This is a genomic window from Mesorhizobium sp. 131-2-1 (genome assembly GCF_016756535.1).
GTDB lineage: Bacteria > Pseudomonadota > Alphaproteobacteria > Rhizobiales > Rhizobiaceae > Mesorhizobium.
Window position 1 is genome coordinate 512,877 of the sequence record NZ_AP023247.1, and the last position, 112,056, is coordinate 624,932.

110 protein-coding genes and 1 tRNA gene (2 of these 111 running past the window's edge) are annotated in these 112,056 nt (G+C 65.1%); 49 read left to right on the plus strand and 62 right to left on the minus strand.

Annotated elements, in window-relative coordinates:
- From JG743_RS02350 to JG743_RS02375, 6 genes are all read left to right on the plus strand, one after another.
- On the plus strand, positions 1-391 hold the end of the coding sequence (locus JG743_RS02350) for an AraC family transcriptional regulator (protein ID WP_202297837.1). It extends 527 nt beyond the left edge of the window; only the last 391 of its 918 coding nucleotides appear in the window; its start codon lies off the left edge, out of view; it ends in the stop codon at positions 389-391.
- A 238-nt stretch (positions 392-629) separates the two neighbouring features.
- Entirely contained in the window at positions 630-1,904 is a 1,275-nt protein-coding gene (locus tag JG743_RS02355; RefSeq protein ID WP_202297847.1) for an ABC transporter substrate-binding protein, read from the plus strand.
- A 110-nt stretch (positions 1,905-2,014) separates the two neighbouring features.
- Positions 2,015-2,881, plus strand: coding sequence for a carbohydrate ABC transporter permease (locus JG743_RS02360; RefSeq protein WP_202297849.1), 867 nt, complete (start codon positions 2,015-2,017; stop codon positions 2,879-2,881).
- 11 nt (positions 2,882-2,892) lie between these two features.
- Positions 2,893-3,705 carry a carbohydrate ABC transporter permease gene (locus JG743_RS02365; RefSeq protein ID WP_202297851.1) on the plus strand — a complete coding sequence of 271 codons (813 nt, stop codon included), beginning with the start codon at positions 2,893-2,895 and terminating at the stop codon, positions 3,703-3,705.
- Between the two features lie 15 nt (positions 3,706-3,720).
- On the plus strand, positions 3,721-4,767 hold the full coding sequence (locus JG743_RS02370) for an NAD(P)-dependent alcohol dehydrogenase (protein ID WP_202297853.1): 1,047 nt from the start codon (positions 3,721-3,723) through the stop codon (positions 4,765-4,767).
- A gap of 2 nt (positions 4,768-4,769) precedes the next feature.
- The gene (locus JG743_RS02375; protein WP_202297855.1) at positions 4,770-5,912 is read left to right on the plus strand and encodes an ABC transporter ATP-binding protein; all 1,143 of its coding nucleotides are present in this window, start codon (positions 4,770-4,772) and stop codon (positions 5,910-5,912) included.
- On the opposite strand, the gene JG743_RS02380 is transcribed toward JG743_RS02375, so the two are convergent.
- The 9 genes from JG743_RS02380 to JG743_RS02420 form a co-directional block, all read right to left on the minus strand.
- Positions 5,868-7,454: an FGGY-family carbohydrate kinase gene (locus JG743_RS02380; protein ID WP_202297857.1), complete on the minus strand. Its 1,587-nt coding sequence runs from the start codon at positions 7,452-7,454 to the stop codon at positions 5,868-5,870. The genes JG743_RS02375 and JG743_RS02380 overlap by 45 nt on opposite strands.
- Positions 7,451-8,134, minus strand: coding sequence for an HAD family hydrolase (locus JG743_RS02385; protein ID WP_202297858.1), 684 nt, complete (start codon positions 8,132-8,134; stop codon positions 7,451-7,453). The genes JG743_RS02380 and JG743_RS02385 overlap by 4 nt, the downstream gene beginning before the upstream one ends.
- Before the next feature lie 15 nt (positions 8,135-8,149).
- Positions 8,150-9,628 (minus strand): mannitol dehydrogenase family protein, encoded by a 1,479-nt coding sequence (locus JG743_RS02390; RefSeq protein ID WP_202297860.1) that lies wholly within the window; start codon positions 9,626-9,628, stop codon positions 8,150-8,152.
- Positions 9,629-9,805: 177 nt separating this feature from the next.
- Positions 9,806-10,576 carry an L-iditol 2-dehydrogenase gene (locus tag JG743_RS02395; protein ID WP_202297862.1) on the minus strand — a complete coding sequence of 257 codons (771 nt, stop codon included), beginning with the start codon at positions 10,574-10,576 and terminating at the stop codon, positions 9,806-9,808.
- Complete coding sequence (locus tag JG743_RS02400) at positions 10,573-11,577, minus strand: ABC transporter ATP-binding protein (RefSeq protein ID WP_202297864.1); 1,005 nt, start codon at positions 11,575-11,577, stop codon at positions 10,573-10,575. The genes JG743_RS02395 and JG743_RS02400 overlap by 4 nt, the downstream gene beginning before the upstream one ends.
- A 53-nt stretch (positions 11,578-11,630) precedes the next feature.
- Positions 11,631-12,455 carry a carbohydrate ABC transporter permease gene (locus JG743_RS02405; protein ID WP_202297867.1) on the minus strand — a complete coding sequence of 275 codons (825 nt, stop codon included), beginning with the start codon at positions 12,453-12,455 and terminating at the stop codon, positions 11,631-11,633.
- Positions 12,456-12,466: 11 nt separating this feature from the next.
- Entirely contained in the window at positions 12,467-13,339 is an 873-nt protein-coding gene (locus tag JG743_RS02410) for a carbohydrate ABC transporter permease (protein ID WP_202297869.1), read from the minus strand.
- Between the two features lie 140 nt (positions 13,340-13,479).
- Entirely contained in the window at positions 13,480-14,790 is a 1,311-nt protein-coding gene (locus tag JG743_RS02415) for an ABC transporter substrate-binding protein (RefSeq protein WP_202297871.1), read from the minus strand.
- A gap of 197 nt (positions 14,791-14,987) precedes the next feature.
- On the minus strand, positions 14,988-15,896 hold the full coding sequence (locus JG743_RS02420) for a LysR substrate-binding domain-containing protein (protein ID WP_202297872.1): 909 nt from the start codon (positions 15,894-15,896) through the stop codon (positions 14,988-14,990).
- Positions 15,897-16,007: 111 nt separating this feature from the next.
- On the opposite strand from JG743_RS02420, the gene JG743_RS02425 reads away from it, so the two are divergent.
- Entirely contained in the window at positions 16,008-16,193 is a 186-nt protein-coding gene (locus JG743_RS02425) for a hypothetical protein (RefSeq protein ID WP_202297874.1), read from the plus strand.
- Positions 16,194-16,214: 21 nt separating this feature from the next.
- Here the strand turns inward: JG743_RS02425 and JG743_RS02430 are convergent, their stop codons facing one another.
- Positions 16,215-17,171 carry a sugar-binding transcriptional regulator gene (locus JG743_RS02430; RefSeq protein ID WP_202297876.1) on the minus strand — a complete coding sequence of 319 codons (957 nt, stop codon included), beginning with the start codon at positions 17,169-17,171 and terminating at the stop codon, positions 16,215-16,217.
- A gap of 254 nt (positions 17,172-17,425) precedes the next feature.
- On the opposite strand from JG743_RS02430, the gene JG743_RS02435 reads away from it, so the two are divergent.
- Positions 17,426-18,058 (plus strand): HAD family hydrolase, encoded by a 633-nt coding sequence (locus JG743_RS02435; protein WP_202297878.1) that lies wholly within the window; start codon positions 17,426-17,428, stop codon positions 18,056-18,058.
- Between the two features lie 100 nt (positions 18,059-18,158).
- Here JG743_RS02435 and JG743_RS02440 read toward each other — a convergent pair whose 3' ends face one another.
- The 8 genes from JG743_RS02440 to ureC form a co-directional block, all read right to left on the minus strand.
- Complete coding sequence (locus JG743_RS02440; RefSeq protein ID WP_202297880.1) at positions 18,159-18,926, minus strand: class II aldolase and adducin N-terminal domain-containing protein; 768 nt, start codon at positions 18,924-18,926, stop codon at positions 18,159-18,161.
- A 66-nt stretch (positions 18,927-18,992) separates the two neighbouring features.
- Positions 18,993-19,625 carry an urease accessory protein UreG gene (ureG, locus tag JG743_RS02445; protein WP_202297882.1) on the minus strand — a complete coding sequence of 211 codons (633 nt, stop codon included), beginning with the start codon at positions 19,623-19,625 and terminating at the stop codon, positions 18,993-18,995.
- Positions 19,622-20,062 (minus strand): DUF3995 domain-containing protein, encoded by a 441-nt coding sequence (locus tag JG743_RS02450; RefSeq protein WP_202297885.1) that lies wholly within the window; start codon positions 20,060-20,062, stop codon positions 19,622-19,624. Before JG743_RS02450 ends, ureG begins: the two co-directional genes overlap by 4 nt.
- On the minus strand, positions 20,059-20,730 hold the full coding sequence (locus tag JG743_RS02455) for an urease accessory protein UreF (RefSeq protein ID WP_446720899.1): 672 nt from the start codon (positions 20,728-20,730) through the stop codon (positions 20,059-20,061). The genes JG743_RS02450 and JG743_RS02455 overlap by 4 nt, the downstream gene beginning before the upstream one ends.
- The gene (gene ureE / locus JG743_RS02460; RefSeq protein ID WP_202297889.1) at positions 20,723-21,328 is read right to left on the minus strand and encodes an urease accessory protein UreE; all 606 of its coding nucleotides are present in this window, start codon (positions 21,326-21,328) and stop codon (positions 20,723-20,725) included. Before ureE ends, JG743_RS02455 begins: the two co-directional genes overlap by 8 nt.
- Positions 21,325-21,930, minus strand: coding sequence for a glutathione S-transferase family protein (locus JG743_RS02465; protein WP_202297891.1), 606 nt, complete (start codon positions 21,928-21,930; stop codon positions 21,325-21,327). The genes ureE and JG743_RS02465 overlap by 4 nt, the downstream gene beginning before the upstream one ends.
- 58 nt (positions 21,931-21,988) lie before the next feature.
- Positions 21,989-22,582, minus strand: a complete 594-nt coding sequence (locus JG743_RS02470) for a hypothetical protein (RefSeq protein ID WP_202297893.1) — start codon at positions 22,580-22,582, stop codon at positions 21,989-21,991.
- A 93-nt stretch (positions 22,583-22,675) separates the two neighbouring features.
- Positions 22,676-24,388, minus strand: coding sequence for an urease subunit alpha (gene ureC / locus JG743_RS02475; RefSeq protein ID WP_446720884.1), 1,713 nt, complete (start codon positions 24,386-24,388; stop codon positions 22,676-22,678).
- A gap of 167 nt (positions 24,389-24,555) precedes the next feature.
- Here ureC and JG743_RS02480 point away from each other — a divergent pair, with 167 nt between their 5' ends.
- Both JG743_RS02480 and JG743_RS02485 read left to right on the plus strand, forming a co-directional pair.
- Complete coding sequence (locus JG743_RS02480) at positions 24,556-24,927, plus strand: hypothetical protein (protein ID WP_202297895.1); 372 nt, start codon at positions 24,556-24,558, stop codon at positions 24,925-24,927.
- Between the two features lie 129 nt (positions 24,928-25,056).
- Entirely contained in the window at positions 25,057-25,548 is a 492-nt protein-coding gene (locus JG743_RS02485; RefSeq protein WP_202297897.1) for a hypothetical protein, read from the plus strand.
- Between the two features lie 44 nt (positions 25,549-25,592).
- Here the strand turns inward: JG743_RS02485 and JG743_RS02490 are convergent, their stop codons facing one another.
- Genes JG743_RS02490 through JG743_RS02510 form a run of 5 tightly spaced genes read right to left on the minus strand, consistent with a single transcriptional unit; the run spans position 25,593 to position 27,961 of the window.
- Positions 25,593-25,898 carry an urease subunit beta gene (locus tag JG743_RS02490; RefSeq protein WP_202297905.1) on the minus strand — a complete coding sequence of 102 codons (306 nt, stop codon included), beginning with the start codon at positions 25,896-25,898 and terminating at the stop codon, positions 25,593-25,595.
- 8 nt (positions 25,899-25,906) lie between these two features.
- Positions 25,907-26,500 carry a HupE/UreJ family protein gene (locus JG743_RS02495; protein ID WP_202302399.1) on the minus strand — a complete coding sequence of 198 codons (594 nt, stop codon included), beginning with the start codon at positions 26,498-26,500 and terminating at the stop codon, positions 25,907-25,909.
- 23 nt (positions 26,501-26,523) lie between these two features.
- On the minus strand, positions 26,524-26,778 hold the full coding sequence (locus JG743_RS02500) for a DUF1272 domain-containing protein (RefSeq protein WP_202297907.1): 255 nt from the start codon (positions 26,776-26,778) through the stop codon (positions 26,524-26,526).
- A gap of 9 nt (positions 26,779-26,787) precedes the next feature.
- Positions 26,788-27,090 (minus strand): urease subunit gamma, encoded by a 303-nt coding sequence (locus tag JG743_RS02505; protein WP_095805092.1) that lies wholly within the window; start codon positions 27,088-27,090, stop codon positions 26,788-26,790.
- A 28-nt stretch (positions 27,091-27,118) separates the two neighbouring features.
- Positions 27,119-27,961 carry an urease accessory protein UreD gene (locus tag JG743_RS02510; RefSeq protein WP_202297909.1) on the minus strand — a complete coding sequence of 281 codons (843 nt, stop codon included), beginning with the start codon at positions 27,959-27,961 and terminating at the stop codon, positions 27,119-27,121.
- A 203-nt stretch (positions 27,962-28,164) separates the two neighbouring features.
- On the opposite strand from JG743_RS02510, the gene JG743_RS02515 reads away from it, so the two are divergent.
- The 3 genes from JG743_RS02515 (at position 28,165) to JG743_RS02525 (ending at position 30,490) form a co-directional block, all read left to right on the plus strand.
- Entirely contained in the window at positions 28,165-28,419 is a 255-nt protein-coding gene (locus tag JG743_RS02515; protein WP_095491223.1) for an acyl carrier protein, read from the plus strand.
- A 4-nt stretch (positions 28,420-28,423) separates the two neighbouring features.
- Complete coding sequence (locus tag JG743_RS02520) at positions 28,424-29,632, plus strand: beta-ketoacyl-[acyl-carrier-protein] synthase family protein (protein ID WP_202297910.1); 1,209 nt, start codon at positions 28,424-28,426, stop codon at positions 29,630-29,632.
- A 153-nt stretch (positions 29,633-29,785) separates the two neighbouring features.
- Positions 29,786-30,490 carry a glutathione S-transferase family protein gene (locus tag JG743_RS02525; protein ID WP_202297911.1) on the plus strand — a complete coding sequence of 235 codons (705 nt, stop codon included), beginning with the start codon at positions 29,786-29,788 and terminating at the stop codon, positions 30,488-30,490.
- A 43-nt stretch (positions 30,491-30,533) separates the two neighbouring features.
- On the opposite strand, the gene JG743_RS02530 is transcribed toward JG743_RS02525, so the two are convergent.
- From JG743_RS02530 to JG743_RS02545, 4 genes are all read right to left on the minus strand, one after another.
- Positions 30,534-30,854: a hypothetical protein gene (locus JG743_RS02530; protein WP_202297912.1), complete on the minus strand. Its 321-nt coding sequence runs from the start codon at positions 30,852-30,854 to the stop codon at positions 30,534-30,536.
- An 84-nt stretch (positions 30,855-30,938) separates the two neighbouring features.
- Complete coding sequence (locus JG743_RS02535; RefSeq protein WP_202297913.1) at positions 30,939-31,559, minus strand: nucleoside triphosphate hydrolase; 621 nt, start codon at positions 31,557-31,559, stop codon at positions 30,939-30,941.
- 81 nt (positions 31,560-31,640) lie between these two features.
- The gene (locus JG743_RS02540; RefSeq protein WP_202297914.1) at positions 31,641-32,747 is read right to left on the minus strand and encodes a hypothetical protein; all 1,107 of its coding nucleotides are present in this window, start codon (positions 32,745-32,747) and stop codon (positions 31,641-31,643) included.
- A gap of 240 nt (positions 32,748-32,987) precedes the next feature.
- Complete coding sequence (locus JG743_RS02545; protein WP_202297918.1) at positions 32,988-34,904, minus strand: methyl-accepting chemotaxis protein; 1,917 nt, start codon at positions 34,902-34,904, stop codon at positions 32,988-32,990.
- A gap of 514 nt (positions 34,905-35,418) precedes the next feature.
- On the opposite strand from JG743_RS02545, the gene JG743_RS02550 reads away from it, so the two are divergent.
- The gene (locus JG743_RS02550) at positions 35,419-36,324 is read left to right on the plus strand and encodes a D-alanyl-D-alanine carboxypeptidase family protein (RefSeq protein ID WP_202297919.1); all 906 of its coding nucleotides are present in this window, start codon (positions 35,419-35,421) and stop codon (positions 36,322-36,324) included.
- An 86-nt stretch (positions 36,325-36,410) separates the two neighbouring features.
- Here the strand turns inward: JG743_RS02550 and JG743_RS02555 are convergent.
- A protein-coding gene (locus tag JG743_RS02555) for an IS5 family transposase (RefSeq protein ID WP_202292541.1) occupies positions 36,411-37,177 on the minus strand; the annotation gives its coding sequence in 2 pieces (ribosomal slippage) (positions 36,411-36,839 and positions 36,842-37,177; 765 coding nt in all).
- 187 nt (positions 37,178-37,364) lie between these two features.
- Positions 37,365-38,131 (minus strand): IS5 family transposase gene (locus tag JG743_RS02560; protein WP_202292541.1). Its coding sequence is split into 2 segments (ribosomal slippage): positions 37,365-37,793 and positions 37,796-38,131, totalling 765 coding nucleotides; the frame shifts between segments, so codons are not numbered across the junction.
- A gap of 311 nt (positions 38,132-38,442) precedes the next feature.
- Between JG743_RS02560 and JG743_RS02565 the strand changes: the two genes are divergently transcribed.
- Positions 38,443-39,369, plus strand: coding sequence for a DUF1003 domain-containing protein (locus JG743_RS02565; RefSeq protein WP_202297920.1), 927 nt, complete (start codon positions 38,443-38,445; stop codon positions 39,367-39,369).
- A 179-nt stretch (positions 39,370-39,548) separates the two neighbouring features.
- Positions 39,549-39,625, plus strand: a tRNA-Arg gene (locus tag JG743_RS02570).
- Positions 39,626-40,106: 481 nt separating this feature from the next.
- Here the strand turns inward: JG743_RS02570 and JG743_RS02575 are convergent.
- Together JG743_RS02575 and JG743_RS02580 are read right to left on the minus strand one after the other, a co-directional pair.
- The gene (locus JG743_RS02575) at positions 40,107-41,675 is read right to left on the minus strand and encodes an ROK family protein (RefSeq protein ID WP_202297921.1); all 1,569 of its coding nucleotides are present in this window, start codon (positions 41,673-41,675) and stop codon (positions 40,107-40,109) included.
- A gap of 149 nt (positions 41,676-41,824) precedes the next feature.
- On the minus strand, positions 41,825-42,730 hold the full coding sequence (locus JG743_RS02580; RefSeq protein ID WP_202297922.1) for a tagatose-bisphosphate aldolase: 906 nt from the start codon (positions 42,728-42,730) through the stop codon (positions 41,825-41,827).
- Positions 42,731-42,994: 264 nt separating this feature from the next.
- Between JG743_RS02580 and JG743_RS02585 the strand changes: the two genes are divergently transcribed.
- From JG743_RS02585 to JG743_RS02600, 4 genes are all read left to right on the plus strand, one after another.
- Positions 42,995-43,900 carry a sugar-binding transcriptional regulator gene (locus JG743_RS02585; RefSeq protein WP_202297925.1) on the plus strand — a complete coding sequence of 302 codons (906 nt, stop codon included), beginning with the start codon at positions 42,995-42,997 and terminating at the stop codon, positions 43,898-43,900.
- Positions 43,901-44,287: 387 nt separating this feature from the next.
- A complete protein-coding gene (locus tag JG743_RS02590) occupies positions 44,288-45,265 on the plus strand; it encodes an ABC transporter substrate-binding protein (protein WP_202297927.1) in 978 nt (325 codons plus the stop codon).
- 94 nt (positions 45,266-45,359) lie between these two features.
- A complete protein-coding gene (locus JG743_RS02595; protein ID WP_202297929.1) occupies positions 45,360-46,415 on the plus strand; it encodes an ABC transporter permease subunit in 1,056 nt (351 codons plus the stop codon).
- Entirely contained in the window at positions 46,408-47,163 is a 756-nt protein-coding gene (locus JG743_RS02600) for an ATP-binding cassette domain-containing protein (RefSeq protein WP_202297931.1), read from the plus strand. Before JG743_RS02595 ends, JG743_RS02600 begins: the two co-directional genes overlap by 8 nt.
- 56 nt (positions 47,164-47,219) lie before the next feature.
- Here the strand turns inward: JG743_RS02600 and JG743_RS02605 are convergent, their stop codons facing one another.
- The 3 genes from JG743_RS02605 to JG743_RS02615 all read right to left on the minus strand — a co-directional run bounded on the left by JG743_RS02605 (position 47,220) and on the right by JG743_RS02615 (position 50,436).
- Positions 47,220-48,302, minus strand: a complete 1,083-nt coding sequence (locus JG743_RS02605) for an NAD(P)H-dependent flavin oxidoreductase (protein WP_202297933.1) — start codon at positions 48,300-48,302, stop codon at positions 47,220-47,222.
- A 110-nt stretch (positions 48,303-48,412) separates the two neighbouring features.
- Entirely contained in the window at positions 48,413-49,213 is an 801-nt protein-coding gene (locus tag JG743_RS02610; RefSeq protein ID WP_202297935.1) for a class I SAM-dependent methyltransferase, read from the minus strand.
- A 110-nt stretch (positions 49,214-49,323) separates the two neighbouring features.
- Entirely contained in the window at positions 49,324-50,436 is a 1,113-nt protein-coding gene (locus JG743_RS02615; protein WP_202297937.1) for a LacI family DNA-binding transcriptional regulator, read from the minus strand.
- Between the two features lie 614 nt (positions 50,437-51,050).
- Between JG743_RS02615 and JG743_RS02620 the strand changes: the two genes are divergently transcribed.
- The 3 genes from JG743_RS02620 (at position 51,051) to JG743_RS02630 (ending at position 54,694) form a co-directional block, all read left to right on the plus strand.
- Positions 51,051-52,013: a sugar-binding protein gene (locus JG743_RS02620; protein WP_202297939.1), complete on the plus strand. Its 963-nt coding sequence runs from the start codon at positions 51,051-51,053 to the stop codon at positions 52,011-52,013.
- Between the two features lie 113 nt (positions 52,014-52,126).
- The gene (locus JG743_RS02625; RefSeq protein ID WP_202297941.1) at positions 52,127-53,671 is read left to right on the plus strand and encodes a sugar ABC transporter ATP-binding protein; all 1,545 of its coding nucleotides are present in this window, start codon (positions 52,127-52,129) and stop codon (positions 53,669-53,671) included.
- A gap of 27 nt (positions 53,672-53,698) precedes the next feature.
- Positions 53,699-54,694, plus strand: coding sequence for an ABC transporter permease (locus tag JG743_RS02630; protein ID WP_202297943.1), 996 nt, complete (start codon positions 53,699-53,701; stop codon positions 54,692-54,694).
- A 287-nt stretch (positions 54,695-54,981) separates the two neighbouring features.
- Here the strand turns inward: JG743_RS02630 and JG743_RS02635 are convergent, their stop codons facing one another.
- From JG743_RS02635 to JG743_RS02680, 10 genes are all read right to left on the minus strand, one after another.
- Complete coding sequence (locus tag JG743_RS02635; RefSeq protein ID WP_202297945.1) at positions 54,982-55,938, minus strand: IS5 family transposase; 957 nt, start codon at positions 55,936-55,938, stop codon at positions 54,982-54,984.
- 83 nt (positions 55,939-56,021) lie between these two features.
- Positions 56,022-56,651 carry a phosphonate metabolism protein/1,5-bisphosphokinase (PRPP-forming) PhnN gene (gene phnN, locus JG743_RS02640; RefSeq protein WP_202297968.1) on the minus strand — a complete coding sequence of 210 codons (630 nt, stop codon included), beginning with the start codon at positions 56,649-56,651 and terminating at the stop codon, positions 56,022-56,024.
- Positions 56,648-57,787 (minus strand): alpha-D-ribose 1-methylphosphonate 5-triphosphate diphosphatase, encoded by a 1,140-nt coding sequence (locus JG743_RS02645; RefSeq protein ID WP_202297970.1) that lies wholly within the window; start codon positions 57,785-57,787, stop codon positions 56,648-56,650. Before JG743_RS02645 ends, phnN begins: the two co-directional genes overlap by 4 nt.
- Positions 57,788-57,820: 33 nt before the next feature.
- Positions 57,821-58,528 carry a DUF1045 domain-containing protein gene (locus JG743_RS02650; RefSeq protein WP_202297972.1) on the minus strand — a complete coding sequence of 236 codons (708 nt, stop codon included), beginning with the start codon at positions 58,526-58,528 and terminating at the stop codon, positions 57,821-57,823.
- A 149-nt stretch (positions 58,529-58,677) separates the two neighbouring features.
- Positions 58,678-59,490 (minus strand): 5-deoxy-glucuronate isomerase, encoded by an 813-nt coding sequence (iolB, locus tag JG743_RS02655; protein ID WP_202297981.1) that lies wholly within the window; start codon positions 59,488-59,490, stop codon positions 58,678-58,680.
- Positions 59,491-59,495: 5 nt separating this feature from the next.
- Positions 59,496-59,708: a DUF3329 domain-containing protein gene (locus JG743_RS02660; RefSeq protein ID WP_202297983.1), complete on the minus strand. Its 213-nt coding sequence runs from the start codon at positions 59,706-59,708 to the stop codon at positions 59,496-59,498.
- A gap of 64 nt (positions 59,709-59,772) precedes the next feature.
- Positions 59,773-60,687 (minus strand): myo-inosose-2 dehydratase, encoded by a 915-nt coding sequence (gene iolE, locus JG743_RS02665; protein WP_202297985.1) that lies wholly within the window; start codon positions 60,685-60,687, stop codon positions 59,773-59,775.
- A gap of 42 nt (positions 60,688-60,729) precedes the next feature.
- Positions 60,730-62,574 (minus strand): 3D-(3,5/4)-trihydroxycyclohexane-1,2-dione acylhydrolase (decyclizing), encoded by a 1,845-nt coding sequence (gene iolD, locus JG743_RS02670; protein WP_202297987.1) that lies wholly within the window; start codon positions 62,572-62,574, stop codon positions 60,730-60,732.
- A 34-nt stretch (positions 62,575-62,608) separates the two neighbouring features.
- The gene (locus JG743_RS02675; RefSeq protein WP_202297989.1) at positions 62,609-64,537 is read right to left on the minus strand and encodes a bifunctional 5-dehydro-2-deoxygluconokinase/5-dehydro-2-deoxyphosphogluconate aldolase; all 1,929 of its coding nucleotides are present in this window, start codon (positions 64,535-64,537) and stop codon (positions 62,609-62,611) included.
- A gap of 283 nt (positions 64,538-64,820) precedes the next feature.
- On the minus strand, positions 64,821-65,522 hold the full coding sequence (locus tag JG743_RS02680) for an alpha/beta hydrolase (RefSeq protein WP_202297991.1): 702 nt from the start codon (positions 65,520-65,522) through the stop codon (positions 64,821-64,823).
- Positions 65,523-65,708: 186 nt separating this feature from the next.
- Here JG743_RS02680 and JG743_RS02685 point away from each other — a divergent pair, with 186 nt between their 5' ends.
- Positions 65,709-67,259 carry a winged helix-turn-helix domain-containing tetratricopeptide repeat protein gene (locus JG743_RS02685; RefSeq protein WP_202297993.1) on the plus strand — a complete coding sequence of 517 codons (1,551 nt, stop codon included), beginning with the start codon at positions 65,709-65,711 and terminating at the stop codon, positions 67,257-67,259.
- Positions 67,260-67,417: 158 nt separating this feature from the next.
- On the opposite strand, the gene JG743_RS02690 is transcribed toward JG743_RS02685, so the two are convergent.
- Positions 67,418-68,263 (minus strand): MurR/RpiR family transcriptional regulator, encoded by an 846-nt coding sequence (locus JG743_RS02690; RefSeq protein ID WP_202297995.1) that lies wholly within the window; start codon positions 68,261-68,263, stop codon positions 67,418-67,420.
- A 205-nt stretch (positions 68,264-68,468) separates the two neighbouring features.
- Here JG743_RS02690 and JG743_RS02695 point away from each other — a divergent pair, with 205 nt between their 5' ends.
- The gene (locus JG743_RS02695) at positions 68,469-69,578 is read left to right on the plus strand and encodes a Gfo/Idh/MocA family protein (RefSeq protein ID WP_202297997.1); all 1,110 of its coding nucleotides are present in this window, start codon (positions 68,469-68,471) and stop codon (positions 69,576-69,578) included.
- A gap of 88 nt (positions 69,579-69,666) precedes the next feature.
- Here the strand turns inward: JG743_RS02695 and JG743_RS02700 are convergent, their stop codons facing one another.
- The 7 genes from JG743_RS02700 to JG743_RS02730 all read right to left on the minus strand — a co-directional run bounded on the left by JG743_RS02700 (position 69,667) and on the right by JG743_RS02730 (position 77,415).
- The gene (locus JG743_RS02700; RefSeq protein ID WP_202297999.1) at positions 69,667-70,758 is read right to left on the minus strand and encodes a 3-deoxy-7-phosphoheptulonate synthase; all 1,092 of its coding nucleotides are present in this window, start codon (positions 70,756-70,758) and stop codon (positions 69,667-69,669) included.
- Positions 70,759-71,282: 524 nt separating this feature from the next.
- Positions 71,283-72,077 (minus strand): SDR family oxidoreductase, encoded by a 795-nt coding sequence (locus JG743_RS02705; RefSeq protein ID WP_202298001.1) that lies wholly within the window; start codon positions 72,075-72,077, stop codon positions 71,283-71,285.
- A 30-nt stretch (positions 72,078-72,107) separates the two neighbouring features.
- Positions 72,108-73,100, minus strand: coding sequence for an inositol 2-dehydrogenase (gene iolG, locus JG743_RS02710; protein WP_202298003.1), 993 nt, complete (start codon positions 73,098-73,100; stop codon positions 72,108-72,110).
- Positions 73,101-73,182: 82 nt separating this feature from the next.
- Positions 73,183-73,953 carry an ATP-binding cassette domain-containing protein gene (locus JG743_RS02715; RefSeq protein ID WP_202298005.1) on the minus strand — a complete coding sequence of 257 codons (771 nt, stop codon included), beginning with the start codon at positions 73,951-73,953 and terminating at the stop codon, positions 73,183-73,185.
- A 2-nt stretch (positions 73,954-73,955) separates the two neighbouring features.
- Positions 73,956-75,026 (minus strand): ABC transporter permease, encoded by a 1,071-nt coding sequence (locus JG743_RS02720; protein WP_202298007.1) that lies wholly within the window; start codon positions 75,024-75,026, stop codon positions 73,956-73,958.
- Positions 75,027-75,130: 104 nt separating this feature from the next.
- The gene (locus JG743_RS02725) at positions 75,131-76,072 is read right to left on the minus strand and encodes a sugar ABC transporter substrate-binding protein (protein ID WP_202298009.1); all 942 of its coding nucleotides are present in this window, start codon (positions 76,070-76,072) and stop codon (positions 75,131-75,133) included.
- Between the two features lie 311 nt (positions 76,073-76,383).
- Complete coding sequence (locus JG743_RS02730; RefSeq protein WP_202298011.1) at positions 76,384-77,415, minus strand: LacI family DNA-binding transcriptional regulator; 1,032 nt, start codon at positions 77,413-77,415, stop codon at positions 76,384-76,386.
- Between the two features lie 187 nt (positions 77,416-77,602).
- Here JG743_RS02730 and JG743_RS02735 point away from each other — a divergent pair, with 187 nt between their 5' ends.
- From JG743_RS02735 to JG743_RS02750, 4 genes are read left to right on the plus strand one after another with little or no spacing between them, the layout of a single operon-like run.
- Positions 77,603-78,697: a fatty acid desaturase family protein gene (locus JG743_RS02735; RefSeq protein WP_202302401.1), complete on the plus strand. Its 1,095-nt coding sequence runs from the start codon at positions 77,603-77,605 to the stop codon at positions 78,695-78,697.
- A 43-nt stretch (positions 78,698-78,740) separates the two neighbouring features.
- Positions 78,741-79,055 (plus strand): MocE family 2Fe-2S type ferredoxin, encoded by a 315-nt coding sequence (locus JG743_RS02740; protein ID WP_126057092.1) that lies wholly within the window; start codon positions 78,741-78,743, stop codon positions 79,053-79,055.
- Positions 79,056-79,060: 5 nt separating this feature from the next.
- A complete protein-coding gene (locus JG743_RS02745; protein ID WP_244673049.1) occupies positions 79,061-80,290 on the plus strand; it encodes an NAD(P)/FAD-dependent oxidoreductase in 1,230 nt (409 codons plus the stop codon).
- Positions 80,291-80,339: 49 nt separating this feature from the next.
- Positions 80,340-81,146, plus strand: a complete 807-nt coding sequence (locus JG743_RS02750) for a 3-methyl-2-oxobutanoate hydroxymethyltransferase (protein WP_202298013.1) — start codon at positions 80,340-80,342, stop codon at positions 81,144-81,146.
- A gap of 20 nt (positions 81,147-81,166) precedes the next feature.
- On the opposite strand, the gene JG743_RS02755 is transcribed toward JG743_RS02750, so the two are convergent.
- From JG743_RS02755 to hslV, 5 genes are all read right to left on the minus strand, one after another.
- Positions 81,167-82,126 carry a DUF1402 family protein gene (locus JG743_RS02755; protein ID WP_202298015.1) on the minus strand — a complete coding sequence of 320 codons (960 nt, stop codon included), beginning with the start codon at positions 82,124-82,126 and terminating at the stop codon, positions 81,167-81,169.
- Positions 82,127-82,383: 257 nt separating this feature from the next.
- Positions 82,384-83,694, minus strand: a complete 1,311-nt coding sequence (gene hslU, locus JG743_RS02760) for an ATP-dependent protease ATPase subunit HslU (protein ID WP_202298017.1) — start codon at positions 83,692-83,694, stop codon at positions 82,384-82,386.
- Positions 83,691-84,299: a DUF2585 domain-containing protein gene (locus JG743_RS02765; RefSeq protein ID WP_202298019.1), complete on the minus strand. Its 609-nt coding sequence runs from the start codon at positions 84,297-84,299 to the stop codon at positions 83,691-83,693. The genes hslU and JG743_RS02765 overlap by 4 nt, the downstream gene beginning before the upstream one ends.
- A 5-nt stretch (positions 84,300-84,304) precedes the next feature.
- Positions 84,305-84,829, minus strand: coding sequence for a GNAT family N-acetyltransferase (locus JG743_RS02770; protein ID WP_202302406.1), 525 nt, complete (start codon positions 84,827-84,829; stop codon positions 84,305-84,307).
- Positions 84,830-84,878: 49 nt separating this feature from the next.
- Positions 84,879-85,430, minus strand: a complete 552-nt coding sequence (hslV, locus tag JG743_RS02775) for an ATP-dependent protease subunit HslV (protein ID WP_202298021.1) — start codon at positions 85,428-85,430, stop codon at positions 84,879-84,881.
- A 242-nt stretch (positions 85,431-85,672) separates the two neighbouring features.
- On the opposite strand from hslV, the gene hisB reads away from it, so the two are divergent.
- From hisB to coaA, 9 genes are all read left to right on the plus strand, one after another.
- Positions 85,673-86,272, plus strand: a complete 600-nt coding sequence (gene hisB, locus JG743_RS02780; RefSeq protein ID WP_202298023.1) for an imidazoleglycerol-phosphate dehydratase HisB — start codon at positions 85,673-85,675, stop codon at positions 86,270-86,272.
- 3 nt (positions 86,273-86,275) lie between these two features.
- Positions 86,276-86,752: a DUF2628 domain-containing protein gene (locus JG743_RS02785; RefSeq protein WP_202298025.1), complete on the plus strand. Its 477-nt coding sequence runs from the start codon at positions 86,276-86,278 to the stop codon at positions 86,750-86,752.
- A gap of 1 nt (position 86,753) precedes the next feature.
- Positions 86,754-87,404, plus strand: coding sequence for an imidazole glycerol phosphate synthase subunit HisH (gene hisH / locus JG743_RS02790; RefSeq protein WP_202298027.1), 651 nt, complete (start codon positions 86,754-86,756; stop codon positions 87,402-87,404).
- Positions 87,404-87,694, plus strand: coding sequence for a DUF1330 domain-containing protein (locus tag JG743_RS02795; protein WP_202298029.1), 291 nt, complete (start codon positions 87,404-87,406; stop codon positions 87,692-87,694). The genes hisH and JG743_RS02795 overlap by 1 nt, the downstream gene beginning before the upstream one ends.
- Before the next feature lie 2 nt (positions 87,695-87,696).
- Positions 87,697-88,443, plus strand: coding sequence for a 1-(5-phosphoribosyl)-5-[(5-phosphoribosylamino)methylideneamino]imidazole-4-carboxamide isomerase (hisA, locus tag JG743_RS02800; protein ID WP_202298031.1), 747 nt, complete (start codon positions 87,697-87,699; stop codon positions 88,441-88,443).
- A complete protein-coding gene (locus tag JG743_RS02805) occupies positions 88,440-89,279 on the plus strand; it encodes an arginase family protein (protein ID WP_202298033.1) in 840 nt (279 codons plus the stop codon). The genes hisA and JG743_RS02805 overlap by 4 nt, the downstream gene beginning before the upstream one ends.
- Positions 89,276-90,070: an imidazole glycerol phosphate synthase subunit HisF gene (gene hisF, locus JG743_RS02810; RefSeq protein WP_202302408.1), complete on the plus strand. Its 795-nt coding sequence runs from the start codon at positions 89,276-89,278 to the stop codon at positions 90,068-90,070. Before JG743_RS02805 ends, hisF begins: the two co-directional genes overlap by 4 nt.
- Before the next feature lie 9 nt (positions 90,071-90,079).
- Complete coding sequence (locus JG743_RS02815) at positions 90,080-90,403, plus strand: phosphoribosyl-ATP diphosphatase (RefSeq protein ID WP_202298035.1); 324 nt, start codon at positions 90,080-90,082, stop codon at positions 90,401-90,403.
- 83 nt (positions 90,404-90,486) lie between these two features.
- Positions 90,487-91,446, plus strand: coding sequence for a type I pantothenate kinase (gene coaA, locus JG743_RS02820; protein WP_202298037.1), 960 nt, complete (start codon positions 90,487-90,489; stop codon positions 91,444-91,446).
- 50 nt (positions 91,447-91,496) lie between these two features.
- Here the strand turns inward: coaA and JG743_RS02825 are convergent, their stop codons facing one another.
- From JG743_RS02825 to JG743_RS02845, 5 genes are all read right to left on the minus strand, one after another.
- Positions 91,497-92,561, minus strand: coding sequence for a phosphatase PAP2 family protein (locus JG743_RS02825; protein WP_202298039.1), 1,065 nt, complete (start codon positions 92,559-92,561; stop codon positions 91,497-91,499).
- A gap of 300 nt (positions 92,562-92,861) precedes the next feature.
- Positions 92,862-93,986, minus strand: a complete 1,125-nt coding sequence (locus tag JG743_RS02830; protein ID WP_202298041.1) for a phosphatase PAP2 family protein — start codon at positions 93,984-93,986, stop codon at positions 92,862-92,864.
- 58 nt (positions 93,987-94,044) lie between these two features.
- Positions 94,045-94,665 (minus strand): alpha-ketoglutarate-dependent dioxygenase AlkB family protein, encoded by a 621-nt coding sequence (locus JG743_RS02835; RefSeq protein ID WP_202298042.1) that lies wholly within the window; start codon positions 94,663-94,665, stop codon positions 94,045-94,047.
- Between the two features lie 100 nt (positions 94,666-94,765).
- Positions 94,766-95,203, minus strand: a complete 438-nt coding sequence (gene arfB, locus JG743_RS02840; protein WP_202298044.1) for an alternative ribosome rescue aminoacyl-tRNA hydrolase ArfB — start codon at positions 95,201-95,203, stop codon at positions 94,766-94,768.
- A gap of 81 nt (positions 95,204-95,284) precedes the next feature.
- On the minus strand, positions 95,285-96,895 hold the full coding sequence (locus JG743_RS02845) for a phosphoenolpyruvate carboxykinase (RefSeq protein WP_202298046.1): 1,611 nt from the start codon (positions 96,893-96,895) through the stop codon (positions 95,285-95,287).
- Between the two features lie 341 nt (positions 96,896-97,236).
- Here JG743_RS02845 and JG743_RS02850 point away from each other — a divergent pair, with 341 nt between their 5' ends.
- The 11 genes from JG743_RS02850 to addA all read left to right on the plus strand — a co-directional run.
- On the plus strand, positions 97,237-97,938 hold the full coding sequence (locus JG743_RS02850) for a response regulator transcription factor (RefSeq protein ID WP_126057113.1): 702 nt from the start codon (positions 97,237-97,239) through the stop codon (positions 97,936-97,938).
- A 78-nt stretch (positions 97,939-98,016) separates the two neighbouring features.
- The gene (locus JG743_RS02855) at positions 98,017-99,801 is read left to right on the plus strand and encodes a sensor histidine kinase (RefSeq protein ID WP_202298048.1); all 1,785 of its coding nucleotides are present in this window, start codon (positions 98,017-98,019) and stop codon (positions 99,799-99,801) included.
- A 14-nt stretch (positions 99,802-99,815) separates the two neighbouring features.
- A complete protein-coding gene (locus JG743_RS02860) occupies positions 99,816-100,277 on the plus strand; it encodes an HPr kinase/phosphorylase (RefSeq protein WP_202298050.1) in 462 nt (153 codons plus the stop codon).
- 165 nt (positions 100,278-100,442) lie between these two features.
- Positions 100,443-100,844 (plus strand): PTS sugar transporter subunit IIA, encoded by a 402-nt coding sequence (locus JG743_RS02865; RefSeq protein WP_010912939.1) that lies wholly within the window; start codon positions 100,443-100,445, stop codon positions 100,842-100,844.
- Positions 100,841-101,137, plus strand: a complete 297-nt coding sequence (locus JG743_RS02870; RefSeq protein WP_202298052.1) for an HPr family phosphocarrier protein — start codon at positions 100,841-100,843, stop codon at positions 101,135-101,137. Before JG743_RS02865 ends, JG743_RS02870 begins: the two co-directional genes overlap by 4 nt.
- 366 nt (positions 101,138-101,503) lie before the next feature.
- Entirely contained in the window at positions 101,504-102,904 is a 1,401-nt protein-coding gene (gene ahcY, locus JG743_RS02875; RefSeq protein ID WP_202298054.1) for an adenosylhomocysteinase, read from the plus strand.
- Positions 102,905-103,093: 189 nt separating this feature from the next.
- Entirely contained in the window at positions 103,094-105,655 is a 2,562-nt protein-coding gene (locus tag JG743_RS02880; RefSeq protein WP_202298065.1) for a sensor histidine kinase, read from the plus strand.
- Between the two features lie 8 nt (positions 105,656-105,663).
- On the plus strand, positions 105,664-107,169 hold the full coding sequence (gene tsaE / locus JG743_RS02885; protein WP_202298077.1) for a tRNA (adenosine(37)-N6)-threonylcarbamoyltransferase complex ATPase subunit type 1 TsaE: 1,506 nt from the start codon (positions 105,664-105,666) through the stop codon (positions 107,167-107,169).
- Positions 107,166-107,894: a nucleotidyltransferase family protein gene (locus JG743_RS02890; RefSeq protein WP_244673050.1), complete on the plus strand. Its 729-nt coding sequence runs from the start codon at positions 107,166-107,168 to the stop codon at positions 107,892-107,894. Before tsaE ends, JG743_RS02890 begins: the two co-directional genes overlap by 4 nt.
- Positions 107,891-111,010, plus strand: a complete 3,120-nt coding sequence (gene addB, locus JG743_RS02895; RefSeq protein WP_202298087.1) for a double-strand break repair protein AddB — start codon at positions 107,891-107,893, stop codon at positions 111,008-111,010. Before JG743_RS02890 ends, addB begins: the two co-directional genes overlap by 4 nt.
- Positions 111,007-112,056: the start of a double-strand break repair helicase AddA gene (addA, locus tag JG743_RS02900; RefSeq protein WP_202298097.1), read on the plus strand. It continues 2,463 nt past the right edge of the window; the window shows 1,050 of its 3,513 coding nt (coding positions 1-1,050); its start codon is at positions 111,007-111,009; its stop codon lies off the right edge, out of view. Before addB ends, addA begins: the two co-directional genes overlap by 4 nt.

Sequence of the window (112,056 nt, forward strand, 5' to 3'; positions counted from 1 at the left end):
ATACGAGCTTTTGTCGTCGCCGGATTTCTCGCCGCTGCTCGACGCCGCCTCGCTGGACATCATCCAGCGCACGCTGACCTATCTGTTCCAGCACTTCGCCGAGGACCTGAAACTGCCGGAGGTGGCGGAGCTCGCCGGCATGAGCGAAAGCACCTTCTCGCGCTTCTTCCAGAAGAACACCGGCAACAGCTTCAGCGACCACCTCGCCAAGCTCAGGCTCTGGCAGGCCTGCAAGCTGCTTTCCGACACCGACATCCCGATCACCGACATCTGCTTCCAGGTCGGCTACATGAACATCTCCAACTTCAACCGCGCCTTCCTGCGCAAGCACAAGATGACACCGTCATCCTATCGCAAGCTGTCACGGCAGAGGCTGGCGATGCGGGCCTGATCGGGCCGACCCGATTTCCCAAGCGGCACTGATACTCATGTGACGGACCGACTCCGCCTGGGGCGCGTTTTGCGCTGCACAATGCATAAAAGTACAGGTTTACTGCAACGAGGCTTCTAGCTTGGCCCCCTGCAACTCCTCATTTTGGCGACGGGTGGCAAGTCGCTCGGGCGACGGTGAGGGTCGCTTAGCCCGAGGACAGCCGCTTCCCGCGACTATTCCTGGAGGAGAAAAACCAATGAAATCAACTCGGCTCGCTGCCAGCCTGGGCGCAGCTCTCGTGCTTACCGCTTCGACTTCAACAATCGCGCTGGCGCAGGCGCCGGTCTGCTCGGCGCCGGTCAAGGTGCTGGCGCAGCCGCGCGACGGACTGACGCTGCTGGAGGACTCCAAGGACGAGTTCAAGAAGCTCTCCGGCGCCGGCTTCCAGATCGACTATCTCAACGAGAACGACCGCCGGGCAAAGTCGCGCGCCGACGCCTCCACCGTCGGCAACTACAACGTCTACTATGTCGACGAAGCCAATGTCGCGCTGTTCGCGTCCTCCGGCTGGATCGCGCCGCTCACCGATTATTACCCGGCTGAATATGACTTCGCCGATTTCGATCCGGGCCGGCAGAAGGTCGCCACCTATGACGGCAAGGTCTGGTTCGCGCCGCTGACCGGCGGCGGCGACCTGATGGTCTACCGCAAGGACGTGCTGGAGGCCGCCGGCATCCAGCCGCCGAAGACGCTGGACGAGTTGATCGCCGACGTGCCGAAGCTGACCGATCCGGACAAGGGCATGTACGGCATCGCGCTGCGTGGTGCGCGTGGCTCGGGCGCCAATGTCTGGCGCTGGATGCCCTACTTCAAGGCCTATGGCGGCAAGTGGTTCGACGGCGACAAGCCGGCTTTCAATTCGGACGCCGCCGTCAAGGCGACCGAGGCCTACCTCAAGCTGTTCAAGGATTCGGCGCCCGGCACGCAGACCGGCAGCTGGGATGAATCGACCGGCGCCTTCCTCTCCGGCCAGGTCGCCATCCTGGTCGAATCGACGCCGCTGTCCGGCATGGCGGTGGACCCGAAGACCTCGCAGGTGGTCGGCAAGGTCGGCTTCCTGCCGCCGCCCGCGCCGCTTCCGGGCGGCGGCTACGGCCATGGCCTCGCCATTGCGACCAAGGCCAACCCGGACGACGCCGCGAAGAAATGCGCCGGCCTGTTCGTCGCCTGGGCAACGTCGAAGGAGAACGAGAAGCGCCGGCTCGACGCGCATCAGTTCGGCGAACTCAACCGCACCAGCATCCTGTCCAGCAAGGAATTCGCCGACATCTACGGCGCCGACCTCGGCCAGGCGCTGGCCGAAACCGGCAAGGTCACGGCGGTGAACTTCTGGCAGGATCCGCGCTGGCCCGATCTCGGCGACCGCTGGGGCATCATCCTCGAAGAACTGGTCACCGGCACGCGCACCGACATCAAGGGCGGTCTCAACGAGCTCGAGGCCTACGCCAACGATCTGGTGAAGAAGAAGTAGTCCTCCCGCCCGCGGCGCGCGGTCCGCGGCATTCGCCGGAATGCCGGGACCTGCGCGCCGCGGGTTCTTCACACGACCACCAACACCTGAAAGGCCCGAGAGGATAGGCCATGCGCCGACGCTCTTCCCTGCCCGTCACATTTCTGGTTCCGACGCTCATCATCCTTTTGGTGCTGTCGATGGTGCCGACGCTCTACGCCATCGTCATCGCCCTGCAGAACCGCGAGCTGAGTTCGTCGGGCTATTCCTGGGTCTGGTTATCGAATTTCATCGATCTCTTCCTCGACCGGCGCTTCCTCAACGCCGTCTGGGTCTCGGTCAAATGGGAGATCGTCACCGTGGTGGCGACCATGGTGGTGGCTATTGGGCTCGGCGTGCTGATGTTCGAGGTCGCGTCGCCGCGCCTGCGCAATGTCTACTGCCTGCTGTTCATCATCCCGGTTCTGCTGCCGCGCGTGTCGGCGGCCTTCGTGTGGAAATTCGCCTATCACCCGCTCTATGGCATCGCCACCTATCCCTACCGGCTCATCACCGGCGGCTTGATCTTCGATCCGCTCTCCAAGGCCTCGACCGCGCTGTTCGCCGTCGCCTCGGTCGATGTCTGGCAGTGGGGCCTGTTCTTCGCGGTGATCGTGCTGAAGCTGCTCGAAACCTTGCCGCCGCAGCCGATCGAGGCGGCGCGGCTCGACCATGCGAAGCGCTGGCAGATCCACGCCTATGTCACCCTGCCGATGCTCAAGGCGCCGCTGATCAGCCTGATGTTCGTCAAGATGATCGAATCGCTGCGCTCCTTCGACCTGATCTATGTGATGACGCGCGGCGGACCGGGCGTGGCGACCGAGACGCTCGACATGTATGCTTTCTCGCAAGGCTTCATCGAGTCCGGCAAGGTCTCCTACGCCTCGGCGATGGCCGTGCTGATGATGATCGCGACGGTGATCACCTTCACCATGCTTTGGAAGCGGGTGCAGGCATGAGACCGTATCGCATGAGACTGGGCCGCCTGATCGCCAGGGCCATGTTGGCGCTGGCCGGCTTCCTGGCCGTGTTCCCGCTGGTCTGGACGGCGCTCAATGCGCTGAAGAACAATGTCGACATCATCACGCGCGTGCCGCGCCTGGTCTTTACCCCGACGCTTGCCAACATCGCCTACATACTCGGCCGCGACAGCGTCCTGACCGGGCTCTACAATTCGGTGGTCGCCTGCGGCTTTGCCGTGCTGATCGGTGTCGCGCTCGGCCTGCCGGCGGCCTATGCGGTGGCGCGCTACCCCAACCGCTTCGCCGGCGACATCCAGTTCTTCGTCTTGTCGCTGCGCTTCCTGCCGCCGGTGGCGGTGGCCATTCCGCTGATGGTGATCTGGCTGCAGGTCGGGCTCTACGACACGCTGCCGGCGCTGATCGTCACCTATTCACTGCTCACCATCTCGGTGATCATGTGGCTCGCCATCCCTGCCTTCCAGGGCGTGCCGAAGGAGATCGAGGAGGCGACCTTCGTCGACGGCTACGGTGCCTATTCGGTGTTCTGGCGGATCGCGCTGCCCGTCGCCGCTCGCTCGCTCGCGGGAGCCATCGCCTTCAGCTTCGTGCTGGTCTGGAACGAGTTCCTGATCGCGCTGATGCTGTCGAGTTCCAACGCCAAGACCTTGCCGATCGTCGCCTCGGAGCTGTCGCAGCAGGGCATGAACGTGCCGTGGGGGATCCTCAACGCCTCGGTGGTGCTTCTGTCGCTGCCGCCGCTGCTTTTCCTCGGCGTGCTCAGCGGCTTCCTGAATTCCGTTTTCCGGCAAAAAAAGACTTGATGCGAGGATTACCCGATGCAGGCACTGGTACTTGAGAAAAAGGGCGAACTATCGCTGCGCGAGATCGCGCTGCCGCTCGACGTCGGACCGGACGACGTCAGGATCGCCATCCACACCGTCGGCGTCTGCGGCAGCGACGTGCACTACTACACGCACGGCGCCATCGGCAGCTACGTCGTGCGCGAACCGATGGTGCTCGGCCACGAGGCCTCGGGCACGATCGTCGAGGTCGGAGCCAACGTCACCAGCCTGAAGGTCGGCGACCGCGTCTGCATGGAGCCGGGCGTGCCGAACCTGTCGTCGCGCGCGACGAAGCTCGGCATCTACAATGTCGATCCGGATGTGCGTTTCTGGGCGACGCCGCCGGTGCACGGCGTGCTTGCGCCTTACACCGTCCATCCGGCGGCCTTCACCTACAGGCTGCCGGACAACGTCTCCTTCGCCGAAGGCGCGATGGTCGAACCCTTCGCCATCGGCATGCAGGCGGCGGCGCGGGCGCGCATCGTGCCCGGCGATGTCGCCGTCGTCGTCGGCTGCGGCCCGATCGGCATCATGATCGCGCTCGCCGCGTTGGCCGGCGGCTGCTCGAAAGTGCTGATCTCCGATTTCTCGGCGCCCAAGCTGGAGATCGCCGCGCAGTACGCGGGCATCGCGCCGGTGAACATCGGCGAGCGATCCCTGGTCAATGCCGTCGCGACCGCGACCGACAATTGGGGCGCCGACATCGTCTTCGAGGCGAGCGGCAATGCGAAAGCCTTCGCCAACCTGTTCGATGTCGTGCGGCCGGGCGGCGCGGTGGTGCTGGTCGGGCTGCCGGTGGAGCCGGTCAGCCTCGACGTGCCGGCGGCGATCTCGAAGGAAGCGCGCATCGAGACGGTGTTCCGCTACGCCAACATCTTCGACCGCGCCCTGCAGCTGATTGCTTCCGGCAAGGTTGACCTCAAGCCGCTGATCACCGGCACCTATGATTTCTCCGACAGCATCGAGGCGTTCGAGCGGGCGGCGGCAGGCAACCCGCAGGACGTCAAGCTGCAGATCCTGCTTACCGGCGAGAAGGGCTGATCATGTCCGCAATCATCTGCTCCCATGTCGACAAGGCCTATGGCGCAACCACCGTCATCCGCGACCTCAACCTCAGCATCGAGGAGCACGAATTCGTCGTGTTCCTCGGCCCCTCCGGCTGCGGCAAGTCGACCTTGCTGCGCATGCTGGCCGGACTCGAGGACATCAGCGGCGGCGAGGTGTCGATCGGCGGCAAGGTGGTCAACGACCTCGAGCCCGGCGATCGTGGCATCGCCATGGTGTTCCAGAACTACGCGCTCTATCCGCACATGACGATTTTCGACAACATCGCCTTCGGGCTGAAGCGGCAGAAGGTGCCCGTGGCCGAGATCAGGAAACGGGTCGAAGCCGTTGCCAGGACGCTCGGCCTGGAACCCTATCTCGGCCGCAAGCCGACCGAACTTTCCGGCGGCCAGCAGCAGCGCGTGGCGATCGCACGCGCCATGATCAAGACGCCCAAGGTGTTCCTGTTCGACGAGCCGCTGTCCAACCTCGACGCCAAGCTGCGCAACCATATGCGCATCGAGATCGCCCGGCTGCACCAGTCGCTGAAGACTACGACCGTCTACGTCACTCACGACCAGCTGGAGGCGATGACGCTGGCCGACCGCATCGTGCTGCTCGAGGATGGCGTCATCGAGCAGATCGGCTCGCCGGCGGAGATCTATCGCCGGCCCGGCAATCTGTTCGTGGCCGGCTTCATCGGCACGCCGAACATGAACTTTGTCGAGGTGACGATCGGCCGGGCCGGAGACGGCTGGACACTCACTGGCGCCGGGACAGTGTTTTCGATCGAGGGCCAGGAGTTCCACCTCCAGCATGGCGATCGCGCTGTGCTCGGCATCCGGCCGCCCGACCTGAAGACGGCCGGCGCCGATGCCGGCCGGAACGTCTTGCAAGGCACGGCCGATCTCATCGAATTCCATGGCAACGACGCGCTGGTGACGTTCGGCTCGGGCGGCAGGGAGGTCAGCGCGCTGGTGCCGGCGCGCGAATGCCCGGCGTTGCAGGCGCCTGTGCGCTACACATTCGAGGAGGAAAGCATCCACCTCTTCGATGCCGCATCAGGCGCATCTCTGCGCAAGCGGCAGGCCACCGGTCTACTGGATGGCGTCGAGCGCCTGGCGCTGCCGGTGCATCTCTAGAAAAATGCGGTAGTCGCGGTCGAAGCGGGCGCCGGCCGCTGGATTGGCGGCGCGCTTCCTGCCGCCCTGCTGCATGGCGACGCAGGCCGCGTTCAGGTCGGGGTAGAGCCCGGCCGCGGTGGCCGCTACCATGCCGGTGCCGAGCAGCACCGCCTCGTCGGCCAGCGGCTCGATGACCGTGCAGCCGGTGGCGTCGGCGTAGAGCTCCATCAGCAGCGGATTCTTGGTATGGCCGCCGGTCACATGCAGCGTGTCGATCAGGTAGCCGTTCTCGTTCAGCGCCTCCAGCACATGGCGCACGCCAAGCGCGATGCCGACGGCGGTGCGCCAATACAGCTTGCACAGGCTGTCGAAGGAGGAATCGAGCGTCAGCCCGCTGACGACGCCGACGGCGTGCGGATCGGCCAATGGCGAACGGTTGCCGTGGAAATCCGGCAGCACGTGCAGCCTCGCCGCTAATGCCTCGCCTTCGGCAGCACGCAATTCGGCGACGCGCCTGGCAATCTTGGCATGCATGGCGGTATTCGGCTCGCCGCCGGCGCCGTGCCAGCGGATGATGTGGTCGAGCAGTGCTCCGGTCGCCGACTGGCCGCCCTCCGACAGCCAGAGCGTGGGCAGCGCGGCACCGTAGTATGGCCCCCACACGCCGGCGAAAGGCTGCGGGTCGGGCGACATCGCCATGACGCAGGAGGAGGTGCCGGCGATCAGCGCCAGATGCCGGCTGATGTTCTTTTCGTCGCCGGCAAAACCGCCGAGCACGCCGAGCGCGCCGGCATAGGCGTCGATGACACCGGCGCCGACGCGGCATTTTTCGGTCAGGCCAAGTTCGGCCGCCGCTTGCGCGGTCAATGGGCCGATATCGGCGCCGACCGGACTGGCCTTTTCCGGCAGATTGCCGTGCTCAAACAGGTCGCCAAGGCCGACGGTCTCGAAGAAGTCGCGCCGCCAGCCGGTTTTCTCATGCGCCAGATAGGTCCATTTGGCGGTCAGCGTGCACTGCGAGCGGGCGAGCGAGCCGGTCGCCTTCCAGGTCAGGAAATCGGTGAGGTCGAATAGGTAGCCGGCTTCATTCCAGGTGCCGGGCAGCTTGCGCTTCAGCCACATCAGCTTCGGCGTCGCCATTTCCGGCGACATCACGCCGCCGATATAGTCGAGCACGGCGTGGCCGCTTCGCGTGCACTCATCGGCCTCGGCGATGGCGCGATGGTCGAGCCAGACAATGGTGTCCCAGCGCCTCTCGCCGGTGACCGACACGCTGAGCTGGCCGCCTTGCCGGTCGCGCACCACCAGCGAGCAGGTGGCGTCGAAAGAAATGCCGACAATGTCTTCCACTGTCACGCCGGCCTTCTCGCGCGCGGCCCGCACGGCCTTGCAGACCGCCGCCCAGATATCCGCCGAATCATGCTCGGCATGATCGGCCTTGGGCTGATGCATGGCGATCGGGTGATCGGCGCGGCCCAGCAAGGTGCCACGGGAATCGAGAATACCCGCGCGGGCGCTCCCGGTGCCGACGTCGACCGCGCAAACGAAACTGTTCGTCAAGATGCTTTTACTCTCGCTCCCAGGCCTGCAATCAGATCGGGCAATTGCAGCATGTCAGCGAATATAAAGTCCGGTTCACTCGACGCAAGCCGCGCTTTCAAGGCAGGGTTCTCGGCATGTGAGCCGCCGGTGAAGGCAAAGACGCGCATGCCAGCGGCGCGGGCCGCGGCGACGCCGGCCGGACTGTCCTCGATGACCAGGCATTTGCGCGGTTTCGCCCGCATGCTGGCGGCGGCATGGAGGAAAAGGTCCGGCGCGGGCTTGCCACGCCTCACCATGGTGGCGCTGAAGAGATGCGGCTCCATCAGCCCGAGCAGCCCGGTGACGTCGAGCGCGTAGCGGATGCGCTCCAGCGTGCCGGATGAGGCGACGCAGAACGGCAGGGCAAGCTTCGGCAGCATCTCCTTGACGCCAGGGATCGGCTTCAATTCCTCACGGAACTTGCGCATCAGGTCGACGCGCATGGCTGTCAGCTGCTGGTCGCTGATCTCCAAACCGAAGTCGCTGCCGAGGATCTCGCGCACGCTCTTCATGCTCTTACCGAGGAAGTGCTCGTAGGCGGCATCCTCCGAGACCGTGCCGCCGGCGAGCGCGATCATGCCGAGCAGGGCCGAGACCGACAGCGCCTCGCTGTCGACCAGCACGCCGTCACAGTCGAAGATGACCAGTTCGGGCGTCATGGCTTCGCGTCAGACTCAGAGCTTCCCGGCGAGATAGCGCGTCAAGGTTTCGCGCGCGCCATTTGCCCACAAGACGTTGAGCGCATGGGCAAAGGCCTCGGCGAAGGCGGCGGAGCGGCCGACATCGCCATAGATGTCCTCCATCGCCAGCCAGGCGCCGGGCGCGTCCTTGGCAGCCTTCGCGGTCGCCTGCATGCGGTCCCAGCTCGGATCGTTCGGTTCGATGACGGCGCCGCTGTCGGTAGTGCCAAAACAGTAGCGGCACCAGAGTGCGGACTCCAGCGCGAGGCCGGCGACGCCCTTGCCGGCCTTCAGCCGGTCGGCGATGGTCGGAATGATGAATTTCGGCTGCCGGTTGGAGCCGTCGAGGCAAAGCCGGCGGATGGTGTCACCGATCTTGGGATTGGAGAAGCGGCGCTCGATGAGCTGGTAGTAATCCTCCAGCACCGTATCCGGCACCGGTGGCACGGTCGGGATGATCTCGTCGCGCTCCAGCTTGGCCAGGAAGCCGCGTACCAGCGGCTCCTGCATCGCTTCATGGACGAAGTGGATGTCCATCAACCCGGCCGGATAAGCGATCGTGGCATGGCCGCCATTGAGGATGCGGATCTTCATCAATTCGTAGGGCGCGACGTCCTTGACGAACTGCACGCCGACCTTTTCCAGCGGCGGGCGGCCGTCGGTGAAACGATCCTCCAGCACCCATTGCCGGAACGGCTCGCAGAACACCGGCCAGTTGTCCTCCAGCCCGAAATCGCTGGCCAGGATGCCGCGCTCGCGATCGGTGGTGGCCGGCGTGATGCGGTCGACCATGCCGTTCGGAAAGGCGACGTTGTCCTTCACCCAGGTGGCCAGATCCTCGTCGATCAACCGCGCCAGGCCGATGACGCCATCCGAGGTGACGTGGCCGTTATGAGGGATGTTGTCGCAGGACATGACGGTGAACGGCACGATGCCGTCGGCGCGACGGCGCACCAGCCCGGCAAGGATAAGGCCGAACACGGTTTTCGGCACGGCGCCAGCTTGCGCATCGGCGACGATGTCGGGATGGGTCGGGTTGAACACACCGGAAGCCGGATCGATGAAATAGCCGCCTTCGGTGATGGTCAGCGAGACGATCCGGATCGCCGGATCGGCAAGCCGCTCGATGATCGCGGCCGGTTCGCCGGGCATCAGGAAATCGATCATGGCGCCGGTGACGCGAGCGCTCATATGGCCGGAGTCCTGCTCGACCACCGTGGTCAGCCAGTCCTGCTCCTCGAGCTTGGCGCGGCCGACCTTTTCGCCGTCGAATACACCGGCGCCGACCAGCGCCCAGTCATGGCCGAGCCCCGCGTTGAACAGGTCGTCGAGGTAAACGGCCTGGTGCGAGCGATGAAAATTGCCGACACCGAAATGCACGATGCCGGCCTTGAGCCCGGCGCGGTCGTATTTCGGACCGGAGACTTTCGCGGGGAGTTTGGCGAGGCTTGAGGAAGAGAGTTTCACGGTCATCTGCTTTTACCCTTTGGCCGATACATGGCCTGACAATTCCACCTCTCCCGTTCCCCGGAAGATGGAGTGGCGGTGAGGGGCGGCACCTGCCTGCCAGCTTCGGCCGCCCCTCACCTGCCCGACGGCGCCTTCTCCTCGGAGGCAGGGAGAGACGCCTTCCCCCTCAACTCATCGCCATCAACTCATCCATTGGCCGCCATCGACATTGTAGGTCTGGGCGACGATGTATTCTGCTTCGTCGCTGGCCAGGAACACGGCCATGCCGGCGAGGTCTTCCGGCCTGCCCATGCGCCCATACGGCACGCCCTCGCCGACCAGCCGCCTCTTCTCGCCCTTCGGCCGGTTCTCGTATTTGGCAAACAGCGCATCGACGTGATCCCACATGTCGCTGTCGACGACGCCGGGCGCGATGCCGTTGACATTGATGCGGTGCTTGATCAGGTCGAGCCCGGCCGACTGGGTCAGCGAGATGACGGCAGCCTTGGTGGCGCAGTAGACGGCAACAAGTGGCTCGCCGCGCCGGCCGGCCTGGCTCGCGATGTTGATGATCCGGCCACCCTTGCCGCGCGCGATCATCGAGCGGGCGGCCGCCTGCAGCATGAACAGCGTGCCGGCGACATTGACCGTAAACAGCTTGTCGTAGCTCGTCCTCGATATCTCGACGATCGGCGCGAGGTCGAAAATGGCGGCGTTGTTGATCAGTATGTCGAGCCCGCCGGTCCTGGCCTCGACCGCCTTCACCGCCGCCTCGATGGAGGCCTGGTCGGTGACGTCGAGCTTCACGGCATAGGCCTTGTCGCCGATCCCGGCCGCCGTCCTTTCGGCGGCCTCCAGATCGATGTCGGCAACCGCCACCGTTGCACCCTCGCGCGCATAGGCTTCGGCGAAGGCCTTGCCGATGCCGCGCGCCGACCCGGTGATCAGCGCCGATTTGCCTTTCAGCCTCACCGGGCCATCGCCTTTCCGTCGGGGCCGAAGCGATGCAGCTTGGCCTGGTCGGGCGTCAGATAGATGGTGTCGCCATGACGGACGCCCAGCTCGCCATCGGCGCGCACCGTCAAGGTGCCGACGCCGTCGGCCTGGACATGCAGGAAGGTGTCGGAGCCGAGATGCTCGGCGACGCCGACGGTCGCCTTCCAGTCGCCCGCCGTGGTCGAGATGTTCATGTGCTCGGGGCGGATGCCGATGGTCTTGGCGCTATATTTCGCCGCCGGGGCGCCCTCTATCAGGTTCATCTTGGGCGAACCGATGAAGCCGGCGACGAACAGGTTCTTCGGTGTCTTGTAGAGCTCCATGGGCGAGCCGACCTGCTCGACATTGCCGGCATTGAGCACGACGATCTTGTCGGCCATGGTCATGGCCTCGACCTGGTCGTGGGTGACGTAGATCATCGTCGTCTTGAGCTGATGATGCAGCTCGCTGATCTCCAGCCGCATGGTACCGCGCAAGGCGGCGTCGAGATTGGACAGCGGTTCGTCGAAGAGGAACGCCGAAGGCTGGCGCACGATGGCGCGGCCGATGGCGACGCGCTGGCGTTGGCCGCCGGAGAGCTGGCCCGGCCGGCGTTCGAGATAGTTGGTGAGGTTCAGCACTCTGGCTGCGTCCTTCACCTTCCTGTCGATGGTCGCCTGGTCCTCGCCCGCCATCTTCAGCGGGAAGGCAATGTTCTTGGCGACCGTCATGTGCGGATAGAGCGCATAGGACTGGAACACCATGGCCAGCTTGCGCTTGGCCGGCGCCTCGCCGGTGACATCACGGCCGTCGATGTTGATGGTGCCGCCGCTGGTGTCCTCCAGCCCGGCGATCAGCCTCAGCAGCGTGGACTTGCCGCAACCGGACGGGCCGACGAACACGACGAACTCGCCATCCTCGATGACCAGGTCGATGTTCGGAATGATGGTCGTCGACCCAAAGGATTTGGAGACGTTCTTGAGCGTGATGTTTCCCATGGTTTCCTCCCGAGGGATTATTGTCCGTCGTCCGCCGCTTGCGGCGCCGCTTGTTATTTCACAGCACCAAATGTCAGGCCGCGCACCAGCTGCTTCTGACTGAACCAGCCCATGATCAGGATCGGCGCGATAGCCAGCGTCGAGGCCGCCGACAGCTTGGCCCAGAACAGGCCTTGCGGGCTGGAGAAGGAACTGATGAAGGCGGTGAGCGGGGCGGCTTCGGTGGTGGTCAGCCGGATCGTCCAGAACGCCTCGTTCCAGGCCAGGATGATGTTCAACAGCATGGTCGAGGCGATGCCCGGCACCGCCATCGGCGTCAGCACATAGACGATCTCGTTCCACAGCGAGGCACCGTCCATGCGCGCTGCTTCGAGGATCTCGCCCGGGATCTCGCGGAAATAGGTGTAGAGCATCCACACCACGATCGGCAGGTTGATCAGCATCAACATGACCATCAGGCCGATGCGGCTGTCGAGCAGGCCGGTGTCGCGGAAGATCAGGTAGATCGGGAACAGCACCGCCACCGCCGGCATCATCTTGGTGGACAGCATCCACATCAGGATGTCCTTGGTCCGCTTGCTCGGCGAGAAGGCCATCGACCATGCCGCCGGAATGGCGACGAGCAGGGCCAGGATGGTCGAGCCGACCGACAGGATCACCGAATTCAGGAAGAACTTGAAATAGCCGCTCTGCGCCTGGACCTCGGAATAGCTTTCCATGGTGCCCGATGGGATCAAGGCAAAGCCCTGGATCGCCTCCTGCTCCGACTTGAACGAGGTGATGATCGTATACAGAATCGGGAAGAAGATCAGCAGGGCGACGATCCAGGCGGCCGCGGTGGCGATCGTCTTGTGCTGGGTGGTGACTGCGCGAGCCATCTTGTCCTCCCTTACTTGTCCAGGTTCTTGCCGACCGCGCGCATGGCGAAGAAGGCGACGATGTTGGCGAGAATAACGGCGATCACGCCACCGGCGGATGCCTGGCCGATTTTGAACTCCAGCAGCGCCTTCTGGTAGACGAGGAAAGGCAGGTTGGTGGAGGCATAGCCCGGGCCGCCATTGGTGGTGACGAGGATCTCGGCATAGACCGAGAGCAGGAAGATCGTCTGGATCAGGATCACCACCGTGATGGCGCGCGACATGTGCGGCAGCGTCAGATAGATGAAGCGGCTGAGGAAGCCGGCGCCGTCCATCTCCGCCGCCTCCTTCTGCTCGCCGTCGAGCGACTGCAGCGAGGTCAACAGGATCAGCGTGGCAAATGGCAGCCATTGCCAGGCGACGATGATGATGATGGCGGTCAGCGGATGCTGCCCGAACCAGTCTATCGGCTGCCCGCCGAAGAAGCGCGCAATATCGGCGAAGACGCCGTACTGCGGATGCATGATCATGTTCTTCCACACCAGCGCCGCCACCGGCGGCATGACGAAGAAGGGCGAGATGACGAGGATGCGGACGATGCCTTGTCCCCACATCGGCTGATCGATGAGCATCGCCAGCAGGATGCCGCCGATCACCGTGATCAGAAGCACGCTGACGACGATGGTCAGCGTGTTGAGGATCGACTGCAGGAAGGCCGGGTTGGAATAGAACAGCGCGTAGTTGGAGAAGCCGACGAAACCGTCGCGGATCGGGTTGAGCGGATTGTACTGCTGGAAGGAGAACCACAGGGTGAGTGCCAGCGGCACGATCATCCAGACGAACAGCAGCACCACGGATGGCGCCATCATGAAACGGGCAAGCGAGCGGGTCTGCTGAGTAGCCATGACGGTCACCCTCCAAAGGTCAGCCAGATTTCAGAGTTGTGCCAGAATTCTCGAGATTGTGAAGGTGGCCGCCCGAACTGGGATTCGGGCGGCCAATGCCGGTCATGATGCGCTACCGGCGTTCGGCACCGGGAGGAGCCTTACTTGATATAACCGCCTTCGGTCATCGCCGCGGTGGCCGCATCCTGCGCCTGCTTCAGCGCGTCGTCGACGCTCGACTGACCGGCGAGGGCTGCCGAGAATAGCTGGCCGACCGTGGTGCCGAGCCCCTGGAATTCAGGAATGGCGACGAACTGCACGCCGACATAAGGCACCGGCTTGACGGTCGGATGCGTCGGATCGGCTGCATTGATGGAGTCCAGCGTCATCTTGGCGAAGGGCGCCGCCTTCTGGTACTCGGCATTGGCATAGAGCGAGGTGCGCGTTCCGGGCGGAACGTTGGCCCAGCCTTCCTTCGAAGCGACCAGTTCGGCGTAGTGCTTGCTGGTGGCCCATGACACGAACTTTTCGGCAGCATCGGCTTTCTGCGTGCCGGCGGGAACGGCCAGCGACCAGGCCCACAGCCAGTTGCCGCGCTTGCCGAGGCCGTTGTCGGGCGCCAGAGCGTAGCCGACCTTGTCGGCGACCGTGGAGTTCTTCGGATCGGAGACGAAGGAGGCAGCGACGGTGGCATCGATCCACATGCCGCACTTGCCCTGCTGGAACAGCGCCAGGTTCTCATTGAAGCCGTTGGACGAAGCGCCCTCCGGGCCGTCGGCCTTCATCAGGTCGACATAGAACTGCAGCGTGTTCTTCCATTCGGGCTGATCGAACTGTGGCTTCCAGTTCTCGTCGAACCAGCGCGCGCCGAAGGAGTTCGACATGGCGGTAAGGAAAGCCATGTTCTCACCCCAGCCGGCCTTGCCGCGCAGGCAGACGCCGTTCACGCCATTGGCGCGGTCGGTCATCTTGTCGGCGGCCTGCTTGATGAAGTCCCAGGTCGGCGCGTCGGGCATGGTCAGCCCGGCCTTCTCCATCAGGTCCTTGCGGTACATGACAAAGGAGCTCTCGCCGTAGAAGGGCGCGGCGTAGAGCTTGCCGTCGACCGAAAGGCCGCCGGCGATGGCCGGGATGATGTCCTTGGCGTCGTAGTCGTCGCCGAGCTTATCGAGCGGCAAGAGCCAGCTCTGCTTGGCCCAGATCGGAACCTCGTAGGTGCCGATGGTCATGACGTCGTACTGGCCGCCCTTGGTGGCGATGTCAGTGGTGACGCGCTCGCGTAGCACGTTTTCTTCAAGCGTGACCCAGTTCAGCTGGATGTCGGGGTTAGCCTTGGTGAAGTCGTCGGTCAGCTTCTGCATGCGGACCATATCGCCATTGTTGACGGTGGCGATGGTGATGGATTCGGCATGCGCGGCGAACGCGAGGGCGCTGGCCGACAACAGGCCCAGGGTGAGCGTGCGAAGTTTCATCAAATTCCTCCCATAAACCAAAGTGAGCATTTGCCTTGGCTGTGAGCAATTACTCACCTGGCGTGAATTATGTCAAGCCGGAATCGATGCTGCAGCGCAGCACAAATGGCCGTGCACTACCCTTCGAGGCACAGGGAGTCGCGTGAAGGCAGACCGGCAGGTTTTGCCGGCGCGCCGGGCTTTTTGGGGGAGTCAGTCTATTGGCAGGCGATCTCGGCCAGGATCCAGTCGCGGAAGGCGCGGATCTTCGGCACGTTGCGCCGCGCCGTCGGATAGACCAGCCAGTAGGCATGGCCATCGTCGCCGACGAGGTCGAAAGGCTGGATCAGGCGGCCGTCGGCGAGTTCGGCCTTGAACAGCGCTCTGGTCAGGATCGCCACGCCATGGCCGGCGATCGCCGCATTGGCCTCGTAGGCCTGCGCACCCATGCTGCTGCCCGGTCGCTTGGCAAGGTCGTGCGAGTGCACGCCGGCAGCCTCCAACCATTGTGTCCACCAGATATCGCCAGGATCGAGGATCGGCAGCCGCAGGAGATCGGCAGGTTCATTGACCCCGCCAATGCTCGCGGCGAGCTTCGGGCTGAGCATCGGCGTGAAATCGGCGTCGAGCAGTTTGTGCGCCTCCAGGCCCGGCCATTTGCCGCCGCCCGAGCGGATGGCGAGATCGACATCTTCGCGCGCGAAATCGGTCAGGCGGCTCGACGTATCGAGCCGCACGGCAAGTGCGGGATGGGCGATCTGGAACGAGCCCAGATGCTGCGCCAGCCAGTTCGAGGCAAAGGTCAGCACCGTGGTTACGCACAGCAGGCCGTCGGCGCCGCCACGCGCGGCGGCGTAGGCCTGCCCCAGAATGGCAAAGGCCTCGCTGACGGCGGGCGCCAGGCGCTGACCGGGCCCGGTCAGTTCGATCTGCTTGGGACGGCGCAGGAACAAAGGCGCGCCAATGCGCTCCTCGAGCAGCTTGATCTGGTAACTCGCGGCGGCCTGGGTCATGCCGAGTTCCTGCGCTGCCCTGGTGAAGGAGAGATGCCGAGCCACGGCTTCGAACACGCGGATCGCCTGCAGTGGCGGCAGCGGCGCGAGCTGCGGGGAGCTCAGATCGGGCATAAAACCTCCTTATGGGTCATGATCGAGGTTTGATTGGAAGCGCGAAGCTGCCAACCCGATATTTGGGGTTCGACGATCAAAGCAGTTCAAGAATAGCGAAGGCTGACGATCATGACCACGGTCCAGGAAAAGCTCGTTTCGACCCCGGCGCACGGCTGGTTTTCCCTGTTGGCGCGCGAATTCTTGCGGTTTGCCGGCCGCAGGCGCAACTATGTCGATGTCCGGGACCTGTCGCCGCATCTGCAGCGCGACATGGGTTTTCTTGACGGCAACGACCCAAGCGGGCGCCACGAATAGCCGTCCAGATTTTATCGACCGTCAGCTGGCCAGCAGGGCGGCCGCGGTCCGCTCATCGGTGATGAGGCCGTTGACCAGCCGCCGGTTCACGGCCGCGAGAATGCCCGGCAGCTTGCGCTCGCCCATGGCAAGCGCGATGACCAGCGACTTCTCGCGCGACGGCAGCGCCGCCGAGGAGACGCGGTCGTTGGTGATGCCTTCGATCATGCGGCCTTCGCGGTCGAACACCCAGCCGACGATCTCGGCGATGCCGCCAGCCTTCTGCAGCGACTTCAACTCGGCCTCGGAAATGAAGCCGTCTTCATAGAGCGGAGCCTTGGTTCCGAGATCGCCGATGCCGACGAAGGTGACGTCGGCTTCCGCCGCCAGCGCCAGCGTCGGCTGGATCATTGGCTGGCTGAGCAGCATGTCGCGCTCCTCCGGCGAGGAGGCGATGACCGGCAGCGGCATCGGGAAGGACCGCGCCTTGACCCGGTCCGCCATGGTGAAGATGACGTTGTAGAAGGCGGCCGAGCCGTCCGGCGAGATGTTGCCGGTCAATGACACCACCTTGTGCTGGGGGCATTCCATCGGCGGCAGTTGCTCGATCGCCGCCTTCAGCGTGCGCCCGGTGCCGATCGCCATGACGATGGGGGTGGGCGAGCGCAGCCGCCGCTCGATCTCGGCCGCGGCGGCCTCGGCGACGCCGATCGTCGTCGAGGATGAGGTGGGATCGCTCGGCACTACTTCGACCAGATCGAGCGCGAAGCGCGATTTGAGCCGCGCCGAAAGGTCGAGGCAATTGGCGATCGGATGGTCGACGCGCACCTTGATCAGCCCTTCCGAGACCGCCAGCGACACCAGCCGCTGCGCCGTCTGCCGCGAAATGCCGAGCGTGGCGGCGATCTGGTCCTGCGTGTTGCCGGCAACATAATAGAGCCAGCCGGCGCGCGCCGCGTCGTCCAACCGGTTGCTGCCGCTGTCCTGCCGCGAATTCACGTCCTGCCTCCCAAACCGCCCAACGGGGAACGGATACCCTAGCTTACAAGGGGAATGCGGCAAGGCGCAATTGTCTATCGACAGGGCAATTGCCAACGTCCTCTATCCGGCCCGGAGCGAGGACGATCGCTTCGACGGCGGCATTTCCCCGGCAGCAAGGGGAGGTTTCGCGCTGCCAAGCGGACCAGGATCGCCGGCTTGACGGTTTATCTCGGCGCGCAAACCGATTAAGGGGATCGGCAAAGGAGCCTTGCATGACGCCGAAAGCGGTTTTCTGGGATATGGACGGGACGCTGGTCGACAGCGAGCCGCTGCACGAGGCGGCGCTGGTAGCGGCGCTGCGCAGCGTCGGCATCGCGCCGCCGACCAATCTGCACGAGCGGGTGCTGGGCGTGGCCGCATGGCCGGTCTACGAGATGCTGCGCGACGAGTTCGGCCTCGACCTGCCCTTCGACGACTGGATCGTGCGCAAATACGATCACTATCTGCCGTTGGCCGAGACGCTGAAGCCGCGTCCGGGCGCGATCGAGATCTTCAACGAATTGCGCGAACGCGGCGTGCAGCAGGCGGTGGTCTCCAATTCCGACAGGCTGATCGTCGATGCCAATCTGCGCGCCGTCGGCCTGATCTATCCCGGCATGAGGACGATCAGCCGAAACGACGTGCGTGAAGGCAAGCCGTACCCCGAACCGTTCCTGCGGGCCGCGCATCTGGCAGAGGTCGATCCGGCCCAGGCCGTAGCGGTCGACGACAGCATTACCGGCGCCATGGCCGGCCTGGCGGCCGGCATGCGCACGATGTTCTGGCCGGAAGCGCCGATGGCGGGGCCGCCGGGGGCCATCGTCATCAACAGCGCGGACGAACTGCGCAAAGAGCTCGGGCTGTAAGGCTCTTAGCTGCGCATGATCTTGTCCGAACCGCAGGTCAGCGAAGCAAAAACCGGTTCCCGCTTATCGCTGGCGCGGACGTTCGGTTCGGGATCATGCTCTAGTTCCGGTAGACCGGTTCCTGCTCGTCGAGGATCGCCTTCAGTTCGGCTAGGTGGCGTTCAGCCTGGCCGGGATAGTCGTTCGCCTCCGCCGCGGTCTTCTCGGCGATGGCGTCGGACAGGGTGCGCAACGGCCGGCCGGTCCACAGCGCCTTGATGTAGGTCTCGGCGGCGCGCTCGAAATAGAACATCCGGTTGAACGTGTCGGCGACGGTGTCGCCGATGACCAGTACACCGTGGTTGCCCATGACCATCACCTTGACCTTCGGATCGGTCAGAAGCTGCGAGCAGCGCTCGCCCTCCTCATCGAAGGCCAGCCCGCCATAATTGGCGTCGACGACATGGCGGTTGAAAAACGTCGCCGAGTTCTGGTCGATCGGTGGCAGGCGGGAGTCGGCCAGCGACGCGAGCACGGTGGCGTGGATCGAATGCACGTGCATGACGCAACGCGCGTGCGGCACGTTGCGGTGGATGGCGCCATGCAGGCCCCAGGCCGTCGGGTCCGGTGCGTTGGGGCCGGAGAGCGTCTCAGGATCGTTGGCATCGATCAGCAGCAGGTCGCTCGCCTTGATGCGCGAGAAATGCACCTGGTTGGGATTCATCAGGAATCTGGTGCCGTCATCGTTGACGGCCAGCGAGAAGTGGTTGGCCACCGCCTCGTGCATGTCGAGCCGCGCCGTCCAGCGGAAGGCACAGGCGAGGTCGACCCGCTCCTCGTAGAAGGGCAGGTTGGTCAGCGGTTCCTTCTGCAGGCGGGCGATGCTCATCGAAAATCCTCCGGTTTTGGCGAGAATGCCGCGCGCCAGGCCGGCCAGCAACGGCAAACTGATGGGTCAGGCCGCCGTGCGCGCCGACTGCAGGCCGCCATGCTCGACGATGAAGTCGATCACCTCCCGCAGGCCCTTGCCGCGCGACAGGTCGGTGAAGCCGAACGGCCGCTTGCCGCGCATGCGGGCGGCGTCGCTCTCCATCACGTCGAGGTTGACGTTCACATAGGGCGCCAGATCGCTCTTGTTGATGATGAGGAAGTCGGAACGGGTGATGGCGGGGCCGCCCTTCCTCGGGATCTCCTCGCCCTGGCAGACCGAAATCACGTAGAGCGTGAGATCGGCAAGGTCGGGCGAGAAGGTGGCGGCGAGATTGTCGCCGCCGGATTCGATGAAGATGATGTCGAGATCGGGGAATTTCCGGTTCAGCTCGGCGATCGCCTGCAGATTGATCGAGGCGTCCTCGCGGATGGCGGTGTGCGGGCAGCCGCCCGTCTCGACGCCGACGATGCGCTCCTCCGGCAGCGCCTGCAGGCGGGCCAGCATCATGGCGTCTTCCCTGGTGTAGATGTCGTTGGTGACGACGGCGATGGAGAAGTCGTCGCGCAGTGCCTTGCAGAGCTTTTCGGTGAGCGTGGTCTTGCCGGAACCGACAGGGCCGCCGATGCCGATGCGAAGGGGACCATTGGCCTGGGTCATGCGGAAAACTCCGTGATGGCGAGGATTGCGAAGCCTGCCCCGATCAGCAGGCAGAGTGGCGAATAGAGGCTGACGTCGAGCCGCGCGAAAGGTTGCTCGGGCGTCAATCGACGCCACCAGGGCGTGAAGCCGGCGATGCCGCGCCCGAGGAAGACCAGCGCGATGAGCAGCGAAGTGGCGGCAAGGCCCGCCTTGGGAAAGGGCGAGGCGAAAACACCCTCGAGCGCCAGCGGCCAGAGCGTGGCCAGGCCAAGGCAGGCGGCGACCGCAAAGCTTGCGCCTGGCGACGGCATCTCGTCGACGCCGCGGAAGCCGACGACGGCACGGGCGCAGGATTTGGCATCCGTGCCCGGCCAGATGCCGCCGATGCCCCAATAGACATGCAGCGCGGTGATGATGAGCAGAACGAGCGAGAGCGCGAAGGCGAGCACGATCATGAGCGGAACAGCCGGGAATATTGGGTTTCGTGCCGCATCGCCATGACGTCGGAGACGAAGGCGCAGCCGCCGAGATCGCCGAGCGAGGAGACCGCCGCGCGGGTGGCCGTCGTCAACGCCAGCGGTTCGAAGCCGGCTAACAATGCGGTGGCGTCGACCTGGCCGACGACGCCGAGCCGGATCGCGGCCTGCACAAGATTGGAGAAGAAGGCCTGCAGGAAGGCGGAGAGCGAGTCTGCCAGGCTGATGCCGTGGCCGCCGGCGACGGCGCCGACCGCGACGCAGTATGCGCAGTCGGCTGGCAGGCGCTCCAGTACCGGGCTTGGCCAGGCCGAGGCGGCCTTGAGGAAGGCAGCACCCTGCAACATGGTCTCGGCATGGCGCTCGCGCGAGCCGGCGAGCGCCTCGGCAAGTATTGCGACTTCGTTGAGATCGCCAGCGTCGCCGGCGCGCCGCCAGGCTTCGGCGAACAGCACGGCGTCGTTCCAGCCCGACCCCATCTCGACCAGCGTCTCCAGCCAAGCCGCAAGGCTTTGCCGGTCGGCCACCAGACCGTCATGGACGGCGCGTTCGAGGCCATGGCTGTAGGAGAAGCCGCCGACCGGAAAGGCCGGCGACAGCCATACCATCAGCCGGAGCAGGGCGATGCCGGATGGCTGCTCAGTCATGGTGGTGGTGATGGTGGTCCTCATCGTGCGAATGGGAATGGCTGTGCGCGTGGCTGTGCGAATGCTCGCCGCCATGCGCATGGGAGTGCGCTTCGGCATGGCTGTGCGCGTGGCCATGATCGTGGCCACCATGGCCGGAATAGGCGCCGCGCACCGGCTTGAACGGCTCGGAAACCTCGCTCACCGTGGCGCCCAGCCCTTCCAGCATCGCCTTGATGACATGGTCGCGCAGGATGAGGATGCGGCCCGCCTCGATCGCCGCTGCGAGGTGACGGTTGCCGATGTGCCAGGCGAGCTCGGTGAGATGCACGGCATCGCGGGCGCGGATGTCGTAGACCTCTTCGGGTGCTGCGACGATTTCAAGCTGGCGGCCATCCTCCAGCACCAGCCGGTCGCCATTGTTCAGCGCGACAGGTTCGGGCAGGTCGACCAGCACCTTGTCGCCGCCCTCGGTCTCGATGGCGCGGCGGCGCAGGTGGCGCTCGTCATGGGCAAGCACGGCCCTGGCATAGGGGGCGGCCGCTCCGGCTGCGCCGGCGGCAAGCACGGAGACCGCGCGCGGGAACTTGGTGAAATCGGTGTTGATGTTCAGTTTCATCTCATGGCTCCGCCATTGGCTTGCGCCCTCGCACGCGCCGGACGCGACAGCACGCGTTCGAAATATGCGTCGACGCGCCCGGAGTCGATCGGGAATCTGCCGGCTCGCGCCCAGGCACCCATGTCGCCGAGCAGTACGTCGACAGCGGAAAAGCGGTCGCCCAGCGCGAAGGGTTTTTCGCCAAGCCGGCGGTCGAGCGCCTTGACCTCCGTGGCGAAGTCATGAGCCGCGGCGGGGCCGACATCGACCCGGACCTCCTTCGGCAACAGAAAGCGGTGGCGCAATTTGTTCCACAGCGGCGCCTCGAATTCAGACTGGGCAAAATGCATCCAGGAATCCATCTCGGCACGGCCGGCGAGACCCGGGTTGGCGCCCATGCCCTTGTCCGCATGCTTGTCGGCCAGATAGACGCAGATCGCCGCCGAATCCGTCACCTTGAGGTCGCCGTCGATCAGGATCGGCACCTTGCCGGACGGGTTCAGCGCGTAGGCTTCGGGCGAGCGCAGCTTGACCTCGACGAATTCATAGGGCTGCCCGAGTTCCTCGAGCATCCAGAGCACGCGACTGACCCTGGATCCGCGCGACCCGACGGCCTTGTACATGGTTCGATCCTGCATTTTCTGAAACCCTAGCCCATTGCCACGTTGAGCCCAATGGCACTCAGACGATGGTGTCGAAGAGCCGCAGGATGAACGATACCTGATAGATCAGCGTGACGGCGACGAAGGCGACGTGGAAGCGGCGGTCGCGCACCAGGATGGCCGCGATGCAAAGGCCGACGAAAACCGGCGTGCGGATCAGATATTCGTGGCCGTAGCGGGCGAAATGCTGCTTCCCCTTGAGCAGCGTGTCGATCACGTCGAGCAGGTAGGTGGTGCCCAGCAGGCCGAAGAACCAGGCGCGGCGCGAATAGAAATAGTCCTCGTAGCTGGTGTAATCGAGCATCGAATCCGGAAACAGCAGCGCGCAGAGCAGGAACAGCGTGACGGCATAGAAGATGATGAAAAGGTACTTGCCGAAGGTCCAGGTCGCCAGCGTGTAGAGGCCGAATTCCCACCACCAGAAATGCACCAGCAGCAACAGCATCGAGCCGACCCAGGCCAGGTGCACTGGATAGAGCTTGTATTGCCCGGGATGCTGGACGAGGCGGGCGACCCCCGACAGAAGCCGGGTGACGCCAAGGCCGATGACCATGCCCATGACGATGCGGATATGCGGGAAGACGTCGTGGGGGGAGGCTATTTCGGTGGCCATGCCTGATCACTATGCGGCTTTTCATGCGCCGCATATTGCGGCGTCCGGGTGCCCGCCGCAACGCATTTTGCCCGGTCGATCGAACTGCCGGGGTCAGAACAGGAAATACCTTTGCGCCATCGGCAGCACGGTCGCCGGCTCGCAGGTCAAAAGCTCGCCGTCGGCGCGCACCTCATAGGTCTCGGGATCGACCTCGACATGAGGCGTGGCGTCGTTGAGCACCATGGAGTGCTTGCCGATGCCGCCGCGCGTGTTCTCGACCGCGACCATCGCCTTGTCGACGCCGAGCCTCTCTTGCAGGCCGGCATCGAGCGCGGCCTTCGAGACGAAGGTCACCGAGGAGTTGGTCAGCGCCTTGCCGAAGGCGCCGAACATCGGCCGGTAGTGCATCGGCTGCGGCGTCGGGATCGAGGCGTTGGGATCGCCCATCGGCGCGGCGGCGATCGAGCCGCCGACCAGCACCATCTCCGGCTTGACGCCGAAGAAAGCCGGGTTCCACAGCACCAGATCGGCGCGTTTTCCGACCGCCACCGAGCCGATCTCCTTCGACAGGCCGTGGGCGATGGCCGGATTGATGGTGTATTTGGCGATGTAGCGGCGAACGCGGAAATTGTCGTTGTCGCCGGTCTCTTCAGGCAACGCGCCACGCTGCCGCTTCATCTTGTCTGCCGTCTGCCAGCAGCGGATCGCCACCTCGCCGACGCGGCCCATGGCCTGGCTGTCGGACGAGATGATCGAGAAGGCGCCGAGGTCGTGCAGGATGTCCTCGGCCGCGATGGTTTCCTTGCGGATGCGGCTTTCGGCAAAGGCGATGTCCTCGGGGATCGACGGCGACAAATGATGGCAGACCATCAGCATGTCGAGATGCTCGGCCAGCGTGTTGACCGTGTAGGGCCTTGTCGGGTTGGTCGAGGACGGGATGACGTTGGGCAGGCCGCAGACCTTGATGATGTCGGGCGCATGGCCGCCGCCGGCGCCCTCGGTGTGGAAGGCATGAATGGTGCGGCCCTTAATGGCAGCGACGGTGTTCTCGACGAAGCCCGACTCGTTCAACGTGTCGGTGTGGATCATCACCTGCACGTCATAGGCGTCGGCGACCGACAGGCAGCAGTCGATGGCGGCCGGCGTCGTGCCCCAGTCCTCGTGCAGCTTCAGCGAGCAGGCGCCGGCAAGCACCATCTCTTCCAGCCCCGCCGGCAGCGAGGCGTTGCCCTTGCCGGAGAGGCCGATGTTCATCGGGAAGGCGTCGAAGGACTGGATCATGCGCGCCATGTGCCACGGTCCCGGCGTGCAGGTGGTGGCCAAGGTGCCATGCGCCGGACCGGTGCCGCCGCCGAGCATGGTGGTGATGCCGCTCATCAGCGCTTCCTCGATCTGCTGCGGGCAGATGAAGTGGATATGCGCGTCGAAGCCGCCGGCGGTGAGGATCTTGCCTTCGCCGGCGATAATCTCGGTGCCGGGGCCGATGATGATGGTGACGCCGTCCTGCATGTCCGGATTACCGGCCTTGCCGATTGCCGCGATGCGGCCGTCCCTGAGGCCGATATCGGCCTTGAAGATGCCGGCGGAGGCGTCGATCACCAGGGCGTTGGTGATGACGGTATCGACCGCGCCCTGCGCGCGCGACACCTGGCTCTGGCCCATGCCGTCGCGGATGACCTTACCGCCGCCGAACTTCACCTCCTCGCCATGGAGGGTAAAATCCTTCTCGACCTCGATGATCAGTTCGGTGTCGGCGAGCCGCACCTTGTCGCCGACCGTGGGGCCGTACATCTGCGCATAGGCGGCGCGGGTAATTCTAGCCATCAGCATTTGCTCCCGAAAAGCGGCTTGGTCGATGGCGGGCTCCACATTGGCGCCATCCTATGGTCACGCAATGACCCGCCTGGCGACACCTTGTGTTCCCATTTGGCGGTTGAGGTGGGCGAGTCACCCCGAAACGACCGTTTGCCAAATCGATGGAAGGAATCTCCATGCGCAAAACGACACTTCTTGCAGCAGCAGCCGGCCTGGCACTGGCGAGCGCAGCCCATGCCCAGCAACAGCCGGCGCCGACCCAGCCGCCGACCGCTCCCGCCGCGCCCAGCGCGCAGCCGGCCGTGCCGACGATCCAGAGCGTCAATATCGTCGACATCACGGAGCTGCCCAAGGACACCCAGACGCAGGTCAACCAGGTGATCGCCCAGCGCGGCGAAGCCGGCCTGCAGAAACTGCGCAGCTCGATCGACGCGACGCCCAAGGTGAAGTCGGCGCTGCAAGCCAAGGGGCTCACTTCGGCGCAAGTGGTCGCCGCCAGCATGAACACCGCCGGCGCGCTGACGCTGATCACCAAGAAAGCGAGCTGACGCCGTGCCGTGGCGGGCCGGCACCTGGCCCGCCCACGGCACCGAAGAGGGAACCATCGCCGGGCGGGAACCGTTTCGTTCTTTTCGCGCTGCACCGCGTCCCGAAGCGATCCCCCTCAGGAGCGAGCGATGGCGATGAACCCCTATTCCGCTACGACGCTGCGATACGCCGCCACGATGGCGCTTGTCCTGGCGACCGCTCCCCTTGCCGGGCTTAACGCGCAAGAGCTCGAATCGAGCGAGACGGTCGACCGGATCGTCAGCTCGCAGGTCAAGCTGGAAGAAGCCAGGACCACCGCCGAGGCCGGGAAGGTTGCCAGCGCGATCGACCGGACCCGCGAGAACATCGGCATGGTGCGCAAGACCTCCAAGCTCGACAAGGTCGACATTGTGTTCCTCACCGACGCGGCGCGCAGCGAAGGCGGCCCGCCGCCGGCGATCGAGAGCAAGATCGAGCAACACCGCGACGATATCGCGGAGCTGCGCAAGGAGATCGAAGCCAACGCGCTGCTGTTCAACGCCATCGACTCGCGGCGCGTGCAGGCCGAGGACGTTGTCGCCGTCGCGTTCGACGATCCGGGAAAGGTCGTCATCTATGCGGCGGCCAAGCCGCCGGGCTGAGCCGAAGGCGCGGGATGGACCGACAGCTCCAGGCGCCATTGGCGTCACAGCTTGCCCATCACCTTCTGCTGGAAGCCGTAGACTTCGCGTTTTCCCCCGAGCGGCACCAGCGTGACGTCGCGCTCCTGCCCCGGCTCGAAGCGGATCGCAGTGCCGGCGGCGATGTCGAGGCGCATGCCCCTGGCGGCCTCGCGGTCGAATTTCAGCCCTTCATTGGTCTCGAAGAAATGATAGTGGCTGCCGACCTGGATCGGCCGGTCGCCGCTGTTGGCGACTTTCAGCGTCACCGTCGGCAGGCCCTTGTTGAGTTCGATATCGCCTTTGGCGGTTATGATTTCGCCGGGGATCATCGCGAACCTCACAGCACGCCGAAGACGAGGCCGGGGCCGACCGCCGCGCAAGCGGCGCCGGCGGCGCGGGCAAGGCCGCGAAAGCGCGCACCGAGGCCGAGCGCCGCAGCGATACCGGTGGCATGAAGCAGCGCGGTGGCGACGGCAAAGCCAGCCATATAGTCCAGCCCGCCCGCATTTTCGGGCACTTCCGTGCCATGGGCGTGGCCATGGAAGAGCGCGAACAGGCCGATGATGGCGACACCGGCCGCGACAGGCAGGTCGACAGCCAGCGCGACCAGCAGGCCAAGCGCCACGACCGAGGCAAGAATGCCCGGCTCGACCAAGGGCACCGGCACATTCAGCATGCCGAGCGCGCCGCCTACCAGCATGACGCCGACGAAGGCCAGCGGCCACGCCCATATCGCCTTGCCGCCCTTGAGCGCCGCCCAGAGGCCGACCGCGATCATCACCGTCATATGGTCGAGGCCGGACAGCGGATGCATGAAGCCGGCCGCGAAGGAAGAGGTCGTGCCGACGCCGACATGGGCATAGGCGGGCATCGCCGCTGCCAGCAGCAGGATGGTGGCCAGCATGGTGCGTTTCGTCGAAGCTGATATCATCGTCATGCCTTCTCTGTGGATCGTCAGGCGGCCTTGCGGGGGCCGCAGCCCTCGGCCTTGAGCACGCGTTTGGTGGAAGCCGGGTACTTCTTCAGCATCGCCGCCGGCCGGATCGGACGCGGCGAGAAATTGCCGCCGCAGTTCGGGCAAACGCCGCCAAGCACGTTCTCAGCGCAATCCGCGCAGAAGGTGCATTCGAAGGTGCAGATCAGCGCGTCCGTCGCCTCCGGCGGCAGGTCCTTGTCGCAGCATTCGCAGTTCGGGCGCAGCTCCAGCATTTTCCTGCCTCACCGGATCGGTTCGTGCACGGTCACCAGCTTGGTGCCGTCGGGAAATGTCGCCTCCACCTGCACGTCGTGGATCATCTCGGCGATGCCGTCCATCACCTGCGCGCGGGTGACGACATGGGCGCCGGCCTCCATCAGCTCGGCGACCGGGCGGCCGTCGCGGGCGCCTTCGACGACGAAATCGGTGATCAGCGCGATCGCTTCCGGGTGATTGAGCTTGACGCCGCGTTCCAGCCGCTTGCGCGCCACGATCGCCGCCATGGCGATGAGCAGCTTGTCCTTTTCCCTCGGCGTCAGGTTCATGCGTCTTCCCGGATTGGCGTATTCGGACTCAGAGTGACCACAATTTGGGCAGGCCCGCCCGCCCATTGAGCAATTCCACGAGCGGAACCAGCCGCTTGCGGAGCCGGTAGCCGTCCTCGGCGAACAGCCTCGCAAGAAGCTTGCCAGATCGGTTGACAGTCCAGACGCTGACGCCGCCCGCATCGCCGATGATGGCGCGCGCCGGATCGAGAAAGGCCTCGGCCCGCGGCGAGACCAGCAGCAGCGTCGCGATCGCGACGGCGCCGCCGGCGACGGCCGGACGGCCAAGCGCGGCGGCGATATCGGGCCCGATGCGGAAATCCTCGGCGTGAACGAGAGCGCCGTCCTGGCGGACACGCCAGCGGTCGTGGAAATTGCCGTCCGTCGTCCTTTCGCCCATGGCCAGGCGGCCGAAGACGGTGGCCTCGAGCAACAGCGCCTCGGCGCCGGCGGCAAGCTCGACGTCGAGCTCGCGGGCAAAGGCAGCCCGGTCGAAGACGATGGTTTCCTGCGGCAGCCAGGCGAGGCGCGCACCCGCGCCGACATCGAGCTTCACGCGCATTTCGGCGCGGTCGGAGGCGGCGCGGTAGATCTTTTCGCAGGCCTGTGTGGTGATCGAAGCCGAGGCGCCGGGGCCGACTTCCACCTGCCAGGCGAGGCGGTCACCGCCGGTCAGGCCGCCGGCGGTGTTGATCAGCACGGCTTCAAGCGGATCCGCCGATACGGCCGGCATGCGGATCTTGGCCGACCCATCCTGATAAAGGCGCGCAAGCCGGGACCGGCCGTCCTTCCTGCCGCAGAAAAGCCTGGCTGTGCCGGCAACACGCTGTGCGGCCGGCGCTGGCGTCGGGAGAGTTGTCACAATGCCCATGCCGCCAACGTTAAGCACTCCGGCGGCTTTGTCGATATATAGCTTGTTGCTTGACAGCGTTTCGGTTTCTATAGAGGGAGCCACCTTGGAACGGTCATGCACGCCCGGCGAGGCATGAAGCGACAACAAAGACGCGTATCCGGGGACAACGGGGCGCTGATCGATTGGCGTCGGGAAACGACAGAGTTTGGGGAAGAGACCGAATGGCTGATCAGCTGGCGACGGACATCATCGCGAAGATCAAGGCTCATGCCGAGCCCGGCGGCGAGGAAATCACCACCAGCACCGAATTGACCTCGCTGGGCATCCATTCGCTGGAACTGACCGAGATCATCTTCGATCTCGAGGAACAGTACGGCATCGAGATCGAGATGAACACGGTCGATGCCTGGAGCAATCTGAAGAATGTCGGCGACATGGTCGAGGCGGTTCGCGCGCTGATTGCGAAAAAAGCCTGACCGCATGCTGAAGCGCGTCGTCATTACCGGCATCGGCGGACTCTGCGGTCTTGGCACCAATGCCTCCGCCATCTGGAGCGAAATGCGCGCCGGCCGCTCGGCAATCGGTGCGATCGACAATCCGCTGCTGCACGACCTGAAGGTCAAGATCGGCTGCGAGATCAAGGAGCTGCCCGAGCACGGCATCGACCGCAAGCAGCTCGTATCGATGGATCGCTTCAGCCTTCTGGCGGTGATCGCGGCACGCGAAGCCATGCAGCAATCCGGACTGGCCACGCATGCCGACAATACTTACCGGATGGGCACGATCGTCGGTGTCGGCGTCTGCGGCTTCGAGGCGATCGAGGAGAACTACCGCGCCATCCTGATCGACAAGAAGAACCGCGCCGGCATCTTCACGGTGCCGAAGGTGATGCCGGGCGCCGCCTCGGGCCAGGTCAGCATGAATCTCGGCCTGCGCGGGCCGGTCTTCGGCGTCACCTCGGCCTGCTCGTCGGCCAACCACGCCATCGCCTCGGCCGTCGACCAGATCCGGCTCGGCCGCGCCGACGTCATGGTCGCCGGCGGCACCGACGCGCCGCTGGTCTGGGGCGTGCTGAAGGGCTGGGAGGCACTGCGCGTGCTGTCGCCCGAGACTTGCCGGCCGTTCTCGGCCGACCGCCAGGGCCTGGTGCTTGGCGAAGGCGCCGGCATGGCGGTTCTGGAATGCTATGACCATGCGATGGCGCGCGGCGCCACCATCCTTGCCGAAATCGCCGGCGCCGGTCTCTCCGCCGACGCCTCCGACATCGTGGCGCCGACCGTCGAAGGGCCGGAAGCGGCGATGCGCTTCTGCCTTGCCGATGCCGGCCTCAATCCGGAGGATGTCGACTATCTCAACGCGCATGGCACCGGCACCAAGGCCAACGATCAGATCGAGACGGCGGCGATCAAGCGCGTCTTCGGCGAGCACGCGCACGCGCTTTCCATCTCCTCGACCAAGTCGATGCATGCGCATTGCCTGGGCGCTTCGGGCGGGCTGGAGATGATCGCCTGCGTCATGGCGATCCGCGAAGGCATCGTGCCGCCGACCGCGAATTTCCGCGAAGCGGACCCCGATTGCGATCTCGACGTGACGCCGAACGTCGCGCGCGAACGCAAAGTGCGCACCGCGATCAGCAACGGCTTCGCCTTTGGCGGCACCAATGCGGTGCTGGCGTTCAAGGCGGTCTGACCGCGCCGATACCCGCCGGCTCATTTTTCGCTGACGATCCGTGCCCGCGAAACCGTGGCCGGCATATTGATCGAGGCGAACCGCGCGCCTAACTCTTGGCGACCCGCCACTACTCGCGCCGTTCAGCGTGCATTCCCCGTCCAGGAGCTTTCGATGACCGACCTGTCCGCCTTTCCGATCGCCACGCGCTGGCCGGCCAAGCATCCCGACCGCATCCAGCTCTATTCATGGCCGACGCCCAATGGCGTGAAAATATCGATCGCGCTGGAGGAAATCGGCCTGCCCTACGAGCCGCATCCGGTGAATATCGGCAAGAACGAGAGCTGGACGCCGGAATTCCTGTCGCTCAACCCCAACGGCAAGATACCGGCGATGATCGATCCGAACGGCCCCGGCGGAAAGCCGATCGGCCTGTTCGAATCCGGTGCCATCCTGCTTTACCTTGCCGACAAGACCGGCAAGCTGATCCCCGCCGACCCCGTGCGGCGCTACGAGACGATCCAGTGGGTGTTCTTCCAGATGGCGGCGATCGGGCCGATCTTCGGCCAGGTCGGCTTCTTCAACAAGTTCGCTGGGCGCGAGATCGCCGACAAGCGGCCGCTGGAGCGCTACCGCGACGAATCGCGGCGGCTGATCGGCGTGCTCGAAACCAGGCTAAAGGGCCGCAGCTGGATCATGGACGACGATTACACCATCGCCGACATCTCGATGCTCGGCTGGGTGCGCAACCTGATTGGCTTCTATGAAGCGCGCGAGCTCGTCGGCTTCGACGACTTTCCGATCGTGGCGGCATGGCTGGAGCGCGGACTGGCGCGGCCGGCGGTGCAGAAGGGGCTCACCATCCCCGCCAAGGGCTGATCCGGCAAGCCCGCACGGATCTCCGCCGGTTATCTAGGCCCTGCTATTTGGCCTTGGCTTTGGCGCCGCCCCTGCCAAGCATCGAGGCGGCAAGCCGGGCGGTGGCGACCACGGCTCCGGTTGCAATGCTTGCCACGGTGCGGATCGGGCCGGATTTGCTCGCCGCCTGCTTATGAGGCTTGGCGGCCTTCGCGGCGACCTTGTGCATCGCGCCCGGCACCACTTTCTTCGGCGCCGCCTTGCCGAACGCCGGCTTGGCGTCCTTGGAGCGCTCGGCTATCGCCGGGCCAGCGCCAGCCTTCGCCTGGGTGGCCTTGGCCAAAACAGCCTTGCCCTTGACGGGTTTTCTTGTCTTGGTTGCCATCGGACGGGTCCTTCACACGACACAATCGGGGTGTCGGCATAACGACCGGAAAGTCTTAAGGTTCCCCTTTGAAATTGCGGCAAATTATGCCGGTTCGCCGATGACGAGATCGGCCACCCGCCGCCGCGCCAGCACGCGGTCGATGTTGGGCATGTCGTTTGAGGCGATCCAGGCGCGGGCATCCTCGTCGGTGCGGCCATGACCACGCCAGCGCTCCATCAGGCGGCGTTCGAGCTCGTTGCGCGGCACGTCGACGAAGATGGTGAAGTCGAACAGGGGCGCCAGCCGCGACCACGGCTCCTCGTCGAGCAGCAGATAATTGCCCTCGACTAGGATGAACTTGGTGTCGGCGCTGATGATTTCGGCTGCGGCGCGCGACAGTTCCATGCTGCGGTCGAACACGGGAATGGCAATGTCCGGTTCGCCCGAACGGACGCGCTTCAGAAGCGTCTCGAAGCCGGCGAAATCGAAGGTTTCCGGCGCGCCCTTGCGCGAGCGTAGGCCACGGCGGTTGAGAACGATGTCGTCAAAGTGGAAGCCGTCCATTGGCACGACTTCGGAAGCGCCTTCCGGCAACAGCTCATGCAGCCTGCCGGACAGCGTCGACTTGCCGGCGCCGGGCGGGCCGGCGATGGCGACGATGAAGCGCTTGGCCTTGCCGGCGCGCTTGAAGATGGCGGCTGTGATATGGGCGATCTCGGACATCGGCGCCTTTCCGGTAGCGATTTTCGGCCGCATCTTGGCGGCAGTCGGCGGAAATTTCAAACCCGCAGAGGATGCCTGATGCTAGGCTGGAACGGAACGGCCGAGGCGCAGGAAATCGCCGTCGAAAGCGACCTCCCGAACGGTGGCACCGGCGCCGGTAATGAGCATTCGGTCGTGGGCGGTCTCGATATCGCGCGGCGGCTCGCCGCCGGAGAAGGGGACGGCGCCGATTACGTGCCGGAAGGACACGCTGCGGCCTTCGGCCAGCGCAAAGGCGGTGGCGACGCCTTCGCGCTTCAGCCAGTTGTCGCCGAGCGAGGCGGCGTGGCCGACCGCGGCGCGGCCGTCCTCGATGCCGAGCACGCCGAGATGGCGGCCGCTCCACGGCGCATAGTCACGGCCGCCATTGCTGAACCAGAGCATGGTGATGGGCAATTCGGCCGGGTTCTTCAGCACCAGCACCAGGTCCTGCTCGGCATGGCGGGTCAATGCCGTCCAGCCGGGCCCGCCATGATCGGCCTCGACCAGCGTCAGGAAATCCTCGCGCCTGTCCGCCATGCGGTAGTCGGTGAGATCGGCGGTGCCGCCGGCGGCGGTCGGGAAATGCCGGAGATCGGCCGAGCGCCCGGGATAGGCGAGCAGGAAACGGCCGCGCGCCGGGTCGGGCTCCAGCGGGTCGGCCGGCGTCGCCGCGTAGCGCTTCGGCGAGAAGGCGAGAGACCCGCCGCCGCGCATCACCGTCATCGGATGGTGGGCGACGGAAATGGCGCCGGCGCCGCCGGAGAAGACATGCTCCTGATAGAGGAAGGGGTGGCCGTCGCGCAGCGTCAGCACCTTGTCGACGGCGGCACCCATGACCTTGCGGCGCAGCCGGAAGCTGGCGCGCCAGCCATCGGCGATGGCGCTGTCCTCGACGAGGTCCCAGGCGCTGTTGGCCGGCCAGCCATGCAGCGGCGCTTCCTCGACATCGGCGCGCGAAAACGGTGCGCAGAGGAAATCGCCGGAAAGCCGCACCGTGCCCTCGGGCAGGTCTTGCGGCAGGCTCTCGCGCGGCGCGCCGACCCAGGGCGCGCGATGCAGCGGCTGCAAGCGGCGGCCCTCGGCTTCGACGGTCATGTCGGCGATGTGGCCGACCGCAAGGTCGAGCGAGACCGAAATGCCCTTAGCCTTGATCGTGACCGTATCCATCCCTGTCACCCTCGCGAATCTTTGGCGCCAGCAAAGCCCGCCCGATGCCCGATGCGCAAGCGGGGCGGCAGGCAATTTGCATCAACTCCCACCCTCCCCCTTGTGGGGAGGGTCGACGAGCGGTCGGAGCGAAGCGGAGATCGATCGGCGGGGTGGGGGTCCGACAAAGATTCCCTTGACCCCCTCCCCGATCCGCTACGCGGATCGACCCTCCCCACAAGGGGGAGGGTGGGCCAAACCCTACTGCCTTCTATACTCCCTGACCGGCGACTTGGTGCCGTCGGTATAGGTCACCTGCACCGACATCGACTTCACATTGTCGGCGACCTTGAAATAGGGCTGGTAGTCGTAGGGGATGGCGTAGGGATCCTTCTTGTCGCAGGGCGGCATCTTGATCTCCTTGTCGGGTGCTGCGCCATTCAGGCCGTAGTGCAGCTCCTTGATGGCGCAGCGGTAGGACAGCATCTGGGTGAAATAGACCAGGCCGTGGTTGCCGCCGGAATCGAAGGCGATCCACGAGGTCCAGAACTGGTCGAGGATCTGCTTGTCGCCCTGCTGGAGGGCCGAGTCCGGATCGAAACTTATGTCGAACGGCCCGGTCTCGCGGCCTCTGATGTCGAGATATTTAATGCCGATCGTCGTGGCCGTGGTGCTGTCCGGCAATTCGAAGCTCGGATTGGGCATCGGCTTGCCCGTCCGCTGGTCGTTCATCGCCATCAGGCCGGTGTCGGTAAACGGCCCGCTTGCGCCGAGGCGCCAGGAAATGCCGGTCGCCGCCTCGGGCAGCGAGATGGTGATCGTCCAGCCGGCATTGGAGCGCATCGGCGTCAGCGTCGGGGCGAAGCGCTGCGGGTCGAGCACCTCGCCGACCGCCGCCAGCCGGCTGCGGCTGCGCTCCAGCCAGTCGGCCAATTGCGTCTGGTCGACGAAATATTTGAGCAGCCCGCCATCCTTCTCATACGAGACGAACCTGGTCAGCGCCTCGGCCTCGTTGCGCTTGTCGGACAGCGACTGGCTGCCGAGGCGATCCTCGGAAAACTCCTGCGCCAGCAGGAAATAGGCCGGGGCGTAGTCGGGATGGGCCGCTATGAAGGCGTTGAGCTTGTCGAGGCGCTGGGCATCATCGAACTGCTCGAGATGGACGAGCTTGATCGCCGGCGCCTTGCCCTTGTCGGCAAGCTGGCCGAACACCTCGCGGGCGCCGGCCCTGCCGTCCTGGACCCGAAGCAGCGTGGCGAAGCGCGTGTAGGGATCGATGGCGTCGACATCGAAATTGGCGAAGGCGAGATAGGAGCGGCGCGCATTGAGCATGTCGCCCGACAATTCGTAGACGCGGGCATTGTGATAGAACTCGTCCGGGCGCTTGGGGTCGGCGATCGCCCCGCCTTGCGCGGCGAGCGCGGCAAATCCCTTGGCGATGGTGTCGATCGAGGCAGCGATCTGCTCGGTCGTCGCCTGCAGCTTCTCGGCCTGTGCGGCCGCCTGCTGCTGGCCGGCGGCCAGCGTGTCGGTGGTCTGCTTCACTGCCTCGACCGCCTTCTGCGTCTGCGTCCCCTGCTCGCTCTGCTGCTTCTCAGCGGCCGCAATCTCCTCGGTCTTCTGCGCAACGGTGTCGGTCGACTGCTTGACCGCCTCGACGGTCTTCTGGGTCTCGGCGCCCTGCGCGGTCTGCTGTTTTTCAGCCGCCGCGATCTCTTGCGTCGTCTGCGCCACCGCGTCGGTCGACTTCTTGACCTCTTCGACCGTCTTTTGCGTCTCGGTGACGGTCTTTTCGATCTTCGCCACTTTTTCGGAGACGATGCCCAGCGACTGCTGCAGCTCGGCCACCGCCGGCACCAGGCTGGCGATGATGCCGTTCTGCGAGTTCGTTTCCTGCTGGACGGCGTAGACGCCGCCGGCAATGGCCGCCGCACTGGTGGCGAAGATCAGCGCCGGCATCGCCTTGGCTGCCAGCACCAATTTCAGCACGATGGCGATGGCAATGATCGCGGCCGCAACGGAAGCGACCAGCGCGATGTAGGCAGCGAACGGCCCGAGCGGGTTGAGCACGTCGGAGACGGCGCCGCTGACGAAAGCGACGCTTCCGGCCCATTTGCCGGTACGGCTGAGCGATGCCCGGATAAGAGAAGGCGCGGCGGCGCCGATGTCACCTGTCATTGTCAAAACCCCCAAGCCAATGCCGCGCGCATGGTAGCAGCGCGGCCCCGCGGGGAAAACAGGATAGGAAACGGGCGTTTTCGGGGCGGGTGGGTGTGCTGAGGTCTAAGCCGCCCTCCGACTGACTTCCGGCGTCGGTGGTTGGCGAAGGCCGAAGCGACATCCGATCTCCCCCCTTGCGGGGGAGATGTCCGGCAGGACAGAGGGGGGTGGGAAGGATCGCCAGCTTTCGACTTAAGCCCCTTTCACCCGTGAACTGGCCGGCGGCGATGGTGGCGACAGGTCGGCGGGACAGCACCCCCCTCTGCCCTGCCGGGCATCTCCCCCGCAAGGGGGGAGATCAGCGGCTTCGCCGACGGCGCCAAGAATTCAAATCGAAGCAACTTCGCTTGGGAATACCGCCGTTAACCAGTTGGACGCGGCAATCGGCTTAGGCTAGGGTCCGGCCCTCTCAGCAACAGCCGGATCCGACTTGCGCCTGTCCGACACTTTCCCGCTCCTCCAGAAGATCACGATGGCGTTCGCCTTGCTGGCGCTGGTCGCGGGCTGCACGACCGCCGCGCCGCCGGAAAGCGTGCTGGCGGTGCCGGCGCAGCCGCAGCGCTATGCGGCGATCGTCGTCGACGGCAAGACCGGCAAGCAGCTGTTCGAGGTCAATTCGACGGCGCAGCGCTATCCGGCCTCGCTGACCAAGATGATGACGCTCTATCTCCTGTTCGAGGCGCTGGAGAGCGGCCGGGTGAGCAAGGAGACACAGATCCCGGTTTCCGATCATGCGGCCTCACAGCCGCCGACCAAACTGCGCTTCCGGCGCGGCGAGACGATCGATGTCGATTCCGCCATCCGCGCAATGGTGGTGAAATCGGCGAACGACGTGGCGGTGGCGGTCGGCGAATATCTCGGTGGCGGCAGCGAGGACCAGTTCGCCGCCATGATGACCGCCAAGGCGCGGCAACTCGGCATGACCAGTACCAATTTCCGCAACGCCTGCGGCCTGCCCGACGACGGCCAGGTGACGACGGCGCGCGACATGGCGGTGCTGGGCATGGCGCTGCGCAACCGCTTCCCGCAGCATTTCCACTATTTCTCCGAGAGCGACTTCATGTTCCGCGGCCGGCTGGTGCGCGGCCATAACGACATGCTCGGCCGGGTGCGCGGCGTCGACGGCATCAAGACCGGCTATATCCGCGCCTCCGGCTACAACATCGTCACCTCCTACAGCGCCGACGGCCGCCAGCTGATCGTGGTGGTGATGGGCGCTGAAAGCGCGCGCCAGCGCAACGACCATGTCGAGGCGCTGATCCAGCGCAGTCTCTCGCCGATGGCGGCGGACACCAAGACGCGGCTGATGTACGCGGGGCAGCAGCCGACTGGTTCGCCGCTTCCCGGTTTGCCGGAGCCTGGTTTGCCGGCGCAGTAGCCCGGTTTGCTTTGCAGTCGAGCGGAGGGCGCCCAACGCTTCGTCATCCTAGGGCAAAGCAGGAGCGAAGCGACGCAGCGCAGACCCTAGGGCGTGGACTCAACGTGTCGCAGCCATATTCGGAGCGATGCGAGATTGAGGATGGCCAGGTAGTTGCGTGCGAGCTTGTCAAAGCGGGTTGCGGCCCGGCGGAATTGCTTGAGCCTGCAGAAGAAGCGTTCGATGCGGTTGCGCTCCCGGTAGAGCTCTGGCGGAACCACACGTTTATTCTTGACGTGACGGCGGGTTGGAATGTTGGCCGAGCCACCGGTTCTGGCAATGAGAGCAACTAACGGCCAGCTGTCGTAGCCTTTGTCAGCGACAAGCGCCTTTGCCGGCGGCAACCCTTCAATCAGCTGCGGGGCGATGGTCTTATCGGATGCCTTGCCCTCGGTGATAAGCAAACGGATGGGCAGACCATCCTGATCGACAAGGGCATGAACCTTGGTGCTTAGTCCGCCATGAGAACGGCCAATGGCGTTATCCGGACCCCCTTTTTACCGCCCGCGGCATGCTGGTGAGCGCGGATTATCGAACTGTCGATTAAGTGCAAAGACTGTGGTGACTTAGCCGCCAGGGCTTCAAACATCGCCAACCAGACACCTCTCTTGGCCCAGCGGTTGAAGCGATTGTAGACCGTGGTGTAGGGGCCATACCGTTCGGGCAGATCGCGCCAAGGCGATCCGGTCCTCAAAACGTAAAATATGCCATTTACCACCCGCCGATCATCGACCCGCTTCTTGCCCAAACCGTGCGGCGGCAGAAGCGGCTCCACGATTTGCCATTCCGTCTCGCTTAGATCGTAGCGTGCCATCATCGCCTCCAAATCAAGGCGTTGAATCACTGCTTCAAACGTCGTGCAAGGGTTGAGTACGCGCTCTAGGATCCATGCCGTGACCTATGAGCGATGCCGCGATGCAGACACTGGCACCGGAACGCCAGCGTAGATGTCCCTCTTTTCTGCAGCGTGTCATTTTTCGACAGGCGTAACGGCATGGATCCTAGGGCGTGGACTCAACGTGTCGCAGCCATATTCGGAGCGATGCGAGATTGAGGATGGCCAGGTAGTTGCGTGCGAGCTTGTCAAAGCGGGTTGCGGCCCGGCGGAATTGCTTGAGCCTGCAGAAGAAGCGTTCGATGCGGTTGCGCTCCCGGTAGAGCTCTGGCGGAACCACACGTTTATTCTTGACGTGACGGCGGGTTGGAATGTTGGCCGAGCCACCGGTTCTGGCAATGAGAGCAACTAACGGCCAGCTGTCGTAGCCTTTGTCAGCGACAAGCGCCTTTGCCGGCGGCAACCCTTCAATCAGCTGCGGGGCGATGGTCTTATCGGATGCCTTGCCCTCGGTGATAAGCAAACGGATGGGCAGACCATCCTGATCGACAAGGGCATGAACCTTGGTGCTTAGTCCGCCATGAGAACGGCCAATGGCGTTATCCGGACCCCCTTTTTACCGCCCGCGGCATGCTGGTGAGCGCGGATTATCGAACTGTCGATTAAGTGCAAAGACTGTGGTGACTTAGCCGCCAGGGCTTCAAACATCGCCAACCAGACACCTCTCTTGGCCCAGCGGTTGAAGCGATTGTAGACCGTGGTGTAGGGGCCATACCGTTCGGGCAGATCGCGCCAAGGCGATCCGGTCCTCAAAACGTAAAATATGCCATTTACCACCCGCCGATCATCGACCCGCTTCTTGCCCAAACCGTGCGGCGGCAGAAGCGGCTCCACGATTTGCCATTCCGTCTCGCTTAGATCGTAGCGTGCCATCATCGCCTCCAAATCAAGGCGTTGAATCACTGCTTCAAACGTCGTGCAAGGGTTGAGTACGCGCTCTAGGGTCTGCGCTCCGCTTTGCGTCGCTCCGCCCTAGGATGACGAACTGAAGGGCAGCTCCCCTTTACCGCACAACCGCACCGGAATCTCGGTCAGCGACAGCGCTTCAGCCGTCTGGCTGCCGAGCAGCCCCCCGACCCACCAATCACAACAGCTTGTTCGGTCACACCAGCTTCACAGTCACCATGGATATGCCGCGCCGGCTTGGCGTATCGTACCCAAAAGCCGAAACAGGAGCACTGACCATGGCCGGCGATCCCAAGGCGCATCAGACGGAAGACGACGAGAACCACTCGGCCGGCGAATATCTCGAGGCTTCCACCCTGCCGGAAGACCTGCATGAGGCGGCGGACGAGATCCTCGAAGCGCCGGAGGTGCCGGATTCCGAGCCCGCTCTGCCCGGGGCGGCTGCGCGCGTAAAGCCGAAGAAAAAACCGTCGGCGATCAGCGGCCGGAAATTCCGCAAGCGCGACCTGGTGCGCATCGACGACCTCAGGCCCAGCCTTTCCGACCGCATCCGCGCCGACCATCCGGACCTGCCGCGCGGCGCCCGCATCAGCCGCGAGGAGCTCGCCCGCTACCGCATGCGCTACATGGAGGAATTGCTGCAGCAGGAGCACGGCGAATTCTCGGAGCTCGACCGCCAGGTGGTCGAATCGATCGCCAGGCAGGACACGATTTCGGAAAACTCGGAAGAGGAGTTCGAGGAGCACAGGTCGTTCGCCGATCGCGTCTCCGACAATATGGCCGAGTTCGGCGGCAGCTGGTGGTTCCTGATCTCGTTCGCGGCAGTGCTGCTGATCTGGATCGCCATAAATCTGTTCGAGGGCGCGGTCGGCGCTTTCGACCCCTACCCGTTCATCCTGCTCAACCTGCTGCTGTCCTGCATTGCCGCCATCCAGGCGCCGATCATCATGATGAGCCAGAAGCGGCAGGAAGCAAAAGACCGGCTGCGCTCCTTCAACGACTACCGGGTGAACCTCAAGGCCGAGCTGGAAGTGCGGCACCTGCACGAAAAGCTCGACTATCTGATCTCGCGCCAATGGCAGCGGCTGGCGGAAATGCAGCAGATGCAGCTGGATGCGATGCACGAGCTGACCGGGGCGAAGAAGCCGAAGCGGGCGGCGAGAGGGGTGCGGCGGAGGGTGGCGAGGAGCGAGGCGGGGGCGTGAGGGGATTGAGCGGCAAGTTTGCTCACATCGCGGACTTGATGGCCGCACACGCCGTAAGGACGCACAACCGCGCCTGTGGCTTGAAATGCTCGTCATCCCAATTGGCCGTTGAAGCCTTCGCGAGCTTCCGCTAAGAAGCCGTGGCTGGCCGTTCACCGGCTGGTTCGTTTTGCCGGGAAGCACCCGTAGCTCAGCTGGATAGAGCGCTGCCCTCCGAAGGCAGAGGTCACAGGTTCGAATCCTGTCGGGTGCGCCAACTTACCGGGGCATTCCACCTATTGCCTGCGACGCCTTCCGGACGAAGCAAGATAACCCAGCGCAAGCGTCATAACGGCGACCGCGATCCCGGCGCTGATCACACCTGCCGGTGTTATCCTGGCACTGCCTTGCAAGACAACATGCTTACCCAAACGCAAATCGAAAACCGACTTGATTTCCTCAGGATGTGAGGGGACCGCGGGGGAAGGTTCTTCCTGGACTGACATTTGAGCCTCCGGTTCGAATGAGCCACCGCCAGCACAACGGCCGGCGACTAGCGCGCCGACATTTGTGCCGCGGCCGAACGTGTATTCGGTGGTAAGCCTTAAGAATTCTCCTCCGGCACCCCAGTTGGCAACCTAGGATTTCCTTGATCCACTGCGCCACGCTCGCAGCCGCCTCCCACGACTGAAGGGCGGAGTATCGTAGTGCTGCGACCAATGCAGATCGGAATATGTGGGTCGGTCCCTACCCCGCCATCACCCCCGCAACCACCCCACGATCGCCCCAAACTCAATCGCCCGCGTCGTATCCACCTCGAACAGCGGCCCGCGCCGCAGCGGTTCGGCGCGTTTTGCCAACTCGATCAGTTCGGGGATGTAGGCGGCGCCGGGGTGGCCGGGGAGGCGCTGGGCGAGGCGGGCGCGGTAGCGGTCGGCGAGGATCTCGCCGGGGGCGTGGCACCAGATCTCGAAGGTCTGCTCGACACCGGCACGGCTCAGATGCTCCTCCAGCAGTTCGCGCGGCTGGAAGCCGAACCAGGCGTCGACCACGAAGGTGCTGCCCGCCGGGGCCTCACCGATGATCGACCAGATGGCGGCGTAGCTGGCGCGGCCGAGCGTGCGGTTGAACTCGCGGTCGACGCCGTCAAGCACTTCCAGGAACGGGTTCTTGATCGTGTCGAGCGAAAGCAGCGGCCAGCCCATGCGCTGGGCAATGCCGCGCGACACCGTGCTCTTGCCCGAGGCGGGAATGCCGTTGACCAACACCGCGCGGCGGCCGGCTGGCCTGGCGGGCACGGCGGGCGGGGCAGAAAGCGCGGCGGCGCGCTGCGTCGATTCCGGCGACAGGCTGGAAGCTAAGGTGGCGTGCGCTGTCGAGACAGGCGCCGACGCCGCTGCGACCGCTGCCGACGCGTGCCGCGAAGGTGCCGCCGCAAGTCGCGTCTCCGCGCCCTGCGCGGCGAGCGCCTGCAGGCCGGCGCCGATGACGCCGGCGTCGTCGCCGAGCGCGGCCGGAAGCACCGGAGCCTGGTACCAGGGGGCGAGCGCCGGGATCTCGGCGAGCGCTTTTTGGGCCGCGCCGCCAAGGCCGCCGCCGAGCAGCACCAGGTCGGGGTTGAACATGGCGACCGCGGTGTCGATCGCGGCGCGCAGCGGCCGCGCCCAGGCGTCGAGCACGGCGCGCGCCGTCGCGTCGCCGGCGGCGGCGCGGGCAAGGAGCTGGTCGACCGTGACGTCCGGGCCGAGGCCGGCGCCGGCGATGTGGCGGCCAAGCGCGGTGCCCGAGCTGGTGGTCTCGACGCAGCCGCGCCGGCCGCATTTGCAGGGCTCGCCGTCGAGGTCGACGCCGATATGGCCGAGCTGGCCCGCCGTTGCCCTGCCGCGCACGATGCGCCCGCCTTCGGCCACCGCGCCGCCAATGCCGGTGCCGATGGTGAACATGACGATGTTGTCGTGGCCGGTCGCGGCACCGCTGGCCATCTCGGCTTGCAGAGCCATGTTGCAGTCATTGTCGATGGTGACGGGCTTGCCGGCCATGCTTTCCAGGCGCTGCGCCAGCGCGACCGAGGCGAGGTCGACATAGCCGCCGGACAGCACCGCGCGGCGCTTTGCATCGACGCGGCCGGGAACGCCGACGCCGATCGCCGCCACCTCCGGGCCATCGAGCCGATGCACCATGTCGGCGATGCGGCCGAGCACCAGCTCCGGATCGGGCGCGCTCTTCTCCGAGATGCGCCTGAGGATTTCGCCCGAGCCCGAGATCAGCGCGGCGCGCAGATTGGTGCCGCCGATATCGATCCCTATGGCCAACGACCTGTGTGGCATGACGTCTGGTGCCTATCTGGCGCCGGCCTGAGATTCAGGTCAGGCCGAGCCGAAAACGGTGGTTTTCGAGAACCGGAGCGGAGCGTACTCAAAGTACGTGAGCACCGGAAGCGCAGGAAACCGGCGTTTGCAGGCCGGCCTCACCTGAATCAGGCGGCGTTGCGGCGATAGTTGCCGATCACGGCTTGAATCTCGCGCAGCCGCGACACGGCGATAGTCTTCAGCTTCTCGCGCTGCACGTCGCGGTCGAGCGAGATGCAATCCTTCCACAGCGAGCGGCCGGCGATGACGCCGGAGGCGCCGTTGCGCATGGCGATCTCGACCTGGCCGAGGAAGGTGGCGTGGTTGACGCCGGCCGACAGCACCGCCCATGGCACGTCACCGGCAAGGTGGGTGATCCTGGCGCAGGCCTCCGGCGTGCCGGGATAGGGCAGCTTCAGCACCTTGGCGCCGCAATCCAGCGAGATGCGCGTGCCCTCCTCGACCAGCGCGGGGATCTTCGCCGCGTAGTCCTCGGCGCTTTCACCCTCGAGCTGGTAGGTCAGGAACTCGACGACCAGCAGCAGGTCCTCCTTGGCGAAGTCGGCGATGCACTCTCTGAGGATGGCGATGTTGTGGCCGTTCGCCTCGGGCTTGTCGGCGCGGAGATAGACCATGATCTTGCCGCCGGTGCCGCCAAGCTCGCGCACGCGGCGCGCGTCGATGCCGGGAACGAGGCGCGACAGGCGGTAGCCTTCCGGCGAGACATCGAAGCCCGAAGCGTCGAGGCCGATCAGCAGTGCGGTGTCGCGGTTGAGCACGCCCTCGTCGACGACGCGCGGCACCGCGCAGAGCGGGTCGAGCAGCACGCAGGAGGCCTCGCTGGCGAGATACTTCGTGATGTCGGCCTTGGTGTCGCCCAGCATGTCGTTGGTGATCCTGGCCTGCTCGGCCGGGTCCGCGGCAAGCAGCGTGCGCATGCCGCCGCGCTGGTCGCAAGCGATCGCCATCATGGCGCCGTCCTTGCCGCAAATCTGCTGGTATCCGCGCAGCTCCGCGGTGGTCATCCTGGTCATGGTCTCTGTCCGATCTTGGCGCCGCCGGGACGCCTATCCCTGGATTGGAAAGTGCTGTTCTGCCTGCTTCGAGGCAGCACGGTTCTGCCGCCTCGACGCGCTGCCGATCGCGAGAAAAGCGGTGTACCGTGGAAGCCGGCCCAGATTGCGGGTTGGCCAAATTTGGGCGATAACTCCCGTCGGCCAGCAAGCCTGTAACACATTGCTGAAAGGAATTGCAAGCTGTCTGTTCCTCCCATACAGGATGCAACCGCATCGCGCACGATGCTGCACACGGTCGCCAAGCTGCACTACGAGGCGGAGATGTCGCAGGTCGATATCGCGCGGCGGCTGGGCGTCTCCACGGCGACCGTCTCGCGGCTGCTGCAGCGGGCGCGGGCGGAAGGCATCGTGCGCATCGAGGTGCTGGACATCGTAACGCCCGAGGTCATCACCACGCAGCTCACCGAGGCGCTGGGGCTGCGCGAGGCAGCTGTCGTCGAGACACCAGCGGCCGGCGTGCTGACGGCGCTTGCCGCACCGCTCGGCGGCCTGCTCAAGCAGGCTGAGCTTTCGGCCGGCTCGGTGGTGGCGATCGGCTGGGGCCGCGCCATCCGCGAGACGATCCGCGCCGGCCTGCCGCGCATTCCCGGCGTGCTCACCGTCGCCGCCACCGGCGGCATGCAGCAGCATGCGCCGCACTTCCAGATCAACGAATTCGTGCGGCTGGCGGCGGAGGAGTTCGGCGGCACGCCGCATTTCATCCACGCGCCCTATCTGCCGTCGAGCGAGCTGCGCGAGGTCTTCCTCGGCGACGCGGCGATCCGCGACGCCGTCGCGCTGTGGGACCGCACCGACGTCGCGGTCGTCGGCGTCGGCCTGCCGCATGCCATCAACCCGCCGGAGGCGAGTGCCGCGACGCTGAGCGAGCAGGCCCTGGTGCAGGCGGCCGGCGACGTGCTGCGGCATTATTTCGACGCCGACGGCGTCATCATCCCCTGGGAAGGTGAAAGCCGGATGATCGCCATGTCGCCGGCACAGCTGCGCGCCATCCCGCTGGTGATCGGCGTCGCCGCCGGGCCGGAGAAGGCGACGGCGATCATCGGCGCCGCCCGGGCTAAGCTTATCAACGCGCTGGTCACCGACAGCAAGACGGCGCAGGCCATCCTCGAGAAGCTGCTGCCGCGATAGACCCGAAATCACCGGTTGTACCGCTGACTGGTTGGCGCGATAGTCCGCCGCGCGGGGCTCGGTGGAGCAGGACGATGGCGTCCGGAAATCAGCGCGGGTCAGCGCGCAAACACCCGCTTGCAATTTATTTCAGCAAAGTGTTACATGTTGCCGAGCCTGGCACGAGAACGTGCCGGGCGGCGCGGTTGTCCGGACCTTGCGGAGGCGGGGAACGAGACCGCTGATATCGGAACGGTCGGTTTCGGCTGGCTGAGTTAACGACCGGGCGCCTGGAGGAAGCCGCCCGCAGAGCCCAAGCAGACGAAACACTTTTGCCAGCCGTCGGCAGGACCAGTCCGACGGCCATTCCAGTGTCACCAGCATCTGCCAACACGTGAGGAGGAATTTATGAGGAAGATCGTTGCCGCGTTCGCGGCGCTCGCCATCTCGGCATCGGCGCTGATCGCGCCCGCCCAGGCGCAAGACAAGAAATACACCATCGCGCTCATTCCCGGCCTGACCACCGACGGTTTCTACATCACCATGCGCAAGGGCGCGCAGGCGGCGGCCGACGCGCTCGGCGTCAACCTGGTGTTCCAGGGCGCGCCGGACTTCAACCCGGTGACGCAGGTTCCGGTGCTCGACGCGGTCATCGCCAAGAAGCCGGACGCGATCCTGATCGCGCCGACCGACAAGGTCCAACTGGTCGAGCCGCTGCGCAAGGCCAATGACGCCGGCATCCCGGTGATCACCGTCGACACCTTCATCGGCTCAGGCGTCTACCAGACCGGCGCCGGCGATGCCGACTTCCCGCTCGCCTATATCGCCTCGGACAACGTGCTCGGCGGCGAGATCGCGGCGCGGGCGCTGGCCACTTCCATCGGCGACAAGGGCAAGGTCTATGTCTCGAACGTGAAGCCCGGCATCTCGACCACCGACCAGCGCGAGGAAGGTTTCAAGAAGGAGATGGCCAAGCACCCCAATATCACGGTGCTGGAGACGCAGTTCAACGAGGACGACGCCAACAAGGCGGCCTCGCAGTTGCAGGCGACGTTCGCGCGCAACCCCGATCTCGTCGGCGTGTTCGGCGCCAACCTGTTCTCGGCGCTCGGCGCCGCCAACGGCGTCAAGCAGGCCGGGCAGACGGGCACCGTCAAGGTGGTGGCCTTCGACGCGCCGACCAGCATCGTCGATAACATCAACACCGGTCTGGTCGACCTGGCGATCGCCCAGCATCCGGCCGAGATCGGCTATTTCGGCGTCGTTTCGGCCTATGCCCACCTGACAGGCCACTCGATCCCGGTTGCGATCGGCACCGGCTTCACGATCATGGACAAGTCCAACATCGCCGACCCGAACATTTCGAAGTATCTTTACTCCGAATGAGCTCAACCGGCCCGGCCTCCTCCGCTTTGCCGGAGAAGGCCGGGGTGTCCCGGGACCCTGTAGACCAAGGCATTGCCGCGGATCGGACCCATTCATGGCTTCAACATCATCGACCGGCGAAACCCATGTCGCCCCGCAGGCGGACCACGGTGACCAGGCCAAGAGCCTGCTTGGGCGCATCGCCGAAGGGCGCGCCTGGCTGTTCCTTGCCGGCCTGATCATCTGCTTCGAAGTGTGGTCGCGCCTCGCCTTCGGCGCCACCTTCGTGCTCAACCCGTTCAATGTGCAGTCGATCCTGATCTTCGCCGTGGCGCCGCTGCTGCTGGCGACCGGGCAAACCTTCGTCATCATCTCGGGTGGCATCGATCTGTCGCTCGGCTTCATCATGGGGCTTGCCGCCGTCATCGCCGCGCATGCCACGAACATGGCCGGAGCCGTGATCCCTGTGCCTTTGGCCATGCTGGCCGGTATGCTGGCCGCCGTCATCGTCGCCGGCGTGCCCGGCGTCATCAACGGGCTGCTGATCTCGCGGCTCCGGATCCCGCCGTTCATCGGCACGCTCGGCATGTTCGGCGTGGCGCGAGGTGCGGCCTTCCTGCTTGCCGGCGGCACCACCGTGCCGGTGCAGAACTCCTGGTTCGCGCTGCTCGGCAACGGCAAGCTCTACGGCGTGCCCTATCTGGTCATCATCACCGCGATCTTCGTCGTCGTCATGCACTACATCCTCAGCCAGACCCGGTTCGGCCAGCACAATTACGCCATCGGCGCCAATGTCCAGGCCGCGCGCCGCGCCGGCATCGACATCAAGGACCATATATTGCGCCTCTATGTACTGTCGGCGATGTGCGCCGGCCTCGGCGGCGCGCTCTACGCCGCGCGCTTTACCGCGGGTGCGGCGCAGGCCGGCGAGCCCCTGCTGCTCGACAGCGTCGCGGCCGTCGTCATCGGCGGCGCCAGCCTGTTCGGCGGCTCCGGCACCATCCTCGGCACCGTCGCCGGCGCGCTGGTGATCGCGGTCATCCAGTACGGGCTGGTCTTCGTCAATGTCGAGCCGTTCTGGCAGTTCATCGCCGTCGGCGTCGTCATCATCATTTCCGTCCTCATCGACCAGGCGCAACGCCGGTTCAGTGGAGCCCGCCAGGATGAATAGCCAAGACCAGACCGCTCCGCTGCTGGAAGTCCGCAACCTTTCCAAGCACTTCGGCGCCGTGCGCGCGCTGAACGACTTCTCCATGGTCGTGCGGCCGGGCGAGGTGGTGGCGCTGGCCGGCGATAACGGCGCCGGCAAGACGACGCTGATCAAGGCGATTTCCGGCGTCTTCCAGCCGACGGGCGGCGAGATCCTGCTGAGGGGTCAGCCGGTGAGCTTTTCGACACCGCACGAGGCGCGCGAAAAGGGCATCGAGACCATCTACCAGGATCTGGCGCTCGCCGACAATCTGTCGATCGGCGCCAACATCTTCCTTGGCCGCGAACCGATGCGCAAGGCGTTCGGCTTCCTGCCGGTGCTCGACCGCAAGGCGATGGCGGAAGCCGCCAGGGCGACAATGGGCCGGCTGGACTTCCACGTCAGCCGGCTGGAGGCGCCGGTCAGCAATTTCTCCGGCGGACAGCGGCAAGCGGTCGCCATCGGCCGCGCCGTCTATTGGGACGCCCAGATCCTGATCATGGACGAGCCGACGGCGGCGCTCGGCGTGCCGGAGCAGCGCAAGGTCATCTCGCTCATCCACCAGCTCAAGGCGCAAGGGCGCGGCGTGATCTTCATCTCGCACAATCTGCAGGACATTTTTGCCGTCTCCGACCGCATCGTCGTGCTGAGGCGCGGCGTCCAGGCCGGCGAGCGCAAGATCTCCGAGACCAACCACGACGAAGTCGTCAAGCTGATGGTCGGCGGATAGGCCAGCAGCCAGCCAGGATGGAATTCAGCCGCCTCGGACGGCAATGCATTCCGATATCATTGAGTTGGCGAGAGGGCGCGGAATATCGCATCCGCTTCAGCGACAAGCATCCGCAACAGCTGCGCTGCCGGAAGCTCCCTGTTCAAGGCGGCCGCCTGTCCATAGAGGTGAAAGGCGAAGTCCCCGCGCCCCATTGCCGCATCGGCATCGCCGAGCGGGCCGCTGAGGGCATACATTTGCGGGAAATCCGGAAGGCGCGTTTGCTGCTCTTCCATCTCCAGGGCGTAGCGCGTGCGCTTCGTTCGTGCCGCGCGGCCGGAAAAGGCATTGCTGACCATCGTGTCCATATCCGTCGCGGAGCGGATCAGGGCGCGGCGCGGTCGGTCGGTGCCGGCTTCGTCGCAGGAGAGAAAGCCGGTGCCGATCTGCACGCCGCTGGCGCCAAGGGCGAAGGCGGCCGCAATGCCCCGGCCATCGGCGATCCCTCCGGCGGCAATTACCGGTAGATCGACAGCATCCACGACCTGGGGAACCAGAGCCATCACTCCCACGCCGTCACCTGGACCCGTCGGGGCATGAGCGCCGCGGTGGCCTCCGGCTTCCCAGCCCTGGGCTATGACCGCGTCGGCTCCACCATCGGCTAGCTTGCGCGCCTCGGCGACGTTGGTCGCCGTGCTGATGACCACGATCCCGGCCTGTTTCAGCCTGGCGACCTTGGCCACGTCCGGCATGCCGAAGTGGAAACTCACAACCGGCGGGCGGATCTCGAGCACGAGATCGAGCCTGGTATCGTCGAAACCCGGTCCCATCGCAGGAAGCCTCGCCGGCGGTTCGCCAAGCGACAGTTCCTTGTAGTAGGGCCGTACCCTTTCAAGGGCACGCGCCAGGATGGCATCGCTCGTGTCGGGCCGCGGGTGGACGAAGAAATTGAGGTTGAACTGACGTCCGGTCGAGGCTCGCATCTGGCGCGCTACGGCACGCAGATCATCCGGCTGCATCATTGCGCAGCCAAGCGATCCCAACCCGCCTGCATTGCTCACCGCCGCCGCGAGTTCCGGCGTTGCCGAGCCCGCCATCGGAGCCTGGATGATCGGATGCTCGACCTTCAGCAGATCGCATAAACGACGGTTCGGCCACATAAGCGTCTGTCCCAAACCAACGAGGATCGTACGCAGTGCCCAGCATAGGCTTGCGATAAGATCCGGTCACCGGAATTGTAGTAGACCACCGGCAGTCATCAGCCGATGCCTCAGGGAACAACGCCCCGGCAGGCCCAGGCGACATTGGCGAAAGAGCGCGGCCCGTCGGGGCGGCCGGCCTGATAGGCATCGCGGACGGCGGCTTCGGTGCGTGTCCGCTCGGCTGCGTCGAGCGTTGTCATGTATTTGCCGAGCGGCCCCTCGCCGGCGGCGATCGGCGCCCAGTAGTCGTCGAAATTCCCGTAATCCATGCGGATCATCAGCTCGGTTTCGGTGACCTCGGCCAGGCCCTGCTCCACAAAAGTCCGCTTCATCTCGCCGGGCTGCATCATCGGCTGGAAGCAATAGCGGCTGCGCATCTGGCGGCCGCTTTCGCTAAGCGCCGCCACGGTGTCGATCATCATGCGCATGCCGGGCATGCCGCCGAGATGGTCCCACACCACTGCCGCGACCACGCCGCCCGGCCGCACCACGCGGCGCATCTCGGCCACCGCCTTGCCGGCTTCCGGCACGAAATGGAGCACGAGCAAAGCCAGCGCACGGTTGAACGCGCCATCCCCGAACGGCAAGGCGGTGGCGTCGGCCTGGCTGAAGGTGATGCGTGGGTCGGTGTTGTGCTGCCTCGCCGCCTCGACGAAGACGAGCGAGAAATCGATGGCCTGGATTTCCGCGAGATCGGCGGATTTGGCCAGCTCGAAGGTCAGGCTGCCGGTGCCGCAGCCGACATCAAGGATCTTCTCGCCACCGGCCAAGCCCGCGAAGTCGATGAACTTGGGCGCGAGCCTGCGGCTCCATCGGCCCATGAGCTGCTCGTAGCCGGAGGCTGCATGAACGGTGAAGCTCGACGTCATCTTGCTCTTCCCTTACTTCGCTCGATCTCAGGCTAGACCTCGACCGGATCGATGCCAAGGCGGGGTAACGGGCGTAACTGGAACAAGGATAGCGCGGCGCGTAGCAACGCTTATGTGGGCGACTTCACGGTCGCCACACTCTCCCTTTCCACCAGCGGGCATTCGAGCTTGGTGATGGGGTAGCGGCCGCGGCCGGGAGGCTGGGGCGCTTCCAGCTGCTCGATCGCCCATTGGCCCATCGCCATATGTGGCAGGATCGAGGTCGTCAGCGGTGGGAACAGGTGACGGGCGATCTCCTCGTCGTCGTAGCCGACCACGGAAATATCCGCGGGGATATGCAGGCCGGCCTCCTTCAGCGCCTCGTAGCAGCCGATCGCCGTGCGGTCGTTCTGGCAGAAGATGGCGGTCGGACGATCCTTCAACGCAAGCAGCTTGACGGTCGCGGCATAGCCAGCACTTGCCGACCAGTCGCCCTCGACCACCAATTCGGGCTCGAAGGGGATGTCGGCGGTGGCGAGCGCGCGGCGATAGCCCTTCAGCCTGTCCTGAGCCGCCTGCATCCAGGGCTCGCCGGTGATGGTGGCGATGCGGCGGTGGCCGTGGCTGATCAGATGCCGGGTCGCGCTCTGGCCGCCGGCGATCTCGGAGGGCACCACGGCGGGGAAGGCATAGTCCGACGTATAGCAGTTGAGCAGGATGACCGGGATGTCGAGGCTGTAGAGGAAATCGGGCGCCACGATCTCGCGGGTGAAGATTGTCATGTAGATCAGCGCCGAGATGCTGCGTCTGGTCAGCGCCTGGATGGCGCGCGGCTCCATGACGGCATCGCCCATCGTCTGCGCCACCAGCAGCACGTTGCCGGCATTCCACGAAGCCTGGCGCGCGCCCTCGATGGCGACCACCGCCTCCGGGCTGGTGGCGAGCTGGTCGACGGCGAAACCGATGACGCCGTCCAGTCCCTCGAAGGGCGTCACCGGCGGTCGCAAGGCGGAAAAGACCGGCGGCGAATAACCCAGCGCCCTGGCTGCCTCGATCACCCGGTCGCGGGTCTGCTGCGAGAGCCTGATGCCCGGCGAATTGTTGAGCACGAACGACACCGTCGCCTGCGAGCAGCCGGCGGCGCGCGCGATGTCGGTCATGGTGACGCGACCCTTGGGCTTGGCAGCCGGCTTGCGCCGCCTGGACGCCTCCGGGGGATCGCGCAATTCCGTCGGTTCGCTCATGATCGTTTCCCAAAACCCGGCGGTTGTTAAGCAAAGGCCGGCGGCGACGGCAACATCGTTTTCGTCTGGCGCACTTATCGAAAACGTAGATTGATTATAACTATTACCTCGCGCGACGCAATCCACGCTAACCGCACCGCATGCCGACAAAACGGCCGAACAAGGTCAGCAAAGCTGACGATTTACTGAAATTTCGTTACGAACGCGCGTTCTGCCGGCGACGCTCCCTTTCCTCCCTGGCGCACCCCGCTCCGACACTCTCCCCGCTACGGGCGCGCCCTTTCGTCTCCATAACTAATACTATTTACTAATATCTGTAAGCGTTCTACTGTCAACTCGTCGTGACCGGGCCCGAGCTACCGGCCGGTGGCGGCAAGGCGTGCGATGCGTCGCGCCATCGAGCCGGCAAGCTGCCGGAAGAAGGCCGCCGCACACTCACGAAAATGTCAGACAAATCGGACTATTTACGAACGACGAATGAGTGTCTAGTGTTTCGGTCGCGGCTGGATTGGCGCCATTGTTAGGTTGCCAGACCTAGGGCCAACCCTTGAGGAGAGGGGCGTCCGCGCCGCGCGCGACACATTCTCATCTGTGTTTCAAAAGGGAGGTTGAACATGAAATCTGTGATCCGTACCGCGTCCATCGCCGCCGCGGCCTTGGCGCTCGGCCTGTCGGCAAGCGCGATTGCGCGTGCCGACGACAAGCCGACGCTGGCCTTCGTCGTCAACGGCGCGTCCGACTTCTGGAAGGCGGCGGAAGCCGGCGTGAAGAAGGCGCAGGGCGAGTTGCCCGACTACAATCTGGAGCTGAAATATCCCGAGCAGTCGTCGGTCGCCATCCAGCAGCGGCTGATGGACGACCTGGTGACGGCCGGCGTCAAGGGCATCATGGTCTCCGCCGTCGACCCCAAGACCTCGACCGACGGGCTGAACAAGATCGCGTCCGAAACGGCGCTGTTCACCACCGACTCGGACGCCCCGCAGACCAAGCGCGTCGCCTATATCGGCTCGTCCAACGTCGATGCCGGCAAGCAGGCGGCCGAGATCGCCAAGAAGGCGATGCCGGACGGCGGCAAGTGCCTCGGCTTCGTCGGCCTGCTCGGCGCCGACAACGCCAAGGAACGCATCCAGGGCATGAAGGACGGGCTGGCCGGCACCAAGATCGAGCTGGTCGACGTGCGCGGCGACGACATCGACCAGGCGCGCGCCAAGAAGAACGTCGAGGACGCGCTGGTCGCCAGCCCCGACATCACTTGCATGGTCGGCTTCTATTCCTACAACACGCCGCGCATCTATGAGGCGCTGCGCGACGCCGGCAAGCTCGGCTCGATCACCGTCGTCGGCTTCGATGACGATCCGATCACGCTGGGCGGCGTCAAGGAAGGCACCGTGGCCGCCACTGTCGTGCAGCAGCCGTTCGAATGGGCCTATCAGGGCATGAAGCTGATGGCGGCCTATCTCAAGGGCGACAAGTCGGGCATCCCGGCCGACGGCCTGATCATCGTGCCGACCAAGATCATCGGCAAGGACGATGTCGACGCCTACGCTGCCAACCTCAAGGCGATGGCCGGCAAGTAAGACGACGCCGTTGCGCCGGCTCAAGGATCTGCCTTGAGCCGGCGATCATATTGACGGGCCCGCGAAGGCCCGTCAGTCTGAAGCCAAACGCCCACCGGCTGCTGTCAGGCGTGATGAATTATTCCGACGTATCCATCGCTCAATCCACGATTGCTCCGTTCCTGAGCCTGGACGGCGTGCGCAAGACCTATCCCGGCGTGGTGGCGCTGGACGGTTTTTCGATGGAGGTGCGGCCGGGCGAGGTGATCGGCCTGGTCGGCGAAAACGGCGCCGGCAAGTCGACGCTGATGAAGATCCTGGGCGGCGTGACGCGGCCGGACACCGGCACCATCACCGTAGACGGCGTCGCCCATGACGGGCTCACCGTCGAGGCCAGCATCGGCTCCGGCATCGCCTTCGTGCACCAGGAGCTCAACCTTTTCGAAAACCTCGACGTCGCCGCCAACATCTTCTTCGGCCGCGAGCCGCTGAAGGCTGGACCGCTGAAGCTCGTCGACCGCTCGAAGCTGCGCGAGATGGTGGCGCCGCTCCTGAAGCGCGTCGGCGCCAATTTCTCGGCCGACGCGCCGGTCGCCTCGCTGTCGCTCGCCCAGCAGCAGATGGTCGAGATCGCCAAGGCGCTGTCGATCAAGGCGCGGCTGGTGATCCTCGACGAGCCGACCTCCAGCCTGCCGCTCGCCGAGACCGAGAAGTTGCTCGACGTCATCAAGGCGCTGAAGGCGGAAGACATCAGCGTCATCTTCATCTCGCACCGGCTGCACGAGGTCGAGCGGGTCGCCGACCGTGTCGTCGTGCTGCGCGACGGCATGCTCGCCGGCACGCTGCCGAAAAACCAGATCAACCACGACCAGATGGTCAAGCTGATGATCGGCCGCATGCTGAAGGAACGCGAGCGGGTCTCGGACTCCGCGCATGCGCCGGGCGGCGTGGCACTCTCGGCCAGTGCGGTGCGCACCAGCGCCTATCCGGAGCGCCCCGTCGATCTGGACGTGCGTCACGGGGAAATCCTCGGCCTGGCCGGGCTGGTCGGCTCCGGCCGCACCGAACTGGCGCGCGTCCTGTTCGGCATCGACGAATGCTTCGGCGGCAGCGTCACGCTCGACGGCAAGACGCTGAAGCTCGGCTCGGCCGCCGACGCTGTCGCGAACGGCATCTTCCTGGTGCCGGAGGACCGCAAGCTGACCGGCATCCTGCTCGATCTCTCGATCGCCGAGAACATCTCGCTGCCCAATCTGCCGGCGCATGCCAAGCGCTCGCTGGTCTCGGCAAGCGCGGAAATCGCCACCGCCGAGAAGCAGAAGAGCAATCTCGGCATCAAGGCGCCGTCGGTCCTGACCCGCACCGGCACGCTGTCGGGCGGCAACCAGCAGAAGGTGGTGCTGGCCAAATGGCTGGCGATGAATCCCAAGGTGATGATCCTCGACGAGCCGACGCGCGGCATCGACATCGGCGCCAAGGCCGAGATCTACGGGCTGATGCGGGCGCTCGCCGATGCCGGCGTCGCGGTGCTGATGATCTCCAGCGACATGGAAGAGGTGATCGGGGTGTCGGACCGCATCGCCGTCATGCATGAGGGACAGATCTCCGGCATCCTCGGCAAGGACGATTTCAGCCAGGAAAACGTGCTTCTGCTGGCAGTGGGCAAGACGCCGAAATAGCTGGTCGCTGATATTGGGGAGAAGACGATGAGCAAGAAAGATCTCGGCCTGCTGGTCCTGATCCTGGTGGTGGGCACGGTGGTGGCGATCATCAATCCGCGCTTCCTCTTGCCGATCAACCTTGCCAACACGTCCAACCTGATCGGCCTGTTCGGCATCCTCTCGATCGGGCAGGCCTTCGTCATCATCACCGGCGGCATCGAGCTGTCGGTCGGCTCAGTGGTCGCGCTGCTCGGCACGCTGTTCATCGACTTCATCGCCGTGCGCGAGCTGGACTGGCCGCTGGCCTTCGTGCTGATCATCGCGCTCGGCGCCATCATTGGCCTGGTGCATGGCTGGCTGATCACACGGCTGAAGCTGCAGCCTTTCGTGGTGACGCTCTGCGGCCTCCTGATCTATCGCGGCGTGGCGCGCTTCTACACCGCCGACGGCACGGCGGGCTTCGCCTTCGGCCAGAATTTCCCGGACCTCGAATTCCTCACCGCCGGCCGCAGCTACGGCGTGCCGAACAGCTTCATCGCGCTGATCATCATCGCCATCGTCATGTGGGTGGTGCTGCACCGCTCGGTGTTCGGGCGCTACCTCTACGCCATCGGCAAGAACGAGGAGGCGGCGAAATATTCGGGCATCCGCACCGGCCGGGTGGTGATGGCGGCCTATGTCATCTGCGGCGTGCTGACGGCGCTGTCGGCGATCTACTTCGCCATGTACACGCGCTCGATCTCGCCGGCCAGCCACGGCCAGTTCTACGAACTCTACGCCATCGCCGCCGCCGTGCTCGGCGGCTTCTCGCTGCGCGGCGGCGAAGGCTCGCTGATCGGCGTCATCCTCGGCACGGTGCTGCTGCAGGAATTGCAGAACCTGGTCAACCTGCTCGGCATCCCCTCCTCGCTCAACTTCGCCGTGATGGGCGGGGTTATCCTGATCGGCGTGCTCGTCGACCAGCAATGGGGCGTGTTCCGGGCGCGGCGGCAGATGATCGACGCGACGCGCAGGAACGTCGCCGGCGCACCGGCGGAGTAGCCAGCGCTGCCTCTCCTTCTCCCCTTGTGGGAGAAGGTGGATCGGCGCGCAGCGCCGAGACGGTTGAGGGGTGCGCGACGGATAACCGGCGGTGCCAAGCTGGAGCACCCCTCATCCGACCTCGCTTCGCGAGGCCACCTTCTCCCACAAGGGGCCTGTTGCGTAGTTATCGGGGAGAGGCTTGCGGAGCGATTTCGCCGTTGGCTTTCGCTTTGCTTCTGGGATTGGGCTTCTGGTTGGGGGTTTAAGGGTGGTGGTCCGGCCCTTTGGCCGGTCGCTAGGCGCACCTATCCCGTGATGGCGGCCCATCGGCGCATGTTGAAGGCGATCGCTGCCATCGTCACCTGACCAGCAGCCTTGGCCAGTCCGACATAACGGATCGTGGTCAGCCTCATGCGGTTTTTGAGCGTGGCGAAGGTGGTCTCCACCGCCGCTCGCCGTCTGGCGATCAGACGATTGTAATGCTTGAGCCGCGCCGGCAGCGCATGATGCTTGTTGGGGCGGCGCGCAATGCGCACCTTCTTGCCCTCAGCCTTGAGCCGGGCACGGCGGGCATGGGTGTCATAGGCGGCATCCGCCCACACCGTCTTCTCGTCGCCGCAGATCAAGCGATCGGCCGGCACTGTGTCGTTGACGTTGGCCGGTGTAGTGATCACCGTGCGGATCAGGCCCGATCCCTCATCCACCCCGACATGAGCCTTGTAGCCGAAGGTGAGGCCGCCCTTGCCCTTGCGTGCGGTTATGCGAGCGTCTGCGTCCTTCGACGCCCGCTCCGGCGTCGGCGGCGCCGAGACGGCATCGATCAGCGTGGCATCCAGCATCGTGCCACGCTTCAGGATCACACCGGCTTTCTCCAGCTGTCGGTCCAGTTCGCCAAACAGCTTCTCCATCAACCCTTCGCCGACAAGCAGATTGCGAAAGCGTGACAGCACCGTGTGATCGGGGATGCTTTCCTCAAGACCAAGCCCGACAAAGCGGCGGAACGACAACCGGTCGCCCAGCGCTTCCTCCAGTTCGCGATCCGACAGCCCATAGAGCGATTGCAGCAGCAGCGCCTTGAACAGCACCAGCGGCGGCCAGGCCGCGCGTCCCGGCCCGCCATCGCGCAGCGCGACAAGCAGCTTCTCGAAGCGGTACCACTTCACCAGACCAGACAGCCGATCGAGTGGCGAAGAGCCACCTGGAAGCTTGCTGCCAAGAAACGCCTCCGCCAAGCTCAACTGACCTGTCTGCTTCACCGCCATTGCGACTCTCCACGGCTTCCGCCCTCAGAGAATCACAACCAGCCAATTACGCAACAGGCCCACAAGGGGAGAAGGTAAGAGCCTCAGATCATGCTCGACAGGTCGGAAAAGGCCATCGCCTTGCGCAGCACCTCGGCGAAGCGCTCGCCGGCGATGTCACGGGCGCCGCTGTTGTCGATCGAGGTGACGTCAGGTCCCGAAAGCGCGACGGCGGCGCTGCGCGCCAGGCGCGCCAGCACCTCGCCGCGCGATTCGCGGCCGCGCGCGGCCAGACGCTCGGCGAGGATTTCCGGCGTCGCGGTGATCTCGACCACCGCCAGGTTGGCGTAACGCTCACGCAGCGCCGGGATGACCGAGCGGGATACATTCGCCACGGCGACATGGCCGTTGGCGACGGCCCAGTCGACATCGGCGGGCAGGCCATAGCGCAGGCCATGGGCGTCCCAGCATAGCGCGAAGGCGCCGTCGGCCTCGGCCTCGGCGAAGGCGGCGTCGGCCAGCGTGTCGTGGTCCTCGCTCGCCGCATCACTCGGACGGGTGATGACGCGACGCACGAATTCCAGCCGCGTCTCGTCGGCGAAGCGGCTCTTGGCGTAGCCGATCACCGTGTCCTTGCCGGCGCCGCTCGGGCCGACCACGGCGACGAAGACGCCGTTGCGGATCGGGAACGTCTCGGCCGACAGTTCGCGTTCGAGCAAGGCCGATACCATCATGCGACCCGGAGCCCCTGGCGCCAGACGGTGCGGACGACCGGAACGTGGTCGTCGACGCGCACGCGCACCAGGTCGGCGCGCCGGCCCGGCTCGATGACGCCGCGATCGTCGAGGCCGACAGCCTCGGCCGGGTTTTTCGACACCATGGCGACCGCCTGCGGCAGCGAAATGCCCTCGACGACGTCGCCGAGGAAAAAGGCCGACTGGATCAGGCTGAAGGGAATGTAGTCGGACGACAAGATGTCGAGCAGCCCGTCGCCGGCCAGCGTGCGGGCCGAGACGTTGCCGGAATGCGAAGCGCCGCGCATGACATTGGGAGCGCCCATCAGCACGCCGAGACCCGCCGCTTTCGAAGCCCGGGCGGCCTCTTCCGTGGTCGGGAACTCGGCGACGCGCACGCCCTGCTCGATGGCTTCCTCGACATGGCCGGCGGTGGCGTCGTCATGGCTGGCCAGCACGATGCCGCGCTCGCGGCAGGCGGCGGAGATGAAGACCCGGTTCGGGCCGGAATTCACGGCCGATTCGGCCATGCGCTTTTCGCAGAACTTCTGGAAGTCGCGATCGGAGAGCTTCAGCTTGCGCTGGTAGTAGTAGGCATAGGTCTCGAGATTGACGAACTGGCGCTGGCCCGGCGCATGGTCCATCAGCGAGGCGAGCTTCACCCTCTCGTCGGTCTCGAAATTAGCGAAGGCCCTCAGGCAATCCGGCGCCGACACCTCGCAGCGCAGATGGATGAAGTGGTCGGCCCTCAGTCGCTCCTGCTCGACACTGTCCTCGATGGCGTCGGCCAGCTTGCGGATGTCGGCGGAGGTGAGGTCGGCGTCCTCGTCCATGCCGACGCGCAAGGCATCGAGCACGGTGGTGATGCCGGCGGTCGCCACCTGAGCATCATGGGCAAGCACTGCGGCGATCGGATTCCAGCGCACCTTCGGGCGCGGCGCGTAGTGGCCTTCGAGGTGGTCGGTGTGCAGCTCGACCAGACCGGGAATGATGTAGTCGCCCGCCATGTCCTCGCCGGTGCGGGCAACACCGGGATCGATGGCGGCGATCAGGCCGTCGCGCAGCACCAGCGAGCCCTCGACGATCTCGTCGGCAAGCACGATGCGGGCATTGGTGAGAACGGTCTCGGCGGTCATTTCAGGCAGTCCTTGATCTTAGGCAGTTTTGTCTCAAGCAGTTTTTCGGGCCGAGCGGCGCCCGAGCGCGTGATGGGACAGCACCATGAACGGGGCGCCAGGTTCGGTTTCGACGAAAAGCGTCAGCGCATCGACCGGCACCGGCCGCAGCAGCACCTCCGCGAACAGGCCCTCTATTGCTGCGCGCAGACGGGGGCTTTCCTGTGGCGCGGCGCGGCCGGACAGCGTCATGTGGAAGCGGAAGGTCTCGAAGACGTAGGGATAGCCCCATTGGCAGAGGTTGCGGAACTCGTCCGGCTTCAGTGAATCGGGGCTGCGGCGTTCGATCTCGGCCTCGGTCAGCGGCGCGCGAAAGCGGTCGAAGGCGAGCACGACGTCGCCGGCGAAGCGGTTGAGCGCCGGCACCGGCGCTTCCGGCACCAGGGCGAAGAAGCCGTCGATCTGGCCGACGACGAGGCGCGGGATGATGACCGGCTGGGTTGCTTCGGCAAAGCTGTCGAGCGCGGCGCGCAGTGAAGCTTCCGTCTCGTTCCCGGCCAGCAGGAAGGGTGCCTTCAGCGTCGCGTGGAAGCCATAGCGCCGCGCCGAGGCGGTGTGGAAGGCGACTTCCGCCGCCGACAGCTGACCCACGGCCTCGACCGGCCTTGTGGCGGCGCCGAACGGGTCGCGTCCCAGCCAGTTGGCGGCGATCCGCGCCAGCGGCTCGTCCTGCCTTGGGGTGAAGTAGATGGCGTAGCGCATAAGAAGTCCTCGTCAACTCCGCTGCCATAGGTGATTTCCATGACGGATTGACGAAGCTTATGAGGGTTTTCGATGGCAAATCGGCCCGGCAGGTCCTTAGCCGACGATTTTTCCGTGCTGGACCAACGGCTTCGACCGGCCTCGGCCGGTCATGCCTTCATCAACCATTCGTGCTCGGGCGCGTTGTGGAATTTCCAGGTGCGCTTCGGGCCGGCCATGACATTGAGATAGTAGAGATCGTAGCCATGGCAGGCGGCGCATGGGTGATAGCCCTTCGGCACCAGCACGACATCGCCATCCTCGATCGCCATTGCCTCGTCGAGATCGCGGGCGCCATTCTTGTCGGCGTCGGTATAGACGCGCTGGAAGGCGAAACCTTGCGGCGGGTTGAGGCGGTGGTAGTAGGTTTCCTCGAGATAGGACTCGGCCGGCAGATTGTCCTGGTCGTGCTTGTGCGGCGGATAGCTGGACGTGTGGCCGCCGGGCGTGATGACCTCGACCACCAGCAAAGAGTCGGCCGGCTTGCCTTCCGGCAGGATGTTGGTGACGTAGCGTGTGTTGGTGCCCTTGCCGCGCACTTCCTGGCCGAGGTCGGCCGGTCCGATGACGCGCACGGGCAAGCCACCGCCAAGGCCGGGCGCCGAGCAGACCGCCAGTTCCAGTCCGGTGTCGGCGGTGACCGACCAGTCGGACCCCTCGGGCACGTAGACCGACCAAGGCTTGCCCTCGAAGGGCGACATGCGCTCGCCGAGCAGGCCGAGATCCTTGCCGCCGGCCGACGCCTTGCCCTTGCCGGTGACGAAGACCAGGCAGACCTCTCGGTCGCCCGTCTCGCCGGACGCCGTCTCGCCGGGCTTGAGCCGATGAAGGTCGAAGCCGACATAGGTCCAGCCGGCGCTTTTGGGCGTGACATGGGCGACGCGGCCATGGCCCTTGTCGGCTTTGACGAGCAGTTTCGACATAACGGTCATTCCTTCGGTTCGGTGTCGGCCTTGCCCTCTTCGGCCGGCTTGTAGAGATAGAAGAACTGCCAGACGGCGTAGCCGGCAAAGCCGAGCGCGATGACGCCCCAGAAAGGCGTGCCCGAGGCGAACTCGATCACCGACCAGACCAGGCAGACGGCCACCACGGCGATGCGCCGCCAGAGAGGCCGGAAGAAGGGGTGCTCATAGTCTTTCATCGCGCCAATCCAGGCTTTATCCAAAGCGCATCAGATAGACCGTGCGCCGTGGCGAATCCACCGTTCAGGCCGGAAAACCTTGCGTCTCCACCGTGTAGCCGGCGGCGCTCATCACCCGCATCAGCTCCTTGTAGCCGACCTGCGCCATCTTGAGCGGCGGATTTGCTTTCGGGTCCTGCTCGGCCTCGACGACGAACCAGCCTTCATAGCCATAGTCGGCGAAGCGCTGCACGATGGCACCGAAATCTAGCGAGCCGTCGCCCGGCACGGTGAAAGCGCCAAGCGCCACGGCGTCGAGGAAGGACTGCTTTGTGCGATCGAGCCCGTCGATCACGCCCATGCGCACGTCCTTCACATGGACGTGGTTGATGCGCTTGTGGTGGTTGTCGATGGCTCGCAGCACGTCGCCGCCGGCAAAAGCGAGATGGCCGGCATCGAGCAGCAACGGAATGCCCTCGCCGGAATGGCGCATGAAGGCGTCGAGCTCCGGCTCGGTCTCGACGACCGCCGCCATGTGGTGGTGGTAGGAGAGCGGCATGCCCTGCTCGGCGCACCATTCGCCGAATTCGGTCAGGCGCCTGCCATAGGCCTTCATCTCGTCGCCCGACAGCTTCGGCTTGGTGGCGAGCGGCTTGGAGCGGTCGCCCTGGATGGAGCGGCCGACCTCGCCATAGACGATGCAGGGCGCGTTGACCGCCTTGAACAGGTCGATCATCGGCTGGATGCGGTCCTTGTTCCTGGCCATCTCCTCGTCGACCAGCGTGCCGGAGAACCAGCCGCCGCAGAGCGTGACATCGGCCTCTCTCAGGATCGGCAGCATCACCTTGGGATCGTTGGGGAAGCGGCGGCCCATCTCCATGCCGGTGAAGCCGGCCGAGCGCGACTGTCGCAGACACTCCTCCAGCGACACGTCATCGCTTAATTCCACGAGATCGTCGTTCCACCACGCGATGGGGGACATGCCCAGTTTGGCTTTCAAGTCGTCACTCCAATGTCAGTTCGTTGCGAGGTGGGCGCGGGCTCAGCCCTGCCGGCTGCCCACGGCTTCCTCATACTTCTTGCGCGCGGCATTGACCTGCGGCCGCGCCGAGACTTCGGGCACTGCGACATCCCACCAGTGACCGCCGGCATCGGTCGAGACCAGGGGGTCGGTGTCGATGACCAGCACGGTGGTCTTGCTGTTGCCTTTCGCCTTCTCGAGCGCCGTCTCCAGTCCGGCGATCGAATCCACCTTCTCGGATATGGCGCCGAGACTTGCCGCATGCGCGGCGAAGTCGATGTCGGGCATCACCTCGTGGCGCGAGTCCTTCAAGAGATTGTTGAAGTTGGCGCCGCCGGTCGCCATCTGCAGCCGGTTGATGCAGCCATAGCCGCGGTTGTCTAGCAGCACGATGGTGAGCTTGAGGCCGAGCATGACCGAGGTGGCGATCTCGGAATTGAGCATCAGATAGGAGCCGTCGCCGATCATGACGACGACCTCCTCGCCGGGCTTGGCCATCTTGACGCCGAGGCCACCGGCGATCTCGTAGCCCATGGTCGAGAAGCCGTATTCGGCGTGGTAGGAGCCGGGAGCGCCGGCCTGCCAGAGCTTGTGCAGTTCGCCGGGCAGGCCGCCTGCCGCATGCAGCAAGGTGACGCCCGAGCCCATCGCGCGCTGCACGGCGCCGATGACCTGCGCGTCCGACGGATAGGCGGCGTTGGTCGACGCCGTCACCTTGGCGGCGGCGGCCTGCCAGTCCGTCTTGCCCTTCAGCGCATTGTCGGTCCAGGCGGCCGGCGCCTTCCAGCCCTTCAGCGCGGCACCGAGTTCGGAGAGCCCTTCGGCTGCGTCGGCGACGAGCGGCAGCGCCCAGTGCTTGCCGGCATCGAAGACCTGCGTGTTCAGGCCGACGATGGTCTTGCCGGCATTCTTGAACAGCGCCCAGGAGCCGGTGGTGAAATCCTGCAGCCTGGTGCCGACGGCGAGCACCACATCGGCCTCTTCCGCCAGCTGGTTGGCGGCGGAGGTGCCGGTGACGCCGACAGCAGCCATGTTGAGCGGATGATCGTCCGGCAGCGAAGACTTGCCGCCTTGCGTCTCGCAGACCGGAATGCCGGCGCCCTGCACCAGCTTGGCCAGCTCGCTCGAAGCCTGCGAATAGAGGACGCCGCCGCCGGCGATCACCAGCGGCTTCTTGGCACCCTTCAGCGCCGCGACGGCGGCGGCCAGTTCGTTGCGGTCCGGGCGAACCCGGCGCGGCGTCCAGACGCGCTCGGCAAACAGGCTTTCCGGATAGTCATAGGCCTCGGCCTGGACATCCTGGCAGAGCGACAGCGTGACCGGGCCGCATTCGGCCGGGTCGGTCAGCACCTGCATGGCGCGGTTGAGTGCCGGGATGATCTGCTCCGGTCGGGTGATGCGGTCGAAATAGCGCGACACGGCGCGGAAGCAGTCGTTGACGGTGGCCGTGCCGTCGGAAAAGTCCTCGGCCTGCTGCAGCACCGGATCCGGCAAGCGGTTGGCGAAGACATCGCCCGGCAAGAACAGGACAGGCAACCGGTTTACATGCGCCAGGGCGGCCGCCGTCACCATGTTGAGCGCGCCGGGGCCGATCGACGAGGTGGCGGCCATGAAGCGGCGGCGGAAATTGGCCTTGGCATAGGCGATCGCGGCATGCGCCATCGCCTGCTCGTTGTGGGCGCGGAAGGTCGGCAGTTCGTCGCGCACCTGGTAGAGCGCCTCGCCGATGCCGGCGACGTTGCCATGGCCGAAGATCGCCCAGACGCCACCGAATATCGGCACTTTTTTGCCGTCGATCTCGGTCATCTGGCGCGACAGGAAGCGGGTCACAGCCTGCGCCATTGTCAGGCGGATTGTCTTGCTCATCTTGTTTCCTCCGCAGTCCTTGTGCCGCGTTTTCTTATGCTGCTTTACGGCCGCGCGCGGCAAGCCATGCCTCGGTCAGCTGCTCGAAACGGGACGCCATGTCGGCGACGGCCTCGTCATCCGACATCTTGCCGGCCAGCCATTGTTCGGCGGCGTTGATGAAGATGGTGCGACCGACGGCGAAGCCCTTGACGATAGGCGCGTTCGCCGTGGCGGCAAAGGCCACTTCAAGCTCGTCCTGGGGCGCTTCCAGCCCAAGCAGCACGACACCGCGGCACCATGGATCGTTCTTGACGATCACCGCCTCGATCTTTGCCCAGGCGCTTGCCGAAGCCTGCGGCTCGAGCTTCCACCAGTCGGGCTTGATGCCCAGCGCGTAGAGTTCCTCCAGCGCGCGCGGAATGGTGGTGTCGTCGAGCTTGCCATGCTTGCCGGCGATGATCTCGACCAGCAATTCGCGTCCGACCTTGCGGGCGGCTTCGAACAGGCTGCGCAGCTTCTGCTGCTGCTCGGTCTTGAGCTCGACCGGATCGTCTGGATGATAGAAGCACAGGCATTTGATACAATGCTCGACCGGCCAGTCGACAAGCTGCGAGCCAATGTCCTGGGAGAATTCGAAGCGCAGCGGCCGCGAGCCAGGCAATTCGACCGGACGGCCAAGCCAGGCGAACGGATGGCGGGCGAATTCGAACATGGCGTCGCGGCCGTATTTCTCATCGAGCAGCATGCCGTAGCCGTCGCGCCCGACGGCAACCCTGGCCGCCGCCTTGACGGTCAGCACCTTGAAATCCTCGATGCGGGCGGCGTCGGCGCCGGTCTTGGCGGCGACGTCCTCGAGCTGGACGCGGTGGTCGCAGGCCAGCGCCATCAGCGAGGGGATATCGCGCCGGCGCGTGGTCGCCCAATGGATGTGGTTGATCGCCTCGTCCTTGCGCAGCGCCAGGTGCTTGCTGCCGTGCTTGAGGAAGTACTGCAGCTCCTCGAAGGTCGGGTATTCCGGCGCGCAGAGCAGCCGCGACACGGCGAAGGCGCCGCAGGCGTTGGCCCAGGTCGCGGCGGTGGCATGGTCTTCGCCGCCGAGCCAGCCGCGCAGGAAGCCGGACATGAAAGCGTCGCCGGCGCCGAGCACGTTGTAGATCTCGATCGGAAAGCCCATGCCGACAATGCCGTCCTCGAGGTCGTCGCTGATCGGCCCGGCATAGACGATGCAGCCCTTGGCGCCGCGCTTGAGCACGATGGTGGCCGATGACAGCGCGCGGATCGTCTTCAAGGCGCTCAGGCAATCGTCGGCGCCGGAGGCGATCATGATCTCCTCCTCGGTGCCGACGATGAGGTCGCAATCAGGCAGCACCGTCTTCATCTGCGCCGAGACGCGGTCGGACTTGACATAGCGCTCGAAGCCCTCGGCATGGCCGGCAAGGCCCCAGAGGTTGGGGCGATAGTCGATATCGAACACCACCTTGCCGCCCCTGGCCTTCATGACGCGGATCGCCTTGCGCTGCGCGGCATCGGTATTGGGGCGGGAAAAATGCGTGCCGGTGACGACGACCGAGCGGGCAGAGGCAATAAACGCCTCGTCGATATCTTCCGGCGCCAGCGCCATGTCGGCGCAGTCGGAGCGGTAGAAGATCATCGGCGAGACGCCTTCGTCCTCGACCGACAGGAGCACCAGCGCGGTCAGCCGCTCTTTGTCGGTCTTGAGGCCATCGACGGAAACGCCCTCGCGCTTCAGCTGCTCGCGGATGAACCGGCCCATCTGCTCGTCGCCGACGCGGGTGAGCAGCGCTGAGCGCAGGCCGAGCCGCGCCGTGCCGACCGAGATATTGGCCGGGCAGCCGCCGACCGACTTGGCGAAGGAGGTGATGTCCTCCAGCCGCGAGCCGATCTGCTGGCCGTAAAGGTCGACCGAGGCGCGGCCGATGGTGATGACGTCGAGCGGTTTCGCGTCCACGGCTTCGCCCATTCGAACCTCCCATCGGCCTTATTATGTTGAGCAACCCCATTTTGGGGTACACGCGCGAGCGGCAGCGTGATGCCGGGATTATGAAATAATAATTCCAATCCATAGTCAATATGGAATGAGCATTCCCTGACTGAAAAGTGCCGACCAGCGGTCAAACACGGTGCGGCCTTTTTACTCGTCTTCGCGCCGCGCTCTTTATGGGTTCGGCAGCGTCTGCCAACGGATGATCCCGTAGCCTGGGCGCCGCCAGGCGTCCAGGTCGTTCATCAGGGATGGTGCGGGTTCAGTTCCTGGCGACGCCGGCGGCGGCCTGTTCGATGAGCTTGGCGACGGCGCCTGGATCGGAGACGTAGACTGCGTGGCTGCCGGGCACTTCGACCGTCGTGGCGCCAGCCCGGTTTGCCATCTGGCGCTGCGCCGGCGGCGGGATCATGTGATCGTCGGTGGCGACGAGATACCAGCTCGGCTTCACTCTCCACGCCGGCTTGGTGACCTTGCCTTCGAGCGCCGCCACACCCCAGGGAACCTGCGAGTCCGCCATGAAGGAGGCGAGTGACGGGCGGACATCGGCGGCGAAGGAGGCGGCGAACTTTTCCTTGTCGAGCATCAGGAAGCCGTCGACGGGCGGCAGGATCGGGGGCACAGGGGCGCCGGGAGGCGGGTTGGCGATCAGGGACGAAACCGACTCGCCGGTATCCGGCGCGAAGGCGGCGATATAGACGACGGCTGCGACCTTGGGATCGGTGCCGGATTCCGACACCACGACGCCGCCATAGGAATGACCGACCAGGATGACATTGCCCGGAGCGGCGGCGATGGCGCGCTTCGTCACCGCGACATCGTCGGCGAGCGAGGTGGTGGGGTTCTGGACGATGGTGACGTCATAGCCATCCTTCTTGAGCTGGTGATAGACCCCCTCCCAGCCTGAGCCATCGACGAAGCCGCCGTGAACGAGGACGACTGAATTTGCTGCGTTGTTCGACATTTGAGTTCTCCTTTTTCAAAAGCGTTGTTTGTGTTGATGCAGGAGGACTATGCGACGCAGCCGCCGCGCTCGCTTTGAGGCGACCTTCAGGACCTCTTGATTTTACCTTGAGATGGCTTTGATTTTGCGGCCACCACACGGCTACAGTGTCCAGAATCGCGAGTAGCCGCGTTACGGAGCAGCAATTTGCCGTATCTTTTCGAGGATTTCGCCCTGGACGGCGACCGGCGCGAACTGCGCCGCGGCAACGACCTGGTTCCCGTCGAGCCGCAGGTATTCGACTTGCTTCAATATCTGATCCGCAACCGCGAGCGGGTGGTCAGCAAGGACGATCTGGTCGATGCGGTCTGGCAGGGGCGCATCGTCTCGGACGCCACACTTGCCAGCCGCGTCAACGCCGCGCGCAGTGCGCTCCAGGACAATGGCGAGCAGCAGCGGCTCGTGCGCACCATCCTGCGCAGGGGCTTCCGGTTCGTCGGCACCGTGCGCGAGGAGGCCGGCGCCGAGGCCATCGCGCCGTTCGAGCAGCCGAAGTCGGGCCTGGGCATTCCCGCTCGCCCGTCCATCGCCGTGCTGCCCTTCGTGAACCTGAGCGGCGATGCGGATCAGGACTATTTTGCCGACGGCATGGTCGAGGACATTATCACTGGCCTGTCACGCATCCGCTGGCTGTTCGTGATCGCGCGGAACTCAAGCTTCACGTATAAAGGCCGCGCGGTGGATGTGAAGCAGGTCGGGCACGAGCTCGGCGTGCGTTATGTGCTGGAAGGCAGCGTGCGCAAGGTGGGAAGCCGCGTCCGCATCACCGGTCAGCTCATCGACGCTGAGGACGGCAGTCATCTGTGGGCCGAACGCTACGACCGCGACCTGACCGATGTGTTCGCGCTGCAGGATGAGATCACCGTCAGCGTGGTCGCGGCAATAGAGCCCAATCTGCGCCGTGCCGAGATCGAGCGCGTGCGGCGCAAGCGACCCGACAGTCTCGACGCCTACGATCTTTTTCTGCGCGCGCTGCCTGACGTCTACACCTTCATGCCGCAGGGCGCCGCCAAAGGCCTGCCGCTGCTCGACCAGGCGCTCGCCATCGAGCCGAACTATGCGCTTGCCCATGGCTTTGCCGCCTGGGCGCACCAGACCCTGTTCATCCGCGGCGGCATGCTGGCGGAGCACCGCGAGAAAGCGTCCCGCCATGCCCATGCGGCGATCGAGCACGGTTCGGGCGACGCCATGGCGCTGGCACTCGCCGGCTTCACCATCGGCCTGGTCGAGCATGACCGCAGACTCGCCGACGAAGCGTTTACGCAAGCGCTGGCGCTCAGCGCGTCCTGCGCCTTTGTCTATGCTTTCGGATGTGTGCCGGTGGCCTATGGCGGCGATGCGCCACGCGCCATCGACTGGGGCGAGCAGGCGTTGCGGCTCAATCCGCTGGACGCCATGAATTGCGTGCCGCAAGGTATCATCGGCTTCGGCAACTTTCTTATCGGCCGGCATGAGCAGGCAATCGCAGCCGGCGGGCGGGCGGTGGAACTGAACCCCGGCTTCAGCATCCTGCACGGATGGCTGGCCGCTCCCCTCGCCAGGCTTGGACGGCTTGAGGAGGCCAAGACGGCGGGAGCGCGGCTGATGGCGCTCGACCCGCATTTCAGCATTGGCCGCTGGTCGGCGGCCGTGGGAATTGCGCCTGATATCATCGATGACGTCACCGACGCCATGAGGATGGCTGGCCTGCCGCAATAGCCGCAAAGGCGCATGCCGGCTCACTGGTCGAACACTCCCCATGCAAAGGGAGCTTGCTACAGAGAAGTCCGCAAAGGGCCAGATCGCCTCATGCGACGCTCGCAGCCGAACGACCGCAAAGGGGTCGAATCGATCGTTCAGCGTGATTGGTTTTGACTCTAGCCCTTGCGCTTGCGGCCCGGGTCGCGCCGCTTCTCGCCGACGGCGACGGTCAGCGCCATGGCCAGCGCCATGGTGGCCGACAGCGAGCGGAAGCCGGCGAAATCGGCCTCGGCGACCTCGAACCAGACCTTGGCGAACTGGGCGAGCGGCGAGAACGAACTGTCGGTGATGGCGACGATCGGCACGCCCTGCTCGGAGATGGAACGCGTCTCCTCGATGGTCGCCGGCGCATAGGGAGAAAAGCTGATGGCGATGACGGCGTCCCTCGGCGTGGCAAAGCCGATCATCTCGGCATTGAGACCGGCGGCCGACTCGATCAGCTGGTTGCGGATCTTGAGCTTGCCCAGCGCGTAGGCGATGTAGGAGGCGACCGGATAGGAGCGGCGCTTGGCCAGCACATAGATGGTCTCGGCCTTCGCCAGCAGCGCGATCGCCTCCTCGAAATGCGGCTCGTTCAGCGTGCGCGAAATGTCGCTCAGCGAAGTGCTGGCGGCGGCGACGAAACCGTCGAAGATCGCCCGGTGGCCGGCGCCTTCCTCGGCCTTGGCGCGCAAGGCGGCCAGACGTTCGTCATAGGAGGAATTGCGCTCGCGCAGGCGTTCGCGAAACACAAGCTGCAGACTGGTGAAGCCGTCGAAGCCAAGCTGCTGGGCAAAGCGGATCAGGGTCGAGGGCTGGACTCCGGCGGAGGCGGCAATGCTGGCGGCGGTGCCGAAGGCGATGTCGTCGGGATTGTCGAGCGCATAGGCAGCGATCTGCGCGATGCGCTTGGGCAGGCTGTGGCGCCGCTCCAGGATCGTCGCGCGCAGGGTCTCGAAATCGCGGGGAACCCGTTCGTCCATCGTCGCTCCGCCCACGGCCATATTGATAGTTCCCTCTCCTGCCTCATCATAGCGACTTCACGCAAGAACACCATAAAAAATGATTTGGACGTTCCATTCCAAACAAAAATGGATTAATTCATCCACGCAAGTTCCTTTGACGCAATTCCGGATGGAAAACCGCTTCAGACTTTCCCGGGATTGCTCCAACGCGGAGACAATCGACATGGTCGGAGTGGGCCTCATCGGCACAGGTTTCATGGGTAAGTGCCACGCCATCGCCTGGAGCGCGGTCGGCACCGTGTTTCCCGACGTGGCCAAGCCGAAGCTGGTGCATCTGGGCGAAGTCAGTGACGAGCTCGCCAGACGCAAGGCGGGTGAATTCGGCTTCGCCAGGGGTTCCGGCGACTGGCGCGCCGTGGTCAACGATCCGGAGGTCGAAATCGTCTCGCTGACGACGCCCAACCAGTTCCATCCGGAAATGGCGATCGCCATCCTCGAAGCCGGCAAGCATCTATGGTGCGAGAAGCCGATGGCGCCGGGCTTCGCCGAGGCCGAAGCGATGGCGAAGGCGGCGAAGACATCCGGCAAGGTGGCGGCGCTCGGCTACAACTACATCCAGAACCCGGCCATCCGCCACATCGGCGCGCTGCTTGAGGAAAAGACCATCGGCGAGGTCAACCATCTGCGCATCGAGATGGACGAGGACTTCATGGCCGATCCGGAGGCGGCGTTCTTCTGGAAACACGAGGCGGCCTCCGGCTACGGCGCGCTCGACGATTTCGCCGTGCATCCGCTGTCGCTGATCAAGGTGCTGTTCGGCCGCGTCGGCCGCGTCATGTGCGACATGGCCAAGCCCTATGCCGACCGCAAGGTTGCATCCGGGGGGCGCCGCGCGGTCGAGACCTACGACATCGCCAGCGTGCTGATGCACCTCGAGAACGGCATCGCCGGCACGCTCTTGGTCAACCGTTCGGCCTGGGGCCGCAAGGGCCGCATCGCGATCCAGATTTTCGGCTCGAAGGGCTCCATCCTCTACGACCAGGAGCGGATGAACGAGTTCCAGCTTTACCTCACCGCCGACCGGCCGACCGAGCAGGGCTACCGCACGATCCTGGTAGCGCCGCATCACAAGCCCTACGATTCCTTCCTGCCGGCGCCCGGCCACGGCCTCGGCTTCAACGATCTCAAGATCATCGAATGCCGCGAATTGTCGATGCGGATCGCCGGCAAGCCGGCACGGATCATCGATTTCGACGAAGGGCTGGAGATCGAGCGCACCGTGCATGCGATGGCGCGCTCGTTCCAGGAGCAGCGCTGGGTGGACGTGCGGTAACAGCCGCCGCCCACCCGCTTTCGCGCCTTGTTTTGCCGCAGATTCTTGCTGGAAAACCGTGCGACACTTTTCCGGAATCTGCTTGGCGTCAAGCAGCGCCCTGGCGGCTGGCGAGCATTTCTCGCTTCACCGAGCGGCGCCATTCGACGGCGCCGGCAAGGCCGTGCAGCACCGTCTCGGTGGTCGCCCAGTCGATGCAGCCGTCAGTGATGCTCTGGCCATAGACCAGAGGCTTGCCGGGCACCACGTCCTGCCGGCCGGCGACGAGATTGCTCTCGATCATGACGCCGATGATGCGCTCGTCGCCAGCCGCGACCTGGCCAGCCACGTCGGCCGCGACCTTCGGCTGGTTCTCCGGCTTCTTGGCGCTGTTGGCGTGGCTGACGTCGATCATCAGCCGCGGGGCGACGCCGATGCGAGCGAGCTCCGTAGCTGCAGCATCAACGCTCGCCGCATCGAAGTTGGGCACAACGCCGCCACGCAGGATGACGTGGCAGTCCTCGTTGCCGGTGGTCGCGGCAATCGCGCTGCGGCCACCCTTGGTCACCGCCATGAAATGATGCGGCTGCGCGGCCGACTTCACCGCCTCGGCGGCGATCCTGAGATTGCCGTCGGTGCCGTTCTTGAAGCCGACCGGGCAGGACAGGCCCGACGCCAGCTCGCGATGGATCTGGCTCTCGGTGGTGCGCGCGCCGATGGCGCCCCAAGCGACGAGGTCGGCGATGTATTGCGGCGTCGTCATGTCGAGGAACTCGGTCGCCGCCGGCAGACCGAGATTGTTGACAGCCGACAAAACGTTGCGCGCCATGCGCAAGCCCTTGTCGATCTTGAAGCTGCCGTCGAGATCGGGATCGTTGATGAGCCCCTTCCAGCCGACCGTGGTGCGCGGCTTCTCGAAATAGACGCGCATGACGATCTCGAGCCGGTCGGCCAGGGCCTCACGCAGCGCCGCCAGACGGCTGGCGTAGTCCACGGCGGCGACCGGATCATGGATGGAACAAGGGCCGACGATGACAACAAGTCGATCGTCGGCCCCCGTCAGGATGGAATGGATGGCGTTGCGCGAGGCGGCGACGGTGCGCGTCGCGGTGAGTGATCGCGGGATCTCGCGCATCACCTCGTCCGGCGTGCTCAGGACTGTGAGTTCTCTGACCCGAAGGTCGTCTGTGGTGGTCAACACGGCTTTCTGCTCCTGGTTTAGGAGACCTGCCGGCTGAAAACAAAAAAGCCGCCAGGTCTGGCGGCTTGTCGGATTTTTGATCTGCAATCTTCAGATCGAGCGCAATCCTCCCGCCGCCAGCGAGCTGCTAAAGTACCAATACGTGGCGGACAAGTTGATCATGCGGCTCATATAGTCGATGCGGGGGCGTTTGTCACTACTCCGGGGCCGTCGTCTAAAAATTGAGGGCCGCTTCTCGCGACTTAGCCAAAACCCATGTACGCTGGGCGGCATGGATCCAGAACCTGAAGAACCGATCGATGTGCACGCCCTTCTGCGTGCGGCGGCGGAGGCCCGACTACGAACAGCGCGAGCGATGCTCCGGGCATACGAGGCCAACGCTTTCGGGACGCCCCCCACGCTCGAGGACCTTGCCTATTGGAAGCAAGAACTAGCCGATGTTCAGGTGGAGTTGGCGACGTTGCACGAAGCGCACCGCGCCTAGCGGTACGCATCACCCAGCGCCGTGTCGAACTCCCTGGAGTCTACTCGCCGATTACGCCGGCTATGTTCTGGTCGTAGTCGACCAGCGAGCCGGTCATGACGCCGGCCTGCGGGCTGACCATGTAGGTGATCAGCCGGGCAAGCTGGGCCGGCTTCACCAGTTGGCCCATGGGCTGCGAAGCTTCGGCCTTTGCCAGCCAGTCATCGGGCGCATCGTGCCATTTCTTCTGCACGATGTCCTCGCCTTCCGTATCCATCCAGCCAGGCAGCACGGCGTTGCAGCGGATGCGGTTCTTCCGGTAGGAGCTGGCGACATTCTTGGTCAGCGTCATCAGCGCGCCCTTGCTGGTCGAATAGGGCGTCAGGAACGACTGGCCGGCATGCGCCGACATCGACAACACGTTGACGATCGAGCCAGGCGCCTTGCGCGACAGCAGATGCGCGACCAGGCCCTGCATCAGGAAGAAGGGCCCGCGTACATTGGTGTCGAAGATCTGGTCGAAAAGCTCCTCCGAGGTCTCGACCAGCGAGCCGCGCGCCGAGGTGGCGGCGGCATTGACCAGCGCGTTCAGCGTGCCGAAATGCGCGATCGCCGTGTCGACGGCGCGCTTGCAGTCGGCGACCTTGGCGACATCGGCGCTGATGAAGATGGCGTCGACGCCGGCCTTCTTCAAAGCGGCAACCGCCTTGTCGCCCTTCTCCTGCGAACGCCCGATCAGCGCCAGCGCGCGGCAGCCCTCGTCGGCCAACGCCTCGGCGACGGCGAAGCCGATGCCCTGCGCGCCGCCGGTGACGATGGCGCGCGTTTCTGAATTGCGACCGGCCAAACCGCTCATCGCTGTGCTCCTGAAATCGAGTTCAAACGTTCAGTCGACGCGGACGGTCTTGCCCGTCTTGGCCGACTTCAGCGCCGCATCGGCCAGCTTCAGGGCCACAAGGCCGTCGGCTCCGCTTGGCGCCGCCTTCTTGCCCTTGGTTGCCGCGGCGATGAAGGCGGCGATCTCGTTGGAATAGGCGTCGAGGTAGCGAGTCATGAAGAAGTCATGCAGCGGCGGACGCGTATAGCCTTTCTCGTTGGCGAGCTCGATCGACACCGGCCGCTGGTTCTCGGCGGCGACCATGCCCTTGGAGCCATGCACCTCGATACGCTGGTCGTAACCATAGGTGGCGCGGCGCGAATTGGAGATGACGGCCTGCTTGCCCGACGCGGTCTCCAGGATGACGCTGACCGAGTCGAAATCGCCGGCCTCACCGATCTTCTTGTCGACCAGCACCGAGGCATGCGCGCTGACCGCCACCGGCTCCTCGCCGAGCAGGAAACGCGCCATGTCGAAATCGTGGATGGTCATGTCGCGGAAGATGCCGCCGGAGCGGGCGATGTAGTCGAGCGGCGGGGCGCCCGGATCGCGCGAGGTGATGGTGACCATCTCGACCGTGCCGATGGCGCCGTCGTCGATCGCCTTGCGCACGGCGGCGAAATGCGGGTCGAAACGGCGGTTGAAGCCGACCATCAGCGTCGCCTTGGCCTTCTCGACCACGGCCAGGCATTTCTCGACGCGCTTGACGTTCAAGTCGATCGGCTTCTCGCAGAAGATCGCCTTGCCGGCCTTGGCGAAACGCTCGATCAGGTCGGCGTGGGTGTCGGTCGGCGTGCAGATGATGACGGCGTCGATGTCCTTGGCCTTCTCGATGGCTTCGATGCTGCGCACTTCGGCGCCATAGGCCGAGGCCAAATCGCTCGCCGCCTTCTCGAAGGCGTCCGCCACGGCAACCAGTTTTGCATCGGGATTGGAGCCGACGGCGCGAGCATGGACCTTGCCGATGCGGCCGGCGCCGAGAAGAGCGAAGCGGATAGTCATGAATTGTCCTTTGAGGGTGGTTCTAAAACATGTCCGCGCCTGTCTGGCGCGGACGATTTGGTTTATCCCGTCGTGACGCCCGTCAGGCGGCCTGGAGTTCCGCCTGCCCGGTCTTGGCGCCGGTGATGTAGGCGACGATGTCGTTGCCGTCGGTGTCCTGCTTGCGCAGATTGGCGACGATCTTGCCGCGCCGGAAGACGACGATGCGGTCGACCAGGTCGAACACCTGGCGCATGTTGTGGCTGATCAGGATCAGCGGTTCGCCATTTGCCTTCAGCGTGCGGATGATGTTTTCGACCTGCGCCGTCTCCTGCACGCCAAGGGCCGCCGTCGGCTCATCCATGATGATCAGCTTGGAGGCGAAGGTCGCGGTGCGGGCGATCGCCACGCACTGGCGCTGGCCGCCCGACATGTGGCGGATGGTGCTGGAGAGGTTTGGGATCTTCACCGCGGTGCGGACCAGTGCCGCCTCGGTCGCCTTGCGCATGTACTTGCGATCGAGGATCGAGAACGGCCCGAGATTGAACAGCACCTTCTCGCGGCCGAGGAACAGGTTGGACGGCACGTCGAGATCGTCGGCGAGCGCAAGGTTCTGGAACACGGTCTCGATGCCCGCCTCGCGCGCTTCGATCGGTCCGGCGAAGTTCACTTCCTTGCCGTCGAACCAGACCTTGCCGTCGGTGCGCTGCTCGACGCCGGTGATCTGGCGCACGAAGGTCGACTTGCCGGCGCCGTTGTCGCCCATGATGGCGACATGCTCGCCCTTGCGCAGTTCGAAGTTCGCGCCTTCGAGAGCATGCACGCCGCCATAGCGCTTGGTCAGGTTTTCGGTTTTGAGAACGATGTCCGACATGGTCAAGCTCCTATCGCGCGGCGACGCTGGCGCCATTGATCGAGAACCACCGCGCCGACGATGATCACGCCCTTGACCATCTCCTGGTAGTAGGCGTCGAGGCGCAGGAAGGTGAAGCCGGAGATGATGACGCCGAAGATCAGCGAGCCGATGACGGTGCCGATGATCGAGCCGCGGCCGCCAGACAGCGAGACGCCGCCGATGACCGCCATGGCGATGGCGTCGAGTTCGTACATCACGCCCATGCCGGACTGGGCGGTGAGGTTCTTTGAGCACAACACCACGGCGGCGAGCGCGGCCAGGATGCTGGCGATGGCATAGACCAGCACCTTGTGGTTGGCGATCTTGATGCCGGACATGCGCGCGGCGTCCTCATTGGAGCCGATGGCATAACAGTGCTTGCCGTATTTGGTGTAGGTCAGGATCAGCTGGAACAGTATCGCCAGCGAGATGAAGATGACGACCGGCATCAGGCCCTTGCCGATGGCTGCGAAACCGTCGGTGGGAAACGAGATCGGCTGGCCCTTCGACCACCATTTGGCGATACCGCGCGCGGTGACCATCATGCCGAGCGTGGCGATGAAGGGCGGAATGCGCGTGTAGGCGATCAGCGCGCCATTGACCAGGCCGGCCAGCAGGCCGCAACCGATCGCGACAAGAACCGGAACGATCACCGGCAGGTCGGTCCAGCCGACGAACATCGCCTTGGGGTTCGGGTTGCCATTGACCGTCGACACCTGGGCGAAGCTCATGGCAATCATCGCGGTGGCGCCGACGACCGAACCGGACGACAGGTCGATGCCGCCGCAGATGATCACCTGGGTCACGCCGATGGCGATGATGCCGACGATCGACACCTGCAGGATGATGATTTCGAGGCGCTGCTGGTTGAAGATCGCATCGACATTGTCACGGGTGTTGAACAGGAAACTGTCGCCGAGAAAGACCCGGCCGATCAGCTCGAAAGCGCCGACGAGGATGATGAGCGCCAGGAAAACGTTGAATTCGGCAGGCCATGCACGTTTCTTCGCATCGTAGGTGAGACCGCCGACGCCATGGGATGTCTGTGCCACGTCTTTTCCTCCATCGGCCGCATGCGTCCTCCCGCCCGTACGGGCGGGAGGAAAGAAGGAGCGGCGCTGCTGTTCCGATTGAAGCGCCGCTCCGTTTGACGGCCTCAGTTCTTCTTCAGGAACTTGTCGATGTTCGCCGGCGTAACGAGCTGGAACGGCACATAGACCTTGTGCTCGACCTTCTCGCCCTTGGCGAGCTTCAGCGCCGCATCGAGCGCGCCGGCGCCCTGGCCGGCCGCGTCCTGGAAGACCGTCACGTCGAGATCGCCGGCCTGCATCGCGGCCAGCGCGTCCTGGGTGGCGTCGACGCCGCCGACGACCACCGTCTTCATGTCGATGTTGGCCGCCTTCATCGCCTGGATGGCGCCGATGGCGCTTTCGTCGTTGTTGGCGATGACGCCGTCAAACGGCTTGCCGGTCGACAGCCAGTTGGTCATCAGGTTCTGCGCCTGGTCACGGTCCCAGTTCGAGGTCTGCTTGTCGATGATCTTGATGAAGCTGCAGTCCGGCGTGGCGATCACTTCCTCGATGTCCTTGGTGCGCTGCACCGCGGCCTGGTTGGAAAGCTCGCCCATGATCACATAGACGTTGGCTTCCTTCTTGCCGGCTTCCTTGAACAGGCGGCAGGCTTCCTTGGTTTCCAGCGTGCCGGAATCGGCTTCGTTCGAGGCGACGAAGGCCTGGTTTTCGGGCAGCGAGTCGACGTTGACCGGTTCGCGGTTGACGTAGACGAGCGGGATCTTGGCCGCGGCGGCGGCATCCGACATCGCCTGGGTGGCCGAAGTGTCAACCGGGTTGACGATGATGGCGTCGACGCCCGAGGCGGCGAAGTTCTTGATCTGGTCAAGCTGCTTGGCGACATCGTTCTGCGCGTCCTCGACCTGCAGCTCGACGCCGTCCATGCCCTTGGCCTGCTCGATCATGCCGTTGCGCAGCACAGTGAGGAAGTTGTCGTCGAACTTGGCCATCGACACGCCAACCTTGGCGGCAAAGGCGGACGAACACATAAGCGCCGACAGCGCGACGCCCAAAAGCAGTTTCTTCATTGTATTTCTCCTCCACATTGGTGTCCGGCAGCACCGATCTTGCCCGGAATCCCCGATCTCCCGAGGAATCTCTCCCGCTTTCCATTCCGGTTCCGGAGGGCGCCCTTTGCGTGATGGAACGCCAAATCCTCTGTTTGAAACAGATGTTCCGGAACGAAAGAACCAAAATACCCAGTTTGTGAAATATTTATTCCATTTCTGGCGACGACGTCAAGGGCGAATCGGAAGCCGGACGCCGGATTTTCGGACCCGCCTGATAGATTCTATCATTTTCGCTGGTCGGCGCGCCGGCACGCGCATTGCCGGTGCGGCTAGATGTTTTCCGGCAGATAGATGTCGAAGGGCAGGAAGGTCTGGCCAGGCGCGTTGGCGGCGCCAGCCTCGATGGCATGCGCCATCAGATCGACAAGCTCGCGGCAGAGCGCGGCGAGCGGCGTGGAGATGACCATGGTGAGGATGTTGTCGGCCAGCGCCGCGCGCGACTCTGCATTGATCTCGTTGCAGACGACGACCGGCATATGTGCGGGTCGCGCGGCCCGTAGCGCCGAGACCGCGCCTTCCATGCCACCACCGGCGACATAGCAGCCGGCGAGGTCCGGATGCCGGGCAAGAAGATCGATCATCGCATCGTGGGTCACCTGGTTCGCTTCCAGGTTGACCAGAGTCTCCATCACGGTGAATTGCGGGGCATGCTCGCGGAAGAAGGAGCGGAAGCCAATCTCGCGCAGTTCATGACCATGGAAGCGATGGCTGCCGACGAAAAGGGCGACCTTGCCGGGCTTGCTGGCCGCCTTGGCGATCATCCAGGCCGCGGTGCGACCAACCTTGCGGTTGTCGAGACCGACATAGCCCTCGCGGATGCCGGCGGCGAAGTCGGACAGCAGGGAGAACACCGGCACGTTCCTGGCCTTCAGGGCCTCCACCGTCGCTGTCAGCGTCGGGTGGTCGGGACCGACGACGGCCACGGCCCTGGATTTCGCGGCCAGCCTGCGTGTCTCGGCGGCGATCTCGTCGGCGGCCAGTGACGCGGCGAAATCGATCGTCGCGACGCCGCGAAAGCGCTGCGATTGCGAGACCGCAAGTTCCAGCTCGCGCGCGAAATCGCCGTAGAAGACATCATTGCCGCGCAACAGCAGAAAGCCCAGCCGGTATTCCGGCAATTCCTGGCGCATGCGCTGCCTGATCAGTCCCGCGGCGTGATAGCCGATCTCGGTCGCAGCCTCATAGACGCGGCGCGCCGTTTCCTCCTTCACCGGCAGGCGGTTGTTCAACACGCGATCGACGGTGGCAACGCTGACACCGGAGACGCGCGCCAGATCGGTGATGGTCGGCCGCTTTGCCATGAGCACTCCCTAGCTTGCCGAGTCAGTTTACCTCATTCTGATATGAAATGATAGAAACTATCTTTCTGATATTGAGACTATCATGGCTTGGGGCTATTTTGCATTTCGACGCCGACCGTGCACGCGCCCACACCTTACGCGAGGGCTGAGCCGTGAGGCGCTGATGGAGGAAGCGATGACGGCAATGATGGACGCGGCGCCATCCCGGCGCGACTACAGCCTGGTCGGCCGCGACGCCAGGCTGGCGGTCGAGAACGGTCTCTCGGCGGCCGAGTGGTACCACACCGACATCCCGCGCAAGCAGATGAAGGAACTGATGCAGCGCTCGGACCAGCCGGCGATCCGCGACACCATCATCTGGCTCGGCGCCCTGATCCTCAGCGGGGCTGGCGGCGCCTGGTTCTGGGGCAGCTGGTGGTGCGTGCCGTTCTTCTTCGTCTACGGCACCCTCTACGGCTCCTCGACGGACTCCCGCTGGCACGAATGCGGCCACGGCACAGCCTTCCGCACGCAGTGGATGAACGATGCCATCTACCAGATCGCCTGCTTCATGATCATGCGCAACCCGGTGACCTGGCGCTGGAGCCATACGCGCCACCACACCGACACCATCATCGTCGGCCGCGATCCGGAAATCTCCGTGATGCGGCCGCCGGACCTGATCCGCACGGCACTGGCCTTTGTCGGCGTCCTCGACGCCTGGCATGCGATGAGCGACATGCTGCGCAACGCGGCCGGCAACATCAGCGCGGCTGAAAAGACCTTCATTCCCGAGCAGGAGCAGCCGAAGGCGATCCGCATCGCCCGCATCTGGACGGCGATCTATGCCGCCACGATCGCGTCGGCGTTCTATTTCGACTCGTTCCTGCCGCTGATGCTGGTCGGCCTGCCCAGGCTCTACGGCGCCTGGCATCACGTCATGACCGGGCTGCTGCAGCATGGCGGCCTGGCCGACAACGTCATCGACCACCGCCTCAACAGCCGCACCGTCTACATGAATCCGATCAGCCGGTTCATCTACTGGAACATGAACTACCACGTGGAGCACCACATGTTTCCGATGGTGCCCTATCACGCGCTGCCCAGGCTGCACGAGTTGATCAAGCACGACCTGCCGACGCCGACGCCGTCGATCCTGGCCGGTTACCGCGAGATGATCCCGGCCTTCCTGCGCCAGCTTCGCCACGAAGACTATTTCATCAAGCGGGAGCTGCCGCCGACGGCCCGCCCCTATCGCGAGGATCTGCACAGCGATCATCCAACGGCTGCTGCGGCCGAATGACCGGCCCAGGCGCGCCGAACAATCCAATTCGCTGGAGGACGACATGAGTGACTGGGTCGAGGCCTGCGCGGCCGGAGACATCGACGAGGAAGACGTCATGCGGTTCGACCATGGCGGCCGTACCTTCGCCATCTATCGCAGCCCGGACGACGAATACTTCGCGACCGATGGGCTGTGCACGCATGAGAAGGTGCATCTGGCTGGTGGACTGGTGATGGACGACATCATCGAGTGCCCGAAGCACAATGGCCGCTTCAACTACAAGACCGGCGACGCCAGGGGCGCCCCGGTCTGCGTCAACCTCAAGACCTATCCGGTCAAGGTCGACGCCGGCAAAGTCCTCATTCAGATCGGGTGATCGCGATGTCCAGGGGAATGGTCGTCATCGGCGCCGGCGAATGCGGCGGGCGCGCCGCGCTCGCCTTGCGCGACCTCGGCTTCGAGGGCGCGGTGACACTGATCGGCGACGAGCCGCACCTGCCCTATGAGCGGCCGCCGCTGTCGAAGGAGGCGATGACCGGCGAGGCGCCGGCAATCAAGGCGATCACCAGCGAGGAGCTTCTGGCCGAACGCTCGATTCAGCACATCCGTTCGGTGCGCGCCGTGACGATCGACCGCGCCGCGCATCTCGTGCGCCTGTCGGACGATTCTTCGCTGCCCTACGACAAGCTGTTGCTGGCGACCGGCTCGCTGCCGCGCAAGCTGCCGATGCCGGGGCTGGGCGAACGCTGTGTCTATCTTCGGACCTTCAACGACGCGCTGGCCATCCGCGCGCATCTCAATCCAAGAAACCGCGTCGCCATCATCGGTGGCGGTTTCATCGGGCTGGAGCTTGCCGCTTCGTCGCGCAAGCTCGGCGCCACGGTCACGGTCATCGAGGCGCAGCCGCGCATCCTGATGCGCGGCGTGCCGGCCGAGATCGCCGCGGTGATCCACGCGGCGCATGAGGCCGAAGGCGTGACCATCCTCGCCGGCCAGGGCATCGAAGCGATCGCCGATAACGGTGCCGAGGTGCGCATCACGCTTGCTGGCGGACGGCAGATCGTCGCCGACCTTGCCGTGATCGGCATCGGCGCCGTGCCGGTGACCGTACTTGCGGCGGAGGCGGGGCTTACGATCGACAATGGCATCGCGGTCGATGCCGAGCTGCGGACCGCCGACCCCGACATCTTCGCCGCCGGCGATTGCTGCTCGTTCCCGCTTGCCGTCTATGGCGGCCGCCGGGTGCGGCTGGAGGCCTGGCGTAATGCGCAGGAGCAGGGCGCGCTGGCGGCGAAGAACATGCTGGGCGCCGGCGAGGTGCATGCCGCCGTGCCCTGGTTCTGGTCGGATCAGTACGGGCTCACGCTGCAGATCGCCGGACTTTCCGACGAGGGCAAGAGCATGGTGCGCCGCGACCTCGACGACGGCGCCTTCATCCTGTTCCACCTGGCGGACGATGGACGGCTGGTGGCGGCGAGCGGCATCGGTCCGGGCAATGCGGTGGCGCGCGATATCCGTCTGGCGGAAATGCTGATCGCCAAGCGCGCGGCGCCGGCGCGCGAGGCGCTCGGCTCGCAAACGATCAAGCTCAAATCGCTGTTGGCGGCGTGAAGCATAGGGGAAGATGCCGGCATCTCGTGGGCATGAGGGGGATCAAGAAATGGCACGCAACAGACCGACGGTCGCCGACCTGCAAGCATTGAAGGGCAAGCGTCAGCTGTCCAAGCTGCGCGTCTTCTCGCTGGAAGAAGCGGAAGCCGCCGAACGCGCCGGCATCGACATCATCTCGGTTACCTATGACCTGATCTTCGACCCGCGTTTCCGCGACGCCGCGCCGACCTGCTTCGCCATTCCGGGCGACGAGCAGGCGAAGATGGGCGCCACCACCGACGAGATCCTGCGCACGGCGGTGAAGCTGCGCGCGGCGAGCGCCGATGCGATGTACTGCTCGGCCAGCCTGCAGACGATCCGCCGGCTGCGCGACGAGCACATCCCGGTCTGCGGCCATGTCGGCCTGATCCCGGCGCATTCGACCTGGACCGGCGGCTTCAAGGCAGTTGGCAAGACCGCGGAGAGCGCCACTTTCGTCTGGAAGCAGGTCAAGGACCTCGAGGCGGCCGGCGCCTTCGCCGCCGAGATCGAGGTGGTGCCGGCCGAAGTGGCGAGCGCGATCTCGCGGCGCACGCCGCTGATCATGATCTCGATGGGCGCCGGCGCCGGCTGCGACGCCCAGTATCTGTTCTCGGAAGACGTGCTTGGCACCAATCGCGGCCGCTATCCGCGCCACGCCAAGCGCTACCGCGACCTCGCGGCGGAGTTCGACCGCATCCAGAACGAGCGCATCGCCGCCTTCCGCGAATATGCCGCCGATATCCAGTCCGGGGCCTATCCGGAACCGCGCCACATGGTCGAGGTGGACGCGCAAGAATTGCGCAAGTTCGAGGCATTTCTCGAAGCAGAAGGCTAAAGGGTCCGAACCCGAGGCGGCTAGAACAGCGCCTTAAGCTCATCCAGCTTATCGTTGACCAGCCAGCCGTAATAGTTTTCCTCGGGCAGTTTTTCCGGCTCGCCGGCGGCGCGGCGCTTCTCGTTCTCGGCCTTCAGCGCAAAGGCGCGCTGCTCGGGATTGCCGACATTGTAGAGCGTCGCCGTGAGGCCGGGATTGTCCGAAATGTCGAAGCCGGCGATGCTCCTATAGGCATCGATCGACGTCCTGATCGTCGCCGCGACGTAAGCCAGCGTCAGGTCCGGGTCCATAATGGTCTTGTAGACCGTGTTCGGATCGCCGACGTCGAGCTTCGGCAGGCCGGAGACCTTGTGCACGAGATCGCCCATCTGCAGCGCGGTCAGCGGATTGAGCTGGCCGAGGCCGAAGGTCTGGCCGGCATAATAGGGCTGGAAGAAGGTGGCGCCGAAGCGGTCGTCGGGGAAGCTTTCGCCGCCGACGCTCTTGCCGCGGAAGGAATGGTTCCAGACCTGTTCGCGGCATTCCCAGAGGTCGTAGCTGTCGGTCATGCCGGCGCATTTCCTGAATTCGGGCCGCGCAACGAAATCGCTGATGTCCTCGCCGTCATAGGCGAAGGAGAGCTTGCTCGACAGATAGGAGATCGCCTTGACGTAGTAGGTCTGCAGTCGGTCGTAGGCGTCGACATTGTAGGTGTGCTCGCCGACGATGGCGCCGACGATGTGGATCGGGTCGATGCCATAGGCGGCGGCCTCCTTCCTGATCTTGGCGCGCAGATCGGCGTCGCTCTGCAAGAGCGCGTAGACCTTGCGGTATTTGGCCTGGAAGGTGGTGTTGGTGGCTTGCGTCCGCCGGCTGGAGGCGCCGGGGATGTCGGGCTGGACGGCGTTGCGGTTCCCCGGCGGCACCAGGGTCTGCGCGTCGGCCACGGCCACAGCTGCCGCCATAGCCAGGCCGAGAAGGAGAAGAAGCCTTTTTTTCATGCGCCGCCGCCCGCTAAAGCGCATCGCGGTCGGAACGATCCCGCAATGCGCCTTAAGTTGTTGTCTTCCATGCGTGCCCAAGCCGCTCGACCGTTTGGGCCTGCCCGAGTCGCCGGGCAAACTAGGTAAAGCCGGTGGGAGAGTCGAGAGAAGCCCACCTCCCGCCAGGGCGAAAGCTGGCCAGATGCTTCCATTTGGCCACACCTTGCCCGCCATGCCTTGCCCGCCCGAAGCCGAGGCCTTGCCCAGCGCTATCCTTACAGGATGAATCTGGACAAATCCGTGTTCCTCGAGAGGTCGCCGACATGCTTTTGCACATAGGCGGCGTCGATGGTGACGGTCGTGCCGTTGCGGTCCGGTGCGTCGTAGGAGATCTCGTCCAGCACCCGCTCCATCACCGTCTGCAGGCGTCTTGCGCCGATATTCTCGACGCTGGCGTTGAGATCGACGGCGATGCCGGCCAGCGAATCGATAGCGTCGTCGGTGAAAGCCAGCTCGACGCCTTCGGTCTTCATCAGCGCGACATACTGCTTGATCAGGCTCGCCTCGGTCTCGGTCAGGATGCGGACGAAGTCCTCCTTCTCCAGCGCTCGCAGCTCGACACGGATCGGCAGGCGGCCCTGCAGTTCCGGCAAAAGGTCGGACGGCTTCGACACATGGAAGGCGCCCGAGGCGATGAACAGGATGTGGTCGGTCTTCACCGGGCCGTATTTCGTCGCCACCGTCGTGCCCTCGACCAGCGGCAGCAGGTCGCGCTGCACGCCCTCGCGCGAAGGCCCGCCCGAAATGTCGCTTCGGGCCGCGATCTTGTCGATCTCGTCGAGGAAGACGATGCCGTCATTTTCCGTCGCGTCGAGCGCTCGCCGTATCACCTCGTCCTGGTCGAGCAATTTGTCGGACTCATCATTGACCAGCAGCGCGTAGGAATCGCGCACCGTGGTCTTGCGGCTCTTGGTCTTGCGGCCGCCCATCGCCTTCGACAGCATGTCGTTGATGTTGAGCACGCCGATATTGCCGCCCGGCATGCCAGGGATCTCGAAGCCGGGCATGCCGCCGGTGCCGGTGTCGGCCACCTCGATGTCAATCTCCTTGTCGTCCAGCTCGCCGTCGCGCAGCTTCTTGCGGAAGCTATCGCGCGTGGCCGGGCTCGCCGTCTTGCCGACGAGGGCTTCCAGCACGCGTTCCTCGGCATTGATCTGGGCGCGCGCGGCGACGTCCTCGCGCATCTTCTCGCGCGCCAGGCCGATGGCGACCTCGACGAGGTCGCGCACGATCTGCTCGACGTCGCGGCCGACATAGCCGACCTCGGTGAACTTGGTCGCCTCGACCTTGACGAAGGGGGCGCCGGCGAGGCGGGCCAGGCGGCGCGAGATCTCGGTCTTGCCGACGCCGGTCGGGCCGATCATCAGGATGTTCTTCGGCATCACCTCTTCGCGCATCTGGCCTTGCAGCTGCTGGCGGCGCCAGCGGTTGCGCAGGGCAATCGCCACGGCGCGCTTGGCGTCCTTCTGGCCGATGATGAAGCGGTCGAGTTCCGAAACGATTTCGCGGGGAGAGAAGGTGCTCATGTCACTAAAATTCCACTTTGCCACTGCTTGATGGACTCGAACGGATGCAGCAGCATGATCACGTTGAGCGTCAGATTGTCCCGGATGATGTAGCCCGTGCCGAGCTCGAAGATGAGGGCCAGGGCAACGACCACCCATATAGGAAGCTTTCGCGCCATCACAAATCCCAGCACCATGGCCAGGGTGTCCGACACCGAGTTGATGATCGAGTCGCCGTAATAGTCGAGCGAAATGGTGCCGGCGCGGTAGCGCTCGATGATGAAGGGGCTGTTCTCCAGAAGCTCCCAGCCGCCCTCGATGAGGACGGCAAAGGCGAGCCTCAGCCCGATCGGCGAACGCGGGAAGAGGAACCGTGCCAGCGCGTAGAACAGGAAGCCATGGATGATGTGCGATGGCGTGTACCAGTCCGAAATGTGCTGGGAGTTCTCCGAGCTCTGCACCACGCCGTGCCACAGCTTGACATAGCCGCAGGTGCAGATCGGCGGATGGCCCATGCCGTAGAGGACGCCGGCCTGGAAGATGAGCAGGGCCAGCACGAGCAGAAGCCCCATGCGCCAGCTGTCCTCATAGGCCGAAAGCGTCCTGTCCTCGCCGGATGCGTTCATCTGCTTCAGTCCCCCTCTTCCATGTCGCCTTCGGCCGCATCGACGGCCATCAGCACGACGTCCCCATATTGCGATTGCCTGCGGCCGATCGGCCTGAAACCCGCCTTCTCATAGGCGCGGATTGCCCGGCCATTGTCCGGATGCGGATCGATGATGACGCGCGGCGCCCCTTCCTCGAAAAGCTGCTCGACGAACTGCCGCACGATGGCCGAACCATGGCCGACGCCGACCAGCTCCGCCGGGCCGATCGACAGGTCGATGCCAAGCGTGCCGAACGGCTGGTCGGCATAGGGGTGATCGTCCTCCAGATGCGGATCGTAGCTCTGTAGGTAGGCGATCGGCCGGCCGTCGAGCTCGACGATCAGCGGCTCGACCGAAACCGAGTCGATGTGCTCGCGGATCTCGGCGATCTCCTTTTCCGGATCGTCCCACCATTCGGCGACATGCGGCGCGGCCAGCCAGCCGGCGATCATCGGCAGGTCCTTTTCCACAACCGGCCGGAAATCGTAGCTGTTTTCCTGGTCGACCATGATCTTGTCCAAAAACCGGTTCCCACTTTTGGGATCATGGTCGGCCGCCTCAGGCGGCATCGAGCGTTTCGATGACGAAGTTGCTGTTGGTGTAGACGCAGATGTCGGCGGCGATCTGCATCGCCTTGCGGGCGATCTCCTCGGCGTCCTTGTCGGTGTCCATCAGTGCGCGGGCAGCCGCCAGCGCGTAGTTGCCGCCGGAGCCGATGGCCATGACGCCATGTTCGGGTTCGAGCACGTCACCGGTGCCGGTCAGGGCCAGCGAGACCGATTTGTCGGCCACCAGCATCATGGCTTCCAGCCGGCGCAGATAACGATCGGTGCGCCAGTCCTTGGCGAGCTCGACGCAGGCGCGAGTCAGCTGGTCGGGATATTGCTCGAGCTTGGCTTCGAGGCGCTCCAGAAGCGTGAAGGCATCGGCGGTGGCGCCGGCAAACCCGGCAATGACGTTGCCGCCCGTGCCGATGCGGCGCACTTTCCTGGCATTGCCCTTCATGATGGTCTGGCCAAGGCTGACCTGGCCGTCGCCGGCGATCACAACCTTGCTGCCCTTGCGCACTGTCACGATCGTCGTGGCGTGCATGGTCAGTTCATTCGACATTTTCTGCTCCGATTCGCGCCATCCCAATAAGGCGATTGGCACGGTACGAGTGATTTTGATCGGCCATATGTATGCATGGGGTGGGCGATTGCAAACCACATGCCGGCCAGCCCGATACCGCATGGGAATGGCAACTGGCAATCGCTGGATCATGCTGCTAGAAGGCTCTCGTTTTCAAGCATATGGGCGTTTGCTGCCTGCGCGCTGCCGCACGCCGCAATGCTCTGGACAAGGAATTGATCATGCCGACGCGTTCCGCCGAAGCCAGCCGCAAGACCAAGGAAACCGACATTTCGGTGTCGGTCCATGTCGACGGTTCCGGCAAGTCGGACATTTCGACGGGGGTCGGCTTCTTCGATCATATGCTCGACCAGCTGTCGCGCCATTCGCTGATCGACATGACGGTGAAGGCCAAGGGCGATCTGCACATAGACGACCACCACACGGTCGAGGATACCGGCATCGCACTCGGCCAGGCGCTGGCCAAGGCGCTGGGCGAGCGGCGCGGCATCATGCGCTATGCCTCGATCGACCTTGCGATGGATGAGACGCTGACCAGGGCAGCGATCGACGTCTCGGGCCGGCCGTTCCTGGTCTGGAACGTGACCTTCTCGTCGCCCAAGATCGGCACGTTCGACACCGAGCTGGTGCGCGAATTCTTCCAGGCGCTGGCGCAGAACGCCGGCATCACCCTGCATGTTACCAACCACTACGGCGCCAACAACCACCATATCGCCGAGACCTGCTTCAAGGCGGTGGCGCGGGCGCTGCGTTCCGCGCTCGAGCGCGACCCGCGCCAGCCGGACGCCGTGCCGTCCACCAAGGGATCTCTGAAAGGGTAGGCGATGGCCATCTATGTCGTGATGGAGCCGCCGGCGGGCACCAGAAAAGCCGATGAGACGACCTTCGTCCGCGACGGCTTCACCTGGCTCGGCTTCCTGGCCTCACCGCTGTGGCTCGCCTGGCACCGGCTGTGGATCGAGGCGGCGCTGACCTTTGTCGTCATGGCCATCCTGTCGATGCTCGGCGAGAAGCTCGGGCTTGCCTGGGCCGGCTCGGCTCTGTCGCTGCTGGTCTCGCTCTATGTCGGGCTGGAGGGCCAAGGCCTGCGCATCGCGGCGCTGCGCCGCCGCGGCTGGCGCGAATGGGGCGTTGTCGAGGCCGACAGGCTGGACGGCGCCGAGACGCGTCATGCGCTGGAGACTGACGCGCAGCCAGACGAGCAGGTGCCCGCGCCGCGCATCGTGCCGGACGCCGCCCTCGCCCGACCGGCGCAGACCGGCATGGCGCTGGGGCTGACCCACACGCCGGGAAGGCCCTGACATGCGGGTTGCGATCATCGACTATGGCTCGGGCAATCTGCGCTCGGCCACCAAGGCCTTCGAGCGCGCCGCGCGCGAGGCGGGCGTTGCCGCGACAATCGAGCTCACCGCGGACGCCGAGCGCGTCCGCACCGCCGACCGCATCGTGCTGCCTGGCGTCGGCGCCTATGCCGACTGCGCCGCCGGCCTCAAGGCCGTCGCCGGCATGTGGGAAGCAGTGGAAGAGGTGGCGATCGCCAAGGGGCGGCCATTTCTCGGCATCTGCGTCGGCATGCAGCTAATGTCGGAACGCGGGCTGGAAAAGACCGTCACCAGGGGCTTCGGCTGGATCGCGGGCGACATCAAGGAGATCGCGCCAGCCGACCCGGCGCTGAAGATCCCGCAGATCGGCTGGAACACGATCGAGCTCAAGCGCGATCACCCGGTATTCTCGGGCATCGCGACCGGCGCCGACGGGTTGCACGCCTATTTCGTCCATTCCTATCATCTGGAGGCCAGCAAGCCGGACCAGGTGCTGGCCGTCGCCGATTATGGCGGGCCGGTCACGGCCGCCGTCGCCCGCGACAACCTCGTCGGCACGCAATTCCACCCCGAGAAGAGCCAGGCGCTCGGCCTCGCGCTGATCACCAATTTCCTGCGCTGGAGGCCTTGATGAGCAAGAAGGGCTACTGGGTCGTCATGCTCACCGTTACCGATCCGCAGGGCTACGAGCGCTATCGCGACGCCATCGGCGACGCCATTTCCAGTTTCGGAGGCAGCTATCTCGTGCGTGGCGGACAAGTCACGAACCCCGAGGGCTCGGATTTTGGCAGACATGTGGTGGTGGAGTTCGACTCCTATGAGACTGCGCTGAGCTGCTATCGATCGGAGGCCTATCAGTCGGCGCTCAAGCATCGGCGGGCGGCTTCCACCGGACATTTCGCCATCGTCGAGGGCGCCTGACCATGATCCTGTTTCCCGCCATCGATCTCAAGGACGGCAAATGCGTGCGGTTGAAGCACGGCGACATGGCAACGGCGACCATCTACAACGATGACCCGGCGGCCCAGGCAAAAGCCTTTGAACAGCAAGGCTTCGAGTGGCTGCATGTCGTCGACCTCAACGGCGCCTTCAAGGGCCAGAGCGTCAACAGCGCGGCGGTCGGCGCCATCCTCAAGGCGACGAAGAACCCGGTGCAGCTCGGCGGCGGCATCCGCACGCTGGAGCAGATCGAGGACTGGCTCGACCGGGGCCTGGCGCGCGTCATCCTCGGCACGGTGGCGGTGCGCGATCCCGATCTCGTCAGGCAGGCCTGCAAGACCTTCCCGGGCAAGGTCGCCGTCGGCATCGACGCCAAGGGCGGCAAGGTGGCGGTCGAGGGCTGGGCCGAAGCGTCCAGCCTCGGCGTCGTCGAGCTGGCCAAGAAATTCGAAGGCGCGGGCGTGGCCGCCATCATCTACACCGACATCGACCGCGACGGCGTGCTGACCGGCATCAACTGGGACGCCACCATCGACCTCGCCGAGGCGGTGTCCATTCCGGTGATCGCCTCGGGCGGCCTGGCCTCGATCGCCGACATCGTGCGCATGACCATGCCGGACGCGCAGCGGCTCGAAGGCGCGATTTCCGGCCGGGCGCTCTATGACGGCCGCATCGACCCCGCGGAGGCGTTGGCCGTCCTGCGCGGCGAGAGGATGGAGGCAAGGCCTTGAAGGTCTCGATCATCCTGGCGTCCTACGACAGCGGCCACTATCACGGCGGCTGCGGCCAGGGTCCGGACGCGCTGATGGCCGGTGGCCTTGCCGAGGCGCTCAAGCTGGCCGGCCATGACATCGACGTGCACGACATCGGCAGGGTAAGCGACGACGAGCGGGCACGGGAGATCGCTACCGGCTTCGCCGTCTGCAACGCCGTTTCCGGCGAGGTTCGCATCGCGCTCGACAACGAACGGTTCCCCATCGTGCTCGCCGGCAATTGCCTGACCAGCGCCGGCGCGGTGGCGGGCGAAGGCGCCGACGCCATCATCTGGGCCGACCAGCATGGCGATATCAACACGCCGGACACCTCGACATCCGGATTTCTCGACGGCATGGCGCTGGCGACGGTGCTCGGCCTTTGCTGGCGGCCGATGACGGCGCAAATTCCCGGCTTCAAGGCGATTGATCCGGCCCGCTCGGTGCTCGTCAATGCACGCGACCTCGACGTTGCGGAAAGCGAGCAGCTGGAAAAACTCCCGGTCATCCGGGCCGAATGCCCGGACTGGGCCGGCGCGGCGGAGAGACTGAAGGCGGCCGGCGCCGGACGGGTCCATATGCACATCGACCTCGACGTTCACGACCCGGAGGAATTGCAGGCCAACCGCTTCGCCACGCCCGACGGTCCGGGACCCAAGCAGGTGCGGCAGGCGATGTGCGGCATGGTCGGCGCACTGCCCATCGCCGGCCTCACCATCTCGGCCTATGATCCGGCCTTCGATGCCAAGGGCGAGGTGCCGCCGCTGGTCGGCGAATTGCTGGTCGAGCTGCTCGCGACGATGGAGAGAAGCTGATGCTGAAGGCCCGCGTCATTCCTTGCCTCGACGTCAAGAACGGTCGTGTCGTCAAGGGCGTCAACTTCGTCGACCTCGTCGATGCCGGCGATCCGGTCGAGGCGGCCAAGGCCTATGACGCGGCCGGCGCCGACGAGCTCTGCTTCCTCGACATCACCGCTTCATCAGACAACCGCGAGACGATCTTCGACGTCGTCGCCCGCACGGCGGAGCAGTGCTTCATGCCGCTCACCGTCGGCGGCGGCGTGCGTCAGGTGGCGGACATCAGGAAGCTGCTGCTGGCCGGCGCCGACAAGGTGTCGATCAACACCGCGGCGGTGAAGAACCCGGATTTCGTCGCCGAGGCGGCCGACAAGTTCGGCAACCAGTGCATCGTCGTCGCCATCGACGCCAAGAAGGTGTCGTCCGCCGGCGAGGTAGACCGCTGGGAGATCTTCACCCATGGCGGGCGCGAGAAGACCGGCATCGACGCCGTCGAGTTCGCGCGAAAGATGGTCGATCGCGGCGCCGGTGAGATCCTTCTGACATCGATGGACCGCGACGGCACCAAGGCAGGCTACGACATCGCTTTGACACGCGCGATCGCCGACGCGGTGCGCGCGCCGGTCATCGCCTCCGGCGGCGTCGGTACGCTCGACCACCTGGTGGAAGGTATCCGCGACGGCCATGCGGGCGCCGTGCTTGCCGCCTCGATCTTCCATTTCGGCACGTATACAATTGCCGAAGCCAAGGCGCATATGGCCAGGGCCGGGTTGCCGATGCGGCTGGACTCGCCGGTTCAACGGGCTTAAACGGCGAAAATGACTGAGTTTTCGCTGTCCGACCTGGAAAGAACCATTAAGGAGCGCGCCCATTCCGGCGATCCGGACTCGTGGACGGCGAAGCTGTTTGCCAAGGGCATCGACAAGGCGGCGCAGAAGCTCGGCGAGGAAGCCGTCGAGACGGTGATCGCCGCCGTCCGCGGCGACAGGCAGAGCCTCGTTTCGGAAAGCGCCGATCTTATGTATCATTGGCTGGTCGTTCTCGGCATCGCCGGCGTGCCGCTGGACGAGGTGCTGAAGGAACTCGAGGGCCGCACCGGCCGCTCGGGCGTTGCCGAAAAGGCGTCGCGGCCGAAGGGCTGACCGGAGAGACGGATAGAGCATGATGTCGCCCGAAAACCGCTTCACACTTTTCGGCGTCATGCTCTAGGAGGGCAGGAAACTCGATGGATCAGCTTGCTCCTACCGAGAAATACTCCCCCTATCGTTTCTTCTCGGCCGAGCAATGGTCACGGTTCCGCGCCGACACCCCGCTGACGCTGACCGAGGACGAGATCAACCGCCTGCGGTCGCTGAACGACCCGGTCGACCTCGAAGAGGTCAAGCGCATCTATCTGTCGCTTTCCCGCCTGCTTTCGGCGCATGTCGAGGCAAGCCAGCTCCTATTCCGGCAGCGCCAGGCCTTCTTCAACGCGCAGGACGTGGTCAAGACGCCGTTCATCATCGGCATCGCCGGCTCGGTCGCGGTCGGCAAATCGACCACGGCGCGCGTCTTGAAGGAATTGCTGGCGCGCTGGCCGTCGAGCCCGAAGGTCGATCTCATCACAACCGACGGCTTCCTTCTGCCGAACGAGATCCTGCGGCGCGACAATCTGATGGAGCGCAAGGGCTTTCCAGACAGCTACGATGTCGGCGCGCTGCTCAGGTTCCTGTCGGGCATCAAATCGGCGCAGCGCAATGTCCGCGCACCGGTCTATTCCCACCTGACCTATGACGTCATCCCCGGCGAGTTCGTCACCATCGACCGGCCGGACATATTGATCTTCGAAGGCATCAACGTGCTGCAGCCGGGCAAATTGCCGAAGGACGGCAAGATCGTGCCTTTCCTGTCGGACTTCTTCGACTTCGCCATCTATATCGATGCCGACGAGGAGCTGATCCATCAGTGGTACATCCAGCGCTTCATGCGGCTGCGCGAAACCGCCTTCCGCAATCCGGACTCCTTCTTCCACCGCTATTCGCAGCTGTCGGAGGACGCCGCGCGCGCCATCGCCGAAGGCCTGTGGACCAACATCAACCTGAAGAACCTGCGCGAGAACATCCTGCCGACGCGGGCGCGGGCCGATCTGATCCTGCGCAAGGGCGCCAACCACCTGGTCGAGGAAGTGGCGCTGCGGAAGCTGTGATCCGCCTCGCTGCGAGCGTGCTCGCCGTTCTTCTTGCCAGGCTCCGAAAGTCAGGCGGGTTCCAGAGGATCTTTCGACCGGCTCTCCAGGAAGCGTGGTCGTTTCACCTGTATTGACTTTCCGCAGGCCCACCAGATGGCGAGCGCCGCCGGAATGGCGACGATTCCATCCACCGCGTAGTGCCACCCGAGGTGGATCGAGCCGAAAAAGATCAAGGCGCCGAAGGCCAGCATGACATGACCGAACCTGCGATCGATGGAGTATGCAACGACCACAAACAGCGCCGCCTGCGCGTTGTGCATGCTGGGCATGGCCGAAATGCCGCCGGGCAGGTCGACCTGGCCGGTATAGACCTGCCAGAGGAAATCCCTGGTCAGGTTTGACGACAGCGGATAGCTGGCGGCGACGTCGTCAAGGTAGCTCATGAGATCGGCATAGGGCGAGGCTGTTCCCGGCACGACGTCAGCGAAGTAGCAGGGCCCGGCCGAGGAAAAGATGGTCGCCATGACCAGGCCGATCAGGATCCAGGAGGCGACGGTCGCCCGCCAGTAGCGGACGCGGACCGCTTCCGGGACCCGCGGGCTGGCGAGCAGGCCCGCCCAGAACAGGAAGACCATCGGCACCCACAAGGTATACGTAACGTCGAACACAAGGGTGATCCACGGCATGCCGACCATCGGCTGGAGGATTTGCCAAGGTTGATAGCCGCCCAGGAGAGCGGAATCCCAGCGGGCGAAGGTTTCGTCCCACTGGAAGGGAGCGACAACCGGGATCATCGTCTTGTTGTAGAGGAAGGCCCCCATGAAGAGGGCCAGTATGGCGCTGCCGTAGAGATAGCGCGCAAGCATGCTCGACAGGAGCAAGGCTTTCAGGTTCGCCACCGCGAAGCTGACCGGGGACTGGTGGCGAGCCTGCAGGAGCGCACGTAAACAAACCCAAGCGACTATGGCCGAACTCAACATCAGAAAGGATTGCCAGAGGCGGCTGCCATACTCCAGGACATGCTGCAGGATTGAATCACCCCTGATCGTCGCGATCAGCAGAGTGACAAGGACGAATAGGACGATCGTCCCATAGAGCGCCGCATTGCGGCGTTTCTCTTGCCAGAGCCACACCGGAAACCGGGCTGTCCGCAAGAAATGCTGCCCTATTTCGGTAGAAGACATGGAGAGGACGGGACCTCGAGAAATTGTTGGCCTCGGTATGACATGGTGTCTTTTAAAGAATAGTAAGTTCGAAAGTGAAAATGCCGGCTCCAGCTATGGCCGCGCTTGTTCAGAAGCTTCTAATTTTATGTATCTGCAAAGTGAGGAACTATCCTCGCCACCATCCCGAGGGGAGTCATCTTGGCCTCTTGCGGATAGACGGCCGAAACCTTTCGCCATGGCTGGCCGCGGCGGCACGTCTCGCAAGCGTCAAGAAGCGGTGACGACCGCCTCGGGCCGATTGACGGTGGCGGTCTGCATATCCGGCGCCGGCCGGGGATCGGCGGGGATCAGTTTGCGCGCAACGGCATAGACGACGAGCGTGACGGCGGCGCTGACATAGCCGTCGATCGCATAGTGCCAGGCCAGATAAACCGAGCTGACCGCGACAAAGGCGACATAGAGGAGCGCCAGCGCACCAAGACGGCGGTCGTACTCGCGCAGGAACAGCGCGTTGAGCATTGCCAGGCCGACATGCACGCTGGGAAACGCCGATATGCCCGAAGCGAAGCCCGCCTGCCTGGCCTCGTGCAGCGACCATAGATACTGCTGATAGGTAACAGCGGAATTGCGCGATACAGCGCCATGGGCCAGGAACGCCAGCTGTTCGCCGAACCGGGCCACGTCGCCCGTCACCGCGCCGTAAAATGCCGGACCAGCGGACAGGAACAGGGCGGCCAGCACGTTGCCGACGATGATCCAGACCGCCATGAAGCAGGCCAGATAGCGCGTTCGAACCGATGCCGCCATGGGTGACGTCGCGACAAAGAACAGGGCGCCGAAATTCAGCAGGAACCAGAAAACGTTGTAATTCCATTCGACGACGGCGCGAACCAGATCATTTTCGGCCACCGCGTAAAGCCAGCGCCACGGATCGGTGCCAAAATGCAGGAAAGCGTCGATGTTGGCTTGCGCCACGTCGAATGGAAAACCCCCCTGCCAGATTGGCATGCCGTTTTTCACCGAGGTGAATGTGCCCTGGAAGATCATGAGCGCCATGAGGAGGCACAGGCCCGAGAACGAATACGCCAACCGCGATGTGGAAAAGATCCGTCTTGCCGCAAGGCGACGCCGGGAATCAAAGCGACGCACAATCACAAGGAAGTCGATAAGGATGGCAAAAGTGGGCAATATCAGGCAGTTCAGAAAGGTCCATCGCCCGAAATATATCGAGTATGCCTCCAGGTCGGCGGCGCCGATCGCGTTGAGAAACACCAAGCCGGCCAAAGTATAGATCACTATGCACAGATAGAGGGCCGAATCCCTGCGAACGACTGGGGCCGCCGCCCTCAATATCATCGGCAACTTATAGAAGGCCAAACTGATATCTTTCATCGTCCCGACCCCGACGGCAATGCCTTGGCGTCTGTACGAGAAAAATCTGTAGAATCGGTTAGCACGCGGGCATCGTCACTCGCCGCAACGTCAGATTGATGCGGCCGCCATTCTTCAGCAGGGCCGAGGTCGACGGGTAAATGCGGTCGACGCCGTGGAAGCAGAGGCGGCCCTCGCCGCCGAGCACGACGACGTCGCCGCTTTTCAGCCGAAATGACTTGGTGCCGCCATCGCGCGTCGTCTGGCCGACCCGGAACAGGCAATCGTCGCCCAGCGACACCGAGACGACGGGTGCGGAAAAGTCCTGCTCGTCGCGGTCCTGGTGCAGGCCCATCTTGGCCTCGCTCGAATAGAAATTGACCAGGCAGGCTTCCGGCGGATGCGGATAGGCCGCCACCTCCCGCCACAATTGCAGCAGCGCATCGGGGATCGGCGGCCAGGGCAAGCCGGACGCGGGGTGGGTCGGCTGGTAGCGATAGCCGTGCTCCCTGTCGGTGACCCAGCCGAGCGGGCCGCAATTGGTCATGCGCACGCTCATCTCCTTGCCGGTGCGCGGCATGGCCGGCACGAACAGCGGAGCGGCGTGCACGACTTTCCTGATCTCTTCGACCAGCGCCTCCTGCACAGGGCGAGGCAGATAGCCCGGCATATGGCGCACGCCGTTGGGCAGAACGAGCATGGGATTTCCGTTCGATCCGGTTAACGCGCCCGAGCATGCCATCAATGGGGAAAGACGGCGACCCGAAAGCGGCTATCGCGGTTTCCGCGCCGGCTCGACCTCAGTCGTTGTCCACCCGGCCGCGCAGCTTCTTCACAGTGGAACGCCCGGCTTTGGTCTTGAGGCGCCGCTCGACGGCGCCTTTCGAGGGCCTGGTCTTCTTGCGCGGCGGCGGCGGCGGCTCGGCCGCCTTGGCGACAAGCGCCGTCAGCCGCGCCCGCGCATCGGCACGGTTCTGCTCCTGGGTGCGGAAGCGGCCGGCTTCGATGACGACGACGCCGTCCTTGGTGGCGCGCTGGCCGGCGAGCTTGATGGTGCGTTCGCGCACGCGCTCGGACAGGCCGGCCGCATTCGCCGCGTCGAAACGCAACTGCACGGCGGTGGCCACCTTGTTGACGTTCTGGCCGCCCGGGCCCGAGGAGCGGATGAAGTCCTCGTGCAGGTCACCGGGATGGATAACGGCTTCGCCGGTTATGAAGATGTCGTCGTCGCTTGCCATGCGCGCAGTCATGACGCGGCGACGCAAAAAAGAAAAGGCCCGGCCGAAGCCGGGCCTTTGACGGCGGCAATGTGCCCGACGCTATTCGGCCGCCTCCTGGAGGCGCGGGGCAGCACCCATGACGGTCGCGTCGACATGCTCTTCGAACTTCTCGAAATTGGCGGCGAACATGCCGACCAGCCTGGCCGCCTGCCGGTCATAGGCCGGCTTGTCGGCCCAGGTCGAGCGCGGATCGAGAATTGCCGGGTCGACGCCGGCGACCGCTACCGGCACCGCGAAGCCGAAATTGGCATCGGTGCGGAAATCGGCCGTTTTCAGCGAACCGTCGAGGGCGGCGGCGAGCAGCGCTCGCGTCACCTTGATCGGCATGCGGCGGCCGGTGCCATAGGCGCCGCCGGTCCAGCCGGTGTTGACCAGCCAGCAGTCGGCGCCGTGGCGGGCAATCAACTCGCGCAGCAGGTTGCCGTATTCGGACGGGTGGCGGGGCATGAAGGGTGCGCCAAAGCAGGTCGAGAAGGTCGCTTCCGGCTCGGTGACGCCCTTTTCGGTGCCGGCGACCTTGGCCGTATAGCCGGAGAGGAAGTGGTACATCGCCTGCGCCGGCGTCAGCCTGGCGATCGGCGGCATCACGCCGAAGGCGTCGGCGGTCAGCATGATGATGTTCCTGGGATGGCTGGCGCGCCCGGTCCTCGAGGCATTGGGAATGTAGTCGAGCGGATAGGCGCAGCGCGTGTTCTCGGTCAGGGTGCCGTCGTCGAAATCCGGCACGCGGTCGGCGCCGAGCACGACATTTTCCAGCACGGTGCCGAAGCGCTGCGTGGTGGCGAAGATTTCCGGCTCGGCCTCGGCCGAGAGCCTGATCGTCTTGGCATAGCAGCCGCCCTCGAAATTGAAGATGCCGTGCGGCCCCCAGCCATGCTCGTCGTCGCCGATCAGCGTGCGCGAGGGATCGGCCGACAGCGTCGTCTTGCCGGTTCCCGAGAGGCCGAAGAACACGGCCGCGTCGCCGGCCGGACCTTCATTGGCCGAGCAGTGCATCGGCATCACGCCCTTCGCCGGCAACAGGTAGTTGAGCGCGGTGAACACTGACTTCTTCATCTCGCCGGCATAGGAGGTGCCGCCGATCAGCACGATCATGCGCGTCAGATCGACGGCGATCACCGTCTCGGTGCGGGTGCCGTGGCGGGCCGGATCGGCGCGGAAGGAAGGCAGGTCGATGATCGTCATCGCCGGTACGAAATGCTCGAGTTCCGACGGTTCGGGCCGGATCAGCAGATTGCGGATGAACAGCGAATGCCAGGCGAATTCGGTGACGACCCTGGTCGGCAGCTTCAGGTCCGCGTCGGCGCCGCCGACCAGATCCTGGACGTAGAGGTCCTTGTGCGCGGCATGGGCGCGGAAATCGGCAAGCAGCGCCTCGAACTGAGCCGGCGACATCGCCTTGTTGTTGTCCCACCAGACATGCGGCTCGGTGTTCTGGTCGCGGACGACGAATTTGTCCTTCGGCGAGCGCCCCGTATGCTGGCCTGTCTCGGCAACGAGGGCGCCGTGCGCGGTCAGCCTCGCCTCGCCGCGGCGCATCGCCTCCTCGTATAGCGCGGCCGCGCCGAAATTATAGCGCACCGTGCCCGTGGTCTTCAGGCCGATCGCATCGATCGCGCAGGCGGGGTTGCGTTTGCCGGCTTCCGACATCAAATGCTCCTCTCTGGATTTGCCGCGTCTGACCGGTGGATTTCCGGCGTCCGGGAAGGGACTGAGAGGCTCAGAACCAGAAAAGGCGAATGATATCAAATCATTAATCGATTTAAAAAATTTGAAAGTTGTTTAAATCGTTTATATGTGCAAAAAATCACGGTGGTTGCCCAAAGGATTGGCAATCATTGTTCGTCCAATCCGCGTAGGGGTGTGAATGTGGCCGCCGGCACGCTGTGCGTGACACTGCGCGAAGCCTATGCCACATTTTGTACCTAATTTGTCCTGCACAAGCCCCTTCTCGACGAAAGAAGGGACAGCTCATGAGGGAGCCACTTGAAATGGCAACAATCGCGCTTGTCGACGACGACCGCAACATTCTGACGTCGGTGTCGATCGCCCTCGAGTCCGAGGGCTATCGCGTCGAAACCTACACGGATGGTGCGTCTGCGCTGGAAGGCCTGGCGGCGCGGCCGCCGAATCTCGCTATCCTCGACATCAAGATGCCGCGCATGGACGGCATGGAGCTCTTGCGCCGGATGCGCCAGAAATCCGACCTGCCGGTGATCTTCCTAACCTCGAAGGACGACGAGATCGACGAGCTTTTCGGCCTCAAGATGGGCGCCGACGACTTCATCCGCAAACCGTTCTCGCAGCGCCTGCTGGTCGAGCGGGTGCGCGCGGTGCTGCGCCGCACCAGCGCCCGCGAGGCGGCGGCCAAGCAGCCCAGCCAGCAGGCGCGCTCGCTGGAGCGCGGCCAGCTGGTCATGGACCAGGAGCGGCATACCTGCACCTGGAAGGGCGAGCCGGTGACGCTGACGGTCACCGAATTCCTGATCCTGCATTCGCTTGCGCAGCGCCCCGGCGTGGTAAAAAGCCGTGATGCGCTGATGGATTCGGCCTATGATGAGCAGGTCTATGTCGACGACCGTACCATCGACAGCCACATCAAGCGGCTGCGCAAGAAGTTCAAGGCCGTCGACGACGACTTCGAGATGATCGAAACCCTTTACGGAGTCGGATACCGGTTCCGCGAAGCGTAAGTTGATGCATGCCGCCCAAAAGTGTACGGCGGTTTTGGTCAACGACATGCACAGGAACAGGCCGGGAGCTGCTATTCGATGGCAGTCGACGTAGAGCGGAACAGAAGGGCGGGCACCGTCAGGCGGCCGTCCAGGATGCTGCCGGCATTCCTGTCTAGGATCACGGTGCCGATGCGCCGCTTCCTCGGCCATCACATCTTTTCCAGCCTGACCCGGCGCATCCTGTTCCTCAACCTTGCCGGCCTGGCGGTGCTGGTCACCGGCATCCTCTACCTCAACACATTCCGCGACGGGCTGATCGACGCCCGCGTCGAAAGCCTGATGACGCAGGGCGAGATCATCGCCGGCGCAATCGCTGCGTCGGCGACGGTGGAGACCGATTCGATCAGCATCGATCCGGAAAAGCTGCTCGAGCTGCAGGCGGGCGAGAGCCTTGGCCCCGGCTCCGACCAGCTCGACAACCTCGATTTCCCGATCAATCCCGAACGCGTCGCCCCGGTGCTGCGGCGACTGATCTCGCCGACGCGCACACGCGCCCGCATCTACGACCGCGACGCCAATCTGCTGCTCGATTCGCGCCATCTCTATTCGCGCGGCCAGATCCTGCGCTACGACCTGCCGCCGGTCGACGAGGAAGCGCCCGACCTCCTGGAGCGCATCCAGAAATTCGTCTTCGACTTTTTCCGCAACAAGGACCTGCCGGTCTATCACGAACAGCCGGGCGGCAACGGCGCGGCGTTTCCGGAAGTGGTCAAGGCGCTGACCGGCAGCCCCTCGACCATCGTGCGCGTAAGCGAGCAGGGCGAGCAGATCGTCTCCGTCGCGGTGCCGATCCAGCGTTTCCGCGCCGTGCTCGGCGTGCTGATGCTGTCGACCGAAGGCGGCGACATCGACAAGATCGTCGCCGCCGAGCGCAAGGCGATCCTGCGCGTCTTCGGCATCGCCGCGCTTGTCACCGCCATCCTGTCGATGCTGCTCGCCTCGACCATCGCCAATCCACTGCGCCGGCTTTCCGCCGCCGCGGTCAGGGTGCGGCGTGGGGTGAAGAACCGCGAGGAGATCCCCGATTTCTCCGACCGCCAGGACGAGATCGGCAACCTGTCGATCGCTGTCCGCGACATGACCAACGCGCTCTATGCCCGGATCGAGGCGATCGAAAGCTTCGCCGCCGACGTCTCGCATGAGCTGAAGAACCCGCTGACGTCGCTGCGCAGCGCCGTGGAGACGCTGCCCTTGGCGAAGAACGAGAATTCGCGCGCGCGGCTGATGGAGATCATCCAGCACGATGTCCGCCGCCTCGATCGGCTGATCACCGATATTTCCGACGCGTCGCGCCTCGACGCCGAGCTGGCGCGCGAGGATGCGGGAACGGTCGACCTGAAGACCTTCGTCACCGACCTCATCGCGGTTTCGCGCGAAACGACGCGCAACAAGAAGGCGGTCGAGATCGAGCTCAAGGTGGCCAAGCTGCCGCAAGGCGTCAAAGGCTATTTCGTCGTCGGCCATGACCTGAGGATTGGCCAGGTGATCACCAACCTGATCGAGAATGCCCGCTCCTTCGTTCCCGACGAGCATGGCCACATCACCGTCTCGCTGGCGCGCGCCGGCAAGCTCAACATCGTCACCGTCGACGACAACGGGCCGGGCATCCGGGCCGACAACATCGACCGCATCTTCGAGCGCTTCTACACCGACCGGCCGGCCGGCGAGGCTTTCGGCCAGAATTCGGGGCTTGGCCTGTCCATCAGCCGCCAGATCGTCGAGGCGCATGGCGGCACGCTGACGGCCGAGAACATTCCCGGCACCAAGCCCGGCGAGATCAAGGGCGCGCGCTTCGTGGTGACGCTGCCGGCCGAAGGTTGATCGGCGACGTGGTCATGCCCGAACCTGCCGTAAAGCCTGAAAACATCCATGGAACCGCAATCCTGATCGGCGAGCGGGGCGTCCTCATCACCGGACCGTCCGGCGCCGGCAAGACGACGCTGGCGCTGACGCTGATCGACCATTGCCGCGCGCGGGGGCTGTTTTCGCGGCTGATCGGCGACGACAGGCTGCTTGCCATGACTCATGGCGGGCGGCTGGTCTGCCGCGTGCCGGCGACGATCGCCGGCCTCGCCGAGGTGCCGGGGTTCATCCCACGCCCGCTGCCGTTCGAGCCGGGCGGGGTGATCGACCTCAATGTGCGGCTGGTGCCGCCAGCGGAAATGGCCCGTTTCCAGGAGGAAATCCGCGAACCGGTCGCGGGCTGCCTGGTGCCGCGCGTCGACCTTGCCGAGCGCAACGCCGCCACCGCCTTGCCGGCCGTCATGGCGCGGCTCTCTATCGCGCCTTTTTTGTGATTCCGCTTCGGCTTTTTTGCTGCAATGCGTCAAAATGGCCCAGGCCTGCGCAATTTTGGGCTTGTCAACGCGCCGCGCGTCGACAAGATAGCGCTCCCGCCGCCTGGAATGGCTGGCGAGCATAAAATACGCCTGTGAAGCGGCGATGACGGGAGCCACCAAAGAATGATCGGACTCGTGCTCGTGACGCACGGTCAGCTGGCCACGGAGTTCCGACATGCCGTGGAACATGTCGTCGGGCCACAAGACAATTTCGAAACCGTGGCGATCGGCGCCGATGACGATATGGAGCAGCGCCGCCGCGACATCGTCGACGCCGTGGCGCGCGTCGACACCGGCGCCGGCGTGATCGTGCTCACCGACATGTTCGGCGGCACGCCGTCCAACCTTGCCATTTCGGTGATGGAGTCCGGCCGCACCGAGGTCATCGCCGGCATGAACCTGCCGATGCTGATCAAGCTTTCCTCGATCCGCAAAGGCGACAACATGGCCGCCGCGCTCGACGAGGCGCAGGCGGCAGGACGCAAATACATCAACGTCGCCAGCCAGCTCCTGAGCAGCAAATGAACGCGCTGTCGCCGGAACAAGACCACGTCGTGCGGGATTTTCCGATCGTCAACCAGCGCGGCCTGCATGCGCGCGCGTCGGCGAAATTCGTCCAGGTGGCGAGCAGCTTCGACGCCGCGATCCATGTCGAAAAGGACGGCGTCCAGGTCGGCGGCACCTCGATCATGGGCCTGATGATGCTGGCGGCGAGCCCGGGCTATTCGATCCGCGTCACCGCCAGCGGACCGCAAGCTCTGCAGGCGCTCGATGCGCTGGAGCAACTGGTGGCCTCGCGCTTCGGCGAGGAATGCTGACGGCGTCTTTGTCGGAGATATGCTGAGAGCGTCTGATGGGGTCGCCGACCCTCTCCGGGTTCTTTTTCCTGCGCAATTCCGGACGGAAAGCTGATTCGCACTTTCCTGGTTTTGCTCTAAAGCGCGTCGCGCCTAAACGGCCTCATACGACGCACTTTAGAACGTTGTTCTTATGCATGTCGTTATCCCAAAACCGCCGCGCACTTTTGGGCGACATGCATTGGCAAAGACATGCACGAATAAAGATTTCTTTATATCCCATTGTCGTTTGGATGCCGATCTGCTAGTCAGGCCGGCAATTCGCGCCCTTCCATGCGCCGTCTGGCGCCGGCGCGTGCCATAGACAAATCACACCGGAGCACTGCCATGACGGGTAGCAAGGACTATGTGGTCGCCGACATTTCGCTTGCCGGCTGGGGCCGCAAGGAAATCGAGATCGCCGAAACCGAGATGCCGGGCCTGATGGCCTGCCGCGAGGAGTTCGGCGACAAGAAGCCGCTCAAGGGCGCGCGCATCACCGGCTCGCTGCACATGACGATCCAGACCGCGGTCCTGATCGAGACGCTGAAGGCGCTGGGCGCCGACATCCGCTGGGCCTCGTGCAACATCTTCTCGACGCAGGACCATGCCGCGGCGGCGATCGCCGAGGCCGGCATCCCGGTGTTCGCCATCAAGGGCGAGACGCTCGAGGACTATTGGGAATACACCGACAAGATCTTCCAGTGGGCCGATGGCGGCACCTCCAACATGATCCTCGACGATGGCGGCGACGCCACCATGTACATCCTGATCGGCGCCCGCGCCGAGGCCGGCGAGGATGTGCTGTCCAATCCGGGCAGCGAGGAGGAAGAGATCCTGTTCGCCCAGATCAAGAAGCGCCTGAAGGCATCGCCCGGCTTCTTCACCAAGCAGAAGGAAGCGATCCGCGGCGTCACCGAGGAGACGACCACCGGCGTTAACCGGCTCTACCAGCTGCAGAAGAGGGGCCTGCTGCCGTTCCCGGCGATCAACGTCAATGACTCGGTGACCAAGTCGAAATTCGACAACAAGTACGGCTGCAAGGAATCGCTGGTCGACGGCATCCGCCGCGGCACCGACACGATGATGGCTGGCAAGGTCGCCGTCGTCTGCGGCTATGGCGACGTCGGCAAGGGCTCGTCGGCCTCGCTGAAGGGCGCCGGCGCTCGCGTCAAGGTCACCGAGGTCGACCCGATCTGCGCGCTGCAGGCGGCGATGGACGGCTTCGAGGTGGTCACGCTGGAAGATGCCGCGCCGACGGCCGACATCGTCATTACCACCACCGGCAACAAGGATGTCGTCACCCTCGACCACATGCGGTCGATGAAGGACATGGTGATCGTCGGCAACATCGGCCACTTCGACAACGAGATCCAGGTGGCGGCGCTGCGCAACCTGAAATGGACCAACGTCAAGCCGCAAGTCGACATGATCACCTTCCCGGACGGCAAGCGGATGATCCTTTTGTCAGAGGGCCGCTTGCTCAATCTCGGCAACGCCACGGGCCATCCGAGCTTCGTCATGTCGGCGTCCTTCACCAACCAGGTGCTGGCGCAGATCGAGCTCTACAGCAAGCACGGCCAGTACCAGAACCAGGTCTACGTGCTGCCGAAGCATCTCGACGAGAAGGTCGCCCGCCTGCATCTCGGCAAGCTCGGCGCACGCCTGACCGAACTGTCCGGCGAACAGGCCGCCTATATCGGCGTGACGCCGCAAGGGCCGTTCAAGCCGGAACACTACCGCTATTAACCAAAACAGACGTTACCACCAGATATTGAGGCCGGGCGATTGACTTTTCGCCCGGCTTTATTTTTGCGCGGAATGATTCTTCACGCCGATTCCAGCAGGCGTTATTGTTGTGATTCGCGGTCCGGGGGACGCGGGCCGGGATTCGCAATCAGGGCGGTCTTGCATTCAGGCGGCGAAGAGGACCAAGACATGCCGGGGGAAAACCCGCCTCGCGCGGGACAGGCCGTTTCCGGCGGCCAAAGCGATTCGGTGACATCGGGCGCCGCCGTCAGGGGCGGGCGTCTGTCATGGCGTGGCGGTGTCCGCATGGCGGCGCTTCTCGCTGGCTCGGCGCTTTGCAGCCCGTTGCTTGGCCTTGCGGCGCATGCCGAAACCGTCGCGCAATCGGCCGGGCTCTCGGTCAGCACGGTCGAGGTGATGCAGCTCGCCATGTTCGCCGGGGTGATGGGGGCCGCCCTTGTCTCGGCCATCTTCCTGATCCGCGAAAGGGCCCGCACCTCGGCGCAGAACGCCGAGCTCAGGACCCGCATCGCCGACGTCAACGCGGCGCTGCAGCGCTCCGAGGCGCTGCTCAATCTGCGCGACCAGCGTGTCGTGGTGTGGGCTTCCGAGAACAAGAAGCCCGAGCTCATCGGAACATTGCCGCTGGAGAGCGGCGCGCCCGAGGACCGGGCCGCCTTCCTCGCCTTCGGCCGCTGGCTGATGCCGCGCTCGGCCGCGGCGCTCGAACATGCCGTGGCGGCGTTGCGGGAAAAGGCGAAGGCCTTCGACCTGATCATCGAAACGCAGGCCGGGGTGCCGCTCGAAGTGCAGGGGCGCAAGAGCGCGTCGCATGTGCTGGTGCGCTTCGTGTCGCTGTCGGAAACGCTGCGCAGCCAGGCGCGGCTGAAGATCGAGAACCAGCGGCTCAGCGCCGACTACGAGACCATGCTCGGCCTGCTCGACGCACTGAAGATGCCGACATGGCTGCGCGCCGCCGACGGGCGGCTGAAATGGGTCAACCGCGCCTATGCCGAGGCGGTCGAGGCGCAAAATGCCGAAGCGGCGGTGCGCGAAACCAAGGAATTCCTGGGCGGCCAGGCGCGCGAGCAGATCGCCGAGCAGCACAAGGCGCGACCGGTGTTCGAACAGACGCTGTCCACGGTGATCGAAGGCGATCGCCGGATGTTCTCGGTGACCGATTTCGCCGGCCCCGAGGGCTCGGCCGGGCTTGCCTGCGACACCAGCGCCACCGAAACCATCCGCGGCGAATATGAGCGCACGGTGCGCAGCCACGCCGACACGCTCGACCAGCTCAACACCGCCGTCGCCATCTTCGACACCAATGAGAAGCTGCGCTTCTTCAACCAGGCGTTCCAGAAACTGTGGAACCTCGACAGCGGCTTCCTGCACAGCGCCCCGGACAATGCCTTGCTGCTCGACCGGCTGCGCAGCGAAGGCAAGATCGCCGAACAGCCGGAGTGGCGGCGCTGGAAGGAAGGCCTGCTCGGCGCCTATCGCGCGGTCGAATCGCAGGAGCACTGGTGGCACCTGCCCGACGGTAAGACCATCCGCGTGGTGGCCAACCCGCAGCCCAAGGGCGGCGTGACCTGGGTGTTCGAGAACCTGACCGAGAAGATGGACCTCGAAAGCCGCTACCAGACGGCGGTGCGCGTGCAGGGCGAGACGCTGGACAATCTTGCCGAGGGCGTGGCGGTGTTCGGTCCGGACGGGCGGCTTCGCCTGTCGAACCCGGCTTTCGTCGCGCTATGGGGCCTGGACAAGGACGTGATCAAGCCCAATGTCCACGTCTCGGCGATCCGCGACCTTTGCGACCGGCGCGCCACGGACAGTCCGTGGGGCGGCTTCGTCGCCGCCATCACCGGCTTCGACGACGAGCGCCGCGACCGCCACGGCCAGAGCGAGCTCGTCAACGGCACGGTGCTTAGCTACGCGGTGATCCATTTGCCCAACGGGCAAGTGATGATGACCTTCGTCGACGTCACCGACAGCGTCAATGTCGAGCGGGCGCTGAAGGACAAGAACGAAGCGCTGGAGCGGTCCGACCAGCTGAAGAACGAGTTCGTGCAGCACGTTTCCTACGAGCTGCGCTCGCCGCTGACCAACATCATCGGCTTCACCGAGCTGCTGTCGCTGCCTTCGACCGGGCCGCTGACGCCGAAGCAGCGCGAATATGTCGAGCATGTCGGCTCGTCCTCCTCGGTGCTGCTCACCATCGTCAACGACATACTGGATCTCGCCACCGTCGATGCCGGCATCATGCAGCTCGACATTTCCGAGGTCAGCGTCGACCGGACCATCGCGGCGGCCGCCGAGCTGGTGGCCGACCGGCTGGAAGAGCATTCGATCACGCTCAGGGTCGACGCCGCGGCGGCGCCGAAGAGCTTCCATGGCGACGAGACCCGCATCCGCCAGATCCTCTACAATCTCTTGAGCAACGCCGCGAACTACGCGCCGGAAGCAAGCACCGTCACCCTTGCCTGCCGCCAGCTCGCCGACGGCGTGGAATTCTCCGTCCATGACGACGGGCCCGGCATGCCGCCGGACGTGCTGGATTCGGTGTTCCGCCGCTTCGAGCCGAGGACCAATGGCGGGCGCCGGCGCGGTGCCGGCCTCGGCCTGTCGATCGTCAAGAGCTTTGTCGAGCTGCATGGCGGCAGCGTCCGCATCGAAACCGGCAAAGACCAGGGCACCACCGTCATCTGCACCTTCCCGGCCGCGCCTTCGGGCATTCGCGCCGCGGCCGAGTAGCGGGCCTCATGGCAGGGCTGGAGCGTTTTCTCGCCGACGAAGCCGCCACGGCAAGGCTCGGGGAAGACCTGGCGATGGCGCTGCGCCCGGGCGATGTGCTGGCGCTCAAGGGCGATCTCGGCGCCGGCAAGTCGACGCTGGCGCGGGCGCTCATCCGGGCGCTGGCCGACGATGCCGGCCTCGACGTGCCGAGCCCGACCTTCACGCTGGTCCAGAGCTACGAGACGCGCTTTCCGGTGCATCATTTCGATCTCTACCGGCTGTCCGCGGCCGGTGAACTCGACGAACTCGGCTTCGACGACGCGCTGGCGCAAGGGGCGGCCCTGGTCGAATGGCCGGAACGGGCCGAGACCGCCCTGCCGGACGGCACGCTCTGGATCGAGCTCGCGCATCAGGGCGACGGCCGCCTGGCGAAATTGTCCGGGACGGGGCCCGCCTTCGATCGCGCGACGCGGTCGCTGGCGATGCGCGATTTCCTGGTCACGGCCGGCTGGGGCGACGCCGGCAGGCGCTTCTTCGTCGGCGATGCTTCCGCGCGCTCCTATGAAATCGTCTCGCTTGCCGGCCTTGCGCCGCGCGTGCTGATGAACTCGCCGCGGCTCGTGCTCGGCCCGCCGGTGCGCGACGGCAAGCCTTACGCGGTCATCGCCCACACCGCGCAATCCGTCACCGCCTTCGTCGCCATCGACCACGCCTTGCTGGCGGCGGGCGTCAGCGTGCCGCGGATCCATGCCGAGGATCTCGACCAGGGTTTTTTGCTGCTCGAGCATCTCGGCTCGGAAGGGTTTTTGGGCGGGAATGGCGAACCGATCGCCGAGCGCTATGCGGCTGCGGCCGAGCTGCTGGCCATGATGCATGGCAAGACCTGGCCCGACAGGATGGAAGCGGCGCCCGGCATCGTCCACGACGTGCCGCCCTTCGACCGCGAGGCCATGCTGATCGAGGCCGACCTCCTGGTCGACTGGTATGTGCCGATGCTGACCGGCAAGCCGGCGAGCGACGCGCTGGTTGCCGGATACCACAAGGAATGGAACGCGGCTCTCGACCGGCTGCAAGGCAGCGAATACACGCTGATGCTGCGCGATTTCCATTCGCCCAACATCATTTGGCGTAGCGACCGCGCCAGTCACGACCGGCTCGGCATCGTCGACGTCCAGGACGCGCTGATCGGCCCCGCCGCCTATGACGTCGCCTCGCTCGCCATGGACGCCCGCGTGACCATTTCGCCCGCGATCGAGAAGCAGACGCTCGATGCCTACATCGCGGCGCGCCATGCCGCCGGCGCCTTCGACGAAGCGGCCTTCCGGGAGGCCTACGCCATCATGGCGGCGCAGCGCAATTCGAAGATCCTCGGCATTTTCGTGCGGCTCGAAAAGCGCGACGGCAAACCCTTCTATCTCAAGCACCTGCCGCGCATCCGCGACTATCTCAGAAGAGCGCTGGCGCACCCCGCGCTTGCCGGGCTACACGACTTCTACGCCGCCCATGGCCTGCTGGAAGAACGAACGCCGTGACCGCAAATCCCAAGACCGCAATGGTGCTCGCCGCCGGGCTCGGAAAGCGCATGCGGCCGATCACCGACACGATCCCGAAGCCGCTGGTGGAGATCGCCGGCAAGACCCTGCTCGACTGGGGGCTGGACAGCCTTGCAAGCGCCGGTGTCGATACGGCCGTGGTCAACGTCCACTATCTTCCAGACCAGATCATCGCCCATGTCGCCGGCCGTGTGGCGCCGAGGATCGCCATTTCCGACGAGCGCGAGATGCTGCTGGATTCGGCTGGCGGCATCGTCAAGGCGCTTCCCTTGCTCGGGGAAGAGCCCTTCTACATCATCAATGCCGACACATTCTGGATCGACAGCGGCCAGCCCAGCCTCGAGCGCCTTTCCCTTGCATGGGACGCAGCGAGAATGGATATTCTGCTGATGCTCACCGATCTCGACTCGGCAACCGGACACTGCGTCGGCACCGATTTCCTGGCGGCGCCTGACGGTGCGCTCCGCCGCTCGAAAGGCGACCCGGCCGGCCTGATCTATGCCGGGGCCGCGATCGTTCATCCGCGCATCTTGAAGGATGCGCCGACGGGACCGCACTCGCTCAACGCCTATTTCGACACGGCGATTGCCGCGGGACGGCTGTTCGGCATGCAAATGACCGGCCACTGGATCACGGTCGGCACGCCCGACGCCATTCCGCTCGCCGAGGCGGCGGTCGCCGGCGCGCTCGCGAAAGCGATATGAGCGGCTCGCGCCGCGTCTTCTCCATCCCGTCCGGAGCGCCGTTCCTGCCGACGCTGGCGGAAGCGTTGCTGGATGGACGACTCGTCCCCGGCTTCCGCTTCGACGGCGATCCGCTGGCGCTTGCCGACGCCACCATCTATGTGCCGACACGGCGCGCGGCGCGTGCGTTGCGCGGCGCCTTCGTCGACATGCTCGGCGTCCGCTCGGCCATCCTGCCGACCGTTCGCCCGCTCGGCGAATTCGACGAGGACGAGGACGCCTTCGATGCCGAGGCAGCGCCGGCCATCGAGCTCGCCCCGCCGATCGCCGCGCAGGAGCGGCTGCTTCTCCTGGCGCCGCTGGTGCGCAGGTGGAAGGAGAGCCTGCCGGCGCATGTCGCGGCGCGGTTCAACGAGGAATTCGTGGTGCCGACGTCGGCGGCCGACGCCATCTGGCTGGCGCGCGACCTTGCGCGGCTGATGGACGAAATCGAAACCGAAGGCACGGACTGGGCGAAGCTCGCCACGCTGGTCAGCGGCAACCTCGCCGGCTGGTGGCAGGTGACGCTCGATTTCCTCGGCATCGTCACCGACAACTGGCCGAAGCTGCTCGCCGAACGCGGCCTCTCCAATCCGGCGGCGCACCGCAGCGCGCTGATCCGGCTGGAGGCGGCGCGGCTGAAGCGCAGCCCGGCCGCCGGCCCGGTGATCGCCGCCGGCTCGACCGGCTCCATCCCCGCGACGGCCGAGCTGCTCGGCGTGATCGCCGGGCTGCCCAATGGCGCCGTCGTGCTGCCCGGCCTCGACAAGGGGCTGGACGAGGCCTCCTTCGCCGCCATTTCCGCGCCCGGCGCGCGGCCGGCGACGCTCGGCCACCCGCAATACGGCCTGGCGAAGCTGATCGGCGGTATCGGCGTGCTGCGCGCGGATGTCGAGGAGATCGTCGCGGCGGACCGAGCGCTGGCAATCCGCGCGGCCCTTGTCGGCGAAGCGCTGCGACCGGCCGAAACCACCGAATTGTGGACCGAGACGCGCCCTGGCTTCGAGGCAGCGGACATCCGGCAGGCGCTGACCGGCGTGACGCTGGTGGAGGCTGCCAACGAGCGCGACGAGGCGGTGGCGATCGCGATCGCGCTGAAGCGCGCCGTCGAGCAGCCGGGCCAGCGTGCAGCGCTCGTCACCGGCGATCGCGCGCTGGCGCGGCGCGTATCGGCCGAACTGCTGCGCTTCGGTGTCGCCGCCGACGATTCCGGCGGCACGCCGCTCGCCAACACACCGGCGGCGAGCCTGCTGAGGCTGGCGCTGCAAGTGGCATTCCGCCCGGGCGAGCCCGTCGCCCTGCTGTCGCTTCTCAAGCATCCGCTGCTTGGCCTCGGCCTCGTCCGGACGGGCGTGCGCCATGCGGCTGAGATCGTCGAACTAGTGGCGCTGCGCGGCGGCACCGGGCGACCGGACGCTGCCTCGCTGGCATCGCTTTTCGAGGCCCGCCTTTCGGGTCTCGGCGACAGCCGCCCGCCCTTCTGGTTCCCGCGGCTGACGGTGCGCGGGATCGAGCAGGCGCGGGATATGCTTGCCCGCCTTGCCGAGGCGCTGGCCCCGCTCACCGCCTTTCGCAGCGAACAGAATGCCGATCTTGCGGCGTTGACGCGGGCAAGCGTTGTTAGTCTGGAATATCTAGGCCGGGCAGCCGACGGCGGCCTGACGGAACTCTATGCCGGCGACGCCGGCCAGAAGCTTGCCGAGCTGCTGCGCGGCCTGGTCGCCGCTTCAGTGCCGTTCGCCTTCGCTGCGGCCGAATGGCCCGACGTGATGGACGCACTGATTGCGCCGGAAACGGTCAAGCCGGCGCAAGGCACCGACCGCAGCATCGCCATCTGGGGCGCGCTGGAGGCGCGGCTGCAGAACGTCGACACGCTTGTCATCGGCGGGCTCAACGAAGGTGTATGGCCGCGCAAGCCGGAGAGCGACCGCTTCATGTCGCGGCTGATGAAGACCGGCATCGACCTCGAGCCGCCGGAGCGGCGCATCGGCCTTGCCGCGCACGACTTCCAGATGGCGATGGGCGCGAAGAAGGTGGTGCTGACGCGCGCGGCCCGTTCCGGCGACGCGCCGGCGGTGCCCTCGCGCTGGCTGCAGCGCATTCTCACCTTCATCGGCAAGGAGCATGCCGCGGCTCCCCTGCGACGCGGCGAGGCGCTGCTCGCCTGGGCGCGCGAGCTCGATGCCGGCGAGCGGGAAGACTTCGCGCCAAGGCCACAGCCGAGGCCGCCGCTCGACACCCGGCCGCAGCACTTCTCGGTGACCGAGATCGAGACGCTGCGCCGCGATCCCTATGCGGTCTACGCCCGACGCATCCTCGGCCTGATGCCGCTCGATCCGGTCATCCGCGATCCCGGCGCCGCCGAGCGCGGAACGCTGTTCCACGCCATCCTGCATCTGTTTTCGCGGCGGGTCGCCGATCCGCGCCAGCCGGACGCCTTGCAAAGCCTGATCGAGGCGGGCCGGGCCTGCTTCGCCGAAGCGGCGCTTCCACCCGACATCGAGGCGGTGTGGTGGCCGCGCTTCGAAAAGCTAGCCGCCAACATCATCCAGTGGGAGCGGCAGCGCGCACCCGATGTCGCAAGTCGGCATGCCGAAGAACGTGCTGAAAAGACGGTCGTCGGCCGTACTGGCGTTACCTTGTCCGGCCGTGCCGACCGGATCGACCTGCTCGCCGGAGGCATGGCCGATATCCTCGACTACAAGACGGGCTCCTCGCCCTCGAAAGCGCAGGCCCATACGTTGCTGTCGCCGCAACTCGCGCTCGAAGGCGCATTGCTGCGGCGAGGCGCCTTCAGGGAACTTGGGATCCGCGAACCCTCGCAGCTTGCCTTCGTGCGGCTGAAGGCGAATGGCGATGTCGATCCGGAATCCATCCTTGAGTACAGTCGGAAATTGCGAACCGCCAACGAGCTTTCCGAGGAAGCCTGGGCACGGCTGGAAAAGCTGCTCTTCCACTATGCCGATCCGACGACCGGCTATCTGTCGCGCGCTTTGCCGTTCCGCGAAGGCGAAGCCGATGGCGACTACGACCATCTGGCCCGCGTGCTCGAATGGTCGGCCGGCGGCGAAAGCGACGACGAGGCGGGGGAGGCATGAAGAAGGCCTACCCGATCCCGAGCGACACCGCCGCCAGCCAGGCGCGCGCTTCCGATCCGCTGAATTCGGCCTGGGTCTCGGCCAATGCAGGGTCCGGCAAGACGCATGTGCTGGCGCAGCGTGTCATCCGGCTTCTGCTCAACGGCACCGACCCGTCGAAGATCCTTTGCCTGACCTACACGCGCGCCGCCGCCGCCAACATGTCGAACCGGGTGTTCTCGACGCTGTCGGAATGGACGTCGCTCGGCGATGCCGAGTTGGCTAGCCGGATCGCGGCGCTGGATGGCCGCCGCGCCGACGCCGACACGATGCGGCGCGCGCGCCGGCTGTTCGCCGAGGCGCTGGAGACACCGGGCGGATTGAAGATCCAGACCATCCACGCCTTCTGCGAATCGGTGCTGCACCAGTTCCCGCTGGAAGCCAACATCCCCGCGCATTTCGACATGCTCGACACGCAGATGGAAGCCTCGCTCTTCGGCGATGCCCGCCGCGACATGATCTCGGGCGCCAGCGCCGGCGCCGAAGGACTGGCCGAAGCCTTTGCCATGGTGTTGGAGCGCGGCGGCGAGGCCGGCCTTGACGCGCTGCTGGCGGAGATCGTGAACAAACGCGACGGGCTGCGTGCCTTCATCGCGGGGCTGGGCGACGACTTCCGGCCGCTGTTCGCCGAATTCCGCTTCAGGCCCGGCCTGACGGCCGAGGACATCGCCGCTTCGCTGTGGCCCCTGCCTGGCTTCCCGTCCGACTATTTCGCCGGCTTCGCGCGCGCCGCCGAAGCGGCCGATGCGCGCATCGTGCTGAACAACATCCTGCCTTATGCCCGATTGGCCTTCGCCGAGGGCGATCCGATCCGTCGGCTGCAGCTGCTCGGCAAGGCCTTTCTGAAGGCCGATGGCGACGCCTATGAGCCGGCAAAGACCTTCAAGAGAGTGCTGCTCGACCGGCTGCCCGACCTGCCGGAGCGCTACATCGAGGCTGCCAAGGCAATCCTGGACGTATCGGACCGGCTGGCGCTGTTCAGGATGCTGGAGGGCACCACGGCGGCG

What these genes read in the sequence shown, in the direction of transcription:
- JG743_RS02625 (WP_202297941.1), top strand. Translation starts at nt 52,127, where the DNA reads ATGAATTATTCCGACGTATCCATCGCTCAATCCACGATTGCTCCGTTC.
- JG743_RS02620 (WP_202297939.1), top strand. Translation starts at nt 51,051, where the DNA reads ATGAAATCTGTGATCCGTACCGCGTCCATCGCCGCCGCGGCCTTGGCG.
- JG743_RS02765 (WP_202298019.1), bottom strand. Translation starts at nt 84,299, where the DNA reads ATGAACGCATCCGGCGAGGACAGGACGCTTTCGGCCTATGAGGACAGC.
- JG743_RS02540 (WP_202297914.1), bottom strand. Translation starts at nt 32,747, where the DNA reads ATGGATACGGTCACGATCAAGGCTAAGGGCATTTCGGTCTCGCTCGAC.
- JG743_RS02455 (WP_446720899.1), bottom strand. Translation starts at nt 20,730, where the DNA reads ATGACTGAGCAGCCATCCGGCATCGCCCTGCTCCGGCTGATGGTATGG.
- JG743_RS02490 (WP_202297905.1), bottom strand. Translation starts at nt 25,898, where the DNA reads ATGATCCCCGGCGAAATCATAACCGCCAAAGGCGATATCGAACTCAAC.
- JG743_RS02565 (WP_202297920.1), top strand. Translation starts at nt 38,443, where the DNA reads ATGGCCGGCGATCCCAAGGCGCATCAGACGGAAGACGACGAGAACCAC.
- JG743_RS02715 (WP_202298005.1), bottom strand. Translation starts at nt 73,953, where the DNA reads ATGTCGGACATCGTTCTCAAAACCGAAAACCTGACCAAGCGCTATGGC.
- JG743_RS02690 (WP_202297995.1), bottom strand. Translation starts at nt 68,263, where the DNA reads ATGGACGAACGGGTTCCCCGCGATTTCGAGACCCTGCGCGCGACGATC.
- JG743_RS02595 (WP_202297929.1), top strand. Translation starts at nt 45,360, where the DNA reads ATGGCTTCAACATCATCGACCGGCGAAACCCATGTCGCCCCGCAGGCG.
- JG743_RS02480 (WP_202297895.1), top strand. Translation starts at nt 24,556, where the DNA reads ATGCGCAAAACGACACTTCTTGCAGCAGCAGCCGGCCTGGCACTGGCG.
- ureE (WP_202297889.1), bottom strand. Translation starts at nt 21,328, where the DNA reads ATGAAACTGAACATCAACACCGATTTCACCAAGTTCCCGCGCGCGGTC.
- JG743_RS02580 (WP_202297922.1), bottom strand. Translation starts at nt 42,730, where the DNA reads ATGACCAGGATGACCACCGCGGAGCTGCGCGGATACCAGCAGATTTGC.
- JG743_RS02590 (WP_202297927.1), top strand. Translation starts at nt 44,288, where the DNA reads ATGAGGAAGATCGTTGCCGCGTTCGCGGCGCTCGCCATCTCGGCATCG.
- JG743_RS02795 (WP_202298029.1), top strand. Translation starts at nt 87,404, where the DNA reads ATGAGCAAGAAGGGCTACTGGGTCGTCATGCTCACCGTTACCGATCCG.
- JG743_RS02610 (WP_202297935.1), bottom strand. Translation starts at nt 49,213, where the DNA reads ATGACGTCGAGCTTCACCGTTCATGCAGCCTCCGGCTACGAGCAGCTC.
- JG743_RS02740 (WP_126057092.1), top strand. Translation starts at nt 78,741, where the DNA reads ATGAGTGACTGGGTCGAGGCCTGCGCGGCCGGAGACATCGACGAGGAA.
- JG743_RS02505 (WP_095805092.1), bottom strand. Translation starts at nt 27,090, where the DNA reads ATGAACCTGACGCCGAGGGAAAAGGACAAGCTGCTCATCGCCATGGCG.
- JG743_RS02400 (WP_202297864.1), bottom strand. Translation starts at nt 11,577, where the DNA reads ATGGGAAACATCACGCTCAAGAACGTCTCCAAATCCTTTGGGTCGACG.
- hslV (WP_202298021.1), bottom strand. Translation starts at nt 85,430, where the DNA reads ATGTCGAATGAACTGACCATGCACGCCACGACGATCGTGACAGTGCGC.
- JG743_RS02635 (WP_202297945.1), bottom strand. Translation starts at nt 55,938, where the DNA reads ATGGCGGTGAAGCAGACAGGTCAGTTGAGCTTGGCGGAGGCGTTTCTT.
- hisB (WP_202298023.1), top strand. Translation starts at nt 85,673, where the DNA reads ATGCCGACGCGTTCCGCCGAAGCCAGCCGCAAGACCAAGGAAACCGAC.
- JG743_RS02545 (WP_202297918.1), bottom strand. Translation starts at nt 34,904, where the DNA reads ATGACAGGTGACATCGGCGCCGCCGCGCCTTCTCTTATCCGGGCATCG.
- JG743_RS02415 (WP_202297871.1), bottom strand. Translation starts at nt 14,790, where the DNA reads ATGAAACTTCGCACGCTCACCCTGGGCCTGTTGTCGGCCAGCGCCCTC.
- JG743_RS02410 (WP_202297869.1), bottom strand. Translation starts at nt 13,339, where the DNA reads ATGGCTACTCAGCAGACCCGCTCGCTTGCCCGTTTCATGATGGCGCCA.
- JG743_RS02440 (WP_202297880.1), bottom strand. Translation starts at nt 18,926, where the DNA reads ATGAGCATCGCCCGCCTGCAGAAGGAACCGCTGACCAACCTGCCCTTC.
- JG743_RS02755 (WP_202298015.1), bottom strand. Translation starts at nt 82,126, where the DNA reads ATGAAAAAAAGGCTTCTTCTCCTTCTCGGCCTGGCTATGGCGGCAGCT.
- hslU (WP_202298017.1), bottom strand. Translation starts at nt 83,694, where the DNA reads ATGAGCACCTTCTCTCCCCGCGAAATCGTTTCGGAACTCGACCGCTTC.
- hisH (WP_202298027.1), top strand. Translation starts at nt 86,754, where the DNA reads ATGCGGGTTGCGATCATCGACTATGGCTCGGGCAATCTGCGCTCGGCC.
- JG743_RS02605 (WP_202297933.1), bottom strand. Translation starts at nt 48,302, where the DNA reads ATGTGGCCGAACCGTCGTTTATGCGATCTGCTGAAGGTCGAGCATCCG.
- JG743_RS02630 (WP_202297943.1), top strand. Translation starts at nt 53,699, where the DNA reads ATGAGCAAGAAAGATCTCGGCCTGCTGGTCCTGATCCTGGTGGTGGGC.
- JG743_RS02785 (WP_202298025.1), top strand. Translation starts at nt 86,276, where the DNA reads ATGGCCATCTATGTCGTGATGGAGCCGCCGGCGGGCACCAGAAAAGCC.
- JG743_RS02500 (WP_202297907.1), bottom strand. Translation starts at nt 26,778, where the DNA reads ATGCTGGAGCTGCGCCCGAACTGCGAATGCTGCGACAAGGACCTGCCG.
- JG743_RS02815 (WP_202298035.1), top strand. Translation starts at nt 90,080, where the DNA reads ATGACTGAGTTTTCGCTGTCCGACCTGGAAAGAACCATTAAGGAGCGC.
- JG743_RS02365 (WP_202297851.1), top strand. Translation starts at nt 2,893, where the DNA reads ATGAGACTGGGCCGCCTGATCGCCAGGGCCATGTTGGCGCTGGCCGGC.
- JG743_RS02660 (WP_202297983.1), bottom strand. Translation starts at nt 59,708, where the DNA reads ATGAAAGACTATGAGCACCCCTTCTTCCGGCCTCTCTGGCGGCGCATC.
- JG743_RS02880 (WP_202298065.1), top strand. Translation starts at nt 103,094, where the DNA reads ATGCCGGGGGAAAACCCGCCTCGCGCGGGACAGGCCGTTTCCGGCGGC.
- JG743_RS02360 (WP_202297849.1), top strand. Translation starts at nt 2,015, where the DNA reads ATGCGCCGACGCTCTTCCCTGCCCGTCACATTTCTGGTTCCGACGCTC.
- hisA (WP_202298031.1), top strand. Translation starts at nt 87,697, where the DNA reads ATGATCCTGTTTCCCGCCATCGATCTCAAGGACGGCAAATGCGTGCGG.
- JG743_RS02730 (WP_202298011.1), bottom strand. Translation starts at nt 77,415, where the DNA reads ATGGCAAAGCGGCCGACCATCACCGATCTGGCGCGCGTCTCCGGTGTC.
- JG743_RS02680 (WP_202297991.1), bottom strand. Translation starts at nt 65,522, where the DNA reads ATGTCGAACAACGCAGCAAATTCAGTCGTCCTCGTTCACGGCGGCTTC.
- iolD (WP_202297987.1), bottom strand. Translation starts at nt 62,574, where the DNA reads ATGAGCAAGACAATCCGCCTGACAATGGCGCAGGCTGTGACCCGCTTC.
- JG743_RS02385 (WP_202297858.1), bottom strand. Translation starts at nt 8,134, where the DNA reads ATGACGCCCGAACTGGTCATCTTCGACTGTGACGGCGTGCTGGTCGAC.
- JG743_RS02745 (WP_244673049.1), top strand. Translation starts at nt 79,061, where the DNA reads ATGTCCAGGGGAATGGTCGTCATCGGCGCCGGCGAATGCGGCGGGCGC.
- JG743_RS02535 (WP_202297913.1), bottom strand. Translation starts at nt 31,559, where the DNA reads ATGTCCGAGATCGCCCATATCACAGCCGCCATCTTCAAGCGCGCCGGC.
- JG743_RS02860 (WP_202298050.1), top strand. Translation starts at nt 99,816, where the DNA reads ATGCCCGAACCTGCCGTAAAGCCTGAAAACATCCATGGAACCGCAATC.
- JG743_RS02865 (WP_010912939.1), top strand. Translation starts at nt 100,443, where the DNA reads ATGATCGGACTCGTGCTCGTGACGCACGGTCAGCTGGCCACGGAGTTC.
- coaA (WP_202298037.1), top strand. Translation starts at nt 90,487, where the DNA reads ATGGATCAGCTTGCTCCTACCGAGAAATACTCCCCCTATCGTTTCTTC.
- JG743_RS02525 (WP_202297911.1), top strand. Translation starts at nt 29,786, where the DNA reads ATGACCGACCTGTCCGCCTTTCCGATCGCCACGCGCTGGCCGGCCAAG.
- JG743_RS02485 (WP_202297897.1), top strand. Translation starts at nt 25,057, where the DNA reads ATGGCGATGAACCCCTATTCCGCTACGACGCTGCGATACGCCGCCACG.
- JG743_RS02645 (WP_202297970.1), bottom strand. Translation starts at nt 57,787, where the DNA reads ATGACCGCCGAGACCGTTCTCACCAATGCCCGCATCGTGCTTGCCGAC.
- JG743_RS02465 (WP_202297891.1), bottom strand. Translation starts at nt 21,930, where the DNA reads ATGTACAAGGCCGTCGGGTCGCGCGGATCCAGGGTCAGTCGCGTGCTC.
- JG743_RS02520 (WP_202297910.1), top strand. Translation starts at nt 28,424, where the DNA reads ATGCTGAAGCGCGTCGTCATTACCGGCATCGGCGGACTCTGCGGTCTT.
- JG743_RS02845 (WP_202298046.1), bottom strand. Translation starts at nt 96,895, where the DNA reads ATGTCGGAAGCCGGCAAACGCAACCCCGCCTGCGCGATCGATGCGATC.
- arfB (WP_202298044.1), bottom strand. Translation starts at nt 95,203, where the DNA reads ATGGCAAGCGACGACGACATCTTCATAACCGGCGAAGCCGTTATCCAT.
- JG743_RS02550 (WP_202297919.1), top strand. Translation starts at nt 35,419, where the DNA reads ATGGCGTTCGCCTTGCTGGCGCTGGTCGCGGGCTGCACGACCGCCGCG.
- JG743_RS02615 (WP_202297937.1), bottom strand. Translation starts at nt 50,436, where the DNA reads ATGAGCGAACCGACGGAATTGCGCGATCCCCCGGAGGCGTCCAGGCGG.
- JG743_RS02695 (WP_202297997.1), top strand. Translation starts at nt 68,469, where the DNA reads ATGGTCGGAGTGGGCCTCATCGGCACAGGTTTCATGGGTAAGTGCCAC.
- JG743_RS02450 (WP_202297885.1), bottom strand. Translation starts at nt 20,062, where the DNA reads ATGATCGTGCTCGCCTTCGCGCTCTCGCTCGTTCTGCTCATCATCACC.
- JG743_RS02835 (WP_202298042.1), bottom strand. Translation starts at nt 94,665, where the DNA reads ATGCTCGTTCTGCCCAACGGCGTGCGCCATATGCCGGGCTATCTGCCT.
- JG743_RS02510 (WP_202297909.1), bottom strand. Translation starts at nt 27,961, where the DNA reads ATGGGCATTGTGACAACTCTCCCGACGCCAGCGCCGGCCGCACAGCGT.
- JG743_RS02470 (WP_202297893.1), bottom strand. Translation starts at nt 22,582, where the DNA reads ATGGCCACCGAAATAGCCTCCCCCCACGACGTCTTCCCGCATATCCGC.
- JG743_RS02405 (WP_202297867.1), bottom strand. Translation starts at nt 12,455, where the DNA reads ATGGCTCGCGCAGTCACCACCCAGCACAAGACGATCGCCACCGCGGCC.
- JG743_RS02770 (WP_202302406.1), bottom strand. Translation starts at nt 84,829, where the DNA reads ATGGTCGACCAGGAAAACAGCTACGATTTCCGGCCGGTTGTGGAAAAG.
- JG743_RS02390 (WP_202297860.1), bottom strand. Translation starts at nt 9,628, where the DNA reads ATGACCGTGAAACTCTCTTCCTCAAGCCTCGCCAAACTCCCCGCGAAA.
- JG743_RS02750 (WP_202298013.1), top strand. Translation starts at nt 80,340, where the DNA reads ATGGCACGCAACAGACCGACGGTCGCCGACCTGCAAGCATTGAAGGGC.
- phnN (WP_202297968.1), bottom strand. Translation starts at nt 56,651, where the DNA reads ATGATGGTATCGGCCTTGCTCGAACGCGAACTGTCGGCCGAGACGTTC.
- JG743_RS02425 (WP_202297874.1), top strand. Translation starts at nt 16,008, where the DNA reads ATGACCACGGTCCAGGAAAAGCTCGTTTCGACCCCGGCGCACGGCTGG.
- JG743_RS02705 (WP_202298001.1), bottom strand. Translation starts at nt 72,077, where the DNA reads ATGAGCGGTTTGGCCGGTCGCAATTCAGAAACGCGCGCCATCGTCACC.
- iolG (WP_202298003.1), bottom strand. Translation starts at nt 73,100, where the DNA reads ATGACTATCCGCTTCGCTCTTCTCGGCGCCGGCCGCATCGGCAAGGTC.
- JG743_RS02585 (WP_202297925.1), top strand. Translation starts at nt 42,995, where the DNA reads ATGCTGCACACGGTCGCCAAGCTGCACTACGAGGCGGAGATGTCGCAG.
- ureG (WP_202297882.1), bottom strand. Translation starts at nt 19,625, where the DNA reads ATGACCCAGGCCAATGGTCCCCTTCGCATCGGCATCGGCGGCCCTGTC.
- JG743_RS02355 (WP_202297847.1), top strand. Translation starts at nt 630, where the DNA reads ATGAAATCAACTCGGCTCGCTGCCAGCCTGGGCGCAGCTCTCGTGCTT.
- JG743_RS02650 (WP_202297972.1), bottom strand. Translation starts at nt 58,528, where the DNA reads ATGCGCTACGCCATCTACTTCACCCCAAGGCAGGACGAGCCGCTGGCG.
- JG743_RS02830 (WP_202298041.1), bottom strand. Translation starts at nt 93,986, where the DNA reads ATGAAAGATATCAGTTTGGCCTTCTATAAGTTGCCGATGATATTGAGG.
- JG743_RS02375 (WP_202297855.1), top strand. Translation starts at nt 4,770, where the DNA reads ATGTCCGCAATCATCTGCTCCCATGTCGACAAGGCCTATGGCGCAACC.
- JG743_RS02725 (WP_202298009.1), bottom strand. Translation starts at nt 76,072, where the DNA reads ATGAAGAAACTGCTTTTGGGCGTCGCGCTGTCGGCGCTTATGTGTTCG.
- JG743_RS02600 (WP_202297931.1), top strand. Translation starts at nt 46,408, where the DNA reads ATGAATAGCCAAGACCAGACCGCTCCGCTGCTGGAAGTCCGCAACCTT.
- tsaE (WP_202298077.1), top strand. Translation starts at nt 105,664, where the DNA reads ATGGCAGGGCTGGAGCGTTTTCTCGCCGACGAAGCCGCCACGGCAAGG.
- JG743_RS02735 (WP_202302401.1), top strand. Translation starts at nt 77,603, where the DNA reads ATGGACGCGGCGCCATCCCGGCGCGACTACAGCCTGGTCGGCCGCGAC.
- JG743_RS02575 (WP_202297921.1), bottom strand. Translation starts at nt 41,675, where the DNA reads ATGCCACACAGGTCGTTGGCCATAGGGATCGATATCGGCGGCACCAAT.
- JG743_RS02855 (WP_202298048.1), top strand. Translation starts at nt 98,017, where the DNA reads ATGGCAGTCGACGTAGAGCGGAACAGAAGGGCGGGCACCGTCAGGCGG.
- JG743_RS02850 (WP_126057113.1), top strand. Translation starts at nt 97,237, where the DNA reads ATGGCAACAATCGCGCTTGTCGACGACGACCGCAACATTCTGACGTCG.
- JG743_RS02495 (WP_202302399.1), bottom strand. Translation starts at nt 26,500, where the DNA reads ATGATATCAGCTTCGACGAAACGCACCATGCTGGCCACCATCCTGCTG.
- JG743_RS02530 (WP_202297912.1), bottom strand. Translation starts at nt 30,854, where the DNA reads ATGGCAACCAAGACAAGAAAACCCGTCAAGGGCAAGGCTGTTTTGGCC.
- iolB (WP_202297981.1), bottom strand. Translation starts at nt 59,490, where the DNA reads ATGTCGAAACTGCTCGTCAAAGCCGACAAGGGCCATGGCCGCGTCGCC.
- JG743_RS02515 (WP_095491223.1), top strand. Translation starts at nt 28,165, where the DNA reads ATGGCTGATCAGCTGGCGACGGACATCATCGCGAAGATCAAGGCTCAT.
- JG743_RS02675 (WP_202297989.1), bottom strand. Translation starts at nt 64,537, where the DNA reads ATGGGCGAAGCCGTGGACGCGAAACCGCTCGACGTCATCACCATCGGC.
- addB (WP_202298087.1), top strand. Translation starts at nt 107,891, where the DNA reads ATGAGCGGCTCGCGCCGCGTCTTCTCCATCCCGTCCGGAGCGCCGTTC.
- JG743_RS02420 (WP_202297872.1), bottom strand. Translation starts at nt 15,896, where the DNA reads ATGCCCGATCTGAGCTCCCCGCAGCTCGCGCCGCTGCCGCCACTGCAG.
- ureC (WP_446720884.1), bottom strand. Translation starts at nt 24,388, where the DNA reads ATGGCTAGAATTACCCGCGCCGCCTATGCGCAGATGTACGGCCCCACG.
- JG743_RS02870 (WP_202298052.1), top strand. Translation starts at nt 100,841, where the DNA reads ATGAACGCGCTGTCGCCGGAACAAGACCACGTCGTGCGGGATTTTCCG.
- ahcY (WP_202298054.1), top strand. Translation starts at nt 101,504, where the DNA reads ATGACGGGTAGCAAGGACTATGTGGTCGCCGACATTTCGCTTGCCGGC.
- JG743_RS02370 (WP_202297853.1), top strand. Translation starts at nt 3,721, where the DNA reads ATGCAGGCACTGGTACTTGAGAAAAAGGGCGAACTATCGCTGCGCGAG.
- JG743_RS02435 (WP_202297878.1), top strand. Translation starts at nt 17,426, where the DNA reads ATGACGCCGAAAGCGGTTTTCTGGGATATGGACGGGACGCTGGTCGAC.